This window comes from Tsukamurella paurometabola, assembly GCF_900631615.1.
GTDB classification, from domain to species: Bacteria; Actinomycetota; Actinomycetes; order Mycobacteriales; family Mycobacteriaceae; genus Tsukamurella; species Tsukamurella paurometabola_A.
In genome coordinates this window covers 1,284,873-1,398,137 of sequence record NZ_LR131273.1, presented here as the reverse complement: position 1 = coordinate 1,398,137, position 113,265 = coordinate 1,284,873, and the positions used below count along the sequence as shown (strand labels likewise).

General features: G+C 71.3%; 107 protein-coding genes and 1 pseudogene (2 of these 108 running past the window's edge). 67 read left to right on the top strand and 41 right to left on the bottom strand.

All coding sequences use genetic code 11. The annotated features are described in order from the left end of the window. Positions 1-1,697, top strand: partial view of a cytochrome c oxidase assembly protein gene (locus ELY19_RS07000; protein ID WP_126195581.1) — the 3' portion only. It extends 136 nt beyond the left edge of the window; the window shows 1,697 of its 1,833 coding nt (coding positions 137-1,833); its start codon lies beyond the left edge, outside the window; the stop codon is at positions 1,695-1,697. Positions 1,698-1,998: 301 nt separating this feature from the next. Here ELY19_RS07000 and ELY19_RS06995 read toward each other — a convergent pair whose 3' ends face one another. The 3 genes from ELY19_RS06995 to ELY19_RS06985 form a co-directional block, all read right to left on the bottom strand. Further along, positions 1,999-4,236: a heavy metal translocating P-type ATPase gene (locus tag ELY19_RS06995; RefSeq protein ID WP_126195580.1), complete on the bottom strand. Its 2,238-nt coding sequence runs from the start codon at positions 4,234-4,236 to the stop codon at positions 1,999-2,001. Positions 4,237-4,473: 237 nt separating this feature from the next. Then, positions 4,474-5,553 (bottom strand): alpha/beta hydrolase, encoded by a 1,080-nt coding sequence (locus tag ELY19_RS06990; protein ID WP_126195579.1) that lies wholly within the window; start codon positions 5,551-5,553, stop codon positions 4,474-4,476. A gap of 46 nt (positions 5,554-5,599) precedes the next feature. Then, on the bottom strand, positions 5,600-6,007 hold the full coding sequence (locus ELY19_RS06985; protein ID WP_126195578.1) for a DUF5313 domain-containing protein: 408 nt from the start codon (positions 6,005-6,007) through the stop codon (positions 5,600-5,602). A gap of 36 nt (positions 6,008-6,043) precedes the next feature. Between ELY19_RS06985 and ELY19_RS06980 the strand changes: the two genes are divergently transcribed. The 4 genes from ELY19_RS06980 to ELY19_RS06965 are packed head-to-tail and all read left to right on the top strand — an operon-like array spanning position 6,044 to position 9,206. Beyond that, a complete protein-coding gene (locus tag ELY19_RS06980) occupies positions 6,044-6,679 on the top strand; it encodes a TetR/AcrR family transcriptional regulator (RefSeq protein ID WP_164711541.1) in 636 nt (211 codons plus the stop codon). Further along, positions 6,676-7,191 (top strand): GNAT family N-acetyltransferase, encoded by a 516-nt coding sequence (locus ELY19_RS06975; RefSeq protein ID WP_126195576.1) that lies wholly within the window; start codon positions 6,676-6,678, stop codon positions 7,189-7,191. Before ELY19_RS06980 ends, ELY19_RS06975 begins: the two co-directional genes overlap by 4 nt. After that, the gene (gene bluB / locus ELY19_RS06970; protein ID WP_126195575.1) at positions 7,191-7,832 is read left to right on the top strand and encodes a 5,6-dimethylbenzimidazole synthase; all 642 of its coding nucleotides are present in this window, start codon (positions 7,191-7,193) and stop codon (positions 7,830-7,832) included. Before ELY19_RS06975 ends, bluB begins: the two co-directional genes overlap by 1 nt. A gap of 36 nt (positions 7,833-7,868) precedes the next feature. Further along, positions 7,869-9,206, top strand: coding sequence for a L,D-transpeptidase (locus ELY19_RS06965; RefSeq protein WP_126198735.1), 1,338 nt, complete (start codon positions 7,869-7,871; stop codon positions 9,204-9,206). Between the two features lie 85 nt (positions 9,207-9,291). On the opposite strand, the gene ELY19_RS06960 is transcribed toward ELY19_RS06965, so the two are convergent. Beyond that, positions 9,292-10,509, bottom strand: a complete 1,218-nt coding sequence (locus tag ELY19_RS06960; RefSeq protein WP_126195574.1) for an MFS transporter — start codon at positions 10,507-10,509, stop codon at positions 9,292-9,294. Between the two features lie 106 nt (positions 10,510-10,615). Here ELY19_RS06960 and ELY19_RS24050 point away from each other — a divergent pair. Continuing rightward, positions 10,616-10,747 (top strand): annotated as a pseudogene (locus tag ELY19_RS24050) (ArsR family transcriptional regulator); the annotation flags it as partial. 52 nt (positions 10,748-10,799) lie between these two features. Here ELY19_RS24050 and ELY19_RS23760 read toward each other — a convergent pair. Together ELY19_RS23760 and ELY19_RS06945 are read right to left on the bottom strand one after the other, a co-directional pair. Continuing rightward, entirely contained in the window at positions 10,800-11,540 is a 741-nt protein-coding gene (locus ELY19_RS23760) for a DUF998 domain-containing protein (protein ID WP_126195572.1), read from the bottom strand. A gap of 25 nt (positions 11,541-11,565) precedes the next feature. Next, positions 11,566-12,450, bottom strand: a complete 885-nt coding sequence (locus ELY19_RS06945; RefSeq protein ID WP_126198734.1) for a cytochrome c oxidase assembly protein — start codon at positions 12,448-12,450, stop codon at positions 11,566-11,568. A gap of 68 nt (positions 12,451-12,518) precedes the next feature. Here ELY19_RS06945 and ELY19_RS06940 point away from each other — a divergent pair, with 68 nt between their 5' ends. The 7 genes from ELY19_RS06940 to ELY19_RS06910 all read left to right on the top strand — a co-directional run bounded on the left by ELY19_RS06940 (position 12,519) and on the right by ELY19_RS06910 (position 20,058). Then, entirely contained in the window at positions 12,519-13,211 is a 693-nt protein-coding gene (locus ELY19_RS06940; protein WP_126195571.1) for a response regulator, read from the top strand. Further along, positions 13,208-14,131, top strand: coding sequence for a sensor histidine kinase (locus tag ELY19_RS06935; RefSeq protein WP_126195570.1), 924 nt, complete (start codon positions 13,208-13,210; stop codon positions 14,129-14,131). The genes ELY19_RS06940 and ELY19_RS06935 overlap by 4 nt, the downstream gene beginning before the upstream one ends. A 92-nt stretch (positions 14,132-14,223) precedes the next feature. After that, positions 14,224-16,374, top strand: coding sequence for a SulP family inorganic anion transporter (locus ELY19_RS06930; RefSeq protein ID WP_126195569.1), 2,151 nt, complete (start codon positions 14,224-14,226; stop codon positions 16,372-16,374). A 143-nt stretch (positions 16,375-16,517) separates the two neighbouring features. Further along, entirely contained in the window at positions 16,518-17,168 is a 651-nt protein-coding gene (locus ELY19_RS06925) for a hypothetical protein (protein ID WP_126195568.1), read from the top strand. Continuing rightward, positions 17,140-17,841, top strand: coding sequence for a response regulator (locus ELY19_RS06920; protein ID WP_126195567.1), 702 nt, complete (start codon positions 17,140-17,142; stop codon positions 17,839-17,841). The genes ELY19_RS06925 and ELY19_RS06920 overlap by 29 nt, the downstream gene beginning before the upstream one ends. Next, the gene (locus ELY19_RS06915; protein ID WP_126195566.1) at positions 17,838-19,250 is read left to right on the top strand and encodes a sensor histidine kinase; all 1,413 of its coding nucleotides are present in this window, start codon (positions 17,838-17,840) and stop codon (positions 19,248-19,250) included. Before ELY19_RS06920 ends, ELY19_RS06915 begins: the two co-directional genes overlap by 4 nt. A gap of 10 nt (positions 19,251-19,260) precedes the next feature. Beyond that, the gene (locus tag ELY19_RS06910; protein ID WP_126195565.1) at positions 19,261-20,058 is read left to right on the top strand and encodes a glutamate racemase; all 798 of its coding nucleotides are present in this window, start codon (positions 19,261-19,263) and stop codon (positions 20,056-20,058) included. A gap of 159 nt (positions 20,059-20,217) precedes the next feature. Here the strand turns inward: ELY19_RS06910 and ELY19_RS06905 are convergent, their stop codons facing one another. From ELY19_RS06905 to ELY19_RS06895, 3 genes are all read right to left on the bottom strand, one after another. Beyond that, complete coding sequence (locus ELY19_RS06905) at positions 20,218-20,766, bottom strand: hypothetical protein (protein ID WP_126195564.1); 549 nt, start codon at positions 20,764-20,766, stop codon at positions 20,218-20,220. 137 nt (positions 20,767-20,903) lie between these two features. Continuing rightward, on the bottom strand, positions 20,904-22,484 hold the full coding sequence (locus tag ELY19_RS06900) for an ABC transporter permease (RefSeq protein ID WP_126195563.1): 1,581 nt from the start codon (positions 22,482-22,484) through the stop codon (positions 20,904-20,906). After that, positions 22,481-23,377, bottom strand: coding sequence for an ABC transporter ATP-binding protein (locus ELY19_RS06895; protein WP_126195562.1), 897 nt, complete (start codon positions 23,375-23,377; stop codon positions 22,481-22,483). The genes ELY19_RS06900 and ELY19_RS06895 overlap by 4 nt, the downstream gene beginning before the upstream one ends. A 47-nt stretch (positions 23,378-23,424) precedes the next feature. On the opposite strand from ELY19_RS06895, the gene ELY19_RS06890 reads away from it, so the two are divergent. Next, the gene (locus ELY19_RS06890) at positions 23,425-23,904 is read left to right on the top strand and encodes a GbsR/MarR family transcriptional regulator (protein ID WP_197715994.1); all 480 of its coding nucleotides are present in this window, start codon (positions 23,425-23,427) and stop codon (positions 23,902-23,904) included. Positions 23,905-24,249: 345 nt separating this feature from the next. Beyond that, positions 24,250-25,122, top strand: a complete 873-nt coding sequence (locus ELY19_RS06885) for an aldo/keto reductase family oxidoreductase (RefSeq protein WP_126195561.1) — start codon at positions 24,250-24,252, stop codon at positions 25,120-25,122. 30 nt (positions 25,123-25,152) lie between these two features. Here the strand turns inward: ELY19_RS06885 and ELY19_RS06880 are convergent, their stop codons facing one another. Beyond that, a complete protein-coding gene (locus ELY19_RS06880) occupies positions 25,153-25,932 on the bottom strand; it encodes an ABC transporter permease (protein ID WP_227966637.1) in 780 nt (259 codons plus the stop codon). A gap of 218 nt (positions 25,933-26,150) precedes the next feature. On the opposite strand from ELY19_RS06880, the gene gltB reads away from it, so the two are divergent. Together gltB and ELY19_RS06870 are read left to right on the top strand one after the other, a co-directional pair. Further along, positions 26,151-30,758, top strand: a complete 4,608-nt coding sequence (gene gltB / locus ELY19_RS06875) for a glutamate synthase large subunit (protein ID WP_126195559.1) — start codon at positions 26,151-26,153, stop codon at positions 30,756-30,758. Further along, complete coding sequence (locus tag ELY19_RS06870; RefSeq protein ID WP_126195558.1) at positions 30,751-32,217, top strand: glutamate synthase subunit beta; 1,467 nt, start codon at positions 30,751-30,753, stop codon at positions 32,215-32,217. The genes gltB and ELY19_RS06870 overlap by 8 nt, the downstream gene beginning before the upstream one ends. Before the next feature lie 62 nt (positions 32,218-32,279). On the opposite strand, the gene ELY19_RS06865 is transcribed toward ELY19_RS06870, so the two are convergent. Further along, entirely contained in the window at positions 32,280-32,801 is a 522-nt protein-coding gene (locus tag ELY19_RS06865; protein WP_126195557.1) for a DUF937 domain-containing protein, read from the bottom strand. A 199-nt stretch (positions 32,802-33,000) separates the two neighbouring features. Between ELY19_RS06865 and ELY19_RS23395 the strand changes: the two genes are divergently transcribed. After that, positions 33,001-33,141, top strand: a complete 141-nt coding sequence (locus ELY19_RS23395) for a hypothetical protein (RefSeq protein ID WP_164711540.1) — start codon at positions 33,001-33,003, stop codon at positions 33,139-33,141. Here the strand turns inward: ELY19_RS23395 and ELY19_RS06860 are convergent. Beyond that, positions 33,104-33,964 (bottom strand): alpha/beta fold hydrolase, encoded by an 861-nt coding sequence (locus tag ELY19_RS06860; RefSeq protein ID WP_164711539.1) that lies wholly within the window; start codon positions 33,962-33,964, stop codon positions 33,104-33,106. The genes ELY19_RS23395 and ELY19_RS06860 overlap by 38 nt on opposite strands. A 22-nt stretch (positions 33,965-33,986) precedes the next feature. Between ELY19_RS06860 and ELY19_RS06855 the strand changes: the two genes are divergently transcribed. Then, positions 33,987-34,214 (top strand): RNA-binding S4 domain-containing protein, encoded by a 228-nt coding sequence (locus tag ELY19_RS06855; protein WP_227967285.1) that lies wholly within the window; start codon positions 33,987-33,989, stop codon positions 34,212-34,214. Between the two features lie 21 nt (positions 34,215-34,235). Here ELY19_RS06855 and rraA read toward each other — a convergent pair whose 3' ends face one another. After that, positions 34,236-34,727 (bottom strand): ribonuclease E activity regulator RraA, encoded by a 492-nt coding sequence (rraA, locus tag ELY19_RS06850; protein ID WP_126195554.1) that lies wholly within the window; start codon positions 34,725-34,727, stop codon positions 34,236-34,238. 146 nt (positions 34,728-34,873) lie between these two features. Between rraA and ELY19_RS06845 the strand changes: the two genes are divergently transcribed. After that, on the top strand, positions 34,874-36,424 hold the full coding sequence (locus ELY19_RS06845; protein WP_126195553.1) for a succinic semialdehyde dehydrogenase: 1,551 nt from the start codon (positions 34,874-34,876) through the stop codon (positions 36,422-36,424). A gap of 5 nt (positions 36,425-36,429) precedes the next feature. Here ELY19_RS06845 and ELY19_RS06840 read toward each other — a convergent pair whose 3' ends face one another. Further along, entirely contained in the window at positions 36,430-37,356 is a 927-nt protein-coding gene (locus tag ELY19_RS06840) for an SGNH/GDSL hydrolase family protein (RefSeq protein ID WP_164711538.1), read from the bottom strand. Between the two features lie 85 nt (positions 37,357-37,441). Between ELY19_RS06840 and ELY19_RS06835 the strand changes: the two genes are divergently transcribed. After that, positions 37,442-37,933 carry a hypothetical protein gene (locus ELY19_RS06835; RefSeq protein ID WP_126195551.1) on the top strand — a complete coding sequence of 164 codons (492 nt, stop codon included), beginning with the start codon at positions 37,442-37,444 and terminating at the stop codon, positions 37,931-37,933. A gap of 12 nt (positions 37,934-37,945) precedes the next feature. On the opposite strand, the gene ELY19_RS06830 is transcribed toward ELY19_RS06835, so the two are convergent. Together ELY19_RS06830 and ELY19_RS06825 are read right to left on the bottom strand one after the other, a co-directional pair. Continuing rightward, positions 37,946-38,575, bottom strand: a complete 630-nt coding sequence (locus tag ELY19_RS06830; RefSeq protein WP_126195550.1) for a VC0807 family protein — start codon at positions 38,573-38,575, stop codon at positions 37,946-37,948. Next, a complete protein-coding gene (locus ELY19_RS06825; protein ID WP_126195549.1) occupies positions 38,572-39,432 on the bottom strand; it encodes a glycosyltransferase family 2 protein in 861 nt (286 codons plus the stop codon). Before ELY19_RS06825 ends, ELY19_RS06830 begins: the two co-directional genes overlap by 4 nt. Before the next feature lie 154 nt (positions 39,433-39,586). Here ELY19_RS06825 and ELY19_RS06820 point away from each other — a divergent pair, with 154 nt between their 5' ends. Then, the gene (locus ELY19_RS06820; RefSeq protein WP_126195548.1) at positions 39,587-40,147 is read left to right on the top strand and encodes a M15 family metallopeptidase; all 561 of its coding nucleotides are present in this window, start codon (positions 39,587-39,589) and stop codon (positions 40,145-40,147) included. A 12-nt stretch (positions 40,148-40,159) separates the two neighbouring features. Here the strand turns inward: ELY19_RS06820 and ELY19_RS06815 are convergent, their stop codons facing one another. After that, positions 40,160-40,516: a hypothetical protein gene (locus ELY19_RS06815; protein WP_126195547.1), complete on the bottom strand. Its 357-nt coding sequence runs from the start codon at positions 40,514-40,516 to the stop codon at positions 40,160-40,162. Between the two features lie 91 nt (positions 40,517-40,607). Between ELY19_RS06815 and ELY19_RS06810 the strand changes: the two genes are divergently transcribed. Together ELY19_RS06810 and ELY19_RS06805 are read left to right on the top strand one after the other, a co-directional pair. Beyond that, entirely contained in the window at positions 40,608-41,447 is an 840-nt protein-coding gene (locus ELY19_RS06810; RefSeq protein WP_126195546.1) for a GAD-like domain-containing protein, read from the top strand. Next, on the top strand, positions 41,444-42,424 hold the full coding sequence (locus ELY19_RS06805) for a hypothetical protein (RefSeq protein ID WP_164711537.1): 981 nt from the start codon (positions 41,444-41,446) through the stop codon (positions 42,422-42,424). Before ELY19_RS06810 ends, ELY19_RS06805 begins: the two co-directional genes overlap by 4 nt. Positions 42,425-42,429: 5 nt before the next feature. Here ELY19_RS06805 and ELY19_RS06800 read toward each other — a convergent pair whose 3' ends face one another. Both ELY19_RS06800 and ELY19_RS06795 read right to left on the bottom strand, forming a co-directional pair. Further along, positions 42,430-42,777: a hypothetical protein gene (locus ELY19_RS06800; protein WP_126195544.1), complete on the bottom strand. Its 348-nt coding sequence runs from the start codon at positions 42,775-42,777 to the stop codon at positions 42,430-42,432. Between the two features lie 447 nt (positions 42,778-43,224). Further along, complete coding sequence (locus ELY19_RS06795; protein WP_126195543.1) at positions 43,225-43,920, bottom strand: DUF6474 family protein; 696 nt, start codon at positions 43,918-43,920, stop codon at positions 43,225-43,227. 96 nt (positions 43,921-44,016) lie between these two features. On the opposite strand from ELY19_RS06795, the gene ELY19_RS06790 reads away from it, so the two are divergent. Then, positions 44,017-45,564 carry a TM0106 family RecB-like putative nuclease gene (locus ELY19_RS06790; protein WP_126195542.1) on the top strand — a complete coding sequence of 516 codons (1,548 nt, stop codon included), beginning with the start codon at positions 44,017-44,019 and terminating at the stop codon, positions 45,562-45,564. A 6-nt stretch (positions 45,565-45,570) separates the two neighbouring features. Here ELY19_RS06790 and ELY19_RS06785 read toward each other — a convergent pair whose 3' ends face one another. Further along, on the bottom strand, positions 45,571-46,644 hold the full coding sequence (locus ELY19_RS06785) for a hypothetical protein (RefSeq protein ID WP_126195541.1): 1,074 nt from the start codon (positions 46,642-46,644) through the stop codon (positions 45,571-45,573). A 181-nt stretch (positions 46,645-46,825) separates the two neighbouring features. On the opposite strand from ELY19_RS06785, the gene ELY19_RS06780 reads away from it, so the two are divergent. The 3 genes from ELY19_RS06780 to ELY19_RS06770 all read left to right on the top strand — a co-directional run bounded on the left by ELY19_RS06780 (position 46,826) and on the right by ELY19_RS06770 (position 49,024). After that, positions 46,826-47,317, top strand: coding sequence for a helix-turn-helix transcriptional regulator (locus ELY19_RS06780; protein WP_068523327.1), 492 nt, complete (start codon positions 46,826-46,828; stop codon positions 47,315-47,317). Between the two features lie 91 nt (positions 47,318-47,408). Continuing rightward, positions 47,409-47,921, top strand: coding sequence for a hypothetical protein (locus tag ELY19_RS06775; RefSeq protein ID WP_126195540.1), 513 nt, complete (start codon positions 47,409-47,411; stop codon positions 47,919-47,921). Next, positions 47,912-49,024 (top strand): MAB_1171c family putative transporter, encoded by a 1,113-nt coding sequence (locus ELY19_RS06770; protein ID WP_126195539.1) that lies wholly within the window; start codon positions 47,912-47,914, stop codon positions 49,022-49,024. Before ELY19_RS06775 ends, ELY19_RS06770 begins: the two co-directional genes overlap by 10 nt. Here the strand turns inward: ELY19_RS06770 and ELY19_RS06765 are convergent. The 6 genes from ELY19_RS06765 to ELY19_RS23390 all read right to left on the bottom strand — a co-directional run bounded on the left by ELY19_RS06765 (position 49,021) and on the right by ELY19_RS23390 (position 53,076). Continuing rightward, entirely contained in the window at positions 49,021-49,779 is a 759-nt protein-coding gene (locus tag ELY19_RS06765; protein WP_126195538.1) for an SDR family NAD(P)-dependent oxidoreductase, read from the bottom strand. The two genes, ELY19_RS06770 and ELY19_RS06765, sit on opposite strands and share 4 nt — an antisense overlap. Before the next feature lie 59 nt (positions 49,780-49,838). Beyond that, positions 49,839-50,570 (bottom strand): TMEM165/GDT1 family protein, encoded by a 732-nt coding sequence (locus ELY19_RS06760; protein WP_126195537.1) that lies wholly within the window; start codon positions 50,568-50,570, stop codon positions 49,839-49,841. Positions 50,571-50,874: 304 nt separating this feature from the next. Next, positions 50,875-51,483: a class I SAM-dependent DNA methyltransferase gene (locus ELY19_RS06755; RefSeq protein ID WP_126195536.1), complete on the bottom strand. Its 609-nt coding sequence runs from the start codon at positions 51,481-51,483 to the stop codon at positions 50,875-50,877. A gap of 51 nt (positions 51,484-51,534) precedes the next feature. Next, on the bottom strand, positions 51,535-52,005 hold the full coding sequence (locus tag ELY19_RS06750) for a hypothetical protein (RefSeq protein WP_126195535.1): 471 nt from the start codon (positions 52,003-52,005) through the stop codon (positions 51,535-51,537). Between the two features lie 130 nt (positions 52,006-52,135). Continuing rightward, positions 52,136-52,738, bottom strand: coding sequence for a superoxide dismutase (locus ELY19_RS06745; RefSeq protein ID WP_126195534.1), 603 nt, complete (start codon positions 52,736-52,738; stop codon positions 52,136-52,138). A gap of 185 nt (positions 52,739-52,923) precedes the next feature. After that, complete coding sequence (locus ELY19_RS23390) at positions 52,924-53,076, bottom strand: hypothetical protein (RefSeq protein ID WP_164711536.1); 153 nt, start codon at positions 53,074-53,076, stop codon at positions 52,924-52,926. 297 nt (positions 53,077-53,373) lie between these two features. Between ELY19_RS23390 and ELY19_RS06740 the strand changes: the two genes are divergently transcribed. From ELY19_RS06740 to ELY19_RS06710, 7 genes are all read left to right on the top strand, one after another. After that, the gene (locus ELY19_RS06740; protein WP_126195533.1) at positions 53,374-53,772 is read left to right on the top strand and encodes a hypothetical protein; all 399 of its coding nucleotides are present in this window, start codon (positions 53,374-53,376) and stop codon (positions 53,770-53,772) included. Positions 53,773-53,815: 43 nt separating this feature from the next. Then, entirely contained in the window at positions 53,816-54,235 is a 420-nt protein-coding gene (locus tag ELY19_RS06735) for a DUF2752 domain-containing protein (protein WP_126195532.1), read from the top strand. 46 nt (positions 54,236-54,281) lie between these two features. Further along, complete coding sequence (locus ELY19_RS06730) at positions 54,282-55,190, top strand: S49 family peptidase (protein WP_126195531.1); 909 nt, start codon at positions 54,282-54,284, stop codon at positions 55,188-55,190. Between the two features lie 132 nt (positions 55,191-55,322). Continuing rightward, positions 55,323-55,673, top strand: a complete 351-nt coding sequence (locus ELY19_RS06725) for a rhodanese-like domain-containing protein (protein ID WP_197715993.1) — start codon at positions 55,323-55,325, stop codon at positions 55,671-55,673. Continuing rightward, entirely contained in the window at positions 55,673-56,506 is an 834-nt protein-coding gene (locus ELY19_RS06720; protein ID WP_126195530.1) for a DUF4328 domain-containing protein, read from the top strand. The genes ELY19_RS06725 and ELY19_RS06720 overlap by 1 nt, the downstream gene beginning before the upstream one ends. Then, complete coding sequence (locus ELY19_RS06715) at positions 56,491-57,249, top strand: glycerophosphodiester phosphodiesterase (RefSeq protein WP_126195529.1); 759 nt, start codon at positions 56,491-56,493, stop codon at positions 57,247-57,249. The genes ELY19_RS06720 and ELY19_RS06715 overlap by 16 nt, the downstream gene beginning before the upstream one ends. A gap of 10 nt (positions 57,250-57,259) precedes the next feature. Beyond that, a complete protein-coding gene (locus ELY19_RS06710; protein WP_126195528.1) occupies positions 57,260-58,156 on the top strand; it encodes a DUF5926 family protein in 897 nt (298 codons plus the stop codon). A gap of 30 nt (positions 58,157-58,186) precedes the next feature. Here the strand turns inward: ELY19_RS06710 and ELY19_RS06705 are convergent, their stop codons facing one another. The 3 genes from ELY19_RS06705 to ELY19_RS06695 form a co-directional block, all read right to left on the bottom strand. Continuing rightward, positions 58,187-58,846, bottom strand: a complete 660-nt coding sequence (locus tag ELY19_RS06705; protein ID WP_126195527.1) for a TetR/AcrR family transcriptional regulator — start codon at positions 58,844-58,846, stop codon at positions 58,187-58,189. Between the two features lie 9 nt (positions 58,847-58,855). Continuing rightward, positions 58,856-60,301, bottom strand: a complete 1,446-nt coding sequence (locus ELY19_RS23985; RefSeq protein ID WP_265582781.1) for an LCP family protein — start codon at positions 60,299-60,301, stop codon at positions 58,856-58,858. Between the two features lie 196 nt (positions 60,302-60,497). Continuing rightward, complete coding sequence (locus ELY19_RS06695; RefSeq protein WP_126195525.1) at positions 60,498-61,277, bottom strand: CPBP family intramembrane glutamic endopeptidase; 780 nt, start codon at positions 61,275-61,277, stop codon at positions 60,498-60,500. Between the two features lie 64 nt (positions 61,278-61,341). Here ELY19_RS06695 and ELY19_RS06690 point away from each other — a divergent pair, with 64 nt between their 5' ends. Further along, entirely contained in the window at positions 61,342-62,805 is a 1,464-nt protein-coding gene (locus tag ELY19_RS06690) for an NCS2 family permease (RefSeq protein ID WP_126195524.1), read from the top strand. A gap of 7 nt (positions 62,806-62,812) precedes the next feature. On the opposite strand, the gene ELY19_RS23385 is transcribed toward ELY19_RS06690, so the two are convergent. Beyond that, positions 62,813-63,655, bottom strand: coding sequence for a hypothetical protein (locus ELY19_RS23385; RefSeq protein ID WP_164711535.1), 843 nt, complete (start codon positions 63,653-63,655; stop codon positions 62,813-62,815). Between the two features lie 78 nt (positions 63,656-63,733). Between ELY19_RS23385 and ELY19_RS23380 the strand changes: the two genes are divergently transcribed. After that, positions 63,734-64,300, top strand: a complete 567-nt coding sequence (locus ELY19_RS23380) for a TetR/AcrR family transcriptional regulator (RefSeq protein WP_164711534.1) — start codon at positions 63,734-63,736, stop codon at positions 64,298-64,300. Continuing rightward, positions 64,297-65,832, top strand: a complete 1,536-nt coding sequence (locus ELY19_RS06675) for an MFS transporter (RefSeq protein ID WP_126195521.1) — start codon at positions 64,297-64,299, stop codon at positions 65,830-65,832. Before ELY19_RS23380 ends, ELY19_RS06675 begins: the two co-directional genes overlap by 4 nt. Positions 65,833-65,878: 46 nt before the next feature. On the opposite strand, the gene ELY19_RS06670 is transcribed toward ELY19_RS06675, so the two are convergent. Both ELY19_RS06670 and ELY19_RS06665 read right to left on the bottom strand, forming a co-directional pair. Then, complete coding sequence (locus ELY19_RS06670) at positions 65,879-66,838, bottom strand: type IV toxin-antitoxin system AbiEi family antitoxin domain-containing protein (protein WP_126195520.1); 960 nt, start codon at positions 66,836-66,838, stop codon at positions 65,879-65,881. 173 nt (positions 66,839-67,011) lie between these two features. Then, on the bottom strand, positions 67,012-67,746 hold the full coding sequence (locus ELY19_RS06665; protein ID WP_126195519.1) for a DUF2470 domain-containing protein: 735 nt from the start codon (positions 67,744-67,746) through the stop codon (positions 67,012-67,014). A 91-nt stretch (positions 67,747-67,837) separates the two neighbouring features. On the opposite strand from ELY19_RS06665, the gene ELY19_RS06660 reads away from it, so the two are divergent. Then, the gene (locus ELY19_RS06660) at positions 67,838-68,233 is read left to right on the top strand and encodes a hypothetical protein (protein ID WP_126195518.1); all 396 of its coding nucleotides are present in this window, start codon (positions 67,838-67,840) and stop codon (positions 68,231-68,233) included. Between the two features lie 21 nt (positions 68,234-68,254). Here the strand turns inward: ELY19_RS06660 and ELY19_RS06655 are convergent, their stop codons facing one another. Next, positions 68,255-69,208 (bottom strand): hypothetical protein, encoded by a 954-nt coding sequence (locus ELY19_RS06655; protein WP_126195517.1) that lies wholly within the window; start codon positions 69,206-69,208, stop codon positions 68,255-68,257. 43 nt (positions 69,209-69,251) lie between these two features. Further along, positions 69,252-70,232: a hypothetical protein gene (locus ELY19_RS06650; protein ID WP_126195516.1), complete on the bottom strand. Its 981-nt coding sequence runs from the start codon at positions 70,230-70,232 to the stop codon at positions 69,252-69,254. Between the two features lie 133 nt (positions 70,233-70,365). Between ELY19_RS06650 and pheA the strand changes: the two genes are divergently transcribed. Both pheA and ELY19_RS06640 read left to right on the top strand, forming a co-directional pair. Then, positions 70,366-71,253 carry a prephenate dehydratase gene (pheA, locus tag ELY19_RS06645; protein ID WP_416222734.1) on the top strand — a complete coding sequence of 296 codons (888 nt, stop codon included), beginning with the start codon at positions 70,366-70,368 and terminating at the stop codon, positions 71,251-71,253. After that, a complete protein-coding gene (locus ELY19_RS06640; RefSeq protein WP_126195514.1) occupies positions 71,250-71,879 on the top strand; it encodes a histidine phosphatase family protein in 630 nt (209 codons plus the stop codon). The genes pheA and ELY19_RS06640 overlap by 4 nt, the downstream gene beginning before the upstream one ends. Before the next feature lie 33 nt (positions 71,880-71,912). Here ELY19_RS06640 and deoD read toward each other — a convergent pair whose 3' ends face one another. Genes deoD through ELY19_RS06625 form a run of 3 tightly spaced genes read right to left on the bottom strand, consistent with a single transcriptional unit; the run spans position 71,913 to position 73,986 of the window. Next, on the bottom strand, positions 71,913-72,620 hold the full coding sequence (gene deoD, locus ELY19_RS06635; protein WP_126195513.1) for a purine-nucleoside phosphorylase: 708 nt from the start codon (positions 72,618-72,620) through the stop codon (positions 71,913-71,915). A gap of 11 nt (positions 72,621-72,631) precedes the next feature. Continuing rightward, positions 72,632-72,976: a metallopeptidase family protein gene (locus tag ELY19_RS06630; protein WP_126195512.1), complete on the bottom strand. Its 345-nt coding sequence runs from the start codon at positions 72,974-72,976 to the stop codon at positions 72,632-72,634. 2 nt (positions 72,977-72,978) lie between these two features. Then, a complete protein-coding gene (locus ELY19_RS06625; RefSeq protein ID WP_126195511.1) occupies positions 72,979-73,986 on the bottom strand; it encodes a septum formation family protein in 1,008 nt (335 codons plus the stop codon). An 87-nt stretch (positions 73,987-74,073) separates the two neighbouring features. Between ELY19_RS06625 and serS the strand changes: the two genes are divergently transcribed. Further along, on the top strand, positions 74,074-75,327 hold the full coding sequence (serS, locus tag ELY19_RS06620) for a serine--tRNA ligase (RefSeq protein WP_126195510.1): 1,254 nt from the start codon (positions 74,074-74,076) through the stop codon (positions 75,325-75,327). A 68-nt stretch (positions 75,328-75,395) separates the two neighbouring features. Here serS and ELY19_RS06615 read toward each other — a convergent pair whose 3' ends face one another. After that, a complete protein-coding gene (locus ELY19_RS06615) occupies positions 75,396-75,956 on the bottom strand; it encodes a hypothetical protein (RefSeq protein ID WP_126195509.1) in 561 nt (186 codons plus the stop codon). Positions 75,957-76,234: 278 nt separating this feature from the next. Between ELY19_RS06615 and ELY19_RS06610 the strand changes: the two genes are divergently transcribed. Beyond that, on the top strand, positions 76,235-77,119 hold the full coding sequence (locus tag ELY19_RS06610; protein ID WP_126195508.1) for an oxygenase MpaB family protein: 885 nt from the start codon (positions 76,235-76,237) through the stop codon (positions 77,117-77,119). Here ELY19_RS06610 and ELY19_RS23745 read toward each other — a convergent pair whose 3' ends face one another. Both ELY19_RS23745 and ELY19_RS06600 read right to left on the bottom strand, forming a co-directional pair. Next, positions 77,120-78,691, bottom strand: a complete 1,572-nt coding sequence (locus ELY19_RS23745) for a roadblock/LC7 domain-containing protein (RefSeq protein ID WP_227966633.1) — start codon at positions 78,689-78,691, stop codon at positions 77,120-77,122. After that, positions 78,688-80,277, bottom strand: coding sequence for a Rieske 2Fe-2S domain-containing protein (locus ELY19_RS06600; protein WP_126195507.1), 1,590 nt, complete (start codon positions 80,275-80,277; stop codon positions 78,688-78,690). The genes ELY19_RS23745 and ELY19_RS06600 overlap by 4 nt, the downstream gene beginning before the upstream one ends. A gap of 101 nt (positions 80,278-80,378) precedes the next feature. Between ELY19_RS06600 and ELY19_RS06595 the strand changes: the two genes are divergently transcribed. The 10 genes from ELY19_RS06595 (at position 80,379) to ELY19_RS06550 (ending at position 93,726) form a co-directional block, all read left to right on the top strand. After that, positions 80,379-81,143, top strand: coding sequence for a lysophospholipid acyltransferase family protein (locus ELY19_RS06595; RefSeq protein WP_126195506.1), 765 nt, complete (start codon positions 80,379-80,381; stop codon positions 81,141-81,143). A 109-nt stretch (positions 81,144-81,252) separates the two neighbouring features. Next, positions 81,253-82,056 carry an HAD family hydrolase gene (locus ELY19_RS06590; RefSeq protein ID WP_227967283.1) on the top strand — a complete coding sequence of 268 codons (804 nt, stop codon included), beginning with the start codon at positions 81,253-81,255 and terminating at the stop codon, positions 82,054-82,056. 354 nt (positions 82,057-82,410) lie between these two features. Then, on the top strand, positions 82,411-84,576 hold the full coding sequence (locus ELY19_RS06585) for a SpoIID/LytB domain-containing protein (RefSeq protein WP_126195505.1): 2,166 nt from the start codon (positions 82,411-82,413) through the stop codon (positions 84,574-84,576). Positions 84,577-84,634: 58 nt separating this feature from the next. Continuing rightward, positions 84,635-85,852 carry a UDP-galactopyranose mutase gene (glf, locus tag ELY19_RS06580; protein ID WP_126195504.1) on the top strand — a complete coding sequence of 406 codons (1,218 nt, stop codon included), beginning with the start codon at positions 84,635-84,637 and terminating at the stop codon, positions 85,850-85,852. After that, the gene (locus tag ELY19_RS06575) at positions 85,849-87,786 is read left to right on the top strand and encodes a glycosyltransferase (RefSeq protein ID WP_126195503.1); all 1,938 of its coding nucleotides are present in this window, start codon (positions 85,849-85,851) and stop codon (positions 87,784-87,786) included. Before glf ends, ELY19_RS06575 begins: the two co-directional genes overlap by 4 nt. A gap of 35 nt (positions 87,787-87,821) precedes the next feature. After that, a complete protein-coding gene (locus ELY19_RS06570) occupies positions 87,822-88,376 on the top strand; it encodes a phosphatase PAP2 family protein (protein ID WP_126198729.1) in 555 nt (184 codons plus the stop codon). Continuing rightward, entirely contained in the window at positions 88,376-89,296 is a 921-nt protein-coding gene (locus ELY19_RS06565; protein WP_126195502.1) for a decaprenyl-phosphate phosphoribosyltransferase, read from the top strand. Before ELY19_RS06570 ends, ELY19_RS06565 begins: the two co-directional genes overlap by 1 nt. After that, positions 89,274-91,280, top strand: coding sequence for an arabinofuranosyltransferase AftB family protein (locus ELY19_RS06560; RefSeq protein ID WP_227966631.1), 2,007 nt, complete (start codon positions 89,274-89,276; stop codon positions 91,278-91,280). Before ELY19_RS06565 ends, ELY19_RS06560 begins: the two co-directional genes overlap by 23 nt. Further along, positions 91,280-92,644 carry an FAD-binding oxidoreductase gene (locus ELY19_RS06555; RefSeq protein ID WP_126195501.1) on the top strand — a complete coding sequence of 455 codons (1,365 nt, stop codon included), beginning with the start codon at positions 91,280-91,282 and terminating at the stop codon, positions 92,642-92,644. The genes ELY19_RS06560 and ELY19_RS06555 overlap by 1 nt, the downstream gene beginning before the upstream one ends. Before the next feature lie 119 nt (positions 92,645-92,763). Next, a complete protein-coding gene (locus ELY19_RS06550) occupies positions 92,764-93,726 on the top strand; it encodes a GGDEF domain-containing protein (protein WP_126195500.1) in 963 nt (320 codons plus the stop codon). A 9-nt stretch (positions 93,727-93,735) separates the two neighbouring features. On the opposite strand, the gene ELY19_RS06545 is transcribed toward ELY19_RS06550, so the two are convergent. Further along, positions 93,736-94,596, bottom strand: coding sequence for an alpha/beta fold hydrolase (locus ELY19_RS06545; protein ID WP_126195499.1), 861 nt, complete (start codon positions 94,594-94,596; stop codon positions 93,736-93,738). A gap of 219 nt (positions 94,597-94,815) precedes the next feature. Here ELY19_RS06545 and ELY19_RS06540 point away from each other — a divergent pair, with 219 nt between their 5' ends. The 14 genes from ELY19_RS06540 to ELY19_RS06475 form a co-directional block, all read left to right on the top strand. Next, a complete protein-coding gene (locus ELY19_RS06540; protein WP_232015602.1) occupies positions 94,816-95,943 on the top strand; it encodes an MFS transporter in 1,128 nt (375 codons plus the stop codon). A gap of 66 nt (positions 95,944-96,009) precedes the next feature. Further along, on the top strand, positions 96,010-97,245 hold the full coding sequence (hemA, locus tag ELY19_RS06535; RefSeq protein WP_227966629.1) for a 5-aminolevulinate synthase: 1,236 nt from the start codon (positions 96,010-96,012) through the stop codon (positions 97,243-97,245). Beyond that, positions 97,242-97,730: a GNAT family N-acetyltransferase gene (locus ELY19_RS06530; RefSeq protein WP_126195497.1), complete on the top strand. Its 489-nt coding sequence runs from the start codon at positions 97,242-97,244 to the stop codon at positions 97,728-97,730. The genes hemA and ELY19_RS06530 overlap by 4 nt, the downstream gene beginning before the upstream one ends. Beyond that, positions 97,727-98,776, top strand: a complete 1,050-nt coding sequence (locus tag ELY19_RS06525; RefSeq protein WP_126195496.1) for a Gfo/Idh/MocA family oxidoreductase — start codon at positions 97,727-97,729, stop codon at positions 98,774-98,776. The genes ELY19_RS06530 and ELY19_RS06525 overlap by 4 nt, the downstream gene beginning before the upstream one ends. Beyond that, on the top strand, positions 98,777-99,787 hold the full coding sequence (locus ELY19_RS06520) for an alcohol dehydrogenase catalytic domain-containing protein (RefSeq protein WP_126195495.1): 1,011 nt from the start codon (positions 98,777-98,779) through the stop codon (positions 99,785-99,787). 21 nt (positions 99,788-99,808) lie between these two features. Next, complete coding sequence (locus tag ELY19_RS06515) at positions 99,809-101,440, top strand: alpha/beta hydrolase-fold protein (protein WP_126195494.1); 1,632 nt, start codon at positions 99,809-99,811, stop codon at positions 101,438-101,440. A gap of 82 nt (positions 101,441-101,522) precedes the next feature. Next, a complete protein-coding gene (locus ELY19_RS06510; RefSeq protein WP_126195493.1) occupies positions 101,523-101,963 on the top strand; it encodes a DUF732 domain-containing protein in 441 nt (146 codons plus the stop codon). A 4-nt stretch (positions 101,964-101,967) separates the two neighbouring features. Continuing rightward, positions 101,968-102,978, top strand: coding sequence for a cutinase family protein (locus ELY19_RS06505; protein WP_126195492.1), 1,011 nt, complete (start codon positions 101,968-101,970; stop codon positions 102,976-102,978). 19 nt (positions 102,979-102,997) lie between these two features. Continuing rightward, positions 102,998-103,951, top strand: coding sequence for a cutinase family protein (locus ELY19_RS06500; protein WP_126195491.1), 954 nt, complete (start codon positions 102,998-103,000; stop codon positions 103,949-103,951). Positions 103,952-104,064: 113 nt separating this feature from the next. Then, on the top strand, positions 104,065-104,559 hold the full coding sequence (locus ELY19_RS06495; RefSeq protein ID WP_126195490.1) for a hypothetical protein: 495 nt from the start codon (positions 104,065-104,067) through the stop codon (positions 104,557-104,559). Between the two features lie 49 nt (positions 104,560-104,608). Then, positions 104,609-105,634, top strand: coding sequence for a TIGR03621 family F420-dependent LLM class oxidoreductase (locus ELY19_RS06490; RefSeq protein ID WP_227966627.1), 1,026 nt, complete (start codon positions 104,609-104,611; stop codon positions 105,632-105,634). A 225-nt stretch (positions 105,635-105,859) separates the two neighbouring features. Further along, positions 105,860-107,767, top strand: coding sequence for a long-chain-fatty-acid--AMP ligase FadD32 (gene fadD32 / locus ELY19_RS06485; RefSeq protein ID WP_126195489.1), 1,908 nt, complete (start codon positions 105,860-105,862; stop codon positions 107,765-107,767). Positions 107,768-107,872: 105 nt separating this feature from the next. Beyond that, the gene (gene pks13 / locus ELY19_RS06480) at positions 107,873-113,047 is read left to right on the top strand and encodes a polyketide synthase Pks13 (protein ID WP_126195488.1); all 5,175 of its coding nucleotides are present in this window, start codon (positions 107,873-107,875) and stop codon (positions 113,045-113,047) included. A gap of 19 nt (positions 113,048-113,066) precedes the next feature. Then, positions 113,067-113,265: the beginning of an acyl-CoA carboxylase subunit beta gene (locus ELY19_RS06475; protein WP_126195487.1), read on the top strand. The gene runs 1,376 nt beyond the window's last position; only the first 199 of its 1,575 coding nucleotides appear in the window; it begins with the start codon at positions 113,067-113,069; its stop codon lies off the right edge, out of view.

Here is a 113,265-nt window from a genome sequence, read left to right as displayed (position 1 = left end):
AACTGCGCTACCTGGTCAACGGCAACGCGTACCCCGGAGCGGTCACCGCGTACGGGGCGGCCGTCGGCCGGGTGATCGGCACCATCGCCGCCGCCCTGACTTTCGGTTCCGTCGCGTACGCCGTCTTCCGGACCAAGGCCCTCGACACGGGGGAGCTGGGCCTGCGCGGCTACCTCACGCAGCTGCAGGCCCGACGGTACGCCGCCGCCTGGGCCGTCGTCTCCCTCCCGATGATCTTCCTGGCGGCCGCCGAGAGCGCTGCCCAGAACCTCGTCGACACGTATCGCGTCGGGGGTCTCGGCATCCTGATCTCCGCATCGGAGACCGCCAAGGGCTGGATCGTCTCACTGGTCTGCGCGGTGATCGTCTACATCGGCCTGCGCACCGCGATGACGTGGATCGCACACCTGTGGATGCTGCTTCCCGCCGTGGTCGGCCTGCTCGCGACCGTGGTCACCGCGAACGAGGCCCAGAACTGGAACCACGACTACACGACCGCCGCGTTGACGACGCTCGGCGTGGTCGCCGCCCTGTGGCTGGGCGGCCTGTGGTCCGCGGTACGGCTGCCTGCCCGGCCCGAGCGTCGGTGGATCGGGCCGGCGTACGCGGGTGTCGCATTGCTGAACGGCATCGTGATCGCCGTGGTCATGGCGCCCGGTTCCGACCTGTGGGTCACCTGGTACGGCCTGCTGCTGCTCGCGACCGGCGCGCTCCTGCTCGCGGCGGGCGCGGCGCACTGGCTCCGCGCGCTGCCGGCTGCGGCCGCCCTGCTGACGGCCGCCTTCGGAACCGCGATCGCGGCGTCCGAGCTCACGCCGCCACCCTTCTTGCGCGGTCGCCCGACGGTGGGTGAGAACTTCCTCGGCTACAACCTGCCGGACCCCCCGAGCGCGATGGCCTTCCTCGGCAATTGGCGTCCCGACCTGAACCTCGCGCCGTTCGCCATCGCCCTCGCCGTCGGCTACCTGCTGCTGGTCCGGCGCACCACGAACTGGCCGTGGTACCGCAGCGTCTTCTTCGTACTCGGATGCGCCTTCCTGCTGACCCTGACCAGTTCGGGGCTACGCACCTACTCGAACGCGATGTTCAGCGTGCACATGGTGGTGCACATGCTGATGACCTCGATCGTGCCGGTCTTCCTGCTCCTGGGCGCGCCGATCACGCTGATGCGCGACACCCTGACCGGGGCGCCCGCACGCTGGCTGGCGACGTTCCTCGATTCGCGCTCCTTCGCCGTGCTGATGCGGCCCGTCGTGCAGCTGGCCCTGTTCGCCGCGGTGCTCTACGGGCTGTACTTCACGCCGCTCTTCGACGCCATCGGCCGGTACCACTGGGGCCACCTCGCGATCTACGCCGCGCTGCTGTTCACCGGATTCCTGTTCTACTGGCGCGTCTTCCAGATCGACCCGGTGCCGGGCGAGCTGCCCTTCATCGGCCGCATCGGCATGTTGCTGGCGATGATGCCGATCACCATGGTCTTCGCGCTCATCGTGATGACGATGGACGGGCTCGTCGGCTCCCGTCTGTACCTGTACCTCGACTTCGAGTGGATGACGGACCTGCACCGCGATCAGTTCGTCGGCGGCGTGGTCGCCTGGGCCACCGACGAAGCCGCCATCGCCCTGGTCACCCTCGGCCTGGTGCTGCACTGGGCCTGGCGAAACCGCGACGAGGACTCCGAGCCCGAACTGCTCTGAGCTGTCCGTCCCGCATGCCAGCCGTCCCGATGGTGCTGGGCGGCCAAGTATCGAAGTGGTTGTTCGCGGCGACTGCTATGCCAATTCTGGATAGCTTGTTTCTGCAGGTCACAGAGTTCCTTAGCGGCCAAGTCATGCGGAATCGGCATACCGGCTGACCTGTGGCCTGTCGGGGCTCGCGGAGGCCATGCGGAATCCGCATGACGTGCGCCGATGAATACGGCTGTGACCTGCAGAGACAAGGCTATGCAGGTCCGGCATGACCTGTTCGGCGAACGTGCCTGTACCTCAGGCCGCACGGCTACTTCGTGCCGAACTTCCGCAGGCGCAGGCTGTTCCACACGACGAAGAAGGAGCTGAAGGCCATCGCGGCAGCGCCGATGAGCGGATTCAGCAGGCCGGCGACGGCGACGGGGATCGCGGCGACGTTGTAGCCGAACGCCCACACCAGGTTCGTCTTGATGGTCTTCAGCGTCGCGCGCGCGAGCCCCAGCGCGTCGGGCACCGCGGACAGCTCCTCGCGCATGAGCACGATGTCCGCGGCGCTCTGCGCCACGTCGGTACCCGTGCCCATCGCCAGGCCCAGGTCGGCAGCGGCGAGGGCGGGGCCGTCGTTCACGCCGTCGCCCACCATCGCCACCTTCCGGCCCTCCGCCTGCAGCTCACGGACAGCGGCGACCTTCCCGTCGGGCAGCACGTCGGCCCGCACGTCGTCGATGCCGACGAGCGCAGCGACCTTCGCTGCGGCGGCGGCGTTGTCGCCGGTCAGCAGCACGGTCCGGATGCCGGCCTCGTGCAGCCGCGCGACGGCGTCCGCGGCATCGGCCTTGATCGTGTCGGCGACCTCGAGGACGGCGGCGACGGCACCGTCGACCTCCACGACCGCGACGGTGCGCCCGGACTCGGCCGCGGCGGAGACGGCCCCGGCGAGCGTCCCGGGCGCCACGAACCGCGGCGAGCCGACGCGCACGGCGGCACCCTCGACGGTGCCGGTCGCGCCGAGCCCGGGGACGGCCCGGAAGTCCTCGACCGCGGGCAGATCGGCGCCCGCCCGCGCGACGACGGCCCGCGCGACGGCGTGCTCGGACGCCGCCTCGACCGCCCCGGCGAGACGGAGCACCCCGTCCTCGGTGAATCCGGGCGCGACGCTCACGCCGGCCACCGAGAGCACGCCGGTGGTCACGGTGCCGGTCTTGTCGAAGACGACGGTGTCGATCGTCTCGGTGGCCTCCAGCGCCCGATGCCCGCGGACGTACACGCCGAGCTGCGCGCCGCGGCCGGACGCGACCATGAACGCGACGGGCGTCGCCAGGCCGAGCGCGCAGGGGCAGGCGATGACGAGCACGGCGATCGCCGACTTGACGGCGCTGTCGATCCCGCTGCCGATCAGCCAGCCCACGAAGGTCAGCGCCGCGATGGCGAAGACGCAGGGCACGAAGACGGCGGAGACGCGATCGGCGAGGCGCTGCATCCGCGCCTTCGTCGCCTGCGCGTCCTCCACGAGCCGGAGCATCGCGGCGAACGTGGTGTCCTCGCCGACCGCGGTCGCGCGCACCGTCAGGCGTCCGTCCTGGCAGACGGTGCCGCCGACGACCCGATCTCCCGGGCCGGCCGGGACGGGCCGCGACTCGCCGGTCATCGCCGAGTTGTCGACGAACGCGGAGCCGGATTCGACGATGCCGTCCGTCGCGATGGTCTCGCCCGGCCGCACCACGAACCGCTGTTCCTCGCGCAGCTCGCCGACGGGGATCCGGAGCTCGGAACCGTCACGGACCAGCACCGATACCTCGCGGGCGCCGCGCGTGGCGAGCTCCCGCAGCGCCGATGCGGCCTTCGCGCGGGCGGATGCCTCGAAGTACCGACCCGCGAGCACGAAGACGGTGACGCCCATCGCGACCTCGAGGTAGATCGGGTCGGACTGGATGATCGCGTTCCAGAAGCCGTGCGGATCCGGCCGCTGCCGTCCTGGCGTGAGGACCGTGACCACCGACCAGGCGGTGGCCGCGATGATGCCGACCGAGACCAGCGTGTCCATCGTCGCGGCGCCGTGCCGCGCGCCCAGGAAGGCCCGCTTGTGCAGCGGCCACGCGCCCCAGGTCACGACGGGCAGGCTCAGCGCGAGCAGCACCCACTGCCAGCCGGGGAAGCGGGTCGACGGGATGGTCGCGAGCACGATCGACAGGTCCGCGGCCGGGACGAACAGCACCAGCGAGACGATCAGCCGGCGCAGCACGTCGCGCCGCTCGCGCTCTTCCGCGAGGATCGCGCGGCGCGGGTTCGGGGACTTCGGCGCGGCGGTGTATCCGGCGGCCTCGACGGTGCCGGTCAGGTCCTCCACGGACACGCCGGGCGCGTGCTCGACGGTGGCCGTCCGCGTGGCGAGGTTGACCACGGCGCGCACCCCGTCGAGCTTGTTGAGCTTGCGCTCGACCCGGCCGACGCACGCGGCGCAGGTCATCCCGCCGACGTCGAGGAAGGTGCGTTGTGCCTGCTCCGGCTGCGCGGCGGCCGGAACGGGGGCCTGGTCGAGATCCGTCACCCCTCCAGTATCCACCCGGGCGGAGCTGGGCTGAAAACGTGAAAGGCCTTGATACCGGCTCCCGGAATGGGGGGAGGAGGGGGAACCGGTATCAAGGCTCAATCACGCAGCCACCGACGTGGGGGGAGACGTCATATGGCGGCCGCAGAACCCACGATACGGGGTATACGCGTACAGGTGCCACCTTTCGTGACATGCGTGTTCGCATGCGACTGCAACTGCCAACCCTTGTTGTCGCTAACTGTCGTTCAGCGCGGCCCTCAGGACGTCGAGCGCGGCGTCCACGTCGACGCGTGCATCAGCGCTCACGCCCACCATGTTGAGGAAGCCGTGCAGAGCGCCGGGGGCGAGCTGGGTCGTGGCGTCGACGCCGGCGTCCCGCAGCCGCTGCGCGTACGCCGCGCCCTCGTCCCGGAGCGGGTCGAACCCGGCCACCACGACATGGGTCCGTCCGATGCCGGCGAGGCCGTCGGCGTGCCGCAGATCGAACTTCGGATCGGTGTCCTGGCCCGGCTCCGGCGTGTACAACTGCCGGAAGTACTCGATGTCGGCCTTGGTGAGGAAGTATCCGCCGGCGAAGGTCTCGCGGCTGCGGTTCGCCGGATCGGCCCCGGTCACGGGGTAGAAGAGCAGGGAGAACGCCGGCTGTGCGCCGCCGGCCAGGGCCAGCTCCCGTGCGACCACGCCGGACAGGTTGCCGCCCGCGCTGTCGCCCGCGACGGCGACCCGCGCGGGGTCGGCACCGAGCTGGTCGGCGTGCTCGAGGGCCCACGTCGTGGCGGCGACCGCGTCGTCGGCGGCCGCGGGGAAGATCGTCTCGGGTGCGAGCCGGTAGTCGACGGACAGCACCCGCACCCGCGCGCGGTCGGCGATGTACCGGCACGGGGCGTCGTGGGTGTCCAGGTCGCCCAGCGCGAAGCCGCCGCCGTGGAAGAAGACGACGAGCGGGGAACCGGCCTCGAGCCCGGCGGGCGTGTAGAGGCGCGCCGGGAGGGGACCGGCGGCACCGTCGACCATGAGCCCGCGCGTGCCGACCGACGGGGCCGTGCCCGCGCCGACGGCCGCGCTCAGCATGCGCATCGACGCGCGGGAGTGGGCGAGGTCGCGGGCGCCCGAGAGGCCGTCGACGCCCTGCGCCCGGAGCATCAGCAGCGTGATCTGCGAGTCGAGGTCCAGCTCGTTGCCGTCGACGGTCTGCGGGGTGCCGAGCCGTCGTTTCACGGAAACGGGCAGCCCGAAGAGAAGCTTCGCGCCGCCTGCGACGAGCGGCACGGGGATCTTCAGGGCCAGCTTCTGGACGAGTTCGGTGAGCGCCATGTCACTGATAGTAGGACGTGTCTCACATATCAGTGTGCAGTGCGGCTCAGGTGTGACCCGGGCGCTCGTCCCGCGGCCCGTACTTGGCGATGTACTCGGCGTGCAGGTCCGCCTCGCGCTCGCGCGCGATCACGTCGACCAGATCGGGGTCGAGGCCGTGGTGGCGCAGCCGCCCGCGCCGGTAGATCTTGTTCAGCGCGATCGAGAAGTAGACGAACGGGATGAAGATCGGCAGCGTCATCGTCGCGCGGTTCAGCACGGAGGTGTCGATGAACCAGAACGGGACCAGGATCAGGATGCACGGGATCGCGAACCGCACGACGGTCCGCAGCGCGGCGCGGGGGCCGGCGAGGTCGTTGGCGACCCACTCGTGCATCGACGGCGGCAGCACGCTCCTCCCGTAGGAGTACAGGATGTACTGCAGCGGGTTGGGCTTGCTCGGACCGTCGTTCATGCCTCCATAGTCCCACTGCGCCTAGAATCGGACGTTGTGAGTCCCGGCAGAAACGATCAGACCGCGCAGAGCATCCTGTCTGCAGCGGTGTCGAGCATCGGCAGCGTCGGCATTTCGCGGACCACGATGGAGAACGTCGCCAACCTCGCGGGCATCGGCGTCGCCACGGTCTACCGCCGCTTCAACCGCAAGGACAACCTCGTCCAGCAGGCCATCCGGTACGAGGCCGAGCAGTTGCTCAAGGCGGTCGAGCAGCAGGTCCAGGGCCTGAGCTCGGTGGAGGAGGCGCTCACCGAGGGCTTCGTCGCCTTCCTCCGCGAGGCGCACCGGCGGCCGCTGATCCGCGGCATCGGCGACGGCAACGTCGTCGTGGGCCTGCCGATGATCGCGCAGGGCGGCGGCATGGTCATCGAGATCGGCCGCGAGTTCGCCGCGAACATCATCGCGGGATTCCAGGCCACCGGCGACCTGCCGGAGTTCGACCCGAAGCCGATCGCCGAGATCTTCGCGCGCGTCGGGCACTCGGTGCTGCTCGCGCCCGACGGCCTGATCAGCTTCGACGACCCCTACACCGCGGGCCGCGTCGTCCGCGAATGCCTCATGCCCGCGATCGCGGCGCAGGCCGCGGCAGCGGACGGGTCGAGCGGGTCGGCGCAGGGCGGCGCGCAATGATCCGTCCCGCGACCCCGGCCGACGTACCGGAGATCCTCACGATGATCGCGGAGCTCGCGGCGTACGAGAAGGAGCCCGACTCCGCCGTCGCGACGGCCGAGCAGCTGCACGCCGCGCTGTTCGGTCCCGCGCCCGCGGTCTTCGCGCGCATCGCCTCCGAGCCGGGGCCGGACGGTGCCGAGACCGTCGTCGGGATGGCCGTCTATTTCCGCACCTTCTCCACCTGGACCGGTACGCACGGCATCTGGCTCGAGGACCTCTACGTCCGGCCCGGCGCGCGCGGTGGCGGCCACGGCAAGAAGTTGCTCGCGGCGCTCGCGCGGGAGTGCCGCGACAACGGCTACGCCCGGCTCGAGTGGACCGTCCTCGACTGGAACGCGCCCGCGATCGGCTTCTACCGCTCGATCGGCGCCGTCCCGATGGACGAGTGGACCACGCAGCGACTCACCGGCGCTGACCTCGACGCACTCGCCGGGCAGGCCGACGATGCCGTGCGGGCCGACGGGGCCTGATGGACGTCTTCGAGGCCATCCTCCGCCGGCGCGACGTGCGCAACGAGTTCTCCGGCGAGCGGATCGACGAGGAGCGGCTGGTGCGGATCCTCGGCGCGGCGCACAGCGCGCCGAGCGTGGGGAACACGCAGCCCTGGGACTTCGTCGTGGTGCAGGATCCGGACACGCTCGCGCGGTTCGCGGCGCACGTCGGCGAGTGTCGCGAGGACTTCGCCCGCTCGCTGCCGCCCGACCGCAGGGACACCTTCAATCCGATCGTCATCGAGGGCATCGAGTCGTCCCGGACGGGCGTGGTGGTGACGTACGACCCGACCCGCGGCGGCACGCACATCCTGGGCCGGCACACGATCGACGAGACCGGGCGCCTGTCGGTGGCCCTGGCCATCCAGAACCTCTGGCTCGCCGCCACCGCGGAGGGCATCGGCGTGGGCTGGGTGTCCTTCTACCAGGAGCCCTTCCTCCGCGCGCTGGTCGACGTGCCCGAGCACGTCCACATCGTCGCGTGGCTGTGCGTGGGTCCCGTGACGGCCCTGCAGACGGTGCCCGACCTGGAGCGATTCGGCTGGCGGGAGCGCCGCCCGCTCGCCGAGGCGATGCACCGGGAGCGCTACCCGGACGGGGATGTCGGCTCGCATCGTTAGACTCGCATGTAATCAGTGAGGGGACGACGAGTGAGCATGTTCAACGAGCGCGTCGGTCGGCGTGCGGTCCTGGTCGGCGCCGCCGCGGCGGTGCCCCTGGTGGCTGCCGGCTGCACGATCGGCGATCTGACCGGTGGCGGCAAGAGCGCGGGACCGTCCACGCCCCCGCCCGACCCGGCGGAGGTCACCGTCGCCCCGGCCGACGGTGCGCAGGCCGTCAGCCCGATCACCCCGGTCACGGTGTCGATCGCCAAGGCCGTCCTCGGCTCGGTGACCCTCACCGACGCGAAGGGCGTCGCCGTCGAGGGTGCGCTCTCGACGGACATGCTGACCTGGAAGGCGTCGAAGCCGCTCGAGTACAACGGCCAGTACACGCTGGTGGTGAAGTACGAGACGTTGGGCCAGCAGCGCGAGAAGCGCAGCACGTTCTCCACGGTCACCGTCGACGACACGAACAAGACGGCCCCGTACTTCGAGAACACGGGCGGGATGTCGCTCACCGACGGTGCCGTCTACGGCGTCGGGCAGGTCGCGGTCGTCCACTTCGACGAGCCGATCAAGGACCGGGTCATGGCCCAGAAGCTGCTCAAGGTCACCACGACCCCGCCGGTCGAGGGCGCGTGGATGTGGACCACCGACAAGACGGTCGCGTGGCGGCCCAAGGACTACTACCCGTCGGGCACCAAGGTGTCGATCGAGGTCAACGCGTTCGGCAAGGAGGTCAGCCCCGGTCTGTGGGGCGAGAAGGACATCGCGATCGCGTTCTCGATCGGCGAGTCGCACGTCTCCATCGCCGACGACAACACCAAGCAGGTGCAGGTGTTCGTGAACGGCCAGATGGTGCGGTCGATGCCCACGTCGATGGGGCAGGGCGGCACCGAGGTGGTCAACGGCACCACGCTCCACTTCTGGACGCAGCGCGGCGTGTACACGGTGCTCGACAAGGCCAACCCGGTGGTCATGGACTCGTCGACGTACGGCCTGCCCATCAACTCGCGGTTGGGCTACAAGCAGACCATCGGCTGGGCCACCCGGATCAGCAACGACGGCATCTACCTGCACGCCCTCGACAACATCGGTGCGCAGGGCGTGCGCAACGAGTCGCACGGCTGCCTCAACCTGAGCCCCGCGAACGCGCAGTGGTTCTTCGGGCTGTCGCAGCCGGGCGACGTGGTCGAGGTCCGCAACACCGGCGGCCCCGCGCTCGAGCAGTGGCAGAACGGCGACTGGTCGGTGCCCTGGGCCACCTGGGTCGCCGGCAGTGCGCTCCCGCCGGGAGAGCAGGGCGACGCGTCCGAGACCACGTCCGCGGCGCCCTCGCCGTCGACGGTGCCGCCGTCGGACGCCCCGAGCTCGGGCACCCCCGGAGGCTGATCCGCGCGGCCCGAGGAGTTCGCCTCGGGCGAAAGGCTCGACCTCACCGGCCGCCCGTCGACGTCCCGGCCACGCCGGCGCGCCCCTATGCGACCGCGGTGGACCGTCGACCCCGCAGGCCGATGGCGGCGGCGCCGAGGCAGGCCAGGGCGACGGCGGCGGCGAACCAGGGGAAGATCGTCGCGGTGCTGTACTGCGTGGCGAGGTAGCCGGCGATGACGGTGGGCACGCCCATCGCGAGGTAGCCGAGCAGGTAGTAGGCGCTCATCACCTGGCCGCGCGCGTGCGCCGGCGCGACGGAGCCGAGGTGCCGGAGCGAGCCGCCGAAGGCGAGGCCGAAGGTCGCGCCGAGCAGGATCGTGTCGACCACGATGAGCCAGGTGTGGCCGTAGCGCACGGCGACGACGGCCAGGATCAGCGACGCGGCGAGGCCGACGTCGCCGACGATCGCCGTCGGCTTGGCCGGGTACCGCCCGCCGATGAATTGGGAGACGGCGGAGGCCAGTGCCATCACGGCGACCAGGCCACCGGTGAAGATCACCGAACCGTGCCCGGTCACGTGCTGCACCAGGGCGGGGTAGAGGCTGAGGAAGACGCCGAGCACCGACCATGCGGTGACGATGCCGATGCCGGAGAACCAGAAGTCGGCGGTGATCTCGCCGGGGACGCCCGGGCGGCTGAGCCGGACCCGCTCGCCGGTCCGCCCGACGTGCGGCTCGATCAGGGCGATCACGCCGAGCAGGATCGCGAGCACCACGAGGCCCATCGTCACGAAGGGGGTGCGCAGCGGATGCGGTGCGTACTGGGCGACGGCCGCGGCGCCGAGGGCGGTGGCGGCGATGCCGACGTTCAGGGCGACTCCCGAGAGCATGCCGTTGCGGGCACCGTCGGTGGGCCGGACGTCGAGGAGGGCGGCGCCCGCGACCACGGTGATCGAGCCGATCGCCGCGCCGTGCAGGAAGCGCGCGAGGATCAGCTGCCACTCGGCGCCCGCGAACAGGAACAGCAGCAGTCCCACGAGGATCGTGCCGACCGCGGCGAGGAGCACCGGCTTGCGGCCGATGGCGTCGGAGATCGGCCCGACGGTCAGCGCGGCGCCCAACGCGCCGATGGCGTACACCGCGAACACGACGGTGGTCGAGAGCGCCGAGAGGTGCCATTGCTGCTGGTAGATCGGGTACAGCGGCGACGGGAGCCCCGAGACGCCCAGCGCCAGCGCGAGCAGCGTGAGCAGGAGGGCGAAGGACCAGCGCTGCGGGTGGACGTGGGTCGACGGTGCCGCGACCTGCTGCGCCAGGCTCATTCCAACCTCCGGGGGTGTACAGTCGAGGTTCGACGATCGTCGAACCAGTGGCAACAGTACACCCGGTTCGACGAAGATCAAACCGTTATCTCAGGGAACGAGAATCATGACCGACGCGACCGCCACCGTCTCGCTGCACACCGTGCTGAGCGCGCTGGCCGATCCCGTGCGCCTGGAGATGGTGCGACGACTGCACCGCGAACAACGCCCCCTCGCCTGCGGCGAGCTCTACGACGGCGTCACCAAGGCCACCGCCAGCCACCACTTCAAGGTGCTGCGCGAGGCGGGCCTCACCCGTCGGGACGATCTGGGCGCGACGGCCCGGCAGTTGTTGCTGGTGGACGAGGTGAACGCGACGTATCCCGGCCTGCTGGATGCCGTCCTTCGGGCCGCCGACCGCGAGGCCGCGGCGCCGTCGCGAGGAGCACCAGCCACAGCGTGAGCGACAGCACCTGCGTCCGCTGGGCCAGTCCCAGGTAGAGCGCGGGCTCCAGCATCGCGGCGAGAGTCCAGGTCGTCGCGAGCAGGTACGTCACGCCCATGCCGAGCGGGAGCCGCGCACCGTCGAATCCGGTTCCGGTGGACCGGCGCCACAGCCCCCACCCGAGCACCGCGACGACCCCGCCGAACCCCGCGATCCCCGACGAGACGGCGTGCCCGACGTGCGTCAGCGGCACCTGCCGGGCGGCCTCGCGGGCGGCGCAGGCGGCGTCGGCGGTGGGGGTGCACGACAGTGGCATCAGCGCGTCGCACATGGTCGCGATGCCCAGGATGAAGAGGCCGGCGAGCGCGACCAGGCCGAGCTTCGGCACCGGGCGCAGGGCACGGTGACCGAGCGCGCCCGCCACGACGAAGGCCGTCCCGGCGAGGAGGTCGGCGGCGCGGAAGAAGAGGGCGTTCGGCTGTCCGACGGCGCCGGCCTCGCTGACGTACGAGGTCAGCGGACTCAGCCGTGAGCCGAGCAGCGGGGCGATCATCCAGGCCGAGTAGAGCACTGTGCCCGCGAGCAGGATGAGGCGGGCGCGGCGCATGGTCCCAGAATACTGACGGCGCAGATCAGTGACCGCGCAGTTCGCGCAGGTAGGCGTTGTACGCCTCGCGCTCGTCCTCCTCCCGGCGATCGGCCCCCGCCCGCTCCGCGTCGCGCCGTTCGGACCGGCGCCAGCGGAGCGCGAAGAGGCACGTGGTGATCATCGCGACGGGTTCCCCGTAGGACCACGCGAGCGCGCCGGCGATGGACTGATCGCGCAGCGGGTCGACGCCCCACGCGGCGGGCGGTTCCGCGAACAGCGCGACCATCGGCGTCGTCGCCATCATGAGGATCACGCCGATGAAGACGTGGAGCGGCATCTCGATGAAGATGTCGAAGAAGCGCATGAGCCAGGAGTCGCGGCCGGGCAGCGGGCCGATCGAGAGGATCGGGATGATGAACAGCAGCCCCGAGCACAGGAAGAAGAACTGCAGGACGGTGTGCCCGAGCCAGGTGCCGCCGATCGCGTCGACCACGCCGCCGAGGTAGACCCCGTAGTAGCTCATGAGGAACAGCGGGATCGTGAAGCCCGAGTGCAACAGGATCCGGGGTGCGCGGCTGCGCAGCAGCCCGAGCGCCGCCGCCAGGACCAGCCGGCCGAACCCGCGATGCGGCGTCGCCCGCAGCAACAGGACGCCGGGTGCGCCCCCGACCAGGAGCGGCGGCACCAGGATCGACAGGGTGAGCTGCTGGAACATGAACGCGCTGAACAGGTGCCAGGAGTAGGCCTCGATGCGCAGGCCGGTGACCCCGGCGAGGACGAGGCAGCCGAGCAGGAAGCTCACGACGCGTGCGGCCGGCCACCGTCGTCCCCTCCGGCGCACCGTGCGCACCCCGAGTGCGTAGAGCCCGGCCGCGGTCGCCGCGGCGAGCGGCAGGACCGGGAGGGCGGGCGGATCCCAGGCGAGCATTCCCAGGATCGACGGTGCCGGCGCCGGTGGGTATGGAATCAGCACATGCGCATATTACTATGTGAAGAATGAACGCCCACAAGGTCCTCGTGATCGAGGACGAGCCCGCCCTCGCCAAGCTCACGCAGGACTACCTCGTCCACGACGGCTTCGACGTGACCACCGCCGCCGACGGCGAGCGCGGCCTGGCGCTGGCCCGCGAGATCGATCCTGCCGTGATCCTGCTGGACATCGGTCTTCCCCGGATCGACGGGCTGGAGGTGTGCCGCACCGTCCGCTCCTTCAGTGACGCGTACGTCATCATGCTCACCGCCCGGGGCGACGAGCTGGACAAGATCGTCGGGCTCTCGGTGGGCGCCGACGACTACCTGGTCAAACCCTTCAGTCCCCGCGAGGTGGTGGCCCGGGTCCGGGCAATGCTCCGCCGGCCGCGCGGCCTGCCCGACGGTGCCGTCGCCGCTCCCCGCCGGTTCGGCGATCTGACCATCGACACGCTCGCGCGGGAGGTGTGCGTCGGGGGCCGGATCGTGGACCTCACCGCGACCGAGTTCGACGTGCTCGCCACGCTCGCGCGCAATCCGAACGTCGCCTTCTCGCGTTCGCAGCTCATCGAGTCGATCTGGGGCGCCGGGTGGGTCGGCGACGAGCGCCTCGTGGACGTGCACGTCGGCCGGGTGCGGCGCAAGCTCGGCGACGATGCCGGCGACCCGCGGTTCGTCCGCACCGTCCGGGGCATCGGCTACCGGATGGGGCCCGGGTGAGGCGTCTGCGCGGGCCGGTCCCGCTGCTGATGCTCGTGGCGCTCGGCACGCTCGGGGTCACCGCCCTGGTCGATTTCGTGATCTGGCCGCTGGTGCTGACGACGCAGACGCCGGCCGAGGTGAACCTGTTGGCCGCGCTGCTGGGGTTCGTCGGCGCGGTGGTGGTCTCGATCGCGGTGAGCGGGCTGCTCGCCCGGTGGTTGGACAGCTCGGTGGCGGCTCGACTGGAGCACAGCGACCGTGAGCGGCGGCGCTTGCTCACCGATCTCGCACACGAGATCCGCACGCCCGTCAGTGTTCTCGACGGCTATCTCGAGGGGATCCAGGACGGGGTGGTGACACCCGATGCGGAGACACTGGCCGTTCTCCGGGCGCAGACGACCCGGCTCGCGCGGCTCACCGACGACGTCCAGTCCGTCTCCCATGCCGAGGAGGGCGCACTCGACCTGCGCCCCACCGCGGTCGACGTCACCGAGCTGCTGCACAGCGCGGCCGCCGCGGCCCGTCGGGCGTACGCGGACAAGGACGTCGAGCTCCGGGTGCGCATCTCCGCCCCCGCGCGGCCGATCCGCGCGGACCGGCAGCGTCTCGAGCAGGTGTTGGCGAACCTGCTCTCGAACGCGCTGCGGCACAGCGATCCCGGCGGCACCGTCGAGCTGGAGGCCGCTCCCGCCCCGCACCGTCGGGTACGGATCAGCGTCGTCGATCACGGGGACGGGATCGAGGCGCACCACCTCGAGTCGGTGTTCGAGCGCTTCTACCGCACCGACATCGCCCGAGACCGCGACCACGGCGGCAGCGGGATCGGCCTGACGATCAGTCGCGCGATCGTCACCGCTCACGACGGCCAGATGTGGGTGGAGTCCGACGGCCCCGGCAGGGGCGCCGTCTTCGCCTTCACCCTTCCTGTGCCCTGGTGATCGGGCGGTTCGCACCGGGCGATCCACCGGATTCACGGAACCTTCACGACATTGCGGCAGAGCGGCCACACCCCGCCGCCACAGTGGTGCCCATGCAGGAGAAACTCAGAGACATAGCGCGTTTCGACGGGCCGTCGTCGATCGTCGTCTTCCTCGTCGCACTGCCACTGTCCCTCGGCATCGCGCTCGCATCGGGTGCGCCGCTCATGGCGGGTCTGATCGCGGGTGTGATCGGCGGCGTCGTCGGCGGGCTCATGGGGGGCTCGCCGCTACTGGTCAGCGGCCCCGCCGCGGGTCTCACCGTGGTGGTGGCCGAGCTGATCGCGACGTTCGGGTGGAAGGTGACCACCGCGATCACGGTCGCTGCGGGGCTCGTGCAGATCGGACTGGGGCTCAGCCGGATCGCCCGTGCCGCGCTGGCGATCTCGCCGGTCGTGGTGCACGCGATGCTCGCCGGCATCGGCGTGACCATCGTGATCCAGCAGGCCCACGTCCTGCTCGGCGGGTCGTCGCGCAGCTCGGTGCTGCAGAACCTCATGGACCTGCCGTCGCGGATCGGTTCGCTCCATTGGCCGGATCTCGCGGTCGGACTGGTGGTGATCGTGGTGATGGTGCTGTGGCCGAAGCTGCCCGCGAAGTGGCGGCGCGTCCCCGGCGCGCTCGTCGCCGTCACGGCGGCGACGGTGCTCTCCCTCGTCGTCCCGATGAACGTCGAGCGGATCCGCCTGAACGGCTCCATCATCGACGCCATCGGCCTGCCGGAGATGCCGACGGGCAACTGGGGCGCGGTCGCGCTCGGCGTGCTCACCGTCGCGCTCATCGCCAGCGTCGAATCCCTCCTCTCCGCGGTCGCCACCGATCGCATGCACGACGGTGCCAAGACGAACCTCGACCGCGAACTCGTGGGCCAGGGGGCGGCCAACACCGTCTCGGGCCTGCTCGGCGGCCTGCCCGTCACGGGTGTCATCGTCCGGAGCGCGACCAACGTGGCCGCCGGTGCGCGCACGAAGTGGTCGGCGGTCCTGCACGGCGTGTGGCTGCTCCTCTTCTCCGTCGCGCTGTCGGGCCTGGTCGAGAAGATTCCCACGTCGGCCCTCGCCGGCCTGCTCATCGTGATCGGCGTCCAGCTGGTCAAGATCTCGCACATCCGCACGGCCCGCCGCACCGGCGACCTGCTCGTCTACGCCGTCACCATCGGCGGCGTGCTGTTCCTCAACCTCCTCGAGGGCGTGCTCGCGGGGCTCGTCGTGGCGCTGGTCCTGGTCCTGTGGCGCGTCGCGCGGGCCCACATCGAGGCGGTCGTCGACGGTGCCGGGCGCTGGCACGTCACGGTCGACGGGACGCTGTCCTTCTTCTCGCTGCCGCGCCTGACGCGGGTGCTCGCCACCGTTCCGCCGGAGCAGGACGTCGCGATCGAGCTCACGGTCGACTTCCTCGACCACGCCGCGGCCGAGGAGATCCAGGAGTGGGCGCGGCGCTACCGCGCCGCGGGCGGCACCGTCACCGTCGACGACCTGGGCGGCGCGGCGCTCGACGCGGCCGCGACCCGGACGCCCCGTCGCACCACCGAGCGCCCGGCCGAGCGCGGCCTGCTGCCGTGGCGCGCGCACGCCCGCGGCGGCCTCGCCGACGGCATCGCCCGCTACCACCGCCGGCACGCCGCACTGCTCAGCGACGACTTCGACCAGCTCAGCGGTGGTCAGCGGCCCGAGGCGCTGTTCCTGACGTGCGCGGATTCGCGGGTGGTGCCCAACGTCATCACCGGCAGCGGACCGGGCGACCTGTTCACCGTCCGCAACGTGGGCAACCTGGTCCCCGCCCCGGACACCGACCCGTCCCTGGAGGCGTCGCTGGCCTTCGCCGTCCACGAGCTGTCGGTGCGCCAGATCATCGTCTGCGGCCACTCGTCCTGCGGCGCGATGGGCGTCGCGCTCTCGTCGCCCGCGGTGTCGCCGTCGATCGAGCGCTGGATCGAACACGCCGCGTCGTCGACCGCGGCCTTCCGTTCGGGGCACCCGGTCCGCGCCGCGGCGGCGGACCTGGGCTTCGACACCGCCGACCAGCTGTCGCTGGTGAACGTCGCCGTGCAGGTGGCGGCGGTGGCCGCGCACCCGCTGGTGCGGGAGGAGGTCGCCGCGGGGCGGGTCGAGGTGATCGGGCTGTTCTTCGACATCGCCTCGGGCCGGGTGCTGCGCGTGACGGACACGTCGATCGTCGAGGCGGACACCCTGGCCCACGCCTGACGGAGCGCCGGGCGCGGCGCCGCGGGCCACCGCCGCGGCGCCGTCGTCCGGTGCCGGACCGGCCGGGGATTGCGACACGGCTGTGACATTCGTGGGGCGGAACGGAGGCGGCCGGGCGACGATGGGGGACAATGCTCGGCGTCATGTTCGCAACCACACGCCCCTGGACCGCCGCGACGACGGCCGTCGTCACCGCGCTGGCCCTCGCCGGGCTCTACCTCGCGGTGGTCGGCACCGCGGCCGGCCAGGTCGTCGACCACGAGCTCATGCGGATGGTCTCCGCCGCGTTCGGGGTGGAGAACCCCGTCGAGGGCGCGCTCGGCCGCTATCAGCTCCCGATGCTCGCGGTCGGCGGCCTCCTCGTCGCCGCGGTCGTCGCGAGCCGCCGCTCGAAGACGGTCGCCGTCTCCGCCGCGCTCGTCCTGGCCTCGACGGTCGCGAGCGCCTTCGTGCTCAAGGCGCTGCTGGAGCGGCCCTCCTTCGGCGTCGGGCCGGAACTGAACTCCTTCCCGTCGAACACGGTGGCCGTGGTCGCCGCGCTCGCGGTGATCCTGGTCGGCTCGGCGGCCCGGCGGTATCGGGCGGCCGCGCTGCTCGTCGCCGTCGCGGTCGGAACCGTCGTGTCGGTCCTCGTCGTGGCGCAACAGTGGCACCGGCCGGGCGATGTCCTGGGAGCATGGTTGGTGGCCGTCGGCGCCGCCGCGGTGGTCCGGGTCGGTCAGGCCGCCTGGGCGTGGACCTCCGACGTGGAAGGGAGCCTCACCGGTGGTCAGACTGCTGCTCATCGAGGATGACCCCGCGATCGTCGACGCGCTGACGCTCTCGCTGGGCCGGCTCGACCACGCCGTCGAGCACCTGACTGCCGCAGGGGAGGACCTCGAGGAGCGGGTGGACGCGGCCGACGCGGTGATCCTCGACGTGGGCCTGCCCGGCGAGGACGGCTTCGCCGTGTGCCGCCGGATCCGTCGCGCGAGCTCCGTCCCGATCCTCATGCTCACGGCCCGTTCGGACGACATCGACACCGTCGCCGGGCTGGAGGCCGGTGCCGACGACTACGTGGTCAAACCGGTCAGCCCCCGCGTCCTCGACGCCCGGATCAAGGCCGCCCTCCGCCGGTCCGCGCCGCCCGCGGACCCCGCCCCGGCACCGTCGAGCGAGGCGCCGGCACCGTCGAACGACGGCCCGCTGACCGTCGACCGGGCCGGTGCCGAGGTGCTGCGCGACGGTGTGCCCCTGCCGCTCACGCCCACCGAGAAGCGGCTGATGTACGCCTTCGCCGACCATCCGGGCCAGGTGCTCAGTCGCGAGCAGTTGCTCGCGATGGCCTGGAACCAGGACTTCCTCGGCGACTCCCGGCTGGTGGACAACGCGATCCTGCGGCTCCGGCCCAAGATCGATCCGCCCGACGGGAACAGCCACATCGAGACGGTGCGCGGCTTCGGCTACCGGTTCCGGCCGGCGCCATGAGCGGGCGCGGGCGTCCGGCGGTCATCGCGGGCCTGCGCGCCCGGATCCTCGCGATCATCGTGGTCGTCACGTGCCTGACCGCGGGTGTCACCGGCGTCGCCGTCGCGGTGGTGGTGCGCGACTGGGTGTACCAGGACGCCCAGGACGCCGTGCTCACCACGTTCCGGCACGACATGGAGAGCTTCGAACGCCAGGGGATGCCCGTGCCGGGGAGCGGCGGGACCTCGCCGGGGGGTCGATCGAGCGTCGGGGAGTTCATCCCGGGCGACTACACCGTGGAGGTCGACGGCGCGACCGTCCGCCAGGGTTCCGCGCCGCCGCAGGTCTTTCCCGCGGCCATGCGGCGCGAGCTCGAACGAGTGCCGTCGCTGTACCGCTTCCAGCGGCTGCCGGAGGGGAAGGTGCTCGTCGCGCACAGCGTGCCGCGGCCGACGATCTTCGACGCCGAGAGCGTCGTGGTCTACGGCGTGCAGCCGCTCGAGGACGTCGGGGCCCGGTTGAACCGGCTCACCCTGCTGGTCGTCGTCGCGGTGGCCGGGAGCGCCCTGCTCGGCATCCTCGTCGCGCTGGTGGTCGCGCGCACGGTGACCAGGCCGCTCAGCCGGATCCAGTCCGTCGCGGCGCGCGTCACGGACGGCGACACCGACGCGCGCCTGCCCGCGACCGACGTCACGGAGTTGCGGGACCTCACCGACACCTTCAATTCCATGCTCGACCGCCAGAACGAGTCCATCGACGTGCTCCGCCACCAGGACGCACGGTCGCGGCGATTCGTCGGCGACGTCTCGCACGAGCTGCGGAGCCCCCTCGCGGCACTGGTCCCGGCCGCGGAGGTGCTGCGCGAGGAGGCCGCGGCCCTCGGTCCCGACTCCGACCTGCGCCGCGCCTCGGAACTGGTCGCGTCCGAGGTCGACACACTCGCCGGCCTCGTCGACGACCTGCTCGAGATGACCCGCCTCGATGCCGGCGCCGCCGAGGTGCGGCGCGCGCCCTTCGAGCTGGTCGGGGCGCTGCGCGAGGCCTTCGCGGCGCGCGGCTGGCGGTCCGTCGCGCTCGACGGTGCGCCGCTCACCGTCGAGTCCGACCGGCGCCGTGTGGTCGCGGTGGTGACCAACCTGGTCGGCAACGCCGTCCGGCACGGCGCCCCGCCGGTGACGGTGACGGTCGCCGCCGCGCCCGGCGGCACCGTCGTCGAGGTGCGTGACCACGGGCCGGGGGTGCCTCCGGGGGACGAGGAGCGGGTCTTCGGCCGGTTCGCGAAGGCCCAGGAGGCGCGGTCGCGCGGCGCCGGCGGGGGAGCCGGCCTCGGCCTCGCCATCGCGCGGGACAACGCCCGCCTGCTCGGCGGCGACGTCGATTACCGGCGCGAGGGCACGACCACCGTCTTCCGGTTGTGGCTCGCCCGGTAAATTCGAGGTCATGCGCGTAGCGGTGATCGACTCCGGTTTCGGGATGGTCAACTACGCCGACGCCCTCTCCCGTGTGCGGCCCGACACCGAGCTGGTGTTGGCCCGCGACCCCGACAACATGCCCTACGGCCTGCTCGAACCCGCCCGGATCTCCGAGTGCGTCGTCGCCATGGCCGGCGCCGCGGCCCGGTACGACGTGGACGCGATCATCGTCGCGTGCAACACCGGCTCGATGTACGCTCTGGAGGCGGCGCGCGCCCGGTTCGAGCCCGCGATCCCCGTGGTCGGGGTGGTGCCCGCCATCCGACCCGCCGGTGCGACGGGGCGGCCCTTCGCCGTGTGGGCGACCGCGGCCGCCACGGTGAGCGACTACCAGACGGACCTCATCGACGCCTTCGCCGACCCGTCGCTCGCGCACCGCATCCCGTGCTACGGACTGGCGGAGGCGATCGACTCCGGTGACCCCGCGCGCGTCGCGGCGGCGATCGGGGCGGCAGCGGCCGCCACGCCGGCGGACATCGAGTCCGTGGTCCTCGGATGCACGCATTACGGGCTGGTCAGGGAGCCGATCGTCGCCGCGCTGCGCGAGCGAACCGGCCGGGAGGTCGCGGTCTTCGACTCGCCGGAGCCCGTCGCGCGGCAGACGCTGCGCCGGCTCGGCGTGGAGCCCGGCGGACCATCGGTGCTGGGCGACGTGGTGGCCGTGCTGGAGTCCGGCAGGCCCGGCGCGCTACCGGAGGTCCTCGCCGCGTACCCCGCCGGTCGGCTGCTGCTCGAGCGATGCGGTCGCAGCGCGAAAACGCCGTGACAAAAGAATCGCGATGAGATATATGCATCATCGCAACTCTCCTGTTATCCTGAGAGGGCACTGACCGCAGCTGACTCGCTCGCTGCGGTCAGTAGTCATTTGCAGGGCTTTTCTTCCCAGAAGTTAGCTACGCTTCTCTTAGGTGAAACGTCAAGCGTCTCAGTCGATGAGACGTGCTAGATCCGGGTCCGTCAGGACCGACTCCAGCAGGGCGACTGGGATCGCAACGACCGCGCCCTCGCGGAGCTGTAGGACGAAGAGACTGCCGACGCGGCGGAAGGCCTCGATGTTCTCGCGTGCGATGACGATCGTGTTGATCCGGTTGTCGATGCGGATGCGGGTGGCGTCGCTGCCCGCCGCCCAGCGCGTGCCGGCTCGCAGGACTTTCCGATTCTGGCGCCACGCGGCGAACAGGCAGAGCAGCAGCATTTCGAGGCTCAGGCCGAGGAAGAAGCACCCGCCGATCAGGAGCCCCAGCGGCCAACCGCTACCGGTGGCGATGCAGACCGCGCCCACGACCACGCCGACGACCAGCCCGACGACCAGCGACCGCACCCAGAATCGGCGTTGTCGCAGCACGGATAGGGTCGCGCGGCGGAGGTCCCCGGGCTGGGCAACCCACTCGACCGTGATCGAGGGGATCCGGTCGGCGTCGTCCGGTTGTGCGGCCTGCGGCGTGGAGTGGTCCTGTTGCGGATCGTTCGTCACGGTTGCAGTCTCACACGATCGATATCCAGGATCTGCGATGGGCCGCCCGAAGCCGCACACCGGCGATGGACGCGTGCGCCAGCGCGGCGCCCCGCACCAGCGGTGCGATGCGGCGCCACCGCGGCGTGCGGTCGTGCCTACGCGGCCAGGTCCCGGCGGGTCTCGGAGAAGGCGGCCGCGATCAGGCCCGCTGCGGCGATCACGACGAGCGTGATCGTGGCACCGGTGAGCACGGTGGCACCGGGCTGCGTCGCCACGTGCTTGAACGGCGAGACCTTCGCGACCCAGTCGGGAAGCTTGAGCACGTCCGCGATCATCGTGGTCACGCACAGCGCCAGGACGATCCAGCCCACGGACGACCAGCGCGCCGAGATCGCCCCCGCGAGGGCGGCGATCGCGGTGATCACCCACACGGCCGGCAGCGCGGCCAGCGCGGGGACGATGAGCTGCCGGCCCGCGGTGAGCGAGACGCCCACGCCGAGGGCGAGGCTGACCACCGTCGTCGCGATCACCGCGGCGGTGAGGTGCGAGGCGTACCAGCGCAGTCGCGCCACCGGCGCCGCCAGCAGGTACTCGGCGCGGCCCGAGGTCTCCTCGGAGCAGGCCGTGTTGACGATCGAGATGCCCAGGGCCGCGACCGCCATGCCCATGATGGAGAACTCGGCGCCGAAGAAGACGTCGAGCAGGCTCGAGCCGGAGCCGCCGAGCCGCTCGAGCATCTCGCGGGTGCCGGCGTTGCCCGCCAGTGAATCGATCGCGCTGCCCATGCCGCCGAACGCGAGGCCCACGGCCAGCATGCCGACGCTCCAACCGATGAGCTGGCCGCGGTGCAGCCGCCACGTCAGTGCCTCCACCGAGCCGAGGAGGGCGCTGCCGCGCGCGCGGCCCCGGCCGACGGGGATGAGACCCGCGCCCAGGTCGCGCTGGGCGGCGATCCGCAGTGCCACCGCGGTCAGGACCGCCGTCGCGGCGAGCAGCAGGAGGATCGGCCACGGCCGGTCGTCGGCGAACGGGCGGATCTGCTGCGCCCAGCCGAGCGGTGAGAGCCAGGACTCCCAGCCGGGCTCGGCGGGCAGCGTACCGTCGGTCCGGATGACGGAGACGTCGCCGACGGCCCGGAGCAGGTAGGCGCCGCCGAGGCCCACGGCGAACAGGCCGCGCGCGGCGCGCGCCCCCTCCGTGAGCTGCGCGCACAGGAGGGCGAAGGCGGCGAAGACGATGCCAGTGAACGCCCAGAGTGCGCCGAACATGATGCTGCCCTTGGCGTCCGCGCCCATGCCGACGAGCGTCAGGGCGCTCAGCACCCCGATCGCCAGGCTCAGGGCGGACGTCTCGATGAGCGCCGCGAGCGGGGGCGCGGCGCGGTCGATCGCGGACGAGCCCAGCATCTCCCGCCGCCCCGACTCCTCGTCGGCGCGGGTGTGGCGGATCACCAGCAGGCCGGTGAGCAGGCCGAGCGCGGCCGCCATCATGACGACCATCTTGATCATGCCCACCGCGCCGGTGGTCGCCGAGTACACGGGGCCGAACATCGCCACGAGTGAGGGGTTCTCGCTCGCGGCCCGGGCGGCGGAGTCGAGCGCGGCCCGGTCGGCGTAGTTCGTCTTCGCCGTCGAGTACGCCGAGGCCGCCATCGCCACGTAGAGCAGCAGCCACACCACCAGTTGGATGCGGTCGCGCCGCACCACGAGCCGGAGGGTGGCGCCCAGGCCGGTCATCGCACGGCCCCGGCGGTGTCGTAGTGCCGCAGGAACAGCTCCTCCAGCGTGGGCGGGCGGCTGGTCAGCGACGTGGGGCCCGCGGCGGCGAGCTCGCCGAGGAGCCGGCCGAGGTCGGCGGCCTCCACGCTGAACGACACCCGGTCGCCGTCGGCCTGCAGGTCGTGCACGCCGGCGGTGTTCGTGAGGTCGACGGGGCGCGCCAGCGTCGCCTCGACGCGCGTGCGCGACAGGTGCCGGAGCGAGGCCAGGGAGCCGGTCTCGACGGACGCACCGTCCTTGATGATGGTGACGGTGTCCGCCACTCGGTCGACCTCGGAGAGGATGTGGCTGGAGAGCAGTATCGAGGTGCCGTCGGCCTTGGCCTCGGCGAGGCACTCGGTGAAGACCTCCTCCATGAGCGGGTCGAGCCCGGAGGTGGGCTCGTCGAGGATCATGAGCTCGGCGCGGGCGGCGAAGGCGGCGACGAGCGCGACCTTCTGCCGGTTGCCCTTGCTGTAGGTGCGCGCCTTCTTGGCGGGGTCGAGGGCGAAGCGGTCGATGAGCTCGGTGCGGCGAGCCTCGTCGAGGCCGCCGCGCAGGCGCCCCATGAGGTCGATGATCTCGCCGCCGGAGAGGTTGGGCCACAACGTCACGTCGCCGGGCACGTAGGCGAGGCGGCGGTGCAGCTCGGGGGCCTGGGACCACGGGTCCCCGCCGAGCAGTTCGACGGTGCCCGAGGTCTTCTTCAGCAGGCCGAGGAGGACGCGGATGGTGGTGGACTTGCCCGCCCCGTTGGGGCCGAGGAAGGCGTGGACCTCTCCCGGCGTCACATGGAGGTCGAGTCCGGTGAGTGCGTGAGCGCTACCGAAGGTCTTGGTGAGGCCCTCGACGCGGATGACTTCAGTTGTCATGGCGCTGACGCTACGCCCACTTCACAAATTTGTGAAGTGTCTGAATTATGGCTATCGTGACCTGCATGGATGCGCCGGGCTTCGTGGAGAACATGGCAGCCGCGTTCGTGGACGCGGGTATGCAGCGCATGGCGTCCCGCGTCTTCGCCGCAGTGTTGACCTCGCCGGAGGCGGCGCTCACGCCGTCACAGATCGCTGAAAAGCTACAGGTGTCCGCGGGGGCCGTGTCGGGCGCCGTGCGGTACCTGGAGCAGACGGGCATGATTCGCCGCACGCACGTCCCGGGGTCGCGGCACAGCCTGATCACGCTCGGCGACGACATCTGGTATGAGGCCTTCGCCGCGCGCAACCCGATCCTGGAGCGGTGGCGCGACGTGGCGACCGAGGGGATCGAGGAACTTCCCACCGGCGGCCCGGCGGCGGAGCGCCTGACGGTGATGCGCGACTTCTTCGAGTTCATGATCACCGAACTCCCCGAGCTGATGGAGCGCTGGCGCCAGGTCCGGCTGGAGAAGCACGGGCACTGAGGTCGTACGCGACTGGTTCCGGAGCGAATCGTGGTCCCCCGAGATCGCTGCCGAGTTCGAGGTGCGCCTCGCGCGGGCGCGGGCCCACAACCGGCCGCAGTACCTGCGCATCCAAGGGGGCCACGTGGGGCGGGCGGGGTTCATCGAGCCGGCGCGAGACGTGTGGCACCGAGTGGCCGCGATGGGCCCGACGAGGCTTTCGGCCAATGGCCCAGCGCTGAGTGATCTCCGCCGACTGCGGCGGATCGCGGGCCGACGCTGGTGGCGGCGCGGCACGGCGACCTGATCGGCGGGATACTGGACGCGGCGCACGACCCGCATCCCGCTGCACGAAGGAGTCCTCCCATGACCGCACCCACCCCGCCCGGCGGCACCTTCGACCTCGGTGGTGACCTCACCGTCACCCGATTCGGTTACGGCGCGATGCAACTCGCGGGACCGCACGTCTTCGGCCCGCCCGCGGAGCGCGAGGCCGCGATCGAGGTGCTCCGCGACGTGGTCGACCTCGGCATCACCCACATCGACACCAGCGACTACTACGGCCCGTTCGTCACCAACGAGATCATCCGCGAGGCGCTGCACCCGTACCCGCAGTCCCTGCACATCGTCACCAAGGTCGGCGCCCGCCGCGACGACACCGGTGGCTGGCCGCCCGCGTTGGAGCCCGACGACCTGCGCCGCGCCGTCGACGAGAACCTCGAGCGGTTGGGCCTCGACGTGATCGACGTGGTGAACCTGCGCGTCGGCGACTTCGACACCCCCAGCCCCGGCTCGATCGCCGAGCCCTTCACAGTGCTCGCCGAACTGCAGCAGCAGGGCCTGATCCGGCACCTCGGCGTGAGCACGGTGACCGCGGAGCAGGTCGCCGAGGCGCAATCGATCGCGCCGGTCGCGTGCGTGCAGAACTTCTACAACATCGCCCACCGCGTCGACGACGACCTGGTGGATTCGCTAGCGGCGCAGGGCATCGCGTACGTGCCCTACTTCCCGCTCGGCGGTTTCAGCCCGCTGCAGTCGGACGCGCTGAACGCGGTCGCGGCCCGGCTCGGCGCCACCCCGATGGCGGTCGCCCTCGCGTGGCTGCTGCAGCGCTCGCCGAACATCCTGCTGATCCCGGGCACCTCGTCGATCGTGCACCTGCGCGAGAACATCGCCGGCGCCGCGCTGGAGCTCCCGGAGGACGCGCTCGCCGAGCTGGATGCCATCGGCGCCCGCTGATCTTCGGTGCGTGTCGGTGACCGCACGCGGTCAGTAGTTGCGCGGACCGGTCTCGAAGCGGCCGGCCGCGACCAGCCAGGTCACGACCACGACGGCGATCGGCGTCACGCACAGGATCGCGATCAGCACGTACAACTGCATGACCGCCGCGGCCAGCGGCGACGCGCCGCCCAGCACCATGCCCACGAACGCGCCGGGGATGGTCACCAGCCCGACGGTCCGCGTCTGGTCCAGCGCGGGGATGAGCGCCGTTGCGGCCGCGGCGCGCGCCAGCTCGAGCCGGACGAACAGCGGGTCGAGACCCAGCGCCAGGCCCGCCTCCAGCTCGCCGCGGCGCGCGGTCAGCTCCTCCAGGGCACGCTTCCCGGCGAGCCCCGCACCTGCCATCGCCGCGCCGATCGCGCTGCCCGCCACGGGAATCACCGCAATCCCGCGTGCCGGCAGCACGCCGCTCAGCATCAGCGCCGTCGTGAGCACCGCGGCCGGGCCGGCCACCGCCGCGGTGGTCGCCGCCAGCTCGGACCAGCGCGGGCGGCGCCCCACGATCCGGCGCGCCGCCGTCCACCCCGCCGTGACGCCCATGAGGAGCACGAACGCGGCGGTGAACCACAGGCTCCGCACGATCAGGCTGAGCACCATCCCGAGCACTGCGAGCTGCACAGTCGCGCGGACCGTCGACCCGAGGATCGCGGGGCCGTAGCCCGTGCGCCCGAGCCAGGCCACGGCGGCGCCGGTCAGGGCGAGGGCGACAAGGGCGACGGCGAGCCCGGGCCCCACCGTGAGCAGCTCGCCCGGATCACTTCCGGTCACGTCGTGGAAACCTAGCCGAAACGCGGCGGTGCCGACGGAGGTTGAGCGCATCGATGCAGGTCACGGGCAGTAAGGTTGACCTTCCATTTGGTGATCCGGAGCGCGGAAACTACAGTTTTCGGTACAGCCAACGATGCCTGAGGTGATCCGCAGTCCCCGATCACCGAACCTTGAAGAACCCGTTCCGCCGTGAGGCGCTGCGTAGAGGCAGGTATTCGATGAGCCGATTCGTCCCCCCGGGCCCCCAGGGCCTGTACCACCCCGCGAACGAGCACGACGCGTGCGGCGTCGCCTTCGTGGTGGACATGCACGGACGCAAGTCCCGGGACATCGTCGACAAGGCCATCACCGCCCTGGTCAACCTCGAGCACCGCGGTGCTGCGGGCGCGGAGCCCAACACCGGTGACGGCGCGGGCATCCTGATCCAGGTCCCGGACCGCTTCTTCCGCGAGGTCGTGGACTTCGAGCTGCCCCACCAGGGCGCGTACGCCACCGGCATCGCCTTCCTCCCGCAGGCCGCCGCCGAGGCGACCGCGGCTGCCGAGGGCGTCGAGCGCATCGTCGCCGAGGAGGGCCTCACGGTCCTGGGCTGGCGCGACCAGCCCACCGACGACGGGTCGCTGGGCGCGCTGGCGCGCGACGCCATGCCCACCATGCGGCAGGTCTTCATCGCCGGCACGGACGCCGACGGTGCGCCCCTCTCGGGCATGGACCTCGAGCGCCGCTGCTTCGTGATCCGCAAGCGGGTCGAGCGGGAGCTGGGCACCGACGGCGCGGGCGCCGGCTCGCAGGGCGAGGAGTCGGTGTACTTCCCGTCGCTGTCCGGACAGACCTTCGTCTACAAGGGCATGCTGACCACCCCGCAGCTGCGCGGCTTCTTCCTCGACCTGCAGGACGAGCGCGTCGAGTCGGCGCTCGGCCTGGTGCACTCGCGCTTCTCCACCAACACCTTCCCGAGCTGGCCCCTCGCGCACCCCTACCGGCGCGTGGCCCACAACGGTGAGATCAACACCGTCAACGGCAACGAGAACTGGATGCGGGCCCGCGAGGCGCTGCTCGACGTCTCGGCCTTCGGCGAGGGCGCCGGCGACAAGATCTTCCCGATCTGCACCGAGGGCGGCTCCGACACGGCGCGCTTCGACGAGGTGCTCGAGCTGCTGCACCTCGGCGGCCGCAGCCTGCCGCACGCCGTGCTCATGATGATCCCCGAGGCGTGGGAGCGGCACCAGGACATGGACCCCGCCCGCCGGGCGTTCTACGAGTACCACTCCTCGCTCATGGAGCCGTGGGACGGTCCGGCCTCGGTGTGCTTCACCGACGGCACCGTCATCGGCGCCGTGCTCGACCGCAACGGACTGCGCCCCTCGCGCATCTGGGTCACCAAGGACGGCCTCGTCGTGCTCGGTTCCGAGGTGGGCGTGCTCGACATCGACCACGCCGACGTGGTCTACAAGACCCGCTTGCAGCCGGGCCGCATGTTCCTCGTGGACACCGCGCAGGGCCGCATCGTCTCCGACGAGGAGATCAAGGGCGAGCTCGCCGCGGCCGAGCCGTACCAGGAGTGGCTCGACGAGGGCCTGCTGCGCCTGAAGGACCTGCCCGACCGCCCCCACACCGTGATGGCGCACGACCGGGTCACCCAGCGGCAGCAGATGTTCGGCTACACCACCGAAGAGCTGGACCTCCTGCTCACCCCGATGGCGAAGACCGGCGCCGAGGCGATCGGCTCCATGGGCACCGACACCCCCGTCGCCGTGCTCTCGCTGCGCCCGCGCCTGCTGTTCGACTACTTCCAGCAGCTCTTCGCCCAGGTCACCAACCCGCCGCTCGACGCGATCCGCGAGGAGATCGTCACCGCGCTCGGCGGCACGATCGGCAGCGAGTCCGACCTGCTCAACCCGTCGGCGATCAGCTGCCGCCAGATCCACCTCGAGCAGCCGATCCTCAACAACGACGAGCTGCAGAAGCTGGTCAAGGTCAACGACGACGGCACCCTGCCCGAGTTCCGGTCCGTGGTGATCCCGGGCCTGTACCACGTGGCGGAGGGCGGCAAGGGCCTGCGCGAGGCGCTCGACACCGTGCGCACCCAGGTCTCCGAGGCCATCGACGGCGGCGCGCGCCTGATCGTCCTGTCGGACCGCAACTCGGACCGGCTGCTGGCGCCGATCCCGTCGCTGCTGCTGACCTCCGCCGTGCACCACCACCTGGTGCGCGAGCGCAGCCGCACCAAGGTCGGCCTGATCGTGGAGTCGGGCGACGCCCGCGAGGTGCACCACATGGCGGCCCTCATCGGCTGCGGTGCCGCGGCGGTGAACCCGTACATGGCCTTCGCCACGATCGAGGACATGCACCTCCGCGGCGAGCTCAACGGCACGCCGCTGGAGAAGCTCAACGCCAACTACGTCAAGGCGGCCGGCAAGGGCGTGCTCAAGGTGATGTCCAAGATGGGCATCTCGACCCTGGCCTCCTACACCGGCGCCCAGCTGTTCCAGGTGATCGGCCTCTCGCAGGACGTCGTCGACGAGTTCTTCACGGGCCTGCAGAGCCAGCTCGGCGGCATCGGTCTGGACGAGATCGCCGCAGACGTCGCCGCCCGGCACAAGCGCGCGATGAACGACCGCCCCGAGGAGTTGGCGCACCGCGAGCTCGAGGTGGGCGGCGAGTACCAGTGGCGCCGCGAGGGCGAGTACCACCTGTTCAACCCGGACACCGTGTTCAAGCTGCAGCACTCCACGCGCACCGGGCAGTACAAGGTGTTCAAGGAGTACACGAAGCTCGTCGACGACCAGAGCGAGCGGCTCGCCTCGCTGCGCGGTCTGTTCCGCTTCAACAGCGACCGCCCGTCGATCCCCCTCGACGAGGTGGAGCCCGCGACCGAGATCGTCAAGCGGTTCTCGACCGGTGCGATGAGCTACGGCTCGATCTCGGCCGAGGCCCACGAGACCCTGGCCATCGCGATGAACCGCCTCGGCGGTCGCTCGAACTCCGGTGAGGGCGGCGAGGATCCGGCGCGGTTCACGCCCGACGAGAACGGCGACTTCCGCCGCAGCGCGATCAAGCAGGTCGCGTCGGGCCGGTTCGGCGTGACCTCGCACTACCTGAGCAACTGCACCGACATCCAGATCAAGATGGCGCAGGGCGCGAAGCCCGGCGAGGGCGGCCAGCTGCCCCCGCACAAGGTGTACCCGTGGGTGGCCGAGGTCCGCGGCTCGACGCCCGGCGTCGGGCTCATCTCGCCGCCGCCGCACCACGACATCTACTCGATCGAGGACCTGGCGCAGCTGATCCACGACCTGAAGAACGCGAACCCGCAGGCGCGGATTCACGTGAAACTGGTCTCGGAGATCGGCGTGGGCACCGTCGCCGCCGGCGTCTCCAAGGCGCACGCCGACGTGGTGCTCATCTCGGGCCATGACGGCGGCACCGGCGCAACCCCGCTGACCTCCGTCAAGCACGCGGGCGCGCCGTGGGAGATCGGCCTCGCCGAGACGCAGCAGACGCTGCTGCTCAACGGCCTGCGCGACCGGATCGTGGTGCAGGTCGACGGTCAGCTCAAGACCGGTCGCGACGTGGTCGTCGCCGCGCTGCTCGGCGGCGAGGAGTTCGGCTTCGCGACCGCCCCGCTGGTGGTCTCCGGCTGCATCATGATGCGCGTGTGCCACCTCGACACCTGCCCCGTGGGCGTGGCGACCCAGAACCCGGTGCTGCGGCGCCGGTTCACCGGCAAGCCCGAGTTCGTGGAGAACTTCTTCCTCTACATCGCCGAGGAGGTGCGCGAGCTGCTCGCCGAGCTGGGCTTCCGCACCCTGCAGGAGGCTGTGGGCCAGTCGCAGATCCTCGACACCACCGCGGCGCAGGCCCACTGGTCCGGCGCCAAGGCCGGCAAGCTGGACCTCTCGCCGATCCTGGCGCAGGTCGACTCGCCGTTCATGAAGCAGGACCCGTTCTGCAGCCAGCCGCAGGATCACGGTCTCGAGAAGGCCCTGGACCAGCAGCTGATCTCGCAGGCGCGGGTCGCGGTGGAGACGGGCGCCCCCGTCACCATCGAGACGCCGATCTCCAACGTCAACCGCACCGTGGGCACGATGCTCGGCCACGAGGTGACCAAGGCGCACGGCGCCGAGGGCCTCCCCGAGGACACGATCGACATCACCTTCAAGGGCAGCGCGGGCAACAGCTTCGGCGCGTTCGTGCCGAGGGGCATCACGCTGCGCCTCGAGGGCGACGCCAACGACTTCGTGGGCAAGGGCCTCTCGGGCGGCAAGATCGTGGTCCGCCCGGCGCGCAACGCCCCGGAGGAGTTCGTGGCGGCGGACAACATCATCGCGGGCAACGTGATCCTGTTCGGTGCGACCTCCGGCGAGGTGTACCTCAACGGCAAGGCGGGCGAGCGGTTCGCGGTGCGCAACTCGGGCGCCGTCGCGGTGGTCGAGGGCGTGGGCGACCACGGCTGCGAGTACATGACCGGCGGTCGCGTGGTGGTCCTCGGCGACACGGGCCGCAACTTCGGTGCCGGCATGTCCGGCGGAGTGGCCTACGTCTACAACGCCGACGGCAAGTTCGAGCGCGACCTCAACACCGAACTGGTGGAGCTGGAGTCGCTCGACGAGGCCGACCTCGAGTTCGTCCACGGTGCCGTCACCAAGCACTACGACTACACGGACTCCGCCGTCGCGGCGCGGGTCCTGGCCAACTGGCCCCGGGAGCGTCAGCTCTTCGCCAAGGTGATGCCGCGTGACTACAAGCGCGTGCTCACCGCCATCAAGCGCGCCGAACTCGACGGCCGCAACATCGACGACGCAGTGATGGAGGCCGCTCGTGGCTGATCCGCAAGGCTTTCTGAAGAACAACTCGCGCGAGCTGCCGGTCCGCCGGCCGGTCCCGCTCCGGCTCCTGGACTGGAACGAGGTCTACAAGCCCTTCGACCGGACCACCCTGCGCAAGCAGGCGTCCCGGTGCATGGACTGCGGCATCCCGTTCTGCCACAACGGCTGCCCGCTCGGGAACCTGATCCCGGAGTGGAACACGCTGGCGTACAAGGACCGCTGGCAGGACGGCATCGAGCGGCTGCACGCGACGAACAACTTCCCGGAGTTCACCGGGCGGCTGTGCCCCGCGCCGTGCGAGGCCTCGTGCGTGCTCGGCATCAACCAGGATCCGGTCACCATCAAGCAGGTCGAGGTCGAGCTCATCGACAAGGCCTTCGACGAGGGCTGGGTCTCGCCGCAGCACCCGACCAAGCTGACCGGTAAGAAGATCGCCGTCGTCGGCTCGGGCCCGGCGGGCCTCGCCGCGGCGCAGCAGCTGACCCGCGGCGGGCACACGGTGACCGTGTTCGAGCGCGCCGACCGCATCGGCGGCCTGCTCCGCTACGGCATCCCCGAGTTCAAGATGGAGAAGCGGCACATCGACCGTCGCCTCGCCCAGATGAACGCCGAGGGCACCGTCTTCAAGACCGGCGTCAACGTCGGGGTGGACGTGACCGTCGAGCAGCTCCGCGAGGACTTCGACGCGGTGGTGCTCGCCAACGGCTCGACCGTCGGTCGTGACCTGCCGATCCCCGGCCGCGAGCTGGACGGCATCCACCAGGCGATGGAGTTCCTGCCGTGGGCCAACCGCGCCGCGATCGGCGACGACGTGGTCGACGAGGCGGGCCTGCCGCCGATCCACGCGAAGGACAAGAAGGTCGTCATCATCGGCGGCGGTGACACCGGCGCGGACTGCCTCGGCACCTCGCTGCGCCAGGGCGCGACCAGCGTGCACCAGTTCGAGATCATGCCGATGCCGCCGCGCGAGCGCGCCGAATCCACCCCGTGGCCGACGTACCCGCTCATGTACCGCATCAGCTCCGCCCACGAGGAGGGCGGCGAGCGCGTCTTCTCCGTGAGCACCGAGGAGTTCATCGGTGAGGACGGCAAGGTCACCGGCCTCAAGGCCTACGAGGTGAAGATGGAGGGCGGCCGGTTCGAGAAGGTCGAGGGCACCGACTTCACCCTCGAGGCTGACCTCGTGCTGCTGGCCATGGGCTTCGTCGGCCCGCAGCGCGACGACCTGCTCGACAAGCTGGGCGTCGAGTACAACGAGCGCGGCAACGTCGCCCGCGGCGACGACTTCCAGTCGACGGTGCCGGGCGTCTTCGTCGCCGGCGACGCCGGCCGCGGTCAGTCGCTCATCGTGTGGGCCATCGCGGAGGGCCGCAGCGCCGCAGCCGCCGTCGACCGGTTCCTCATGGGCGATACGGCGCTGCCCGCGCCGATCGTCCCCACCGCCGCGCCGCAGCGGTAACGCACTTCTCGAACCACGAAGGCCGGCTCCCCGTGCGGGAGCCGGCCTTCGGACGTGTGGGGCTACTTGCCCTTGAGCAGGCCGCCCAGGATGCTGCCGAGCACGTTGCCCGCGGCGTTGCCGCCGGCCTGCTGGTTGCCGCCGCCGAGCATGTTGCCCAGGATGCTGCCGAGGACGTCGCCGCCGCTCTGCTGCTGCGGGGCCGGCGCCTGCTCCTGGGGAGCGGCCGTTCCGCCGCTGGTCAGCTTCTTCATCACGAAGCTGATGACGATGGGTGCGAGGATCGGGAGCAGCTGCTTGACCAGGCCGTCGGTGACGCCGGACGAGAGCGGCGCGGCGGCCGCGGCGGCCACGTCGTCGGTCTTCTCGCCGAACAGGCTGGAGACGATCTGCTGGCCGTCGCCGTTGTCGGCGGCCTGGGCGAGATCCGCCGGGGCCTCGGTGGTGTCCTGGGCCTGCAGGCCGGCGAGCAGCGTCGGCACCGTCTGGTTGACGGCCTCCGAGGCGACCTCCTCCGAGACGCCGAGCTGGGCGGCGATATCCGCGAGCGGGATGGACTTGATCAGATCGTCGAGATCGGACACGGTTCTCCTTGGAGGATGTGTGAGGACGCAAATGGCTGCACGAACACCCATAGAGTAGCCGCGCCGTGCGCGGGCGCCCGAAGGAACCCGGATGTGAGGACCGACACGCTTGCGCCCCGAGCACTGGACCCCGGCGCGAGCGAGGAATACAGTATCTGTAACCAACCGTTCCGCATCCAGATCGCACTCGGAGACCGTCGTGAAGCTGCACCGTCGCACCACCCTGCTGGGCTCGAAGGCGATCTCGCGCTTGCGGAACCGCCGGCTCGCGCGGACCCTCGCCGAAGACGGCGAGCGCCTCGTCACCCCGTCGGACCTGCGGGTTCTCCGCGCGGGATAGTCGCGTCCAGGATCAACGCCGCTGTCTGGGCGGGTTGATCCACCATGGCCTGGTGCCCGCTCGGCGCGATCACCGCGTAGCGCGCCCGCAACACGTCGGCCAGTTCCCGCTGCTGTTCCAGCCAGTGGCTCGCCCACGGCGTGCGCCGGCCGGCGAAGGCCGCGGCCACGGTGAACGGGACCCCGGCCGGGAGAGGCGTCCGCGCGCGCAGATCCGCCAATTCGTGGGCCAGGACGGGGTAGCGGCCGTTCTCCAGGAACGCGGCCCGGAAGTACGCCTCGGAGGAGAGGATCTCCGCGTACTCGGGCGGCGGCGCGCCCGCCCCCAGCATCCGGTGCACGAGCGGGCCGAACAGGTTCATCCGCACCGCGGCCGCGGCATCGGCCGAGCGCAGGAGCGCGGTGTCGCGCAGATCACCCGGGACCACCCACCGCGGTGAGGTCTCGACGCTGCCGTCGAGCAGGACGGCTCCCGCTGTGCGGTCCGGGAACTCGCGCGCGAAGGCCTCGACGTAGAAGCTCGCCATGGAGTGCCCGACGAGCACCGCCGACGCGATGTCGAGCGCGTCCAGCAGCTCGCGCAGGCGGGTGACTTCGGAGTCCAGGGTGGGGACGGCACCGTCGGGCCAGGGATCGGAGAGGCCGTAGCCGGGCCGGTCCAGCCGTACGACGGTGCGGCTCGCGGTGAGGAGTTCCGTGACGGCGTCCCAGTCGAACCAGTTCCCGGCCAGGCCGGAGTTGAGCACGACGGGTGGGCCGCTCGCCGGGGCGATCGGTTCATCGACCACCACGTGGGTGCGGGTACCCGCGAGATCGAGCAGCACGCCCCGAGGATAGTCCGGCATGATGGGTCGCGTGAGCGAGGCGATCGACGTGACCATCTCCGACGATGTGATCCGGCTGGGGCAGTTCCTCAAGCTGGCGGGCCTCATCGACTCCGGGGCCGAGGCCAAGGCGGTGATCGCCGAGGGTGAGGTGACCGTCAACGGCGACGTGGACCTCCGGCGCGGCCGGCAGCTCGCCGTCGGCGACGTGGTCGAGGTCTTCGGGCGATCCGCCCGGGTCGCGCGCTGAGCGCTCCGCCGCGCCGGATCGTCAGCGGAGGACGATCCCGTCCTCGTCGCTGAAGAGGAGGTCGCCCGGGGTGAAGGTCACGCCGCCGAAGGTCAGGGGCACGTCGCGCCGGCCTTCGCCGGTCTTGGTCGACTTGCGCGGGTTGGTGCCGAGCGCCTTCACGCCGATGTCGAGCGTGCCGATCACGGCGGCGTCGCGGACGGCGCCGTAGGCCACGATCCCGGCCCAGCCGTTGCCGCGCCCCAGCTCGGCGATGAGGTCGCCGACGAGCGCCGTGTGCAGCGACGGGACGCCGTTCTCGTCGGAGCCGTCGATGACCAGCACGCGGCCCTCGCCGGGCTCGCCCAGGATCGACTTGAGCAGCGCGTTGTCCTGGAAGCACTTGACGGTGACGACCTCGCCGACGAACTGCTTGCGGCCGCCGAACTGGCGGAACTGCGTGTCGCAGCTGCGCACGTCGGGGCCGATCTCGTCGACCAGGTCCGCGGTGGGGGTGAACTGCACGGTGCTCATGGTCGCCAGGGTATCCGGCTGGGTGAATCGGCGGATTTCGAGGTGGCGATCGGTATCTGCGCCGCGCCGAAATCGGCGGATTCCACGTCCGACCATCGAGCGGGAGTGCTATTGAGTGCGCATCAACAAGCGGGTAATCTGGCACCATGCCAGCACCCACCCAGGCCACGTTCGACCGACTTCGCGCCCTCGCGGCGATCGACCACCCGGAGCAGCGCGAGTCGCGCGACGTCCTCGAGGCGTTCACGGGTGAGAAGGTCACCACGATCCCCGTCGGCACCGTCGAGGACGTGGAGAAGGCCTTCGAGCGGGCCCGCCTCGCGCAGAAGCAGTGGGCGGCGCGCAGCGCGAAGGACCGCGCGGCCGTGCTGCTGAAGTTCGCCGACCTGGTGAACGACCACCGCACCGAGCTCATGGACATGGTGCAGCTGGAGACCGGCAAGGCCCGCCAGTACGCCCAGGAGGAGTCGCTGGACGTCGCCATGACCGCCCGGTGGTACGGCAAGAACGCGCCGAAGATCCTGGCGGAGAAGAGCACCGACGGCATGCTCCCGGTGTTCACCAAGACCCGCGTGCGCTACCAGCCGAAGGGCGTGGTCGGCGTGATCGCGCCGTGGAACTACCCGATCACCCTCGCCGTCTCAGACGGTGTGGCCGCGCTGGCCGCCGGCAACGCCGTGGTGCTCAAGCCCGATTCGCAGACCCCGTACTGCGCCCTCGCGGCCGTCGAACTGCTCTACCAGGCCGGCCTGCCGCGCGATCTGTTCGCCGTCGTCCCCGGCCCGGGCGGTGTCGTCGGCACGGCGATCGTCGAGCGCGCCGACTACCTCATGTTCACCGGGTCCTCCGCCACCGGCGCGACGCTCGCCGAGCAGTGCGGCAAGCGCCTCATCGGCTTCTCGGCAGAGCTGGGCGGCAAGAACCCCATGGTGGTCACCAAGGACGCCGACATCGAGCACACGGCCGACGGTGCCGCCCGCGCCGCGTTCTCGAACTCGGGGCAGCTGTGCATCTCGATCGAGCGGATCTACGTCGAGCGGGAGATCGCCGACGAGTTCGCCCGCGCCTTCGCCGAGCGGACCGCCGCGCTCGCGCTCGGCGCCGGCTACGACTTCGAGAACGAGATGGGCTCGCTCGCGTCGAAGTCGCAGATCGACACCGTGGCCGCGCACGTCGACGACGCCGTGGCCAAGGGCGCGACGGTGCTCGCCGGCGGCAAGGCCCGCCCCGACCTCGGCCCGTTCTTCTACGAGCCGACCGTGCTCAAGGACGTCCCGGAGGACGCCGTCTGCTTCAAGTCGGAGACCTTCGGCCCGCTGGTCTCGATCTACCCGGTCGACTCCGTCGACGAGGCCGTCGAGAAGGCCAACGACACCGAGTACGGTCTCAATGCCAGCGTGTTCGCCGGTTCGTCCAAGCAGGCGCAGGAGATCGCCGAGCGGATCAACGCCGGCACCGTCAACATCAACGAGGGCTACGCGGCGGCGTGGGGCTCCACCGCCGCGCCGATGGGCGGCATGGGCATCTCGGGCGTCGGCCGTCGTCACGGCGCCGAGGGCCTGCTCAAGTACTGCGAGTCGAAGACCATCGCGCAGCAGCGGATCATCGGCATCGGCGGCATCAAGGGCGTGCCCCGCAACGTCTTCCTCAACGTGGTCCCGTCGGCGATCAAGGCGCTCAAGCTGATCGGCCGCTAGCCCGGCTACAGGCGGGGGCCGGACGCCCGCACGGCGGCGGTGACCGCGGTGGCGACCGCCTCGCCCTCTTCGGGGAAGGGGTGCAGCGCGGCGGCGCGTGGCACCTCGTCGACGCCGTTGATCCACGGTCGCGCGCTGCACAGCTCGTGGCCCCTCGACGGTGCCTCCATGTCGACGTACTCGGCGCGGGCGTTCACGGCGGCCCGCCGGACGGCGCCGTTGAGCCGTTCCGTGAGGATGCTGCGCATCCACGGGATCGAGGCGGAGCGGAAGGGGGCGATCGCGGCGCAGGTCCGGTCGCCGGCGAACACGGCGGGATAGCCCACTACGAGGATCCGCGCCCGCGGCGAGCGCTCGCGGACGGCGCGGATGATGCGCTCGTTCGCCGCCGTGATCCGCGCGAGGCGGGAGGCGACCGCACCGTCGGACAGGCGGGCCGGGCGGGTGCGCTGATCGGCGGTGCAGCGGACCGCGGCCGATCGCGGTGCCACTGCACAGGATTCGATGATGCTCGAATAGAGGTCGCCGTCGTTGCCGCCGAGGGAGACGGTGACGAGCCGTGTGGCGGGGGAGATCCCGTCGAGCTGTGGCGCGGCGTCGTAGTAGCCGGTCTTCGCGGATCCGGCGTGCTGGCTCGTGAAGGCGTCCTGCGTCTTGGCGCCGCCGCAGGTGTTGTCCCGCAGTGCGTCCGGAGTGAGGCCCAGCGACGCGGCCACCAGCTTCGGGTAGTTGTGCGTGGACCGGCCGCACGCGCGCTCCTGCTGCGAGGCGCCGACGGTGGCGTCGGCGGGGAGGGACGAGTACGAGTCTCCGAGCGCGACGTAGGTGGGCGCGGCCGGGGCCGCGTGCGCCGGCGCGGCGCCCACCAGGGCCGTCGTGGCGAGAACCGCCGCGCCGAGCAGGGACAGGGACGGGCGACCGCGCATCGACATGCCGCCACTGTATTGCGCGCCGCCGCGGCCCGCAGCCCGTCGAAAACCGGTTGCGGCGGCCCGGAGTGCGACGCACCCTGGACGCATGGAGGTCACGTTCGTCAAGCGCCGGAACGGGTACGACGTGCGGATCACGCGCGCGAAGGGCCCGGAGCTGGCGCCCCGCGGCGGCCCGGGCGGCCGGCCGCCGGTGCCGCACGACGCGGCGCACCTCATCGTCGAGGCCGAGGCGGGCCTGCGCGGCGGGGTGTTCGGGCGGATCGCCGACGCGAACGGCCTCGACGGGCTGTTCTGGCCCGCCGATCCGGCTGAGCGCCGCAAGGCGTCCCGCCGCAAGCGGCAGCCGACGGCCGCGCAGTCCGCGGACATGGCGCGCTCGGAGTACCTCGCGTCGCTGACTGCGGCGCTGTGGGAGGTGGAGCGCGGGCACCGGAAGCCGGAGCCCGCGTGGCCCGGCGTTCTCGAGGACGCGGACATCGATCCCGCGCTGTGCGAGCGGATCTTCGCCCGCTACGACGATTTCGCCCCGCGGTGGGCGGCGCTCCCCGAGGGGGGCGAGCTCACGCTGCGCTGGTGATCGCGCGCGGCCTCAGGCCGGGCGGGGACCTACCGGACGGCGGAGTTCCGCGCGGAGGGGCCGGTCCGCCAGCTTGATGACGAGCAGGGCCAGCGGGACGAGGACGAAGCCGATCACCGGTCCGACGAGGACGACGGTGTCGATCGGGTAGTGCAGCGCGAGGTACAGGCCGGCCGACGATCCGGTGACCGCGGTGACGGCGCAGACCACGCTCATCCACCGGATCCGGCTGCGGAACCGCGGCGACTCGTCGAGGCAGCGGTCCCACGCCGTCGGTTCGACCTTGAGCGCCTTCACGTACATCGGCCCGAGGATGCTTGCTACGAGCGGCCTGCGGGTGAACGCCGAGACGAGGAAGTACGCCGCCGCGAAGAAGCCGTCGATGGACTGTGCCGCAAGGGCGATCCGCGGCTCCCCGGTGACGAGCGATGGTATGAGGGCCACCGCGAGGATGGCGGTCGTGAACAGCTCGAGCTGCCCGACCTGGCGCGTGACGAGCATCCGCCAGGTCACGATCACCAGCCCCGTGACGATGCCGAGCACGACGCCGGTCAGCTGGGAGAGGCCGCCCAGGCGGGTGGCGCTGAAGTAGGCGATGACCGGGAGGAGTCCGCCCAGGATCGCCGGGGGCGGTCGCTTCACGGTCGCTCGCGCTCCGTCCCGGTGCTTCGGAAGACGTTCCGCAGCGAGAAGCCGCCGTCGCCGAGGCCGCGCAGGACGGCGAGCCGCGCCGCGTGGAAGCCGACGGTCAGCGGGAGCGCCGCCGTCAGCCAGGTGGCCGTTGCCCGCCGGCCGTGAATCCAGAACGTGCGGGGCAGGTACGCGGCGTACGTCGCGTAGCTGCCGACGCCGGTGTAGAAGCGGCGGGGCGAGACCTCCACCACGACGTCCCGGATCAGCGCGCACTCCCCGCCCGAGTCCTGGACGCAGAGGGCGATGTCGACGTCCTCGAAGACGTCTCTGCGCATCGCGACGTGCGGCCGTATCCGGCGCCAGGTCTCGGTGCGGAAGGCCATGCTCGGGCCGAAGCAGTAGCTCACCCTTTGCGCGCGGTTCTCGTTGCGCCCGAACGGATCGTTCCACTTGTTCAGGGCGGATTGGAATCGCCGGCCGGGGAGCCCGCGGAACTCCCCGAGGGTGGAGACGACGTCGAAGCCGCGGCCGTCGTCGGTGTCGAAGAACGTGCGCAGGCGCCGCGCCCACCCCGGAGCGACGACGGTGTCCGCGTCGATGCGGGCGATCACCGACGACGTGGCGGCGTCGAGCCCCGCGTTGCGGGCCCACACCAGGCCCTGCCGGGGCTCGCGGATCAGTTTCACGACGGGGTTCGCCGCGGCGGTGGCCTCCACCAGGGCGACGGTGCGGTCGGTCGAGTTGTTGTCGACCACGATGATCTCGTCGATCTCGGAGCCTTCGGCGAGCAGTCGCTCGAGGCATTCCTCGATGACCTCGTCCTCGTTGTAGGCGGGAACGACGACAGTCAATGTGCTCTCTGCCATGGCGAAACGCTACGTCCGCCTCGGGACCGTCGCAGCGCGGCGACCGGTGAGACTACTCACAGGTCGCCGGCGCTGTGGCGTTTGAAACACAACCGGGACGGGATCGCGGACCGTCGGCGACGGTACCGGGACGTGAGCGGCCCATCGTGAGGACATGGCTCATGTACTCACGAAATCGGCTGCCGCGCTGGTCGTCCTCGTCGCTGTGGCGGCGGTGATCGCGGCGTGTTCGGAGACGCTCCCGGGGATACCGGGAGGGGTGGAGACGGGCACCGTCGGGCAGTTGGGGGAGGCGGATGGCGTGGTGCTGGACCGGGTGGCGGTCGATGCGGATGTGCCGGCGGTGACAAGGCTCGATCCGAAGCTGCGCACGGCGATCCGGTCGGCTGCACGCGCGGCGGCCCGGGAGGGCGTCGCGATGCACCTGACGTCGGGGTGGCGGTCGAAGCGATACCAGCAGTTCCTCTACGACGATGCCGTGCGGCGGGACGGGGCGGAGGAGGCGGCGCGGTTGGTCGCGACTCCGTCGACCTCGGAGCACGTGACGGGCGATGCGGTGGACGTGGGGCCGACGGAGGCCGCGTACTGGATGGACCGCTATTCGGAGCGGTTCGGGTTGTGCCGTACGTACGCGAACGAGGTGTGGCACTACGAGCTGCGGGCCGGGTGGGCGTGCCCGGAGATGGTGTCCGATGCCTCTGCGCGGCAGCGGTGAGTGGGGGACCGGTCAGTCGGACTCGAGGAGCAGGGTCTGGGCGTGGACGGGTGCGGAATGGGGACGGATGATGCGCACGCGGCCGACCGGCTGATGGGTGAGGTGGACGCCGGGCGCCAGGCTGCCTTCCTGGCGGTCGCCGGAGAACAGCACCATCGTGGCGTTGTGCTCGCGGATTCCGCCGACGACGCTGTCGTAGAGCGCGCGGCTGATGCCCGCCGACCGGCGGGCGACCACCAGGTGCAGTCCGATGTCGGCCGCGTAGGGGAGGTACGGGATCAGCGGGGCCAACGGATTGTTCGAGGTGCCGGACGCGAGCAGGTCGTAGTCGTCCACGATGAGATAGATGTGCGGTCCGGTGAACGGCACCGGTCATCACGACCCCACCGCCTGAGGGGGCCCCGTCGTCACCGCGCCGGCGCTGTAGATACCCTGACCAGGAGCGAGAGAATCTATGCCGATGCACAAACCGACCCTGGGCGCCTATGAGAGCTTGCAAGCCGCTGAGGACTGGTTCATCTACCAGCGGCGTGCCGACTTCCACGGCGAAGACGGCAACATCAACGAAGTACCCATTCCCGATCCGGTGGTGCCGGTCCCCGCAGAGAGGTATCAGCAGTACGCGGATCTTCCGCACGCGATTCACCGGTTGTGGCAGACTTTCGGATTCACCGGCGACTTCATCGATCCTGTCGAGTGGGAACCGATCGTCGCCCCCTGGCTCGACGGGCTCACCTTCACCCACATGCCCAACGACGACCACTTCGTACCCCTGACCCGATCCGAGACCGGGAACATCAGCCTCCTGGGCACCCGCACCCTCAACTTCCTGAAAATCTCCCCCCAAACTGGGCGGATCCAGGCATGGAACAACGCTCCGCATCTCCGCGCGGACTACTTCCGAGGTCTTCCGAGCGCCTTGTCGGTGTCGCATAGTCTCGATTTGGATGAGCGGTCGACGATCGGACATCTGGGTGGCGACAGCATTGACAGCCTTGACATCGTTGAGTTTCTAGGTCCGGTCGATCGGGGCCAGTTTTATGGTCAGCGGGTACCGCAGTGTGAGGGCGGTCCGCTGCCGCGGGAGCGCTCGGATCTGGCGATCTGGCCGATCTCGGAGATCGCCCGCTACGGCACCTTCCCCTACAAAACCGTCCATGAGCACCACGCCCGACCCCGCGATCCGGACTACTACGAGAAGTGGGGGTATCCGGCGCCGAAGTTCGAATACACCCTCCCGGACACGCCGCCGCTGACCCCGGTGCAGGTCCAACCCGCCAGCGAAGGGGAGGGTCGGTGAGCGAGAACGAGAGCGCCTCCAGGTCAGGCGATGAGCAGTCGCGGGCGGTGGGTTCTGCGCAGCGGATCGGACAGTTCCTTGATGTGATTGACCGAGTGTGGGGCGAGCCGCTCGGCTGGGATCTGGCCGATGAGGAGAACGCCGCCACTGTCGCGGACAGGCTCACCCGGTATGGGCCGCTCGTGCCGGAGCTGATGGTCAGGCTGTGGTCGCGCTACGGCTTCGCGGGCTTTCAGGACCGGCAGATCTGGCTGTGCGACCCGGCGATGCCCATCGCGAAGATCCTCGACGCCCGCCTGTGTGACCCGAATCCCGACAACAACCCCGAGACTTGCACCATCCCCGGCGGCGGATGCGGACAGCAAGGCAAGACCTACATCAGTCAGGGCTGGATTCCCCTGCTCCGCGACGGCTTCGGCACCATCCTCACCTACGCCCCGACCACCGGCGAATACTTCGTCATCGACACCAGCCTCGGCAGGATCCTGGCCACCGGTAGCGAACGGTACGTTGACCGTGATGACCCGGAAGCGATGCTCTACAACCAGCTCGTCCTCGGCCCGTGGACCGACGGCTACTTCCACGAAATCCTCGACGGCACTGCCGAAACCTACGGGGACATCGGCGCAGAGACCTTCTACAGCAGCTTCGGAGCCCTCCTCGCACGACACCTCGCCTTACCCGACGGACAGGACTTCGCCCCCGTCATCGTCCACCCCGTCGACCCCGGAATCCTCCTCCAAGCCGCGCTCCACGCCTACCTGGAGGACTACAGCAACAAACACGCCATTGATGACCCCGCAGTCAACCCCTACGTCGAAGCGCTCAGCCGCCCACTGAACAACGACGAAACCCACTACGACGAAAACGCCTACGTCAGAGAGGCCCCCGACAGCTTCTCCGTCAACTTCCAAGCCTATTGCCTCCGGCGCTTCGGCGCACCATTGGAAGCCGTCACATTCGACGTTCTCGGGTAGAAGAACTAGCAGAGGAACCGCGCCGTGCTGCCTTCGTGGCGGTCGCCGGAGAACAGCACCAGCGTGCCGCTGTGCTCGCGAATTCCGCCGACGACGCTGTGGTACACCGCGCCACCTTTAAGATCGCCCACGGCTTTAAAGTCAATAGCCCCGCCTACCCGCCATGCGTCAACACCGAAGGCGACCGAACCTATTCGCTGCGCCCACTGACTGCGGCTCAAGAGGTCGAACGGTACAACAAGAAACTCAAATAGAAGGCAGAAAAGATGATGAGAAAGGTGCGCCAATATTCGCTGCAGATCGTGATTGCCGCGTGTGTGATCGGACCCATGGCGGGGTGTGGTGTCGAGCATGCTGGAAGTGCGCCTACGACGTACGTTCGTCCCGGGCACACGCTGCCGGCATCGACCACGTCAGTGAGTTCGCCGACTGCAGTAAGCTCGTCCGTTCCGGAACCGACGACCGTCCCCACGATCACAGATACCTGCTCCGGGAGCTACTGGTACGGCGACGCGGTCAACACGCACGTATGGATCGGACGGCGCGTCGCGCAGGACGCCAGGATCGTCGTGACGACCACCGACGGGAAGGTCAGTTCATGGACGAACACCGTCACGTCCGATGACGGGTACGCGCGTAAGGGCTGGTACAGCGAGTCCACGACGCCGTTGCTCGGCACTCCGGTGGCGACGGTTGCACGTGTCGACCTTCAGATCGACGGTCGAACCTGCCCGATCCGGAAGACGGGATAGTCAGACCGGCGGTGGGCCGCCGACCTGTCGCGAAGCGCCGGCGGTGAACTAGGAGCTGACGCCGAGGCGGTTCAGCAGGTCGGCGTCGATGCCGTCCAGCTCGCGGGCGATGGCCTGGTGCGCCGGGCGGCGCCGCGCGGGCGGCATCGACTCGGAGGCGGTGATGGCGGTGCCCAGGTCGTCGAGGCGCTGCGCGACGGCGGCGGTGAAGGCCTTGGTCTCCGCATCGGGGTGCGTGGCCGCCAGCTGATCCAGCGAGCGACGGGCCGCGGCGACGCGGGCCGAGAGGCCGCCGCCGTAGCCGGCGAACGCCGCGACCTCGTCGACGGGCACGCCGAGGCGCGAGGCCTTCGCGGCGTCCAGCTGGTTCCGGCCGGCCTGCGCCGCCCGGTAGACGATCGGCACCACGACGGGCGCGAGCAGCCGCGCGGTCGAGATGTAGCGCTTGAGCCGCGCCTCCGAGAGGAGCTTGCCCTCGACGGCCGCGCGGGCCTGGGTCTCGGCGATCTTCAGGTTGGCCGCATCGGACTTGCTCTGCGCCTTGGCGATGATCTTGTTCCGCTGCAGGTCGGCCTTCAGCGCCTTGCGCTCGCTCTTCGACGCGTTCTTCACGACGCGCTTGGCGTCACGGTCCGCGTTCTTGGCGGCGAGCTTCGCCTCGAGGCGCGCCTTGGACTTGAGCGCCTTGGCCTGCGCGCGGCGCTCCGCGCGGGAGGACTTCGTCTTCTTGCCGAACAAACCCATCAGTGCACGTCCTTGTAGGTCAGTACTGCCGTCCGGTACAGCATTGCACAGCGCGGCTCCGCAGGTTGTCGGTGCCGCCCGCCATACTGCTAAGCAGTGGACATCGAAGAGGGCACCAAGACGACTCCGGTGAGCGCACGATCGCTCACCGGTTGTCGGCACCGTCTGGCGCTCGAGACCCGCGCCCCGCAGGTCGATGGCGACCCGGGCATGGCGTTGCGGGTCGAGGCGGCCGCCGTCTTCCGCGCCTCCGTCCGGGACCGCTTGCCGGGCCTGACGATCATCGAACCGGGGGAGGGCGCGGTGCGCCGTACCCTCGCCGCGATGGAGGCGGGCGCCGATCGGATCTGGAACGCGGTGCTGCCCACCGCGCACGACCGCCGGGGCCACAGCGAGCTCCTCGTCCGCCTCGCCGACGGCTACATCCCCGTCATCGTCGTCAACCACAAGACCTGCGACCCCGGCGCCGGCGCCGTGACGTCGCCGCTGGACCGCTGGGAGCCCCGCGAGGACGAGACGGTCCGCTCCCGACAGCACCGCGGCGATCAGATGCGCCTGGCCCATCTCACGCGCATGCTGCAGGACGCGGGCTACGCGTCGCGGACGCTGCTCGGCGGGAGCATCGGGGTCGACGGTGCGCGCATCGTCGTCCAGGAGATCGGGCCGCTCCTGGCCGCCTACGACGAGCGGTTCGCGGACCGTCGGGCCGTGCTCGCCGGCACCGCCCCGACCGAGCCGGTCCGCGTCGCGGAGTGCCGACGGTGCCCCTGGTGGCCGCAGTGCGCGCAGACCCTGACCCTCGCGCGGGACGTGAGCCTGGTGGCCGACGGGCGGTCGGCGCCCGGGTTGCGCGAGGCGGGCATCGGCACCGTCGACCAGCTGGCCGAGTACGACGGACCCCAGCCCGAGGACGTGCCCGTGCCCATCGCGGACCTGCGGGCCATGGCCCGCGCGTGGCGGGACGGGCAGGTGCTCGTGCGGCGGCGGCCCGAGGTGAAGGTGCGCCGAGCCGACGTCGAGGTGGACGTCGACATGGAGAGCTACCAGGAGTACGGCGCCTACCTGTGGGGCACGTGGCTGCGGCGCGACGGCGTCGACCTCGGCTACCGGCCCTTCGTCACCTGGGAGCCCGTGCCCACGCGCGACGAGGCCCGCTCGTTCGCCGAGTTCTGGGCCTTCCTCATGGACCGCCGCGCGGAGGCGCACGCCGCGGGCAAGACCTTCGCGGCGTACTGCTACTCGCAGAACGCCGAGAACAAGTGGCTGCTGGCGTCCGCGGACCGGTTCGCGGGTGAGCCGGGCGTGCCCCCGCGCCGTGCCGTGGAGGAGTTCATCGCCTCGCCCGAGTGGGTCGACATGTTCGACGCCGTCGGCGACGCCTTCCTCTCCCTCGAGGGGCGCGGCCTGAAGAAGGTGGCGCCCGTCGCCGGATTCCAGTGGCGCGACGCCGAGGCCGGCGGCGAGGCGTCGATGCTCTGGTACCGCGTGGGCGTCGGGATCGACGCCGGCTTCGCCGACGAGGACCGGGCCGTGCAGCGGCAGCGGATCCTCGACTACAACGAGGACGACGTGAAGGCCACCGCCGCGCTGCGCGCGTTCATGTCCAGCGAGAAGGTGCTCGCGCTGCCGGTGGTGGGCGCGTAGGCCCGGCTACGCCTGGGCCTGGCGCAGGTGCGCGCGACGCAGGGCGTCGGCGAAGCTACCGCTGCCCAGGAGTGCGATGCCGCCGAGGATCGCGATCATCGCGGGGGACAGCTGCCGCGCGGTTTCCGCCGCGACCGGCGCGACGCGCTGCGCCGACGTGTACGCCGCAGCGAAGACGGTGCTGTCGCCGCTGCTCTCGGAGCCCTGTTCCGCGGTCGCGCGGTCGTTGTCCGACGGCGCCGAGGGGGCGGGAGCTGCGGGCTTCGGAGCCGCGGGCTTCGCGGGGGCCGCGGGTGCGGGCGCGGGGAGGACGGGACCGGCCACGACGACGGGCGGCACCACGATGGGGACCGCGACGACCGGTGCGGCAGGTGCGGGTGCGGCGGCCGCCGCCGGCGCACCCGGTGACGACGGGCGCTCCGCGACGCCCGAGTCGTTGCCGGTGTTGGTGGACTCGGGGAGCGGGTTTCCGGTGCGGACGCCGCTGCCGCTGGAGATGGGCGCGCCGCCCGACCCCGTCGAGTTGGTGGAGCCGGCGCTCGAGGTCGACGACGATCCCGCATCGGAGCCGCCCCCGCTGGGGATGGCCGGAGGCGTCGCGCTGCCCGTCGAGGTGCCGCCCGAACCGCCACCGCCGAAGATTCCGCCGATGATGCCGATCAGGCCCCCGCCGTGGCCGTGGCCCTTGTCCTTGCCCTCGTCGTCCTCATCCTGGTCGGGCTTGTTGCCGCCCGTCTCCGTCTCGTTCCCCGTTGTCGTGCCGGTGCCGTTCGATGAGCCGGTCTCGTTGGAGGACTCGCCCGAGCCACTGCCGCTAGAAGAGCTGCTGCCCGCTCCGCTGCCGCTCCCCGTCTCGCGGCCGGCGCTCCCTGCGGTGGACGATTCGCGGTCCGAGCTGCTCGACGAGCTGGACGAGCGGTCGTCGGTGCTCTGCGAGGTCGAGCTATCGGACCCGGAGCCACCGTCGGAATCCGACGAATCAGGGGCCGCCCAGGCGGGCGCGGATGCGATGGCGCCGACCGCGAGGGCGGTGACGCCGATGGCCCGGAGACGCCGGGAGAGATGGGTCGGACGCGACACAACACACCCCTTCCGCTATTCGTGCACAGGCGTAGGTAAGAATACAGTATCCGCGCTCATGGGTGATAGCCGATCACGAAGCGGTCGTGTTCCATGGTGAAGTGCGCTATAGTGTGATCGAGGCTTGTGGACTCGCAATAAGATGTGTTCAGCGGGTCCGGAGTGCCGGCGATAGAGAGGGATGGCACAAGTGGATACAGGTAATAAGTACGACAGCGACGCCCTGGTGGGTCAGGGCCTGTTCGCGAGTCGTCTCGAGGAGCTGTTCCGCACGGTGCCCGGCCCGAACGGCCGCGCATTCACCGCGAAGGCGATCGCCCAGCGCTCGACCGCCCTGGGCTTCCGCCTGGGCGAGTCGTACCTGAGCCAGCTCCGCTCCGGCAAGGCGAAGTCGCCGTCCTTCCGCACCGTCGAGGGCATCTCGGCCGCGTTCGGCGTGGACGTGCACTACTTCCTCGAGGACGAGGCCGCTCAGCGCACCCGTGACCAGATCCACCTGATGCGGCTGCAGGCCGACACCAAGGTGCAGATGGCCGCATTCCGCCTGGCAGGGCTCTCGCCCGACTCGGTGAACATGGTCAACGAGCTCATCAAGGTGTTGCGAGTGCAGCAGGGCTTGCCCGCCGACCCGCCCGAGCTTCCCGTAGACTCGCGCGAAAACGAGGGGCTCTAGCCTCATCGGCTGACACGGCGCGGCCCTGCCGGGCCGCCGTGGGTGTGCCTCCGGCGCGCGTCGTCCCTCTACGACCGTGTGGAGGTGGGCTGTGCGTTCCGTCAAAGCGCTGCGCCGCCTGTGTGAGAACGAGGTGCGCAGCCTCGACCTGGATCTGCCCTTCGACGCCGTGCAGCTGTGCGAGAAGTACGGCAAGCGGCGCGGCCGCGACATCCTGGTGATCTCGCAGCCCTTGCCCGTCGGCATGCCGAACGGCCTGTGGCTGGTGGGCGACGACGCCGACTACTTCTTCTACCAGGCCAACACGTCGCGCACGCACCGCGATCAGATCATCATCCACGAGTTCGGCCACCTCATCGCGGGGCACCAGAACGCCGGTCCAACAGCGGCCGCGCCGCAGACCGCGGAAATGACCTCCCCCGAGGCCGACGCTGCGCTGCACCGCACCTGTTACGACGACGAGCACGAGTGGGAGGCCGAGATGATCGCCTCCATCATCCTCGGATGGGCCTCCGAAGCCGGCGCGCTCGCCGGCCGCACCGCCAAGCACGACAGCCTGCGCGGCATCCAGCGCGCTCTGGGAGGTCATTCCCGGTGGCTGTGAAGCTCGTGAACGTACTCGGCGTCGCGTTCTTCACCCTGGTGTTGTGCTGGCGCATCGACCGGCTGTACCGCGCGAAGGCCGGTATCCAGGCCGTCGCGGTCACCGTCGCCATCGCGGCCCTGACGCTGGCCGTCCTGCTGCTCGGCTCGCCGCTCGCGCCGACGGTCGACGGCGCGCTGTGGCGCGGCGCCTCCCGCCTCGGCGGGTACGCCTCACTCGCCCTCGGGGTCGCGGCGCTGGCCGTCGCCTTCTTCTACGGGCCCACCGAATCGGCGCGGCAACGCCGTGCGGGCATGGAGGCGATCCCGCTCATCGCCGCGGTCGTGGGCCTGTCCGTCGCGATGAACGTGACGCCGCCCTCGCTGCGCGATGCCAACCTCGACACGCTCACCGTGCAGGAACTGGGCTTCGCCGTCTTCTTCGTCATCGCCGGCGGCTACCTCATGTACGGCCTCGCGGACTGCGTGCTCTCGCTGACCAGGCTCATGCCGTTCGCGGACGGCTACCTCACGACGTCGCTGCGACTGATGTCCGCGGGCCTCGCCATCACCGCCGTCGGTTCGCTCGCCCAGGTGGCCTTCGTACTCACCAGCGCGGGGCACGTGGCCTCCTGGCCGGTGCTGCTCTCGCTGTCGCAGGCGTGCACCGCCGGCGGCATCCTGCTGTTCGTCGTGGGCCTGAGCTATCCGGGCGTGCGCGGTTTCGTCGTGCAGATGCAGTACCGCAAGAAGCACCGCAGGGACTTCAAGCGGCTCGAGCCCCTGTGGACGCTGCTCACCACCGCGGTCCCCGAGGTGGTCCTCGACGCCGGCAAGGCCCGCCGCGACGCCCACCTGCGGTTCCAGCGTCGCGTGGTCGAGATCCGCGACGTCCTCGTCCAGCTCAGCCCCTACCTCCCCGAGGACTTCGGCGACGGCGTGCCCGAGGAGAACGTGCACAACCTGCTCGTCGCGATCGACCTGCGCAACGAGGCCGGAGCGGCCCCGGCACCGTCGTCGATGGTGCTGCCGCCCGACGGCCCCTCCATCGACGACGACGCCGCCCCGCTCCTCGTCCTGTCGGACGCGGTCGGGGCGACGCCGGCGGAGGAACTGCAGATCTAGCGCGGCGCCATCCGCAGCGCCCCGTCCATGCGGATCGTCTCGCCGTTGATGTAGTCGTGCTCGGCGAGGAAGTAGGCGAGCTGCGCGTACTCCGACGGCTCACCGAGGCGCGACGGGAACGGGATGCCCGCCTCGAGGGTCTTCTTGAACTCGGGGGTCACGCCGGCCAGCATCGGGGTGTTGATGGTGCCCGGGGCGATGGTGTTCACGCGGATGCCGAACTGCGCGAGATCGCGCGCAGCGGTGATGGTCATGGCGTGCACGCCACCCTTGGACGCGGTGTAGGCGATCTGGCCGATCTGGCCCTCGAACGCCGCGACCGACGCGGTGTTGACGATGAGGCCGCGGGAGCCCTGCTCGTCGGCGGCCTCCTGCTTGCTCATCTGGTCGGCGGCCAGGCGCATCACGTTGAACGTGCCCACCAGGTTGATGTTGATGACCGTCTGGAACAGGTCCAGCGCGTGCGGGCCGTTCTTGGACAGGATGCGGCCGGCCCAGCCGACGCCCGCGCAGTTGACGGCCACGCGCAGCGGGCCCGCCTTGACGGCCTCGGCGATCGCGGCGAGGACCTCGTCCTCCTTGGTCACGTCGGTCGCGATGAGGTGCACGTTCTCGACCGGGGTCGCCTTGTCGATCGACGGCTGCAGATCGAGGCCGAAGACCGTGGCACCCGCCTCGGCGAAGCGCTTCGCGGTGGCGGCGCCGAGGCCGGAAGCGCCACCGGTGACGATGACGGAGGAGCCGGAGACGTCCATGGCTGATTCCCTTCTGTAGTGGAGCGCACTCGCCGGTGGGCGGCGCGACCCACCTCACATTAGTGAAGGGCTGTTCTTCCGGGACCGGGGGTGCTGTCCTGGACCTCCGGGGTCGACGGTGCCGCCGCCGCGGCCCGGTGCGCCCGGCGTACGACGAGCCCGCCGCCGATCATCGTGGCGGCGACGACGAGGCCGGTGACGATGCGGCTGGTGGCGTCGAGCTCCGGCCACGCCTCGGCCAGCAGCCAGGCGCCGAAGCCGAAGAACAGGACGGTCGCGCCGATCGCGATGGCGCGCTCGGGCAGCTTCGCGCCGAGCAGGGCTCCGACCGCGATGGCGAGGGCGTCGGCGGCGACCATGCCAAGGGTCGAGCCGACCCACACGCCGAACCAGTTGTGCTGCGTGGTGAGCGTGATCGTGGCGAGCATGGTCTTGTCGCCGAGCTCCGCGAGGAAGAACGCGGAGGCCACGGCGAGGAACACGGACCGGGTGACGCGGTCCGCGGTCGCGGTCTCGTCGTCGGAGAGGGTGTCGCCGCGCCAGGTCCAGAACGCGAAGACGAGCATCGAGACGCCCGCGACCGCGGTGATGAGCTGCGACGGGATGGCGGAGCCGAGCGCGAAGCCGATGCCGACGGAGGCGATGTGGGTCAGTGCCGTGGCGGCGGTGATGCCCAGCAGCACGACCCACCACTTGAAGCGGGCGGCGAAGGTCATCGCCATGAGCTGGGACTTGTCGCCGAGCTCGGCCACGAAGACCACGGCGAAACTGACGAGCAACGCGTTGAGCACGGTGCGAACCTCCTGCGAAGACCTGTGCCACACGGATCCGACCGTCGGACCGCGCAAGTGGCACAAAGGTCTCGCCCACCGGAAGCCGCGGCTCACGGTTCGTGCGGCCGGGCTCTCGCCAGTGTGTCGACCGCGCGATTGGGGGCTACTCCCCTTCGTGCACCACCAAGAATAGTCACGCTCGTCTGAAATGACAAGTAGCGCAGGAGTTTTGAAGCCCTGCGCCGATTCTTCACGGGGCCGTCGGGAGGGTTTCGGGCGCCCGGATCCGACGGTGCCGGCCGCCCGCGCAGCGCCGAACCGGTCAGTCGCGGACGGCGAGGAGCTGCGCCATGGGGAAGCGGTAGTCCTTGTCGCGGTAGATGATCCGCCACGACTCCGAGAAGCCCGCATCAGCGAGAGTGCGGGCGAACTCGTCGGGATGCCAGCGCCAGGCGGGTGCGACGGCGTGATCGAAGGAGAGCGGAGGGCCGGGCTCGTCGGTCGCCTGGAAGGCGACGAGAACCGGCGTGCCCGGGTCGACGAGAGCCGACCAGGCGCGCACCGTCGAGATGACCTCGGGCGGTTCCACGTGGATCAGGCTGAACCGCGCGAGGATCGCGGCGATCGGGCCGTCGGGGACCGACGCGAGGGAGGCGTCACCGTCGACGAAGAGCAGGTCCGGGTGCAGGCGTCGCGCGTGGGCGAGCATGCCGGGGCTGGGATCGACACCGATCACATCGAGGCCGCGTGTCACCAGGTCGGCGGCGGCGTGGCCGATGCCGCATCCGACGTCGACCGTGCGGCCGGGCCGGTCCGCCGCGGCGTCGGCGAAGGCCGCGGCGGCGTGCCGCTCGATGGGGAACTGGTACGGATCCGGGAAGGTCTCCGCGTAGAGATCGGCCATCGCGTCGTAACCCGGCTGCACTGTCATACCGTCACTGTGTCATTCGGCACCGACAGCGACGCGCGGTGCCGAATGACATCACTTCCTGGTGGGATCGCCGCCGGCGTCGATGATCTGCCAGTTCCGCTTCTTGTCGAGCGTGACGTCGTAGACGGTCACCACGTCGCGGCTCTGGGGCGCCTGGGCGTTGGTACCGCGGACGGCGACGAAGCACCTCGCCTTCCACACGTCGTTCCCGACGTGCCGGACCTCGGCACCGGCCAGGCGGCCCGTCGAGACCCAGCGCAGCGGCTGCAGCGTCTGGTTCATCGCATCCGCGCTGCTCTCCAACTTCGCGCGCAGCTCGGGGGACGTGCCCCGCACCAGATTGGCCCGCCAGGGTGCGAGGTTGCGGTAGTCGATGGTGGCCGCGCCGACTGCGTACTGCTCGCAGGCGATGCGGCGGGCGGTCGCCTCGTCGCCGGGCGCCGGCGCGGCGTGGGTGACGGCGGGGGCGAGGACGGCGACGGCCGCCGTGGAGGTGAGGGCGGCGGTGACTCGCGAGAGCATGGGAATCCTTTCGAATACGTGGGCCGAAAACTCACGATAGCAAATGATTCGTATCGCATAGCACCGAAACGACGAAACCCCGCCGGCGCTGGTGCGCTGGACGGGGTTCCGAGGCTGAGGACAGAAGGACTCAGGCGGTGGCGGCGGCGTAGCGCGCGGCGACGTCGTCCCAGTTCACGACGTTCCACCAGGCCTTGACGTAGTCACCCTTGACGTTCTTGTACTGCAGGTAGAAGGCGTGCTCCCACATGTCCAGCTGCAGCAGCGGGGTGAGGCCGACCGAGATGTTGCCCTGCTGATCCGTGAGCTGCTGGATCACGAGGCGCTGGCCGATGTGGTCGTAGGCCAGGATGGACCAGCCGGAGCCCTGCAGCGTCATGGCGACGGCGTTGAAGTGGGCCTGGAACTTGTCGAAGCTCCCGAACTGCTCGTCGATCGCGGCAGCCAGGTCGCCCACCGGCTTGTCGCCACCGTTCGGCGACATGTTCTTCCAGAACACCGAGTGGTTGGTGTGGCCACCCAGGTGGAAGGCGAGGTTCTTCGACAGCAGCGGCGCCTTGGTGGCGATGGAGCCGTCCTCGCGGGCCTCGGCGAGCTGCTCGAGGGCCTGGTTGGCGCCGGCAACGTACGCGGCGTGGTGCTTGCTGTGGTGCAGCTCCATGATCTCGGCCGAGATGTAGGGCTCGAGAGCGCTGTAGTCGTAGTCGAGGTCCGGCAGAGTGTAGACGGCCACGTCTTTCCCTTCGATAGCGGAAGCGAACGCTTCCTGGTTGGTCCTTCGTACCCTTCCAGCCTTTCTTATCTGGAATGGTTCCGCAATAAGGACGGCCGAAAGCGCATGAAGTGCGGTTGAGGTTCGCCGTGGCGCGACGGGTGTCGGGCGCGCCGCTGTCGGGGGCCGGGCGTGCGGGGCGGGATTCAGCCCAGCGCGACGATGAGGACGAGCGCGAGCGCGAGCACCGCCACCGTCAGCAGGGTGCGCGTCAGTGAGCGCGAGAAGTACACGGTGCAGGAGCTGCGCGCCGTGGCGTCGGGCCCGGCGGCGAAGGAGTGGGTGTGCTTGACCGTCATCGCGCCGCCTTCCGTGTTGCACCTGTGAAGCCCGTCACAGCTGTGGTGTGGAACACTGTAGCGGACCTACAGAGCAGTAGGAAATCGATCCCGGCACAACGTCCGGTATCGCCGCCGATGATTCGCCTGGTGCGAATGTCCGATGTTTGTTGTTCATTCAAGCAAATGTGATCTATTAGACCGGCGCATTGCTTTACGGCGTCCACCTGCGCCGCTGCGGCATCGATCGATAGAAACACCGTCGGTTTCTATCGCAAATGGTTGGAATCCGCCGCGCCGCGCGAGACCATGGTGGACATGACCGGAACCAGCATCGGGGTGCGCACCCAGCGCCCCAGCGGTGATCGGGCAGGCCGCATCCGGACCCTCGTCGGCGGCCGCCAGACCCGCGCCGACATCATCGTGTCGCTGACGCTGCTCGCCGCATCCTTCACGGCGACGATCGTCAACCTCGTGCTCGCCGTCCGCGCGATGCCCTCCATCCGGGAGTGCGCGGCGATGGCCTGCACCTACACCGGCACCTTCGACGTGCTGGCCATCACCTTCCTGACGTCGCTGCTGCTCGGCACCACCTTCGGAGCGCACGCGGTGCTCAACCTGCTCAACCGGCGCAACGCCTGGGGCTACGCACTGCTCGACACCCTCGTCTCGCTCGGCTGCCTGTTCGGTGGCCTCGCCTTCGTCTCCGCGATCTGATCGCGCGCAGGGGTCGCCGGACCACGGCGCTAACCTGGGAATCATGACCGCGACCGCACCGTCGAGCACCTCGCGCCTGCGCGCGGCCGCCTGGCCGCTCGCCGCGGCGGCCGGGACCGGTGCCGTCGTCCTCGCGCTGCATCTGCGCGACCCGCACGTGCAGAACAGCTGGGGCATCTGCCCCCTGTACGCGGCGACCGGCCTGTACTGCCCCGGGTGCGGCGGCCTGCGCGCCGTCAACGACGTCACCAACGGCGAGTTCCTCGCGGCCCTCGGGTCGAACGCGCTCATCTACCCGGCCGGTGCCGTGCTGGCGTGGCTGTGGCTCGCCTGGCTGGGCCGGCGGATCGGGTTCACCGTCCCGGCGGTGCCGCAGAACAAGTACCTGTGGATCACCGTCGGAGTGCTCGTCGTCGTGTGGACCGTCGCCCGGAACTTCCCGGGCTCGCCGCTCGCCCCCTGACCTGCGCCGATCGCCGGTGTCGGATCAGCCCGCTACCGTCGGGTCCATGAGTCCCCTCGTGACCGAACTGCAGGACGCGGCCAAGGCCGCCAGCCACCGCGTGCGCGCCGCCCTCGGGCAGGCCGGGGGAGTGATCCCCGTCGTGCGCCTTGAGGGGCCCATCGCCGCGCCCGCCATGTCGGGCGGGCTCGGACGCGGCACCCTCAACCTGGCCGGCGTGGAGTCGGTGCTCCGCCGCGCCTTCGAGACCGACGACGCCGTGGCCGTCGCGCTGGTCCTCAACAGCCCCGGCGGTTCGCCGGCGCAGAGCGAGCTCATTGCCACGCGGATCCGGCAGCTCGCAGCGAAGCACGAGCTGCCCGTCCTCGCCTTCTGCGAGGACGTCGCCGCGTCGGGCGGATACTGGCTGGCCTGTGCCGCCGACGAGATCTTCGTGACCACGACGTCCATCGTCGGCTCCATCGGCGTCATCTCCGCGAGCTTCGGCGCGAAGGAGCTGATCGGCAAGATCGGCCTCGAGCGCCGCGTCGTCACCGAGGGTGATGCCAAGCACCGGCTCGACATGTTCGAGGACGTCCGCGAGGACGACATCGAGTGGCTGCACGGCATCCAGGGCGATATCCACAGCGCCTTCCGCGACTGGGTGACCAGCCGCCGGGGCGACCGCCTCGGCGACGACCCGGCACTGTTCACGGGCGAGGTGTGGATCGGCCGCAACGCCGTCGACGTGGGCCTCGCCGATGGCATCGGCACCCTGCGCGGAATTCTCGACGAGCGCTACCCCGACGCCGAGATCGAGGCCATGCACACCCCGAAGCCCCTGCTCGCGCGCCTGCTGGGCGGCGGCACCGCGATCGACGGTGCCGGGCTCGCCGCGTCCGTCACCGCGGGGGTGCTCGACGGGGCGCTCGCGGGCCTTCAGCGGCGCGGCCTGTGGGCGAATTTCGGCGCTTGACATGGTCGATCCACAGGGTGCTGAATCCGCGCTGGTGAAGCGCTCACAGCACAACCCTCAAGTTGTGGATGAGCCTGTGGAAACTGTGGATGAATCGTCGGCGGCCCCCGCCGCCCGTGGAAGACTGGAGCCATGACGGACTACCCCGCAGACGGTCCGATCCCCGTCGACGCGCTGCCCACGGACCTCGCGGCCGCGGCCGGCCTCACCGTGCTCGACGTGCGTGACCCGGGCGAATGGGACCTCGGCCACGCTCCCGGAGCGGTGCACCTGCCGCTGCCCGACCTGCCCGTCCGCTTCGAGGAGATCGACCTGGACGACCAGGTGTACGTGATCTGCCGCGGCGGCGGCCGCTCCGAGCAGGCCGTGCGCTACCTGGAGACCGTGGGGATCGAGGCCGCCGTCGTGGACGGCGGGATGATCGCCTGGGCGTCCGCCGGCCGCCCCGTCGTGCGACCGGACGGCAGCCCGGGGGCCGTCTGATGCACCCGAATCCCGCGCGCACCGCGCAGCCGCGCGCCCGGCTCCGCTGGCTCGCCCGGCGACCGCCCGAGACGCTGCCGGTGCCGCGGAACGCCCCGCCGGCGCCGAAGCCGACGCCGCACTACCGGTCGACGCCGCGCTGGGGCCTGCGCCAGGACTTCGGCCCGGCCGTGGACGCCCCGCCGACCACCGCCGAGGCCGCGGCCGGTGCCACCCCCTTCGTCCTGCGCCTCACCACCGGCATCGTCTTCGCCGCGGCGGCCGTCGAGGCACTGGCCTACCTGCTCCTGGTCATCAACCGGGCCGGCCCCGTGCCGGGCTGGCTCGCGGTGATCGCCACGGTCGGCGCGTTCGCGGTGGGCTGGCTGGCCGTGCTCGCCGTGATCGCGCTCGCGGTGGTGCTCACGCTGTGGCTGCAGGCCGCCCGGACCCGCGCCTACGACGAGCTGGGCACGCTCGAACCCCGTCCGACCTGGCAGCTCTGGGCGTACTGCCTGGTGCCGGTGGTGAACCTCGTGGCCGCCCCGGTCCTGGTGCTCGAACTCGCCGACGCCCAGCGGCGGGCCGCAGGGCTGCAGACGGATCGTCGCGCGCTGTTCATCCGGCGGTGGTGGGCCGGGTGGGTCGCGCTGACTATCGTCACGGTGGGGTGCGTGGCGTACTCGCGCGCGGACGGCGGCCTCCAGCACAGCGCCGACGCGATGGTCTACACCGCGCTGACCTACCTGCTGAGCGGGCTGTTCCTGCTGGTCACGGCACGGTTGGTCCGCGTGATCGACGGGGGGCCGACGGCCCGGGAGCAGGAGGACGGGACGCGATGGTTGGCGGCGTAGCGGGGATCGTGGCCCACCGGGGCGCCAGCGGCGAGTTCCCCGAGCACACCATGAGCGCCTTCGAGGCCGCCGTCGCCGAGGGCGCCGACGCGATCGAGTGCGATGTCCGGCTCACCAAGGACCAGCACCTGGTCTGCCTGCACGACCGCACCGTCGAACGCACCTCCGACGGCACCGGCGCCGTCTCCGAACTCGACCTCGCCGACCTCAAAGCCCTGGACTTCGGCTCGTGGAAGCGGCCCGGCCGCCCGGAGCCGGTGGTGACCCTCGACGAGCTGATCGAGCTGGCCCGCACGTCCGGCCGCAAGCTCTTCGTCGAGACGAAGCACCCCGTGCGGTTCGGCGGCATGGTCGAGCAGAAGCTGCTCGCCACGCTGCAGCGGCACGGGCTCTCCCGCCCCGACGATCTCGCCGACGCACCGGTCGTCGTCATCTCCTTCTCCGGCTCCGCGGTCTGGCGCGTGCGTCGCAACGCCCCGGGCGTCCCCGCGGTGCTGCTCGGCGAGGCCTCCCGCCTGCTCGGGGGCGGCGCCGCCACCGCGGTCCGCGCGCAGGGCATCGGGCCGTCGGTCGACTCGCTGCGGGAGCGCCCCGACACCGTCGCCAAGGCCCGGGCCGCAGGCCGGTTCACCTACTGCTGGACCGTCGATTCCGAGGCGGACGTGGCCCTGTGCAACGGCCTCGGCGTGGAGTGGATCGCCACCAACCACCCGGCCCGTACGCGCTCCTGGCTGCGGGGATAGGCTGCCGGGCATGGGTAGACGCGAACGCAATGCCACTCCCCGCGAGGGATCGAACCGTGCCGAGAAGCTGGCCGCCCAGCGCGCCCGCGCCGAGGCCACGGCCGCCGCGAGCAGCCGCCCCTTCGAGGGTCTGGCCGCCGAGTGCGACATCGTCGCGCTGCGGAACTTCGTGCCCAGCGCCACCGCGCCACTGAAGGTCGCGGGCGCCAACCGGGAGATCCGCCTCGCGACGGTGCTCCCCGGCGCCGCGCAGGCCCTCGTGCGCGAGGAGGCAGACGGGGTCGTCGGTTACGCGGCCCTGCAGACCGCCACCCGCCCCCTGCAGCCCGGTTCCGCGCTCGCCGGCGCCGCCCGGTTCGCCGCCGACGCCGAGACGGGCGAGGCCCTGTCCGAGGAGCGTGACGGCGTGCTGCTCGAGGTCCTCGACGCCGCCGCGCCGCTCGAGATCACCGTGCACAAGGATTTCGACTGGTGGCTCGCCGGCGAGGCCGACGCGCAGACCCGGCAGCTCGTCGAGCACGCCAATTCGCTCATCACGCCCGCCGCGCGGATCGACCTCGGCGCCGACGGGGTCGGCGCGCCCTGGTGGGCCGACACCGGCTCCAAGGCGCACCTGCGCTGGGTGCACCCCGCGCCGGAGGACGAGCTGATGGCCGCCCTGGCCCGCGTGCACGCCGCCGGCGGCCTCACCGTGGGCGAGGGCTCGCGGTTCGCCGGCTCGTTCCGCTCCGACGGGCTGCTCGTGCCCGTCTTCGACCTGGACCGCGAGTCGCACCCCGACGAGTGGGTGGCCGGCACCGTCGAACTGGCGAAGCGCCTGGCGGAGGCCCTGGCCGACGACTCCGAGCTCACCGCCGCGCAGCGGCGCTCGCGCGACGGCCTGCGCGGGCGCCAGGTCTCGCTGTAGTTCGCCCGGCTGATCCGGCCCCGGGCCGGATCAGCCGTGGAAGCGGTCGCCGAGGGCGCCGCGGAGGTACGCGAGGATGGTCTGCCGCACGTCGTAGCTCTCGGCGCTGGGGTCCAGGGCACCCAGGGCGCGGGCCAGGCGCGGCCGATCGATCACGTGCTGCGGGATCTCCCGCTCGTACCACGCGCTCGACGACGGACGGGCGTCGCGCATCGCCTGGTTGGTGCGCACGGTGACCTCGCCGATCGTGAACCGCCACAGCCCCAGCAGCAGGTGCAGCGACTCTTCCTCGGGGATGCCGATCTCGTCCGTCGTCCGCAGGAACTCGTCGAACGACCACGCCGAGTAGGCGTCGATGATCTCGTCCGCCGAGAGCACGTCGATCACCCACGGGTGCCGGGTGAGGTGGTCGATCACGATGAGCGGCAGCTGTACCAGCCGCTCGTGCGGATCCTCGGCCAGGTCGGGCACCGGCGTGTTCCACGACTGGTGCTCGAGCACGGCGCCGAGCAGGTCGTTCTTGGAATCGAAGTAGTGGTAGATGCCCATCGCGCTGATGTCGAGGCGCGCCGCGAGGGTGCGCATCGAGAACTTCAGCGGGCCGTCGGTGGTCAGGATGTCGGCCGCCGCGGCGACCACCTGCTCACGGTTCACCTTCGGCGGACGGCCGATTCGGCCGCGTTCAGTCATGGCGCCACCTTAACCGGTTCCCGGGGTCCCACTCAGTAGGCGAGCCGGAACGGGCTGGTCGGCGGCGAGCAGCCCGAAGAACTCGTCGGTGTTCTTCCCCCACGCCAGGGAGTCCCCGTCACTGGTGTACTCGCTGCCGGCGGTGGGCGTCGTGGTGGTCACGGTGTCGCCGCTCATGGCCCACGCGAGCCGCGCGAGATCCCACAGGTGGGTGTCCTTGTCGACGGACAGCGCCTCGACCACCGCGTTCGACAGCCCCCACATCTCGAACGGGTTGAGCAGCGTCGTCGGCGAAGTCGCCTCCTTGAACAGCGCGGACATGAACTCGCGCTGATGCACGACCCGGTCGAGATCGGCGTTCGGTGTGGCGCGCGTGCGCACGTAGCCGAGGGCCTGCGCACCGTCGAGCGTCTGACACCCGGCCTTGATCCGCAGGCCCGCCTTCGGATCGTTGATCGGGTACTTCGGGCACATCTCGACGCCGCCGATCGCATCGACCATGTTCGCGAAGCCGCCGAAGCCGATCTCCGCGTAGTGGTCGATGCGCACGCCGGAGGCCTTCTCGAAGGTCTGCACCAGCAGCTGTGCGCCGGCCGCGTCGCCGTTGCCGGACGTGCTGCCGAGGAAGTAGGCCGCGTTGATCTTGTGCCCGCCCTGCCCGGGGATCTGCACATAGAGGTCGCGGGGGATCGAGACGAGCGTCGCGGCGCCGGACTTCGGGATGTGCACCAGCATGATCGTGTCCGTGCGGGCGCCGCCCAGGTCACCGCCCGTCGCGAGCGCCTTCTGCTGCTCCGGCGTGAGGCCCTCGCGGGCGTCCGTTCCGACGAGCAGCCAGTTCGTGCCGGGGGTGTCGGCGACCCGGCCCGCGTACGACGCGAGCGCGTCGATCCGCGTGAGCTTGCCGTCGAAGTAGATCGTGCCGGCGACCGTGCCCACCAGGAGCAGCACGAGGAACACACCCAACCAGCGGAAGGGGTGCAGCTTGCGCTTGCGCCGGACCTTCTTCGGCGCGGGTGCCGCCGGCGCGGGGGCGACGGCGGACCGCCGGCCGGGGTCCCGGTCCCGGCCGCGGGGCTTGCGCGGGGGACGCGGGGGCGGCGGAACCCGGCCGCCGCTGCTGCCCCGAGCCCCGACGGGCCGCTTGACCTCGCTCGCGGGGAGGGGCTCGGGCTCCTGACGGGGCGCCCACTCCTGCCGGGGCTGCGGTTGCGGCCGCTCGACCCGGGTCGCGCGGGGCTGGGCCGGGCCGGGCTGCGGCGCGCCCTGCGGCGGTCCGGGCCGACGGGGCGGTTGCTGCGCTGCGCGCTGCTGCGGCTGCGGGGGGCCGGGGCGCTGGCCCGGGCGCGGGCGGGGGATGCCCTGCGGGTGCCGGGGCGCGCGGGAGCGCGGGTCGCCCTCGGGGACCTGCGACCAGGCGAGGTTCCGCTCGTCGCGCGGTCGTTCGTCGTTCACGCACATCGACTGTACGGGCCGCAACTGAGAAATCGGCTCAGCACGTGACCCGGGTCGCAGTGCGGGACCTCAGCTCCCCCGGGGGAGCTGGTGTCCCCATCGTGATCTGGTCTCCCCCTTTCTGCGGCCGCGGGGAGACCAGGTGGGAGCGGGGAGCCCGGCTCCCTGTGGGGAGCTGGGAACACGGCGCGATCGCTCAGTCGAGGAAGCCCAGGTGTGGGCGGAGTAGCGCGTAGCCGACGTAGGCGACGACGTCGAGTAGGAAGTGCGCGACGACCAGCGGCCAGAGCCTGCGCCAGCGGTCGTAGGCGGCGCCGAAGATCACGCCCATCACCACGTTCCCCAGACCCGCGCCGAAGCCCTGGTAGAGGTGGTACGAGCCGCGCAGCACCGACGATGCCGCGATGGAGCCGGCCCGCCCGACGCCCAGTTGCCGCAGCCGGGTCATGAGGTAGCCCACGACCACGACCTCCTCCGCGACGGCGTTCCCCGCTGCGAGCAGGACGTAGGTGAGGATCCGCCACCACTGCACGTCGCCCGACGCCGGCACCACGCTCGCCGTCACGCCCAGCGCGCGGCCCACCGCGTACAGCGCCAGGCCGGGGATGCCGATCAGCGCCGCGAGGCCGGTGCCCAGCCCGACGTCGCGCAGCACCTCCCGTCGCGGGCGGCGCAGCGCGAAACCGATATCGGCGAACCGGATGCCCGACCGGTGCAGCAGGTACAGCGCCAGCGCGGCCCACCCGAAGAGCTGCACCGCGCCGAGAACCTGGAGCAGGAAGTCGATCACCGCGTGCGGGCTGCGGACGGGGTTGAGCGTCACCGTCGTCCCGCGCACCCCGGGCCCGAGCTGATAGCCGATCAGGCGGACCGTCGAATACAGGCCCGACCAGGCGAAAGTCACCAGCAGCACGATCGCGACCTCGGCGCGCAGCGGGCGCCGCTCGGCGGTCGGGACGGGCTCGGGGGCGCTCACCGGGACACCCTATCCGGGCACCGTTACGATTGCCCGGTCCTGCAGCGAGTGAAGGGGTCCCAGCGTGTCCGCTCCCACCACCGAGCCCCGGCTGGGGCCCATCGACCGGTACTTCCGCATCTCCGAGCGCGGTTCGACGGTGCCCCGCGAGCTCCGCGGCGGGCTCGTCACCTTCTTCACGATGGCCTACATCGTGGTCCTCAACCCGATCATCATCGGTGGCGTCGTCGGCAACACCAAGAACGTCGACGTGCTCGGCAACGTGCTGCCCACCGCGCAGGTCGCGGCGGTCACCGCACTCGCGGCGGGCCTGATGTGCATCGTCTTCGGCGCGATCGTCAACTACCCGTTCGGCATCGCCGCCGGCCTCGGCGTCAACAGCCTCCTGGCCGTGAGCGTCGCGCCGCAGGTCACCTGGCCCGAGGCGATGGGCCTGGTGGTGATCGACGGCATCATCATCGTGCTGCTCGGCGTCACCGGCTTCCGCACCGCGGTCTTCCGCGCGATCCCCGCCGAGCTCAAGGCCGCGATCGCAGCAGGTATCGGCTGCTTCATCGCCTTCATCGGTTTCGTCGACGCGGGCTTCGTCCGGCGCATCCCGGACGCCGCCGGCACGACGGTGCCCGTCGGGCTCGGCATCGGCAACTCCGTCGCGGCCTGGCCGACGGCCGTCTTCGTGTTCGGCGTGCTGCTCATCGGTGTGCTCGTGGTCCGCAAGGTTCCCGGTGCGATCCTGCTGGGCATCGTCATCACCACGATCGTCGCCCTGATCGTGCAGAAGGTGGCCGGCCTGGGACCGTCGTTCAAGGACCCGCACGGCTGGAGCCTGAACATCCCCGAGCTCCCGTCGAGCCTGGGCGGGCTGCCGGACCTGTCGCTGGTCGGCGAGGTCGACGTCTTCGGCGCCTTCACCCGGATCGGGGTGCTCGCCGCGTCGGTGCTGGTCTTCGCGCTGGTGCTGTCGAACTTCTTCGATGCCATGGGCACCATCACGGGTCTCACCAAGGAGGCGGACCTGATGCGCGAGGACGGCACCGTCCCGAACATCGGCAAGGCGCTCACCGTCGAGGGCGTGGGCGCGATCGTGGGCGGCGGCGCCTCGGCCTCGTCGAACACCGTCTTCGTCGAGTCCGCGTCGGGCATCGCCGAGGGCGCGCGCACGGGCCTGGCGAACATCGTGACCGGCGTGCTCTTCCTCGCCGCGATGTTCTTCACCCCGCTCTACGAGGTCGTCCCGTCCGAGGCCGCCGCGCCGGCACTGGTCATCGTCGGCGCCATGATGCTCGGCCAGCTCAAGGACATCGACTGGACCAAGTTCTACGTGGTCCTGCCCGTGTTCCTCACCGTGGTCTCGATGCCGTTCACCTACTCGATCGCGAACGGTATCGGCATCGGCTTCATCACCTGGGTGGTGATGGCCGTCGCGCGCGGGAAGGCCAAGGAGGTGCACCCGCTGCTGTGGGTGGTCTCCGGCCTGTTCCTGCTGTACTTCGCCAAGGAACCGATCGAGGTGCTGTTCGGGATCTGACGGGGGGTTACCTGCCGTCGCCGCCGGAGGGATCGCCGGACGACGGTGCCTGATCGTCGAGGCTCGGCGCGCGCCCGCGGGCGGCCTTCTCGGCGGCCTTCGCGTCCTTCTCCGCCTGCTTGGCGAGGGCTTTCGCCTCCTTCTCGACGGCCTTCTGCTGCTTCTTCTTGGCGCGCTTGCGGCGCTGCACCTCGAGGAAGATCGCCAGCGCGATCGCGGCGACCACACCGATGACGACGCCGATGAGGGTCGCCCAGCGGAATCCCGCGGCGTTCTGGTCGATCTTGGTGCGCGCGTAGCTGGCGCCGCTGCCGGTGCCGATCGCGACGGCCAGCGTCATGAGGTTCGGTACCGCGGCGACCACGGCGATGAGGCCGAGGACGGTCGCGATCTTCGGATGGTCGGCGGCGCGCCGCGCGGCGAACCACAGGATCAGGAGCGGGAGCCCGGCGCAGAGGAAGCCGATGCCCAGCCCGAAGACGGTGCCCTTGAGGGTGCCGCCGTCGGTGCCGACCCAGCCGACCAGCATGTCGGCCCACTTGCGCGGGAGGTACGCGGCGAGCGCGAAGTAGGCGGCGATGAGCACGGCCACGAGGATCGCGGCGACGATCGCGCGCTTGAGCCACTTCTTCGCCGCATCGCCGGCGCGGGTGGCGACGTCCTCGGCCTTCGTCTTGGCGCGCGTCGCCGCATCGTCGACGTGCGTCTTCGCGCGGGTGGCCGCGTCATCGACGTGGGTCCGTGCGCGGGTGGCCGCGTCGTCGACGTGGGTCCGGGCGCGCGTCGCGAGGTCGGGCTTCGGCTCGCCTTCGGGCTGGTCGGGGGAGGGATTCTCCGGTGTGGCGCTCATTACCTCAATCTAGACCGTTCTTTGCCGACGCACATCATGTACAGTTGTACATGTACAAATGTCCATGAGGAGGCCGTCATGACCGCACCACCGCGCCGCCGCGATCCGGAGCGCCGCCGCCGGGAGATCGTCGAGGCAGCGGCGGCGATCGTCGTCGAACAGGGCCCGGACGCGCTGACCCACCGCAAGGTCGCCGCCCGCGCCGGTGTGCCCCTCGGTTCGACCACCCAGTACTTCGCGACGCTCGACGACCTCCGTGCCGCGGCGCTCTCATCGCTGGTGCTCGAAGCGGAGGAGTGGCTCGACGAGCTGGAGGAGGCCTTCGTGCGGGAGGGGGCGTCGCCGTCGGCCTACGCGGCCGCGGTGCACTGCTACCTGTGTGACCCCCAGCTCGTGGGGGCCGACTTCGCCCTGACCTGTGCCGCGCCGCTGCACCCGGGCCTCAAGGAGCTCAGCGACCGGTGGGCGGCGGACTTCGCCGAGACGCTCGAGCGGTACGTCACCCCGGACAGCGCCGAGGCGGTGGCCATGCTCACCGACGGCGCGATCATGCACACCGTCCTCGCCGCGCAGCCGCCCGACCCGGCGCGGCTCGAGCGCGCCGTCGCCGCGCTCTGGACCCCCCGACAGGAGACGACGCCATGACCGACACCGACCACCAGGCGCCGCCCGTAGCCTCCGCTGCGCGACGCTGGGCCGCGGCGCTGCTGCTCTCGGCGAGCCTGCTCGTCATCACGGTGGACATGACGATTCTCAACATCGCCGTGCCCGACCTCGCGGCCGACCTGAGGCCGACTGCTGCACAACAACTGTGGATCATCGACGTGTACTCGCTGGTCCTCGCCGGCCTGCTCGTGTCCACCAGCTCGCTGGGGGATCGCTTCGGGCGCAAGCGGATGCTCCTGCTGGGCTATGTGGTGTTCGGTATCGCCTCGGCGCTGGTGCTGTGGGCGGAGACGCCGGCTCAGGTGATCGCGCTGCGGGCGGCGCTCGGTGTGGGCGGCGCGATGATCATGCCCACGACGCTGACGATGCTGCGCGTGATCTTCACCGACCCGGCGGAACGCGCGAAGGCGCTCGGACTGTGGGCTGCGGTGTCGGGGGTCGGCGCCGCGGTCGGCCCGATCGTGGGCGGCGTGCTGCTCGAGAACTTCTCGTGGCGCGCGGCGTTCATGGTCAACGTGCCGGTCATGGTGATCGTGCTCGTCGTCGGGATCTTCCTGCTCCCGGAGTCGAAGGTCGGGGCGACCGGAGCGTGGGACTGGGTCGGCGCGCTCATGTCGATCACCGGCATGGTGGCGCTGGTGTGGGCCATCAAGCGCTTCGCGAAGGACCACACGCTGCTCTCGGGCCCCGCGCTGGTCGCCCTCCTGCTCGCGGTGCTCGTCCTCGGGTTGTTCGTCCGGCGGTCGCTGCACCGCGCGAATCCGCTGCTCGATGTGCGACTCTTCGAGCGCCGGCAGTTCTCCGCGGGGATCGTCGCGGCGCTGGGCGTGATGTTCGCGATGGCCGCGGCCCTGCTGCTGCTCGCACAGTGGATGCAGCTCGTGGCCGGCTACGGGCCCATCGAGACCGGCGTCCGGCTACTGCCCGTCGCCCTGGCCGCGGTCGTCTCGTCGCTGGCCGCCCCCTGGCTGGCGAACGTGCTGAACGCCCGCGTCGTGCTCGCGGGCGGCCTGGTCGCGGCCGCGGTGGGCATGGTCCTCCTCGCCGTGCCGTCGGATCTGGACTACGCCGGCCTGGTGGCGCCGCTCGTCCTCGTCGGCGTCGGCATGGGCGCGATGACGGTCGCCTCGGCGATGATCATGTCCGGCACGCCGGAGGAGAAGGCGGGTAACGCCGCCGCGCTGGAGGAGACGAGCTACGACTTGGGCAACGTGCTCGGCGTCGCGGTCCTCGGCAGCGTCGCCGCGATGCTCTACACCGCGGACGCCGACTTCGGCGCGATCCCGGGCGTCGATGCCGCCACGGCCGGCGCTGCCGGGGAGTCGCTGGGCGCCGCGATGGCGATCGCGCAGCAGGCGGGATTACCCGCCCTGGCCGAGCACGCGGCCAGCGGTTTCACCGCATCGTTGCAGACCACCGGTCTGGTCGGCGGCGTGATCCTGTTCGCCGTCGCGCTGGGGGTGTACGCCCTGACGCCGAACGGCACGGACATCACGCAGCAGGCGCACTGATTCGGGTGGCCGCTCACGATGTCGAGTCCTGGTGATGAGGAGCGCGTCAGAACACCTCCGTGTCCTCAGAACTCGACATCGTGAGGCGACTCGTCCGAGGCGCGCGATGGCGCCGCGTGCGCACGAGGTCCATGACGTCTGCGAGGACCGCGTCCCAACCGAACATCACCTCGGCGTAGTCGATCCGCAGCACGCGGTAGCCGCCCACGGTCGCGACCCGATCGCGGCGGTTGTCCTCCGTGCGTTGTCGGTCGTTGTGGAACTCCCGGCTGTCGCATTCGAGGATCAGCCTCTCGCCGACGAGGAGATCGACACGGCCGACGTCCTCGATCTCGACCTGGCTCCGCACCAGCACGTTCGCGTTTCGCAGGCGGACGCGGGTCACGGATTCGGTGCCGGAGCCCGCGCGCGGGTCGACCTTGTCGAGGAGCCGCAGCACGCGCTGCGGTGCGCCCTCGAAGATCGCGCGGAGCTCGTTCTCCGAGTACGGGTTCGGCATGCGCAGCGTCGAATCCAGGACCGCGACCAGGTAGTCGCCCGAGAGGCAGCCGGCGGCGCACTGCAGCGCCGCGGGGAGTGGATCGATCGCACGGGTCGACGCCGGTAGTCCGTGGTGGGAACGACAGCGGGCCGAGCGATCGGTCGAGCCGGGAGTGCTCGGAGTTCCGCTCCCGGCCACTCGGGCTCGCGCGGTCGCGAGCCGGCTCGCCGCGGCGGCGCGGTGGGCCGGCCAGCGGACGTGACTGCGCGTGATACCCGGGGGCACCCACACACCCGGTGCGAACCGCAGGGCGGAAACGCAGGTCAGGGTGCCCCCGCTGCGCACCGCCGCGACGACCGCGGAATCAGCCCCGTCGATCGCGTACCAGCCCCTGCGGATCACGGTGAGAACGCCCGCGTGGCGCAGGGCGCTGATCTCCTTCGGATCGGCGCCGTGCGCGATCAGCCGGGCTCGGGAGACGACGCCGCCGTCGCACAGCGCGGCGACCAGTGCGATGAGATCCATGCCGCAACGGTGCCCCGCTGGTCGGGCCCGGCCGCTCGGCCCGGGGGGCGTTATCCCCAGGAAGCGTACGAAACCTTCCTCGCGCGGCCGACTACTTCACAACGTCGAGATCCGGTGAGGTGGAGGTGCGTCAGGACATCTGCGAGCGCCCAGGATTCGACATCCTGAGGAGATCAGCTCGCGCGGAGGCCGTTGAGGAAGGGGCAGCCCAGCAGGATGCGGATGCCGCGCTGCAGGGCGGCCATGTCGTCGGCGGGCTGCGCGAAGTTCAGCCGCACGTCGACGTCGGAGAGCTCGTGGTGCTCGGCGCGCAGGCGGATGCCGAAGCGGTCGATGCCCAGGAGGCGGATCCGGTGGTTGCGCAGCCTGCCGGGCAGGCGGCGGGCCAGCTGTCCGACCATCTCGGGGTGTCCGGACTCGACGTGCGCGAGCCAGGCGGTCTCGTAGCCGGCGAAGGGATCGGGCTCGGCGGCGGCCAGCTCGTCCCCGGTCACCGACGAGGCGCCGGCGGCGTCCGCGAGCACGGCGGACTCGATCGGCATGGTCAGCAATCGCGAGCCGTTGCCCACGTCGAGCAGTGCTTCGAGGGGGTTCTCGGCCGCGATCCGGGCGGCGAGGGCGGCACCGTCGGCCGCCTCGGACAGCCGGCCGGAGAGCCAGACCAGGGAGCGGGTGCGCTCCCGCAGCGGGAGTGGCGAGATGTCGTTGATCTCCACCATCGCGCGCACGCCCTCGAGCCAGGGTGCGTCGTCGGCCACGGCGACCACCAGCCGATCGCCCAGTACGTGATGGAGGGCGACGGTGATCGGCTCGTAGCCGTCGGCCGCGAGGACCGCTGCATGGGGGACGGCCGCGATCGTGCGGACACGCTCGGCCGGTGTCGGCTCGGCGATGGTCGGGGCGCTCATGACGACTCCTCTCGCTCGGTGGGTGATGATCATGAAGGTAACCCTAACCTAATGCGGCGGGCAACCCCGGGCAAGAGTTAGGGTCAACGTGATGGCGATCGAACTGGAGTTGCTCGCGCCCCCGCGCGAGCCGATGTCCCTGGTCGACGGGCTGGCGGTGGCGGCACCGTCGGGCCGCTCGAGCTGCACCTACGCGCCCGCGGATCCCACCGCGCTCGTGGAGTTCCTCGTGCACGGCGTGCACGACGAGGGCCCCGGTTTCGAGATCGCGGTGGCCGACGCCGACGAGGCCGTGGCGGTGCTGTGCGCGACCGTCGCCGCCCTCACCGGCGACGACATCCCGGCCGCGCTCGCCGCCCCCGACGAGGCGCGCCTGGCCGCGCTGAACCCCATGGCGCAGGACGCGGTGCGCGAACGGCTGCGGCACCTCGTCGTGCCCGACCCGCAGGCGGTCACCGACCGGTTGCACGCGCTCGGGCTGACGTAGTCCGCTCCGGGGCGAGTCGGGTCAGGGGAGCCGGTCGACCGGGACCGTCCAGGCGTCCCCGCACGGTGATGTGGTGCGGACGGCCGCGCCGCGCTGGAACCAGGTGACGAGCAGGGGACTGTCGAGCCGGTGCGGCGCACCGTCGTCGAGCTGCGTCCACAGCCCGGCCGCCGCCGCGGCCGAATCCAGCTCCGCCCTGGTGATCCCGTGGTCGACCATCATGCCCAGCGTGCCGCCGACGAGACACGCCTGCTGCGCCGCCTCGCGGCGCAGGTACTCCGTCCCGAGGAGGCTCGACGCGCCGCCGACACTGCGGACGAGCGCCCGGATGTCGTGGCTCTGGCCCGCGTCGACGGCGACCCGGGTCGCCGCGGCCTGCGCGAGCCATTGGATACCCGATGCCAGCTGGCTGCCGGTGCCGGCCACCAGAGACGAGTAGTTGACCGCCGTCCCGAGGGAGCACGTCCAGAAGCCCCGGACCGGTGTGGACGCGGGGCAGCTGGTCGAGGGCGGCGGCACGTCGTCCGGGGTGTCGAACAGGACCACGGGCGGCAGGGTCGTGCCCCAGACCCTGCTGAAACAGCCGTTGGCGGCGTTCGCGAACGCCTGCAACTCCGCGAGGGAGGTCGACCATCCGGGGAGCGCGCAGGGCGTCGGCGTCGCGAGGGTCTTCTGCAGGATCGTGTTGCGGCGTACCTGGGGCACGCTGGGGGCGACCGGCGTGCGGGTGGCGGCGATGCGTTCGGAGGCGACGACCGTACGCGGCGAGGACGTGTCGCGGGCGTCCCGGAGTGCCGAGCGGACCGCGAACGTGCCGATCAGCGCGGCGCCCACCACGAGCAGGACGACGACGGTCGCCGCCGCCGTGATCAGTGCGGCCCGGGCTCGCCGCGAACCCCGGTACCCCCGGGGAACGGGCGGCGCGCCGTACGGGACGAAGTCCCGGTGCTCGGGTCGGGGATCGGGGCCGGTCATCGCGCAGTCCTCGGGGTCGTTGCGGGCACGGTGGGTGGGGCGGCTACGAGACCTGGTCGACGGGGACCGACCAGGCGGTTCGGCAGACGTCCTGCGTGGGCGAGAGGCGGCCGCGGTCGAACCAGCTCTGCGCGGTGCCCCGCGCCATGACCGCGTCCTTCGAGGTCGCGGAGATCACCGTCCACGAGGCGGCCTCGCTCGACGCCTCCTCCATGTCCCGTGCCTGGATACCGTGCCCCACCAGCTTGGTGAGGGTCGCCCCGGCGAGGCACAGGTTCTGCAGGTGGCGGCGCCGCAGGTATTCGGCACCCTGGTCGCTCGTCGGCCCGCCGGCCGTGCGCACCAGCGCGTCGACGTCGGCGGAGACGCCGCTGCGCCGTTCGGTGCGGCCCGCCACGTCGAGCGACAACCACATCAGTGCCGCTCCGGCCTGGCTGCCGATGCCGGCGCGCGCCCGCTCGTAGTTGATCATCGTCACGTCGTCGCAGGTGATGATGCTCTGGATCCGCTTGTCGGCCGTGCACGCCCCGGCGACAGTGCCGTCGGGCGCGGGATCGAAGACCTCGACGCGCGACGTGGGCAGGCGCCACATGCCGCCGAGGCACGCCGTTGCGGCCTGGGAGAACGCCTGCATCGCCGCCCGGTCCGTGGACCACGCCGGGAGCGGGCAGGTCGCCGGGGCGGTGAGGGTGGTCGTGAACAGGCTGTTGGCGCTGATCTGGTCGACGCTCGGCGCGGGCGGCGGCGTCGCCGCCCCGGTGATCCCCGGGAGCGGTCCGGCGTCGTCGCGGCCCGACTTCGAGACCGCGGCCCAGCCGACCGCGCCCGCGAGGAGGACGACCGCGGCGACCAGGGTGAGCCAGCCGGCGAGGCCGAGCCGGCGCGGGTGCCGCACGCCACCGGTGCCGGAGCGGCCGGACGAGTACGGGCTGCCCGTGGGCAGGCGATCCGAGCGCCAGGGGTTGGGACCGGTCGGCGCCGGGCCGGAACTGATCCGATCCAGCGGGTTCTCGTCCTGCACCATGCGCCCTCCTGTTTCTGCAAGAACGGAAACGACTGTACTGAATCACCGGACATCCGCCGCGCAACGGTCGCCCCGCTAGGCTCGGGGCGTGACGCGCATCGCCTACTTCGGCCCCGAGGGGACGTTCACCGAGATGGCGCTGCTCCAGTGCCAGGAGCTCGCCGCACGCGGCACGATGACGGTGCCGGGGCTCGAACTGGTCGGTGCCGAGCGGATCAGCGCCCCGAGTCAGGCGGCCGCCCTCGAGATGGTTGCCGACGGTGCCGCCGACCTCGCGTGCGTGCCCATCGAGTCGTCCGTCGAGGGGCCGGTGACGCCGACCGTCGACGCGCTCGGTTTCGGTGCGCCACTGCAGATCTTCGCCGAGACCGACCTCGCCGTCGCGTTCTCCGTCGCCGCCACGGTGCCACTGTCCGAGGCGCGGACGGTGGGCGCGTACCCGGTGGCGGCGGCGCAGGTCAGGGCGTGGCTCGCCGTGAACATGCCGCAGGCGCAGGTGGTTCCGGCCGCATCGAACGCGGCCGCGGCACTCGACGTGGCGGAGGGCCGGGTCGATGCGGGCGTCACGACGGCGCTCGCCGCGCGCAGGTACGGCGTGCCCGAGGCGGCCACGGGCGTCGCCGACGTCGCCGATGCCCGCACCCGGTTCGTGTTGTGCGGCAGGCCCGGGCCGGCACCCGAACGCACCGGTAGCGACTGCACGGCCGTGATGCTGGACGTGCCCAGCCGGCCCGGATCGCTGGCCCTGGCGATGGCCGAGTTCGCTCTCCGCGGTGTCGATCTCACCCGCATCGAGTCCCGCCCGAAGCGAACGGTGTTCGGCAGCTACGTCTTCCATTTCGACTGCGTGGGCCACATCGACGACCCCGCGGTGGGGGAGGCGCTGCGCGCGCTGCACCGTGTGTGCGACGAGGTCCGCTTCCTCGGCTCCTGGCCCCGACCCGGCGGGCCCGGCACGGCCCCCGTCGACCCGGGGGACTCCGAGTCGTGGTTCGACGGCCTGCGCAGGGGGGAGCGATGACGGGGCTGTTGCACCTGGTCCGGCACGGCCAGACCACGGCGAACGTCGCGCGGATCCTCGACACCCGCCCGCCCGGGGCGCCGCTCACCCCCGAGGGTGTGGAGCAGGCGCGCCGTTTCGGGGTGGAACGACCGGACGTCGCGCCCGCCGTGCTGCTCAGTTCGGTCGCGCGGCGCGCGCAGCAGACCGCGGCGCACATCGCCGCCGCGTGGGGCGTGGAGACCGCCGCGATCGAGGGAGTGCACGAGGTGCAGGCCGGCGACCTCGAGGGCTTCCACGACGAGGCGTCCATCGCGGTCTTCCAGGACGTCGTGCGGCGCTGGTACGAGGGCGAGGCGGGCGCCGCGATGCCCGGCGGCGAGAGCGCCGACGACCTGCTCGCGCGGTACCTCCCCGCCGTCGACGCGATCCGCGCCGAGCACCTCCCGCGGGGCGACGCCTACCTCGTCAGCCACGGGGCGGCCATCCGGCTCGTCGGCTTCCACCTGTCCGGGGTCGACGGTGCCTACGCGCACAAGCACCACCTGCCCAACACCGGCGAGATCGTGCTCCGGCCCGTCGGCGACGCCGGCTGGGAACTCGTGAGCTGGGCCGACGCCCCGTCGCACCTGGACCCGATGGGCTGACCGCCGGGCGCGCGCGTGCCTCGAGCGCATCGCTCAGCTGAAGGCGGCCTCGAGGGCGATGTGCGCGGCTGCGGCGAAGCTCTTCTCGCGGTCCTCGGACGGCATGGCCTCCTCGCGGAAGAGGTGGTCGCTCACCGTGAGCACCGTCAGGGCCTCACCGCCCTCCGCGGCGGCGACGGCGTAGAGCGCGGCGGTCTCCATGTCGACGCCGAGGACGCCGTGGTCGCGCAGGCCCTCGTGCAGGCCCGGTCGCGCCAGGTAGAAGTGATCCGAGGAGAACACGGGGCCCACCCGCACCGGCGTCCCGGCCCGGTCCGCGGCGTCCACCGCCGCGCGGAGCAGCGGGTACGACGCGGCGGGCGCGAACGTCACGCCCGGGATGCGCGGGGCGTTGATCGCGGAATCGGTGTGCGCGGCGGTCGCGACGATCACGTCGCCGAGCGCGAGATCGTCCTGGAAGCCGCCCGACGTGCCGACCCGGACGATCCGCCGCACCCCGTACTCGCGGTACAGCTCGGTCGCGTAGATGGTCATCGTCGGCATGCCCATGCCGGAGCCCATCACCGAGATCGGCCGGCCGCCGACGGTGCCCGTGTACGCCTCCATGCCGCGCACCTCGTTGACGAGGCGGGCGTCGTCGAACAGTGTCTCGGCGATGCGGCGGGCGCGGCGCGGGTCGCCCGGCATGAGGACGGCGGGCGCGTAGTCGCCGGGGGCGGCGGAGTTGTGCGGGGTCGGCATGCGAGATCCTTTCAGGCCCAGCCCAGGTCGTGCAAACGGTGGTCGTCGATACCGAAATGATGGCCGATCTCGTGCAGCACGGTCACCCGGATCTCGTGGCGGAGCTGCTCCTCGGTGTCGCAGATGTCCATCAGGGCCTCGCGGTAGATGGTGATGGTGTCGGGCAGCGTGCCCACGTAGTTCCAGTCGCGCTCGGTCAACGAGATGCCCTCGTACAGGCCGAGCAGCGTCGGCTCGTCCTCGTTGCGGTCGCGCACCAGCACGACCACGTTGTCCATCGCCTTCGCGAGCTCGGGCGGGACGTCGTCGAGCGCGTCCGACACCCACTCCTGGAACGCGCGGCGGGAGACGTGCACGGCTACCGGCCCGGGGCGGGGGTCGGGGCCGGTGCGGCACCGGGGAAGGTGGGCATGACGGGCTTCTTGCCGTCGATGAGCAGGTCGGGGGACTTCGCGGAGCCGGTGATCGGCGTGAAGGTCCGCCCGTCCTTCGACGAGGCGAGGAAGCAGATCACCGATCGCGAGCCGGCGGTCCACGACGGCTGCGACAGCTTGTTCCACGCCAGCTGCAGGCCCGACTTGCGCAGCCCGTCCTGCGAGCCGAACCACCCCGTCGTGCGCGAGGGGCAGATCCGGCTCAGGTAGTCCTCCTGCTGCCGCTCGGTGGGCCACGACGCATCGGGGAACGCCTGGCGCATGTCGATCACGGCGGTCACCTCGAAGGCGTGGGGGCGGGCGCACGCGACCGGCCCGGTGAGCTGACCCCGGTCGTCCAGGCCGATGCAGGTGCCCGGCGGCCAGGTCAGCGACTTGTCCTGGTTCACGACCTTGCCCTGGACCTCCTGCGCCTGCCCGGTCGCATCCGACACCTGGATGCCGCAGCGCATCGTCCGGTCGCCCGACTCCCACGCCTTCTCGCCGGGCGCGAGGAGGCCCATCTGGAACCGGCCCTTCGGGTCGAGCCGGGTGCCCAGGTACTCGGTGACGACGGGCGGGCACAGTTGGTCGCGCTGTGCCGCGATCACCGACTGCGTCGGGTACGGTGCGTTCTCCGGCAGCGTGCGTGCGGGTGCGCCGGCGACCTCGAACTTGTGCGGCTGCAGGCAGTCGACCGGCGCCATCGTGGTGGGATCCTTGTCCCAGGTCAGGCACGTGCCCGGCTTGGACCGGGCCAGGGTGGTCCCGGCGGCGGCCAGTCGCGGAGCCTTCTCCTCGTTCTTCGGCTCGAAGGCGCCCGTGAAGTACAGGCCCGCGCCGATCGCGAGCGCCCCCACGATCACCGCCGCCAGGACGGCGCGCACGGTGAGGGCGCCGGCACGGCCGGTCTCGTCGGCGGGCACGGGCTGGGTTTCGGTGTCGTCGGCCATCGCCTTCCATCATGCCCGGTCCGGGCGCGGGAGGGCGCGCGGTACAGCGGTTGAGGCGGGTCGACGGTGCCGTAATAGGCTGGTCGGGTGATCGACGTCAAGCTGGTACGCGAGAACCCGGACCGTGTGCGCGCCTCGCAGCGCGCCCGTGGAGAGGACCCGTCGCTGGTCGACGCCCTACTGTCCGCGGACGCGGACCGTCGGGCCGCGGTCCTGGCGGCGGACACCCTCCGGGCCGAGCACAAGGCATCGTCGAAGTCGATCGGCAAGGCCTCGAAGGAGGAGCGCCCCGCCCTGGTGGCCGCCGCGAGCGAGCTGGCTGCGCGCGTGAAGGAGGCCGAGGCGGCGCAGACCCGCGCCGACGAGGTCTTCGACGAAGTGGCGCGGAAGATCGGCAACGTCATCATCGACGGGGTGCCCGCCGGCGGCGAGGACGATTTCGTGGTGCTCGAGCACGTGGGCGAGATCCCCGAGATCGAGAACCCCAAGGACCACCTCGAGCTGGCGGAGGGGCTGGGCCTGCTCGACATGGAGCGCGGTGCCAAAGTCTCGGGCTCGCGGTTCTACTTCATGACGGGATACGGCGCGCTGTTCCAGATGGCGCTGCTGCAGCTCGCGGTGCAGAAGGCCGTCGCCAACGGTTTCACGCTGATGATCCCTCCCGTGCTGGTCAAGCCGGAGGTCATGGGCGGCACCGGATTCCTGGGCGCGCACGCCGACGAGATCTACCGCCTCGAGGCCGACGACCTCTACCTGGTGGGCACTTCCGAGGTGCCCCTGGCCGGGTACCACATGGACGAGATCCTCGACCTCTCCGACGGTCCCGTGCGGTACGCCGCGCAGTCGAGTTGCTTCCGCCGCGAGGCCGGCTCGTACGGCAAGGACACGCGCGGCATCATCCGCGTGCACCAGTTCGACAAGATCGAGATGTTCGTCTACTGCAAGCCGGAGGACGCGGAGGCCGAGCACCAGCGCCTGCTGGACTGGGAGAAGGAGATGCTCGCGGCCGTCGAGGTGCCCTACCGGGTGATCGACGTGGCGGCGGGCGACCTGGGCAGCTCCGCGGCACGCAAGTACGACAGCGAGGCGTGGGTGCCGTCGCAGGGCCGCTACCGCGAGCTCACGTCGACGTCGAACTGCACCACGTTCCAGGCGCGGCGCCTGGGCATCCGGTACCGCGACGAGGACGGGCGCCCGCAGATCGCAGCCACCCTCAACGGCACGCTCGCGACCACGCGCTGGCTCGTCGCGATCTGGGAGAACCACCAGCAGCCCGACGGCTCCGTCCGCGTCCCCGCGGCGCTGCAGCCGTTCATCGGGACGGACGTGCTGCGGCCCTGAGTCGACGATTTGTGTTCATTCGCACCCTTGACCCTTGGAACGAATGACCGCACATTTCCGAGCCCGCGTCAGAATCCGATTACGCGCCACCACTGCGGGCTGAGCCTGTGTGCGACGGCGACGCTGTCCACGGCCGGTCTGCTGCCATCGGGTCGGAATTCCAGGTGGCTGATGCCGGTCGTGCTATCGGTGGGAGGGATCGCGAAGGCGACGTTCCCGCCCTGCTTGGTCGTCCGGTGGATCCGCAGTGTGCCGATGCGACGGTCGCCGTGGTCGGTGAAGTCGACGCGCGGGTCGGCGAGGACTTGCTGGGCGGCCGCCGTGAGCCGGGGCTCGTCGTAGGCCCACTGCAGCCGTTGCGGGGTATCGGTCACCCAGAGTGCGATGGTGAGTGCTCCGATGACTGGGATCGGCAGCAGCCGCCACGAGCTGTGCTTCGTCCGCCGGAACCAGACGACCAGATAGGACACCCACAGGCCGGCCAGGACGAGACCGAACATCCACGGCAGGGTTTCCGTGAAGTCGTCGACGCCGAGCATCGTCGAGCGCAGCCAGAAGGCACAGTTCGCCAGGACCAGGCCCGTGAGAATCCACCCTGCGGAGACGAGGGCACGAGGCTCAGCGATCATGCGCCGAGGGTAGGTGAGGAGTCGTTGACGAGGCCCGGCTCGCGAAGGGCGCCTCGGCCCGCGTCGAATGCGACCGGTGGTGAACAAATGAGGTCTCGGATTCTGTCCGATATGGACACGCCGTCCGTGTCGGACAGAATCCGAGAGTCGTCTGCGCGATGGCCAGGCCTAGGCGCTGCAGCGGAAGCCTGACGGCCGGCGGCGCCGACGGGTCGGCCGATGTGAATGAATGTTCGCGAACTCTTGCAATCGTGTGTGACGTGATTCACGATAGATTCATGATCAATATCTATCGCTTGCGGCGGCGGACGCCGGAGACTCTGGACGATCTCGTGACGCTCGCCGGGCTGTCGAACAACGCGGCCAACGTGGTGATGCAGCTGGCGCTCCCCGGCGTCGGACACGGTGTGCAGGAGAGCCAGGTGGCGTCCGGCCGGGTCGTGGACCGGCCGCTCAAGCGGGCGCGGACCACCACGCAGTACCTCGCCGTCGCGCTCTACGGCTCCGAGCGGGACCGGGCGGCGTATCGTCGGGCGGTCGCGGCGGTGCACGCGCACGTCCACTCCACCGAGAAGAGCCCGGTCCGGTACAGCGGCAACGCCCGAGCGCTACAGCTGTGGGTGGCCGCGTGCCTGTTCTACTACTACGTCGACCAGTACCAGCTGCTCTACGGCGCGCTGGACGAGCCGACCCTCGACCGGCTCACCGCCGACGCCGTCACGCTCGCCACCGGCGTGAACCTCACCGCCGAGCAGTGGCCGTCCACCTGGGCCGAGTTCATCGCCTACTGGGATTCCTCCCTCGACGACGTCGCGATCGCGCCACCCGTCCGCGACTACCTCGAGGCTCTCGCGAACCTCGGCTTCATCAAGGAGCCGCTGGGGCCCGTCGGCGTGGTGCTCGCCGGACTGCTCGGGCGACCGTTCCGCTTCTTCACCCGCGGCACCGTGCACCCGCGCATCCGCGAGGCGATGGGCTGGACCTGGTCGGATTCGGAGCAGCGCCGCCTCGAACTCCTCATGCGCGTAGTGCGGGTGGCCGACCGCTTCTACCCCGCGAGCCTGCTCTACCGCGGCCACCTCGTGGACCTGCGCGTCCGCCTCGCCCTGGGGCTCGACCCGCTCGGCCGCACCCGCCTCGACGAGGGCGCCCGCGCCGCCTGATCAGACCTCGATCTGCTCCGCGAGCTTGGTCAGGCGGAAGCGGGCCATCGCGAGGTTGGCGCGCGAGCGGTCGAGCACCAGGTAGAGGAACAGGTCGTCGGTGCCCTGGTTGATGGGGCGCACGATCTGGTACTGCGTGCCGAGGGTGATGAGGATGTCCTCGATGTGATCGTCGAGGTCCAGATCGCCCAGCGTGCGGCCCATCGCCTGCACCAGCGCCGAGTTGCCCGCCGCCGCGACCTCGAGGTTGAACTCCGCCGGGTTGCCGGCCGTCGCCAGGGCCATGCCGCTCTGCGCGTCGACCAGGGCCACGCCCAGCGCGCCGTCGATGTTCATGGCTTCGTTCAGGGACTCGTTGAATTCGGTCATGTCACCGGGTTCCTTCCCCTCGTGCGGAGTCTGCGCGGTCTGGAGATTCTGCAGCGTCTCCGCGTCGACGTAGGTCTCATCGATCTGCGTGTACGGGAACGGGTCGATCGCCAGCGGCTCCGGCAGCGTCGGCGCCGGCTGCGCGGCCGTCTCCCCGCCCGGTTCGTCCGCCGGTTCCTGCACGGTCGAATCCTGCGCGGCCGGCTCGTCCTCCGGCACGGCCGGCTCGTCGTCGCCGAGCGGCTCCTCGGCGACCGTCGTGGCCTCCTGGGCCGGGGGTGCGGGATCCGCGGGGGGCTCGGCGGCCGGCGCGGCCTCGTCCGCGACGGGCGCATCCGCGACCGGGGCCGTCACGTCCGGGGTGTCCGCGCCGGGTTCCTCCACGTCCGGCCGGTCCACCACGGGTGCGTCCGCCACCGCCGCGTCCGCGACGGGCTCCTCCACGCCCGGCTCGTCGGCCGCGCGGTCGCGCGCACCGTCGGCCACGGCGGCCGGCTCGGCCGCCTCGACGTCCACGACCTCGACGTCGATGTACGACTCGTCGGGCTCGTCCAGCGTCTCCGTCGCCGGCTCGTGATGCTCGGCGAACGTGGCCTCGAGGGTCTCGCCGTCCGCATGCGCGGACTGCGCCGCGGCATCGGTCCACAGGTCCTCGGTGCGGCCCTCGGCGCGGGGCTCGAACCGGGGCGGCGCGAACTGGTCGAAGCCGCCGTCGAAGCCGGTCGCGGACGGGTTCGGCGCAGCCTGCGGCCCCGTCGTCCCGCTGTAGCCGAAGCCGCCGACGACTCCCGCCTCGAACGTGTCCGAGGCGGGCTGCACCCCCTGGAAGGTCTCCGAGGTGAGCGGGTCCGTCAGGGGGTCGGGCTTGGTGCGGGGCGGCTCGGCCGCCGAGTTCGACGGTGCGCCCGGAGCGGACGGCGGGGCACCCGCGGCGGACCGGGCCGCCTCCTTCGCGGCGACCTGCACCTCGGGCGGCGGGATCACCCGCGGCCGGCGCGGCGGCGGCCCCTGCGGAACCTGTCCCTGCGGCGGCCCATGGGGCGGCGGACCCGCCGGCCCGCCCGGCCCGCCGGGAGCCGGCGGCACCGTCGGGGGAGGGGGCGGTGCCGCGGGCGCCGGGCGCGAGCCCATGCCCGTGTCGTGCACGCCGTAGTAGTCCTCGACGCGCTGCCGGTTGTTGGGGGGTCGCCGCGGGCCGCTCATGTCAGCTTCTTCGCACGCAGCTCGTGCCCGCTGGAGGTCAGGCAGCGGCCCGATTCCAGGTCCCACTGCCAGCCGTGCAGGTTGCAGGTCAGCTTGCCGCCGTCGACCACGCCGAACTTCGACAGGTCGGCCTTGAGGTGCGGGCAGCGGCGCTGCACCTCCCAGCCGTCCAGCTCGGTCGATGCGGTGTCGTCGTGCGCCTCGGAGAACCAGCCGTCGGCGTAGGCGATGCGCTCGTCGGTGAGGCACTTGAAGAACGTGTAGAGGAACTCGTTGTAGCCGCCGATGCGCCAGGTGGTGAACCGGGTCGAGAGGAAGATCGTGTTCACCCAGTCCGGCTCGTCGTCGCGCAGCACCGTGCGGACCAGCTCCGCGGCGATGCGGAAGCCGTACCGGTACTTGCCGTCGCCCTCCTGCGGCTCGCGGACGATGCGCTGCGGGAAGTCGAGCACCACGGTCTCGACGGCACCGTCGGGCGAGGCCATCTCCAGCCCGACCGGGTAGCCGATCCCGTCGCTGATCAGGGGCGACGCCTGCATGATCGGCTCGAACTTGGCCTTGAGGGCGGGCAGCAGGGGCTGCCCGTCGTCCTGCGCCCAGGTGGCCTTCTCGGCCTCGAGGACCGGCGCCTGGCGCGCCGCGAAGGCGTCGAGATAGGCGGTCTTGTTCTCGAAGATGTCCATCACCTCGGCCTCGGACACCGGGTGCGTGAGGGAGCGCAGCTCCTTGCCCGCGAAGTCGCCGACGGTGCCGGGGATGAACAGCAGGCCCCCGTCGTTGCCGTTCTTCTTCATCTCCTCGAGGAAGGTGATCTGGTCCGGGAAGATGTTCGACGGGTCGCCGCCGATCGTCTCGCGGTCCACGCGGCCCTCGTCGTTGAGGTAGCGCAGCTCGGGGTCGAGGAACGCGGGCGGGCCGGCGGACGGCACGACCCAGGTGCCGGCCACCTGGTCGACGTAGCTCCGGGCACGGTCCATGCCGCGCTGGCGCTTCTGCTCGGCGAAGCGGCGCTTGGAGCCCTTCGGCATGTCGTAGACCATCGGGTACCAGATGGCGCCCGAGTACTGCAGCAGGTGCACGTCGACGCCGCCGAACTCGTCGAGCACGTCCATGTCGACGGGGCGGGCGTCGTTCATGTTGAACAGCACCGTCTCGCCGTCGGAGACGACGAGGCCCGAGTCGCCGATGGGGCCGTCCGCGGGGGCGCGCAGGGCGATGATCATCACGTCCAGGTCGCCCTTGGGGCCGCTGATCGTGTGCTTCACCGAGTCCTGCGTCTCGAAGAACTTGGTGAAGCCCAGCTTCTCCAGCTCGCGCCGCAGGTCCGGCACCGGGTAATCGGGCAGCAGCACGGTGGCGTCCTTGCTCACGTTCTCCGCGAGGTTCTTCGCGTCGAAGTGGTCGCGGTGCAGGTGGGAGACGTAGAGGTAGTCGACGTCACCCAGCGCCTTCCAATCCAGCTGCGTGTTGTCGGGGAACGGGAACCACGAGCCGAAGTACGCGGGGTTCACCCACGGATCGCACAGGATGGTGCCTGCGGCGGTGGAGATGTGGAAACCCGCGTGCCCGACGCTGGTGACCTGCACGGTGGAGCCTTTCGCCTGTGTTCGTTACCGCTACAGCGTAATGGGCGCCCGCCGTACCGGCTGACACACCGTGGAGACCGGTCCGCGGCTACGCTGGCCGTGTGGAACCCGTCTACGGAACGATCATCAAGGTGGCCCGCGGCATGTGGGCCTATCAGGGCATCAAGTTCACCGAGGTGGACTTCCATAAGTTCCCCCGCACCGGTGGCGCCGTGGTCGCGATCAACCACACCGGCTACCTGGACTTCCCGTTCGCGGGCAAGCCCGCCGACGAGGCCGGTCACCGCAAGGTCCGCTTCATGGCGAAGCAGGAGGTCTTCGACAATGCGAAGACCGGCCCCATCATGCGGGCCCTCAAGCACATCCCCGTCGACCGCGAGGCCGGCGGCACGGCGTACGCGGCCGCCGTCGAGGCGCTCAAGGAGGGCGAGCTCGTCGGCGTCTACCCCGAGGCCACGCACAGCCGCAGCTTCGAGCTCAAGGACTTCAAGTCCGGCGCCGCGCGCATGGCCATCGAGGCGAACGTGCCGATCGTCCCCGTCGTGATCTGGGGCGCTCAGCAGATCTGGACCAAGGGCCTGCCCAAGCAGCTCGGCCGGAACAAGTTCCGCATCCTCATCGGCGTGTGCGACCCGCTCGACCCCGTCGGGCCGCCCGACGAGCTGACCGCGCGGCTCAAGGACTCGATGCAGGCCATGCTGCTGCAGCTGCAGGACCTCTACGGCCCGCACCCGCAGGGCGAGCCGTGGGTGCCCGCGCGCCTCGGCGGCTCCGCGCCCACGTTGGAGGAGGCGAACGCCATGGACGCCGCCGACCTCGAGGAGCGTCGCCGGGCCCGGGAGGAACGTCAGGCCGACGGTGCCTGAGGGCATCGGTAGCGAGTTCGCCCCGGGCGTCGTGAGTGGTCCCGGCGGCGGGGGTTCCGGTGGCGCGCCGACCGAGGCGCCGAGCCTCGACGCGCTCGGCGCCGCACCGATCCTGGTCGCGAGCGACGTCGACGGCACGCTCGTCGACGACCACGAGCGCCTGACACTGCGCACGCATGTCGCGGTGAACGCGGTGCGCGACGCCGGCGGCCACTTCGTGCTGGCCACCGGCCGCCCGCCGCGGGCCGTCGACCCGATCGCCACGCAGCTCGACTTCGCGCCGCTCGCCGTGTGCGCGAACGGCGCCGTGCTCTACGACACCGGTTCGGGCCGGGTGGTCTCGGCGTCGCTGATGTCGCCGGAGCTGCTGGAGACCGTCGCCGAGATCGTCTACCGGCACCTGCCGGGCGCCGGCTTCGCGGCCGAGCGGGTGGCGCAGGGCGAGCACGATGCCGCGACGCCGCGGTTCGCCGCATCCACCGGGTACCAGCACGCGTGGCTCGAGCCCGACACGGTGACCGCGGCCGACGCCGAGGTGCTCGCGCATCCCGCCGTGAAGCTACTGGTCCGGCAGCCGGGCATGACCTCCGACGAGATGCACGCGCGCGTCGCCCCGCATCTGCAGGGGCTCGCCGACGTCACCTACGCCACCAACAACGGGCTCATCGAGTTCCACGTCCCGGGGGTCACGAAGGCCACCGGCATCCAGCTGGCGATCGACCACCTCGGCCTCACCGGTGACCTCCGCACCGCCGCCTTCGGCGACATGCCGAACGACGCCGCGATGCTGCGCTGGGCGAGCACCGGCGTGGCCATGGGCAACGCCCACCCGCTGGCCCGTGGCGCCGCCGACGTCGTCACCGCGACCAACCTCGACGACGGTGTCGCCCGGGTGCTGGAGCGCTGGTTCTAGCGCGTTCGACGGTGCGCCGCCGGGCGCGCTGTGATGGCCTCGGCTCCCCGGGGGACCAGCTCCCACTGGGGAGCGGGATTGCACACCGGCCCGCTCCCACCGGGGACCCGGTGTCCCCGGCGAAATCCGGTGTCCCACCAGCTGCAGTTGTGGGGGCGCCAGCTGTGGTCGGGGAGTCCGGCTCCCTATAGGGAGCGGGAGCTGGGGGAGGGCGTGCGCGACGAGACCGGAGCGTGACTGATGTGACAGATGTTGCTTACGTGACGAATGTTGCAGATGGTGTTAGTCTCGACCTCACGTTGAGCTTTGCCCTTCTCGGGGCGGGGCTCACCTGCGTCGAGCTAAGGAGAAGCCATGCCCGTGTGGATCGACGGCGGTCCTCGTCGCCGCCGCGGACGGCGTACCGTCGCGCTCGCGATGCTCCCGGCCCTGGCCGTGGGCGGCGCGGCCGCGCTGCTCAGCACCACGAACATCGTCGGCGACCCGGAACTCACCGCCGGCAGCGACGTCACCTTCACCGGCCAGGGCAACGGCCACGGCCGCGGCCTCGGCCAGTGGGGCGCCTTCGGCTACGCGAAGTCCGGGTGGAAGGCCGAGCAGATCGTCGCCCACTACTACGGCGGCTCCCAGCTGGCCCGCGCCGACGTGAAGCTGCCGGTCCGCGTCGAGCTCACCACCCAGAAGGCCGCGAACGTGCTGGCCCCGGCCGGCGCCAAGATCGGCGACCAGCAGGTCGCCCCCGGTCAGGCGGTGCGCATCGAGGGCGGCAACGCCGTCATCACCACCGGCTGCGGCGGCCCCGTCGTCAAGACCGTCTCGGCCGGCGACGACGCCACCGTCTCTCCGCTCAACGCCGAGGCGAACCGTCCCGTCGGCGAGCTGCTGACGTTCTGCGGCACCAAGGCCGCCTACCGCGGCGCGATCGCGGCGAAGGACGGCAAGGTCTTCAACATCGTCAACATCGAGGACTACGTCCGCGGTGTGGTGCCCGTCGAGAGCAAGGTCGAGTGGGCCGACCAGGGCGGCTACGAGGCCCTGCGGGCGCAGGCCATCGCGGCCCGCTCCTACGCGCTGGCCGAGGGCGCCAAGCGCGGCGACCGCTACAACGACACCCAGGACTCGCAGGTCTACGGCGGCGCGGGCAAGGAGGATCCGCGCACCGACAAGGCCGTCGCGAGCACCGCCGGCCTCGTCATGGCCAAGAACGGCTACGCCGTCTCGACCGAGTTCTCCAGCTCCACCGGTGGCTTCACCGCGGGCGGCGACTTCACGGCGGTCAAGGACGACGGCGACGTCGTCTCGCCGTTCAAGAACTGGACGCAGAAGGTGCCCGCGTCGAAGATCTCCCAGGAGTTCGGCGTCGGCGCGCTGAAGTCGATCCGCGTGGTCAAGACGCAGTCGGCGCAGGCCGGGCGCGTCGAGGCCGTCGAGATCGTGGGCGCGGACCGCACCGTCACCGTCAAGGGCGACGAGGTGCGCAAGAAGCTGGGCCTGCGCTCGGACTGGTTCACCATCGACGGCCAGGCCCCGGCGCCGGCCCCCGCGCCCGGCGCTTCGAGCGCCCCCGGCGGCGCGTCGACGGCACCGTCCAGCGCGACCCCGGTGCCCGGGCGCGTCGTCGACCAGCCGATCGTCGCGGCGCCCGTCGACCCGTTCAACCCGGTCCCCACCGCCCCCAACGCCGCGCAGACCGCCCCGACGGGCGCGACGACGCCCACCGCGACGGCCCCCGCCGCCGGCGCAGTCGCCGCCGCTCCGGCCGCGCCCGGGGCTCCCGCCGCGCCCGCGGCCCCGGCCGCCCCCGCCGTCCCGACGGTGCCGGGCGCCGCTCCGACCGTCGCCGCTGCGGGTTCCCCCGCGGTTCCGGCGGCACCCGCCGCGCCGGCCGCCCCCGCGGCGCCCACCGCGCCCGCCGCACCGGCGATCCCCGGCATCCCCGCGCCGCCCGCCGCCACGGCCGCGGCTCCCGCGGCGCAGGGCGTGACCGGTAAGGCCGCGATCGAGGCCGCCTACGCCGCCGCGGGCGGGGAGAAGGGCACGCTGGGCCGCGTCGTCGCCAACCCGATCGCCTTCCCCGACGGCTCGATCCTGCAGTCGTACCAGAACGGCACCATCTACTACACGAAGGCGAACGGTGCGCAGGTCGTCCCGTCGGGTGTCTCCGCGCCCGCGACGCTGCTGAACTGGGCGACGGCCTTCGCCGCGGGCGGCGCGCCGAGCCTGCCGCCGCTGCCGCTGCTCAACCTCATCCCGGGCTGGGGCGACGTGATCGGCATCAACCCGACGCCGGGCGACACCCCGACGGGCGTGCCCGCGGTGCCGGTCACGCCGGGCGACACGGCCGCCGCGACCCCGTCGACCACCCCCGGCGCGAGCACCCCCGCCGCCCCGTCGGCCCCGTCCACCCCGGGAGCGCCCGCGGCCCCGGCGACGAGCGCGCCCGCCGCCCCGTCCGCGCCGACCGCACCGGCGGGATCGACCCCGCTGGCGGTCCCGACGGTGCCGAACGCGCCCGCTTAGTCACAGGCCCAGGCCGGGTGGCGTCATCCACGCCGCCCGGCCGGTACCCTGAACGTCCGTGGCGACAGATTCCTCCCAGACCCAGCGGCCCTATGACCTCATCGTCGTCGGCTCCGGCTTCTTCGGACTGACCATCGCCGAACGGACGGCCACCGAGCTCGGCAAGCGGGTCCTGGTGATCGAGCGGCGCCCGCACCTCGGCGGCAACGCCTACTCGGAGGCGGAGCCGGAGACCGGCATCGAGATCCACAAGTACGGTGCGCACCTGTTCCACACCTCCAACGAGCGGGTGTGGGAGTACGTGAACCGGTTCACCGACTTCACCGGCTACCAGCACCGCGTGTTCGCGATGCACAACGGCCAGGCCTACCAGTTCCCGCTGGGCCTGGGCCTGGTCAGCCAGTTCTTCGGCCGTTACTTCACGCCCGACGAGGCGCGGGCCCTGATCCAGGAGCAGGCCGCGGAGTTCGACTCCAAGGAGGCGCGGAACTTCGAGGAGAAGGCGATCTCCCTGATCGGCCGCCCCCTCTACGAGGCGTTCATCAAGCACTACACCGCCAAGCAGTGGGAGACCGACCCGAAGAACCTGCCCGCCGGCAACATCACCCGCCTGCCGGTGCGCTACACCTTCGACAACCGCTACTTCAACGACACCTACGAGGGCCTGCCCGTCGACGGGTACACCGCCTGGCTCGAGAACATGGCCGCGTCCGACCTCATCGACGTGCGCCTCGACACCGACTGGTTCGACGTCCGCGACGAGCTGCGTGCACAGAGCCCCGACGCGCCCGTCGTCTACACCGGCCCGCTCGACCGCTACTTCGACTACTCCGCGGGCCGGCTCGGCTGGCGCACGCTCGACTTCGAGACCGAGGTGCTCCCGACGGGCGACTTCCAGGGCACCCCGGTGATGAACTACAACGACGCCGACGTGAAGTACACCCGGATCCACGAGTTCCGCCACTTCCACCCCGAGCGCACGAACTACCCGACCGACAAGACGGTCATCATGCGCGAGTACGGCCGCTTCGCCAACGACGACGACGAGCCCTACTACCCGATCAACACCCCGTCGGACCGCGAGATGCTCGCGGCCTACCGGGCGCTCGCCAAGACCGAGGCCGCCGAGCGGAAGGTGCTCTTCGGCGGCCGGCTCGGCACCTACCAGTACCTCGACATGCACATGGCGATCGCCAGCGCGCTGTCGATGTTCGACAACACCCTGCGTCCGCATCTCGAAACCGGTGCCGCGCTCACCGAGGAGACCGCCCAGTGACCGACCAGGCCAAGACCCTCCTGCAGCGCGTCATCCTGCCGCGCCCCGGCGAGCCGCTCGACGTGCGCTCGCTGTACATCGTGGAGGCCGAGACCAACTCGCGCCGCTCGCACGCCCCCACCCGCACATCGCTGAACATCGCCGGCGAGTCCGAGGTCAGCTTCGCGACCTACTTCAACGCCTTCCCGGCGTCGTACTGGCGCCGCTGGACCGTCCTCAAGGACGTGGTGCTGCGGATCGAGCTCAAGGGCACGGCCCGCGTCGACCTCTACCGCTCCAAGGTCGACGGTGCGCGCATCGCCCTGGGCGGCGGGCTGGTCCAGACCGACGCCACCGGCTACGGCGTCGCCGAGTTCGCCACCGACCTCGGCCCGTTCGAGGACGGCGGCTGGATCTGGTTCGACGTGACCGCCGACAGCGACACCGAGATCATCTCCGCCGGCTGGTACGCCACCGTCGGCGAGGAGGGGCTGCCGGCCAAGCGCGTCACCGTCGGCATCCCCACCTTCAACCGGCCCGACGACGCGGTCGCCGCGATCCGCGCGCTCACCAGCGATCCGCTCGTCGACGAGGTGATCGACGCCGTGCTCATGCCCGACCAGGGCAACAAGAAGGTCATCGACCACCCGGATTTCGCGATCGCGACTGAGCCTTTGGGCGAGCGCTACCACCGCTTCGAACAGGGCAACCTCGGCGGCTCCGGCGGCTACGGCCGCATCATGTACGAGGCGCTGCGGCTCACCGACAGCCCGTACGTGCTGTACATGGACGACGACATCGCGATCGAGCCCGACTCGATCCTGCGCGCGCTGGCCTTCGCCCGGTTCGCCAAGTCCCCGATGCTCGTCGGCGGGCAGATGCTCAACCTGCAGGACCGCAGCCACCTGCACTGCATGGGCGAGGTCATCGATCGGAACGCCTTCATGTGGACGGCCGCGCCGTTCGTCGAGTACGACCACGACTTCTCCGAGTACCCGCTCAAGGACAAGGAGAACAGCAAGAACCTGCACCGGCGCATCGACGTCGACGGCAACGGCTGGTGGATGTGCCTCATCCCGCGCGTCGCCGCCGAGGAGATCGGACTGCCGCTGCCGCTGTTCATCAAGTGGGACGACTGGGACTACGGCCTGCGCGCCGCCGAGCACGGCTACCCCACGGCGACGGTGCCCGGCATCGCCATCTGGCACATGGCCTGGTCCGACAAGGACGACGCCATCGACTGGCAGGCGTACTTCCACCTGCGCAACCGCCTCGTCGTCGCCGCGATCCACCACGAGGGCGATCACCGCGGCATCATCAAGAGCTCGATCAAGGCGCTGATGAAGCACCTGCTGTGCCTCGAGTACTCGACGGTCGCGATCCAGATCGAGGCCATGCGCGACTTCCTCCGCGGCCCCGAGGCGCTCTACGAGCTGCTGCCCACCGCGCTGCCGAAGATCGCGGCGATGCGCAAGGAGTACCCGGACGCCGTCGTGCTCCCCAGCGCCACCGAGCTGCCGCGCACCTCCGGCCAGGCCACCGCGTACGGCACGAAGATCCCGCTCAACCCGGTCACCAAGGTCTCGACGCTGGTCAAGGCGGTGCGCAACAACCTGCGCCCGGCCGATCCGCGCAACCACGAGGTGCCGCAGGCCAACTACCCGCCGCTCGAGGCCCGCTGGTTCAGCCTGGGCCGGGTCGACGGGGTCACCGTCACCACCGCCGACGGCCGCGGCGTGGTCTACCGCCAGCGCGACCGGGAGAAGATGTTCGCGCTCATGCGGGAGAGCCTGGCCGTGCACCGCGAGGTGGACCGCCGGTTCGCCGAGATGCAGCAGCGCTACCGGGCCGCGTACACAGACCTGACCAGTGTCGCAGCGTGGTCGGACATCTTCGAGCCCGCGGCGCGGCAGGCGGAGCTCGCGGGCCGGAACGAGACCGAGGAGAGCAAGTGAGCAACGCCCCGGAGCAGGCCCTGAGCCCCGAGGAGATGATCCTCGTGGGCGTGCAGGCACAGCTGGCCGGGCGCCCGGGCGTGCTGCCCGCGGCGCGCGGCCTCAGCCACTTCGGCGAGCACTCGCTCGGCTGGCTCGGCCTCGCCGCGCTCGGCGCGGTGCTGCAGCCGAAGCGCCGCAAGGAGTACGTCACCGCGGGCGTGGGCGCGTTCGTCGCGCACGCCGCGTCGGTCGTGATCAAGCGGATCGTCCGCCGCAAGCGCCCCGACCACCCGTACATCACCGTCGGCGTGGGCACCCCGAGCAAGCTCAGCTTCCCGTCGTCGCACGCCACCAGTTCGACGGCCGGCGCGATCCTGCTGGGCCGCGCGTCCGGCGTCCCCGGCGGCGCCGTGCTGGCGCCCGCCGCCGTGGTGCCGCCGATGCTCGCCTCCCGCATGGTGCTGGGCGTGCACTACCCGACGGACGTCGCCGCCGGCGCCGCCATCGGAGCGGCGACCGCAGTGGCCGCGATCGAGGGTGAGAGACTGTGGACGCGCCGCGCGGCGCGCCGGACCGACAAGCGTGATCAGAAGGGATCCAGAAGCTGATGAGCGAGGAGCCGATCGAGCACGGCGAGCCGAAGGCACCGTCGAACCTCGCCACCGGACTGATCAAGGCGATCCGGCCCCGGCAGTGGGTCAAGAACGTCCTCGTCGTGGTGGCCCCGCTGGCCGCCGGGCGCGACCAGCTGGAGTTCGTGAAGTTCGGCAACGTCGGCATCGCGTTCATCGCGTTCTGCCTGGCCGCGTCGTCGATCTACCTGATCAACGACGCCCTCGACGTCGAGGCCGACCGCGCGCACCCGACCAAGCGGTACCGACCGATCGCGGCCGGCGTGGTGCCGGTGAACCTGGCGTACGTGCTGGCGATCGTGCTGGGTGCCGGCGCGATCGGCATCTCGTTGCTGGCGAACCCGCAGCTCGCGATCGTGATCGCGGTGTACATCGTGATCCAGCTGGGCTACTGCTTCGGCCTCAAGCACCAGGCCGTGATCGACATCTGCATCGTCAGCTCCGGCTTCCTGCTCCGGGCGATGGCAGGTGGCTTCGCGGCCGAGCTGCCCAAGGGCCTGTCGCAGTGGTTCCTGCTGGTGATGGCCTTCGGCTCGCTGTTCATGGCGGGGGGCAAGCGCTACGCGGAGCTGCAGCTCGCCGAGCGCACCGGCGCCAAGATCCGCAAGTCGCTGGAGTACTACACCACCACCTACCTGCGCTTCGTCTGGACGCTCGCGGCCACCGCCGTGGTGCTCTGCTACGGCCTGTGGGCCTTCGACAAGACGGTGCACCCGGACAACATCTGGTACGCCCTGTCGATGGTGCCCTTCACCATCGCGATCCTGCGCTACGCGGTCGACGTCGACGGTGGCGAGGCGGGCGAGCCCGAGGAGATCGCCCTGGGTGATCGCGTGCTGCAGGTGCTCGCGATCGCGTGGATTGGAACCGTCGTTGCCGCGGTCTACTTCGCCTGACACCCCGGCCGGCGAGTCCGCCGGCACGGCCCCGTCGACCTTCTCCGCACCCCGAGTCAGCTTCTGGCTCGGGGTGGCGGCGTGCGCGGTCCTGTTCGGCTACGGCGCCTGGCAGCGCCGCTGGATCGCCGACGACGGCCTCATCGTGCTGCGCACCGTCCGGAACCTGCTCGCCGGGAACGGCCCCGTCTTCAACGCGGGCGAACGCGTCGAGGTGAACACCTCCGCCGCGTGGACGTACCTCATCTGGTTCTTCTCCTGGATCAGCGGCGTGCAGACCGAGTACGTGGTGCTCACCGTCGCGCTGGTGCTGTCCGTCGCCGCGATCCCCCTCGCTATGCTCGGCACGGCGCGGCTGTACCGCGGCGGCGCGGGCTGGGCGCGGCTGCGCGGCTCCGGCCTGCTGCTCCTGCCCGCGGGCGGCCTCGTCTACATGGCGCTGCCCCCGGCCCGTGACTTCGCGACGTCCGGCCTCGAGGTCTCGCTGACCATCTTCTGGGTGGCGCTGCTGTGGTGGCTCGCGATCTGCTGGTCGCAGGCCGACCGCGCGCCCGTGGAGCGGCGCGAGCGGATCCGCTACGGGGTCCTCACATGCAGCACCGCCTTCGTGGCCGGGCTGTCCTGGCTGGTGCGGCCCGAGATGGCGGTCGTCGGCGGCCTCGTGCTCATCGTCATGTTCCTCGCGCCCGTCGGGCTGAAGCTGCGGCTCGCGCTGACGGCCGCCGCCGGCCTGCTGCCCGTCGGGTACCAGATCTTCCGGATGGGCTACTACGGCCTGCCCGTGCCCAACACGGCCGTCGCCAAGGACGCCAGCGGCTCCAAGTGGGGCCAGGGGTTCACCTACCTGATGAACCTGGTCGAGCCGTACTCGCTGTGGTTGCCCGTGCTCGCGCTGGCCATCGCCATGCCGATCATCCTGCTGCCCGCCCGCGGCGCCCGCACCCCGCTGACCGGTCGCTTCCGGCTGCCGCGCGGCGGCGTCCGGGGCCTGCGCGATCACCTGCAGCGGCCCGCGGTGATCGTGGCCGTGATGTTCCTCGGCGGTGTCATCGAGACGCTGTACTGGCTGCGCCAGGGCGGCGACTTCATGTCGGGCCGCGTGCTGCTCGCCCCGCTGTTCCTGCTGCTCCTGCCGGTCATGGTCATCCCGCTGCGCATCCCGTCGCGCCGCCCCGAGGACTCGACGGTCCGCGGCATCGCCCGGCTCGCCACGGGCACCGCGGGTGCGGCGGTCGCGGGCGTGCTGTGGGTGCTGGTCATCGGCTGGGCGCTGCACGCCACGACGTTCCGCGGCCAGCCCGACGGGACGGCGATCGGCACCACCGGCATCGTCGACGAGCGGGCGTTCTACTCGCTGCAGACGGGCCACGCGCACCCGCTCACCGCGGACGACTACCTCGACTACCCGCGCATGACGTCGCTGCAGGAGATCCTGCGCGCCACCCCGCGCGGCGGCGTCTACCTACCGTCCTTCGACTACGACTGGTGGTTCATCGATCCGCTGCCGTACCCGCGGCCGGACGACGTGCCGCTGCGGCAGACGGTGTTCTTCACCAACCTCGGCATGACCGGCATGAACCTGCCGCTCGACGTGCGCGTCTGGGACCAGATCGGCCTCGCCTGGCCGATGGCCTCGCACACCGCGCGGCTCGAGGACGGCCGCATCGGCCACGACAAGGAGATGTTCCCGGACTGGGCGATCGCGGAGGCGAAGGCCTACCCGAAGCGCCCCGCGCTGCCGCCGTTCATCGACCCGGACTGGGTGAACCAGTCGCGCGCCGCGCTGACCTGCCCGCAGATCCAGCAGTTGCAGGACTCGTACTCCGCACCGCTCACGTTCGACCTGTTCAAGCGGAACATCAAGCTCTCGCTCGCGAACATGAAGCTGCGCATCGACCGGGTGCCCGAGTACACGCTGCGCATGTGCCGCCTGGACGTCCCGCCGCCGCTCACCGACGAGCAGAAGTCGATGCCGAAGCCCTGATGGACGTCGGCGGCGCGTTGCGGGAGATCGCGGACTGCTCCGTGCTCACCGACGCCGGTGCCGTCGCCGGGTACCTCGTCGACTGGACCGGGCGCTGGCGCGGCGGGCCCGCGATCGTCGCGCGACCGCGGACCGCCCCGGCGGTCGCCGCGGTCGTGCGGGCCTGCGCCGCCGCGGGCGTCCCGGTGGTGCCGCAGGGCGGCAACACGGGCCTCGTCGCCGGCGCGGTGCCGCCCGCCGGGGCCGTCGTGGTGTCCCTGACCGGCCTCGATGCGATCGGGGAGGTGTCCGACGGTGCCGTCGTCGCCGGCGCGGGCGTCACCCTCGCGGCGCTCGAGTCCTTCGCCGCCGCCCGCGGCCTCACCTGCGGTCTCGCGCTCGCGTCGGGGGAGTCCGCGACCGTCGGCGGCGCGGCCGCCACGAACGCCGGGGGAGCGGAGGTGCTCCGCTACGGCACGGCGCGGGCCCGGATCGCCGGGCTCCGGGCGGTCCTGCCCGACGGTGCCGTCCTCGATCGTCGTCGCCCACCGGTCAAGGACAACACCGGCTACGACCTCGTCGACCAGCTCGTCGGGTCCGAGGGCACCCTCGCCGTCATCACGGACGTCACCTGGCGCCTCGAACCCGCGCCGCGCGAGCGGACGGTCCTCGCCCTCGCCTTCGGATCGCTGCCGGACGCCGTCGCGGCGGTGCCGCGGCTGCGGGGCCTGCCGGGGCTCCTCGCGCTGGAGTGGTCCGACGGTGCCGCCGTCGCCCGGGTCGCCGCGCACATCGACTCGCCCGCCCCGCTCCCGACGGACGGCTGCTGGGTGTTCGCGGAGCTCGACGCGCCGCTGTCGGAGGCGTCGGAGGTCGCGGAGCTGCTGCCCGACCAGCGGATCGCGGTCGGCGTGGGCGCCGAGGACCGCGCGCGGCTGTGGCGCTACCGGGCCCGCACCACCGAGGCGGTGAACGCGGCGGGCGTGCCCGTGAAGCTCGACGTGGGCGTGCCGCTCCCGCGCTTCGCCGCAGCGCAGGCGGCCGTGGTCCGCGCCGTTCGGGAGGTCGCCGCGGACGCCGCCTTCCCGGTCGAGCCGGTGCTCTTCGGTCATCTCGCGGAGGGGAACGTGCACGTCAACCTGCTGCCGGGCGCGTCGGCCCCGGACCGCAGGTTCCCGGAGGAGCTGGCCGTGCGGCTGGAGGCGGCGGTGCTGGAGCAGGTCCTGGCGCACGGCGGCACCATCAGCGCCGAGCACGGGATCGGCCGGGCGAAGCGCGCCTGGCTCGAGCGGCAGCGGGGCGGCGCCCAGGTGGCCCTCATGCGCCGCATCAAGGCGGCCTGGGACCCGGCGGGCCTGCTCAACCCGGGTGTGCTGGTCGACTGACCGGGGAGGCGACGCCGGGCGCGGTTTTGCAACCGCCTCACGCTCTCGCGCCGCGCGGCGTACATTAGCGGCCTACGTCGTCGGATGCGCAGCGTGTCCGACCGGACAGGAGGACGACAGTGCCCGCGCCCCTGCACCCCCGGGAGCACGACCGCGTCGCCGCGGTGAAGTCGCTGCGGATCATGGACTCGAAACCGGTGCCGGACCTCGAGCGGATCGCCGAGCTCTCCGCGGCCCTGTGCGAGGTGCCCTTCGGCTCCGTGAACATCATCGACTTCGACCGGCACTACACGGCCGCGTCGTTCGGCGCGCCGCGGATCCACGCCTCGCGGGCGGATTCGTTGTGCGCGCTCGCCGTCGCGGACGACAAGGTCGTGTACGCGCCCGATGCGAAGGCCGACGCGCGCTTCGAGGGACTGCGGTTCCTCGACCTCGCCGATCCGCCCATCCACCTCTTCGCCGCGGCGCCGATCTGCACGAGTGACCGGCTTCCCGTCGGCACCGTGCGGGTGTACGGGTCCGAGCCGCGGGAACTGTCCGAGCGGCAGCTCCGCGGACTCGAGGATCTCGCCGACCTGGCGATGAGCGTCCTGGAACTGCGCTCGGCCGCCCGCACGCTGCACAGCACCGCCACGACCGACGCGATCACCCGGCTGCCCAACCGGCACGCGCTGGAACTCATGCTCGCGGACGACGAGTCGGCGGCGATCAGCGTGGTGGGCTACGCCGATCTGGACCGGTTCAAGCGGTTCAACGACGGGCTCGGCCACGGCGCCGGCGACGAGGTGCTGCGCGGCGTCGCGCGGCGCATCGACTCGGCGATGGGCCCGGACGACGTGGTCTACCGAGTGGGCGGCGACGAGTTCGTCATCGTCTCCCGCGCGCCGGACGCGGTCCCGGACGAGTTGGTCGGGCGGTTGCGCGAGGCGGTGGGGCGGGCGCCCATCACGGTCGACGGTGTCGACATCGACGTCAGCGCGACGGTGGGCGCGGTCTTCGTGGCGGAGTACCGGAGCGCGGGCGACGCGATCGCCGCCGCGGACGCGGCGATGTACCGCGCCAAGGAGGCCTCGCGGGTCTGACCGCCGCCGTCAGAGCCGGTGGCGGTCCAGGAAGCCCTCGATCGCCGCGGCGAAGACCTGGTTGTCGTCGCCGGCCACCATGTGCCCGGCGCCGCTGACATCGGCGACCTCGGCGTGCGGCACGCGCTGCAGCATCTTCGCGACCCCCTCGTCGCTGACCACGTCGGACTTGCCGCCGCGGACGATGAGCGTGGGTACGGTGACGTGCGTCGCCGCGGCCCCGAGCCGCTCCTTGTCCTGGATGCGGGCCTCGTTGCGGTCGTCGCCGCGGATGAACGCCGGGTCCCAGTGCCAGTACCAGCGACCGTCCGCGCGCAGCCGCACGTTCTTCTTCAGGCCCTCGAGGTTGCGGGCGCGCTTGCGGGTGGGGTTGTAGGCGGCCACGGCGTCGGCGACCTCGTCGAGCGTGGCGAAGCCGTCGGTGTGCGCGGCGAGGAAGTCGGTGACCCGCTCGATGCCCTTCTTCTCGGCGTCGACCACGACGTCCACGAGGACCAGCGCGGACGCGACACCCGGGTTCTCGCCGACGGCGCACAAGCTGGTGATGCCGCCGAGGGAGGCTCCGATCAGCACGGGCGGCGGACCGTCGAGGGTGCGCAGCACGCCCAGGAGGTCGCCGACGAAGTCGCCCAGGGCGTACCCGCCGTCGGCGGCCCACGCGGTGTCGCCGTGGCCGCGGGCGTCGAGGGTGAGCACCGTGTACCCGCGCTGCGCGAGGTCCGCGGCCGTGCGGTCCCAGGAGTGCCGGGTCTGGCCGCCGCCGTGCAGCAGCACGAGGGTGGTCGAGGCGGGCCCGGCTCCCCAGCGGTCGCCCGCGATCGCCAGTCCGTTCACGTCCAGCGTGAACGGTGTTCCCACGGCGTCCGCCATGCCATCACCTCATCCGATTCGTCCGTCTTCCGGTCATGAAGTCGTATCACGTCGGCTCGTCAAGGTTGCGGGCAGTGATGACTCGAACCGCCTCTCCCGGTTGCCGGAGGGCGTGCGCTCCTATGTAGTGAGCGCAGGAATGGGAATTCGCCGGATCGACGACGAAGTCGGGAGTGATCGTTCGTGGTACGAGCATTGTGGCCGTTCATCATCGGCAGCGTGGCGCTGGGGCTGGACGCCTACGTGATCGCGGGCCTGCTGCCCACGATCGCGGACGACCTGCACACGACGCAGTCGCTCGTCGGCCTCGGCGTCACGGCGTTCACCGGGGCGTACGCGGTCTCGGGTCCGCTGCTCGCGGGCCACGCGGGCCGCGAATCGGGCCGGAACCTCAGCATCGCGCTCGCGGTCTTCGCCGCGGGCAACCTCCTCACCGTCCTCGCGCCCACGATCGCCGTGTTCATCGTCGCCCGCGTCATCGCGGGCGCCGCCGCGGGCGTCTACTCGCCTCTGTCCTCGGCGGTCGCGGCGCACCTCGTCGCGCCCGAACGGCGGGGACGCGCGCTCAGCCTCGTGCTGGCCGGGATGGCGACGGGCAGCGTCTTCGGCGTCCCCCTGGGATTGCTGCTCGCGCAGCGCGTCGACTGGCGCGCGACGATCGGCGTCATCACGGTGCTCGGCGTGCTGGCCCTGCTGGGCGTGCGGTTCCGCGGCGGCGAGCCGCTGCCCCGCATCGAGGCGCCGGGGCTGGGCGCGCGCCTGCGCTCCCTGACCGCCACGCCCACCCTGCTCACGGTGCTGGTCACCCTGTTCACGGGGATCGGCTCGCTCGGCCTGTACACCTACATCAGCCCCCTGTTGTCCACGTCGGCGCTGTCGGCGCACCTGACGCTGTCCATCTGGATCTGGGGGATCGGCGGGGCGGTCGGCGTCTTCGCCATCGGGCGGATCGTCGACGCGCTCAAGAACACCCTCGCGATCACGGCGGCGATCACCGCCGCTCTCGCCGTCGTCCTCCTCGTCATCGGTCTCGAACCCGCCGCGGTCGTCCTCGCGGTGGGCCTGTTCCTGTGGGGCGCACTGGGCTGGTCCTCGCTGGCGCCGCAGCAGCACACCCTGCTCGCTGCGGCCCGCGAGAACGGGCCGACCGCGGTCGCCGCGAACGCCTCGGCGAACTACCTGGGCTCGGCCATCGGGTCCGCCGCGGGTGCGGTGCTCGTGGCCGGCGGCACGGTGGGCGGCGCGCTCGCCCTCGTCGCGGCCTGTCCGCTCCTCCTCGCGTTCCTCCTCCAACTCGTCCGGATCCGCACCGCCCGCGGTGCCGGCCGGCCCGCCACCGTCGCCTGACGGTCGCCCGCAGCACCTCTCGCCCTCTTCTTCCCGCTCCACCACTTCGACGAAAGTGAGTACGGCGTGTCCTCTTCCCTGCTCGAGACCCAGGATCGCTACGAGTCCGTCGCCCGCGGCAGGCTCGACCGGCTCCGCGCCGTCGGCGAGTACCGGACGTTCGCGAACATCAATCGCCGTGCGGGCGCCTTCCCCGCCGCCGCGGTCGGCGCCGACGGGTCGGGCGATCCCGACGTGGTGGTCTGGTGCAGCAACGACTACCTCGCGATGGCGCAGCACCCGGAGGTCATCGCGGCTGCCCAGGCCGCGCTCGCCGAGTACGGCGTGGGCGCCGGCGGGTCCCGGAACATCGGCGGCACCAACCGCGAGACCATCGCGCTGGAGTCCGTGCTGGGCGAGTGGTTCGGCAAGGAGCGCGCGCTGGTGTTCCCCACCGGCTACGGCTCGAACGACGCCACCATCGAGGCGCTCAGCCTGGTCTACCCGGAGCTGGAGATCTTCAGTGACGAGCTCAACCACGCCTCGATCATCGCCGGGGTGCGGCGCAATCGGAACGCGCGGCACGTCTTCCGCCACAACGATATCGGGCATCTGCGCGAGCAGCTCCGTGCCGCCGACCCGCGCGTGCCGAAGCTGGTGGTCTTCGAGTCCGTCTACTCCATGGACGGCGACGTCGCGCCGATCGCCGAGATCCTCGCCGTCGCGAAGGAGCACGGCGCCCTCACCTTCCTCGACGAGGTGCACGCGATCGGGATGTACGGGCCGCAGGGCCGCGGCATCGCCGCCTCGCTGGGCCTGCTCGACCAGATCGACGTCGTGCAGGGCACGCTCGCCAAATCGATCGGCGTCATCGGCGGCTTCATCGCGGGCCGGGACTGGCTGATCGACGCGATCCGGTCCTTCGCCCCGGGGTTCATCTTCACCACGGCGCTCCCGCCCGCGACGTGCGTCGCCGCGCGGCGCAGCGTCGAGATCGTGCGCGGCGCCGACGACCTGCGGGCCGATCTGCAGGCGAAGACCGAGCTGCTGCGGCAGCGGTTCCGGGCGCACGGGATCACGGTGATGCCCGGCTCGACCACGCACATCCTGCCGGTGCGGGTCGGAGACGCGCTCCTGTGCACCCGTGCCGCGCGGAAGCTGTTCGACGAGTACCGGATCTACGTCCAGCCGATCAACCCACCGACCGTGCCCGCCGGGACCAGTCGCTTCCGGATCAACGCCACGCCGGCGCACACCTACGATCACATCGAGCACCTCGCGACCGCGCTCGGAACAGTCCTCCGCGACGTGGGGATCGGATGAGCACCGCGGGTCTCCTCGCCGTCCGCGCCCTCGCGCCGGGCGACGCGGACGCCGTCGTCGGGCTGCGGGAGCAACTGTTCGCGTCCGACCCGGACGCGCACTGGGCGGCCGGCGCCGAGGACTGGCGGCCGCACTACCGCGCCCAGCTCGACGACGAGCTCCGGGGCGTGCACGCCGACACCCGCACGCTGGTGGCCACGGTCGACGACGCCGTGGTGGGGACGCTCACGGCGATCGTGGACCGGCACCTCGCGGGACCCGCGGCCCCGACGGGCCGATCCGGCTGGATCCAGGGCGTCTTCGTCGCGCCGGCGGCGCGGGGCCGCGGCCTCGCCGGGCGGCTGACCGCGGCGGCGGAGGAGTGGCTGCGGGGTAGGGGAGCGCGCACCGTCGCGCTGGCGTCGACCCCGGCGGCCGAGAGCCTCTACCGGGGCCGCGGGTACATCGAGGACGGCGAGACCCACTTCCGGAAGGAGTTGCGATGACCCGGGCCGACCTGTTCGGCACCGGGTACGAGGGCACCAGGCTCCGCGAGGCGCTGCACGCCGCCGCCCGGCTCGCGGGGGCGCCGGCGGTCGAGGTCCGCGAGCACGGGCGCGACGCGGTCGGCCGGCTCGCCGCCCTCGCCGCCGGCGACCGGGCCGACGAACTGCGGGACGCCGCCTTCCTGATCAACGCCGTCAACGACGACCAACACGATGTGATCCTCGATCTGCTCACCGCCGCACCGGGGTTCGTGGTCAGTGAGAAGCCGCTCGTCGCGCCGCACCAGGCCGTCGGGGCGGGCTGGGCGGCCGCGTGGGCGGAACGGGACGGCTTCGCGCTCAACACGGTCGAGCGGTACTCCGCGGCCGTCGACCACGTGCGCACACGCGTGGCCGTGGCGGACCTGCGGATCGCGCGGATCAACTTCGTCTGGGCGAAGAACCGGTTCGACGACCCGCGGCCCACCGTCGGCGTCGTGTCCGAGGTGATCCACCCGCTCGACCTCGCGATCCACCTGCTCGGCGGCAGCGCCCGTGACGTCCGGCTCCGGGCGGCCGCCGTCATCGAATCCGACTTCGCCGCAGCGGGTACCGCGCTCCCGGAGGCGGTGCAGGTGGCCTTCGAGCTGGGCGGCGCCGTGGTCACCGGATACTCCAGCTTCGGGCACCCGAGCCGCTCGCGGGTCTTCGAGATCACGGCGGTCGGCCGTGGCGGGGAGCGGGAGTACTTCGAGATCCGGTTCGACGACCCGGCGTGGGACTTCGACCGCGTCCGGCACTGGTCCACCGCGGGCAGCGTCCCGCCCGCTGTCGTGGACTTCACGCCGCCGGCCGACGGGAGTCCCACCGGCACGGCGAAACTGGTCCGATTCTGGCTAGACCTGCTCGACGGCAGGTTCGGCCGGCGGTACACCCGCTTCCCCGAGGCGGTCGCGCTGCAGCGCCTGCTGGTCGAGATCTCGGGGGCGCCGCGGTCCGCGGCGGACTACGGCGGCGGCCCGGCCCGGTCCGTCTTCGACCGGCTCGACCCCGAGAGGCTGGGGTAGGTGGGCTTCGCGGGCCGCTGTATCGGCGTCTACGACTTCGGCGGCACCGAGGTCCTCACCGCATTCGAGGACGTCAAGACCCTCGACGGCCCCGACCGGGTCGTCCTGCGCAACCGGTACTGCGGCGTCAATCCCGTCGACGTGAGCTTCCGCATCGGGCGCATGCGCGCGTACGCGGGCGACCTGACGCCGGGCCTGGTGCTCGGCATGGAGTGCGCGGGAGAGGTGGTCGCCTCGCGGACTCCTCGGCTGCCCGTCGGCACCGTCGTCAACGCGCTCACCCTTCCCGGTGCGGGTGCGCACGCGGGCAGCTACGCCGAGTACGTCGCCGTCGACGCGGGCCGGGCCGCGCCGCTGCCCTTCGGCCTCGCCGCCGACGCCGCCGCCGCGATCCCGCTCAACGGCGTCACCGCCTCGTCCATCGTCGACGGTCTCGCGTCCGCGCGCTCCGTAGCGATCACCGGCGCCGCGGGCGCGCTCGGGCGGTTCCTCGTCTCCGCCGCGAGCGCGGCCGGGCTCACCACGATCGCCCTCGCCGGCCCCGCCGATGCGCCCCTGCTGCGGCGGCTCGGCGCCGACCTGGTGCTCGACGCCGCGGCCCTCGGGGACGACGGTGCGCCGCCCGTCGACGCGATCGTCGACGCCGCCGGCCTCGGACCGGAGCTGACCGCGTGGTTCGCCCCGGTCGACACGATCGTCGCGGTGCGCGCCGACACCGTCCACACCCTCCCGCACCGCCACCGCATCGAGGCCAACGTCCGGCGGGCGACCCGTGTCGCCGAGCGTCTCGCGTGGTGGAACCGGCGGGTGCTGCGCCGCCCCGAGATCGTGGGCCCCATCGAACGGTTCGTACCGGACCGGGTGGCGGAGGCGCAGGAGCGCCTGGCCACCCGGCACCGCCGCGGCAGGGTGGTGCTGCGCTGGTGGGACTGCGCCCCCGTCGAGCGGACCGCGCGCACGCCGTCGCGTTCGTCACAGCTCGCCCTGGCGCGGCACCGGGACGGCGAATGACACGCGTGTAACACTGGTCCCATGTCATCGCTGGGCCGAATCGGAACGTTGCTCGTGGCCGGCGCCGTGGCGGCGGGGACCGTCGTGGCGGCACCGTCGGCCCTGCCCCCCGCACCCGCGCACGCCGACCCGGCCCCCGCGAAGTCCCGGATCACCGAGGCCGTGTGGCAGGGCGATCACCAGGTGGATCTCACGGTGTACTCCGCGGCGATGAACGACTCCATCAAGGTCCAGCTGCTGCTGGCCCGGGACTGGCACGCCGATCCCAAGGCGAAGTTCCCCACGCTGTACCTGCTCGACGGGATGCGGGCGCGCGAGGACCGCAACGGCTGGCTGCTGGAGACGAACGTCGCCGACTTCTACCGCGACAAGAACGTCACCGTCGTGCTGCCCGTCGGCGGCCAGTCCAGTTGGTACACCGACTGGAAGCGGCCGGACAACGGCAAGAACTACCGGTGGGAGACCTTCCTCGCCAAGGAGCTCCCGCCGCTGCTGCAGCAGGGCTGGCGCGCCACGGACGCGCGCGCCGCGGCCGGCGTCTCGATGGGCGGCACCGCCGCCTTCACCCTGGCCGCCCGCAACAAGGGCCTGTACCGATTCGCGGGTTCCTACTCGGGCATCCTGTCCACGAGCACGCCCGGCACCCCCGAGTCGATCGCGATCGCCATGCGCGACGCGGGCGGCTTCAACGCGGACGCCATGTACGGCCCGCCGACGGATCCCGCCTGGGCGCAGCACGATCCGCTCAAGCTGGCGGAACAGCTGCGCGGCATCAGCCTGTACTTCAGCTCCGGGAACGGATCCGGCGGCACCGGCGCGCCCACGGACCTGCAGGCGATGGCGCTCGAGGTGCTCGCCCGCTCGTCGAATCAGGCCTTCGCGATCGAGCTCAACCGGCTCGGCATCCCCGCGAACGCCCTGTATCGCCCGTCGGGCAACCACAGCTGGCCCTACTGGCAGTTCGAGAACGGTCAGGCGTGGCCGCAGGTGCAGTCGGCGCTGGGCGTCGGCAACCCGAAGCCCTGCGGCGTCGGCGGCGCGATCGGCGAGGCCGCGCCGAAGACGCCGAGCCTCGGGTCCTGCGTCACCGTCGAGTACGCGGTGCCGGGCGGCAGGGCGCAGGACTTCCGCGGCGGCCAGGTGTTCTGGTCGGCCGACACCGGCGCGCAGGTGGTGGGTGGCGCCATCGGCGGCGCCTACCTCGGCACCGGCGGGCCCGGCGGCCCGCTCGGTCATCCGACGGGGCCGGAGCAGGAACTGCCGGGGAAGAAGGGGCGGTACCAGCAGTTCCAGCGCGGCACCGTGTACTGGAGCCCGCAGACCGGCGCGCACGCGGTGCGCGGCGCCATCCGCGACAAGTACGCGGCCCTGAACTACGAGCGCTCGCCGCTCGGGCTGCCCCTGGGCGACGAGACGAAGCTGCCCGGCGGCGCCTTCCAGCGCTTCCAGGGCGGGCAGGTCTACTGGTCGCCGAAGACGCCGGCGACGGTCGTGGGCAATGGCCCGATCTTCGTCGAGTGGGGGCGCCAGGGATACGAGGGCGGACGCCTCGGCTACCCCGTCGCCGAGTCCACGCCGATCCCCGGCGGCTTCGAGCAACGCTTCGAGCGAGGTGTGATCGCGCTGGTCAACGGGGTTGCGACCGCACGCTGACGCCCGACCGGGGGTTGCTGTTCCCCGCTGCCGGTAGCCTGGGCAACGCCCACGTGCGGGACGTACTTCAAGGAGAGAAGACATGGCTGGACTTCGGGGAGCCCTCGCGGCCGCAGTGATGACGGGCGGCGTGCTGCTCGGTGCCGTCGCGTGCGGCGGCAGTTCGACGGTCGAGGCGCCCACCACCCCCGTGGAGGGCGAGCCCACGTCGTTGCCCGCGACCGCCCCCGGCTCGGCCACGGCACCGTCGGGCTACCCGGGCGCGAGCTCGGCCGCGAACACGGCCCTGACGCAGAAGGACAAGGACTTCATCGCCAAGGTGCGCGAGGACGGCGTGAAGGCTCCGGACGACGTGGTGATCAATGCCGCGCAGTTCGCGTGCGAGTACGACAAGTCGGGCCGCGACGCCAAGAACCTCGAGCCCTTCGTGGTCGGCATCCTCGGCCCGTACGACGGGGACGCGGCCGCCGGGAACGCGAAGAAGTTCATCGCCGAGGCGCGGGCCTCCTACTGCAAGAAGTGATCTCGTGACGCATCAGGAGCCGGGAAAGCCGAGCGGCGGGCGCAGGTTCTCGCCGGTGACGATCATCGTCGGCGTCGTCGTGATCGTCGCGCTCGTGCTGCTGGCGATCCTCGTGGGCACGTGGCTCCGGCCGGGCCCGGAGCTGCCGCCCGTGTCGCCCGACAGCTCGTCGTCGAGCCCCTCGGCGACGGCCGCGCGGCCCACCGCGCAGCCCGCGGATTGCCCCGACGTGCAGGTGATCTCGGTGCCCGGCACGCTGGAGTCGTCCTCGAAGGACGATCCGTACCGGCCGACGTTCAACCCGAACTCGCTGATGCTCAAGGTCACCGCGCCGCTCGCGGCGGCGCTCCCCGACTCCCGCGCCGACGTGTGGACCACGCCCTACGTCGCGCAGCTGTCGAACCCCGTCGCCATCCCGCCGGACGGGCAGGTGTCCTACGAGAAGTCGCGCACCGAGGGCTACGACAAGTCGGTCGCGCAGATGAAGAAGGTCTACGACAAGTGCAAGCTCACCGGCTTCGTGCTGATGGGCTTCTCCCAGGGCGCCGTGATCGCGGGCGACATCGCCGCCGAGATCGGCGCGGGTAAGGGCGTCATCCCCGCGGAGAACGTCCTCGGTGTGGGCCTCATCTCCGACGGTCGGCGCGAGCCGGGCGACGCCCGGACCGCGGGCCCGAACCCGCCCGGGGTGGGCGTCGAGGTGGCGTACGGCGGCTTCAGCTTCGGCAGCCTGTCGCTGCGCGGCAAGCGCGAGGGCGGCTTCGGCGCGGTCAAGGACCGTACCGTCTCGCTGTGCGGTAACCGGGACCCGATCTGCAACCAGCCCAAGGACATCTTCCAGGCGGGGAACATCGCGACCACGCTGCCCGAGCTGCAGAAGGTGCTCACCGGGAACTCGCACGCGCTGTACGCCACGACCTCCGACTGGTCGGCGAACGGGCAGACGGCCACGCAGTGGTTGCAGGCCTGGGCGCGGGGCGTGATCGACAAGGCGCCTAAGCCTCCCCACAGCTAGCCCTGGTATTCACGTAGGAATGGCAGGCACGAAGAGTCAGGGAGCGCGGAAGGCCGGGCGTGTGTTCGGCATCGCCGTCATCATCGCTGCGGTCATCGCGATCATCGTCGTGATCACACTCATCATCACGATGATCCGCAAGCCCGAGGTCACCCCGCCCGGGCCGCCGACGGGTACGCAGGCCGCGGACTGCCCGGACGTGCAGCTGATCTCGTTCCCGGGCACCTGGGAGTCGTCGGCCACGGACTCGACCGATGCGCCGACGTTCAACCCGCGCTCGTTGATGCTGCAGGTGACGAACCCGCTGGACAAGCGGTACGCCGACGCCCGCGCCGACATCTGGACCCTGAACTACGCGGCCCAGTTCCACAACCCGATCGCGGTGCCGCCGGACGGCCAGATGACCTACCAGGCGTCGCGGCAGCAGGGCACCGACCGCGCGATCGCGAAGATCACCGCGGTCAAGGACAAGTGCCCGCGCACCGGCTTCGTCTTCGTCGGCTTCTCCCAGGGCGCGACCATCGCGGGCAACATCGCCGCGCAGATCGGCGCGGGTAAGGGCCCCATCGCGGCCGAGCGGCTGCTGGGCGTGGGCCTGATCTCCGACAGCCGGCGGGTCCAGGGGCAGGGGCGGGCGATCGGCCCCGATCCCGCGGGCGAGGGCGTCGAGGTGACCTTCGCCGGGTTCAGCTTCTCGGGCGTCGACCTGCAGGGCAAGCGCGACGGCGGGTTCGGCGCCGTGAACGACAAGGTCGTCACGATCTGCGGCTCCAACGACCCGATCTGCAACCAGCCGAAGGGCGGCCTCCTGGGTCTGGCGACCGGCCTGCCGCAGGTGATCTCCACCATCACGCAGAACTCGCACGCCGCCTACGGCACGACCGCCAACTGGTCGCTCGACGGCAAGACCGCCACGCAGTGGCTCGCCGGCTGGGCCACCGGGATCATCGACAAGGCGCCGAAGACGAAGTAGCCGGCCCGCGTCGGCGGGTCCGCTGCTGGTGCGTGGCGCAGTGGAGCTGCCGCCGAGTGGGGACGACGACGGTACAGAGCCCGCACTCCGCTTGGGCAACTACCATTCGTGATATGCGAAAGCGAATCGTGGCGACGATTCTCGCGACGGCCGTGGCGCTGTCGACGAGCGCGTGCGATCCGTTGGCGCCGCCGGGGCCCGGGGAACAGGTGAACGTGATGGACGGGGACGCGGACCGCTCCGCCGTGCTGTGGCGGTCGGCCTCGTACGCGGGCCTGGCGTTCCCCGCGGGCGCCAGGACGGTCGCCGCGGCGGTGGAATCGCGGGGGTTCACCGTGAGCCACTCCTACGTCCACGCCGTGATCGGCCTCGCCGAGCTCGACACGTTCCTCCGCGACTCGGACCTGACGATGCCGGGCGCTCCCGCGGACTCGCTCACCCTGCGGCCCTGGTACGGGGAGGGCGAGAACGGGCAGCTCGTGCTCGCGGGACCGGCGTACCGCCTCAGCAAGGGCACCCGCGACGGCCTGAACTACGGCGAGTCGCTCAAGGTCTACCTGCGGACGTCCGCCGAATCGGTCGACGTCTACTACTTCCTCTCGCGGTGACCCCGCCCGGCCCTTCCCGGACCGGGCACCGTCGGGCAACCGTTAGGCTGTGCGCAACGTCAAGACCCGCACCGTCGACCAGGAGTACCCACACGTGACCACTGAGCCCCGCAAGTTCCGGTTCGCGGCCGGCGGTGCCGGCAACGCCGACGAGGGCGGCGCGCGCAAGTTCGTCAAGCTCGCGCAGGAGGCGGAGGAGCTGGGGTTCGACACCTTCGCCATCCCGGACCGGCTGGACGCGCAGGTGGGTCCGCTCGCCGCGCTGGGGGCGCTCGCGGTCAGCACGTCCTCGATCCGGCTGGCGACGTCCATGCTGTCGATGCCCTTCCGGCACCCGGCGGTGCTGGCGAAGGAACTCACCACCATCGACGTGCTCTCCAAGGGCCGCCTCGAGATCGGCCTCGGCCTCGGCGCGTTCAAGGACGACTTCGACCAGGCGGGCATCGAGTTCGAGTCCCCCGACCGTCGCTTCCAGCGCCTCGACGAGGGGCTGACGGTGCTCGACGCGCTGCTCCGCGGCCAGGAGGCCGAGTTCGAGGGCGAGGTCTTCCGGGTCAAGGAGCTCAAGGGCTACCCCCGCCCGCGCCAGGGCCCGCGCCCGCCGATCGCGATCGGCGCCGGCGCCCGCCGCACGCTGGAGCTGGCCGCCCGCCGCGCCGACGTGGTCTCCATCAACCCGCGCAGTTCGGCCGAGGGCAAGCTCAAGATCTCGGACATGTCCATGGACGCCGTGAAGAAGAAGGTCGAGATCGTGAAGGCCGCCGCGGGCGACCGCTTCGCCGACCTCGAGCTCTCCTGGTCGATCGCGACCATCGTGGTCACCGACGACCGGGAGCAGGTCGCCGACTTCGCGCTCAAGGCCATCGAGCGCGGGCTCTCGGCGAGCATCGAGATCGACAAGGAGGTGACGGTCGACGACGTGCTGGGCTCGCCCTACCTGGCGATCGGCACCTTCGACGAGATCGCGGACCAGGTCCGCGCCACCCGCGCCGCGACGGGCATGTCCTACGTCGGCGTCGTGCCCACCCAGATGGAGGCCTTCGCGCCCGTCCTGGAGCAGCTCAAGGGCGAGTGAGTCCCGTCCGTGCCCGACCTCATGGTTTTCGTCCCGCCCGGCGGTGCGCGCTACGATAGTCGGGTTTGCGGATTTTCACAGCGTGTGAACGGCCCGAACGGGTGAACATGTTGCGGATATCAAGCACTATGAGGTGGCGCACAGGCCCGCAACGGGACGTGCCCGCCACGCGATGTACCACTGTATGACTGTCAGCCACCCGGCGACGGTTACGAGGAGCGATGCATGAACAACGAGTTTGACCAGTTTCTGGATGAAGACGGCAACATCTTCTTCCGCCCCGGAACCACACTGGTCGACTTCGTCGAGCGCAACGCACGGGAGCGCGCCGACACCCTCGCGTACCGGTTCATCGACTACAGCCGCGAGCGCGACGGCGTCGTCCACGAGCTGACCTGGTCGCAGTTCGGCGCCCGCCTGCGCGCCATCGGTGCCCGGCTGCAGCACATCACCAAGCGCGAGGACCGCGTCGCCATCCTGGCCCCGCAGGGCCTCGACTACGTGACGGCCTTCTTCGGCGCCCTGTACGCGGGCAACATCGCGGTGCCGCTGTTCAGCCCGGACGAGCCGGGCCACACGGACCGCCTGCGCATCGTCCTCGAGGACTGCAAGCCCACCGCCATCCTCACGAGCTCCGGTTCCGCCGAGGCCTGCCGCAACTTCTTCCGCCACCTCCCGGCCAAGGAGCGCCCGCGCATCATCGCCGTCGACGCCATCCCGGACTCGGTCGGCTCGACCCTCAAGCCCTTCCCGATCTATCGCGACACCATCGCATACCTGCAGTACACCTCGGGCTCCACCCGGAACCCGGCCGGCGTGCAGATCACCTACGAGGCCGTCGGCACGAACGTCATCCAGATGATCCACGCGCTGGACCTCAACGAGAACTCCCGCGGCGTCACCTGGCTGCCGATGTTCCACGACATGGGCCTGCTCACCGTGATCCTGCCCGCGCTCGGGGGCAAGTTCATCACCATCATGAGCCCGTCGGCGTTCGTCCGCCGCCCCGGCCGCTGGATCAACGAGCTTGCCGCCGTCGAGGACGGCGCGGAGACCTTCGCCGCCGCCCCGAACTTCGCCTACGAGCACGCCGCCGCCCGCGGCCTGCCCAAGGAGGGCGAGACCCTCGACCTGTCGAACGTCAAGGGCCTGATCAACGGCTCCGAGCCGGTCACGGTCTCGTCGATGAAGAAGTTCAACGACGCGTTCGCGCCGTACGGGCTCTCGCCGAAGGCGATCAAGCCCTGCTTCGGCATGGCCGAGGCGACGCTGTTCGTCAGCTCGACCCCCGTCGAGAACGAGGCCCGCGTGGTCTACGTGGACCGCGACCAGCTGGCCGCCGGCACGTTCGTCGTCTCCGAGGAGGGCGCCGACGGCGCGGTCCCGCAGGTCTCCTGCGGCGACGTGGCGCTGAGTCAGTGGGCCTGCATCGTGGACCCGGCTACCGGCAAGGAGGTGCCCGACGACTCCGTGGGCGAGATCTGGCTCCACGGCATGAACATCGGTTCGGGCTACTGGCAGCGCGACGAGGAATCGCGCGAGACCTTCCAGAACTACCTGACCCCCCTCGCCGAGGGCAGCCACTCGGAGGGCGTCAAGAACCTCGAGAAGGCCAAGTGGATGCGCACGGGTGACTTCGGCGTGTACCACGACGGCGAGCTGTACATCACCGGCCGCGTCAAGGACCTGGTGATCGTCGACGGCCGAAACCACTACCCGCAGGACATCGAGTTCACGGCGCAGGAGTCCAGCAAGTACGTCCGCACGGGCTACGTGGCGGCGTTCTCGGTGCCGGCCAACGAGCTGCCGCAGGCGGTCTTCGACAACGCCCACTCGGGCCTGACCTACGACCCCACCGATCAGTCGGAGCAGCTGGTCATCGTGGCCGAGCTCGCCGCGGGCGGAGCCAAGCAGGATCAGCAGGAGATCGCCGACGCGATCCGCTCCGCGGTCGGCTCGGCGCACGGCGTGCTCGCCCGCGACGTGCTGCTGGTGCCCGGCGGCTCGCTGCCCCGCACCAGCTCGGGCAAGATCGCCCGGCGTGCGGGCCGCGCCGCCTACATCGACGGCACGCTTCGCGGCGGCTACACCCAGCAGGCGTTCCCCGACGCCGAGGCGAACAACGTCCAGTAGCGGCGCACCCCCGCTGCTCGGGGCCGCCCCGGGCCCCGCGGACACCACAACTTCATCACACGCGACTGGGTAACCCACGGTCTCGACGCGAAGGGTAGACAGAACATGGCTGAGAACGAGTACACCCCCCATGAAGGCCCGACCGGCAAGGCCCGCGAGGATCTGACCCTCGAGGAACTGCGTGCGTGGATGCGGCAGTGGATCGCGGACGCGACCAAGCAGCCGCTGGAGAACATCACCGACGACAAGTCGCTCGACGAGTTCGGCCTGGGCTCGCGCGACGCGGTCTCGATGGCCTCCGACATCGAGGACTTCACGGGCGTGCAGCTGACCGCCACCGTCGCCTTCCAGCACCCGACGATCGCCCTGCTCAGCCAGCGCATCATCGACGGTGACCCGGTGGTCTCGGACGACGACCTCGCGGCCGAGGCGGCGCAGTACGACCGCGGGGAGGAGTTCGAGGCGAACCGCGGCACGCACGACATCGCCGTCGTCGGCCTCGCCACCCGCTTCCCCAAGGCCGGTGAGACGCCCGAGTCGACGTGGGAGTTCCTCATCGGGAACGGCGACGCGACCACCGACCTTCCCGAGGACCGCTGGCTCGAGTTCAAGCAGGACCCGCGCCTGAAGGCCGTGCTCGACGAGGCGAACACCTTCGGCGGCTACCTCGACGACGTGGCCTCGTTCGACGCCGAGTTCTTTCAGATGACGCCGCGTGAGGTGGAGATGGTCGACCCGCAGCAGCGGCTCGCGCTCGAGCTCACCTGGGAGGCGCTGGAGCAGGCCAACATTCCCGCGAGTTCGGTCAAGGGCACCCGCACCGGCGTGTGGATGGGCAGCTCCGCCAACGACTACCAGATGTTGGCCGTCGCCGACCCGACGAAGGCCAACCCCTACGCGCTGACCGGCACGTCGACCTCCATCGTCGCGAACCGCGTCTCCTACTTCTACGACTTCCACGGCCCGTCGGTCGCGATCGACACCGCGTGCTCGTCGTCGCTCGTCGCGATCCACCAGGCCGTGCGGAGCCTCCGCGACGGCGAGACCGACATGGCGGTCGCCGGCGGCGTGAACATGCTCATCGTGCCCGCCGCGACGCTGGGCTTCGACAGCCTCGGCGCGCAGGCGCCGGACGGCAAGATCAAGGCCTTCAGCTCCGACGCGAACGGCATGATCCGCGCCGAGGGCGGCGGCGTGGTGCTGCTCAAGCGGCTCGCCGACGCCGAGCGCGACGGCGACGACATCCTCGGCGTGATCGCGGGTTCCGCGGTCACCTCCGACGGCAAGTCCAACGGCATCTTCGCGCCGAACCCGGAGGCGCAGGTCACCAACCTGCGGGACGCGTACATCGACGCCGGTATCGACCCGCGCACCGTCGACTACCTCGAGGCGCACGGCACCGGCACCATCCTCGGCGACCCGCTCGAGGCCGACGCCATCGGCCGTGTCCTCGGCCGCGGCCGCGAGGCCGAGAAGCCGCTGCTGCTCGGTTCGGCGAAGACCAACTTCGGCCACCTCGAGGCGGCCGCGGGCATCGCGGGCGTCGCCAAGGTGCTGCTCGGCATGCGTCACGGGCAGATCCCCGCCTCGCTGCACTTCTCGGGCCCCAACCCGTACATCCAGTTCGAGACCAACCGGCTCCTGGTCGCGGCGCGGAACACGGAGTGGCCCAAGTACTCCGGCCACCGGCTCGCGGGCGTCACCGGCAACGGATTCGGCGGCACCAACGCCCACGTCGTGATCAAGGAGTACGTCGCGCCGGAGATCGTGGACGGCGCCACGGAATCCGACGAGGCGCCGTCGGACGCGGTGCCGGAGTTCCATCCCGCCACCGCCGAGGGCGCCGCGATCCCGCTCGTGCTCACCGCCTACGTCCCGTCGCGCCGGCGGGCCGCCGCCGCGGAGCTGCTCGCGTGGCTCGAGTCGGACGAGGCGAAGGAGTACACGCTCCCCGAGATCGGCCGCACGCTCGCGAGCCGCAACCACGGCCGCGTCCGCTCCGTGGTCATGGCGAAGGACCTCGACGAGGCGATCAAGGGCTTCCGCGCGATCGCGGAGGGCAAGAACGCCCCGAACGTCATCTCCGCCAACCAGCCCGACGCGACCGGTCCGGCGTTCATCTTCTCCGGCTTCGGTAGCCATCACCGCAAGATGGCCAAGCAGCTCTACCTCGAGGACCCGGTCTTCAAGCACTACTTCGACGAGGTCAACGAGCTCATCATCGACGAGTCGGGCAACGACTACGCCGACATGATCACCGACGACGAGCAGACCTTCCACATCGAGACCGGTCAGGTGGGCATCTTCGCCATCCAGGTCGCGCTGGTCGGCCTGTTCCGTCACTACGGCATCGAACCCGGTGTGGTGCTGCCGCATTCGATGGGTGAGGCCACCGCGGCGTGGGTCACCGGCGGTCTCTCGCTGGAGGACGCGGTGCGCGTGATCTGCCAGCGCTCGCGCCTCATGGGCGAGGGCGAGGCGATGCTGCCCGAGGAGATGGAGCGCTTCATGGCGCTCGTCGAGTACAGCGCCGACGACATCGACACGGTGCTCGGTGATTACGAGGGGCTGGAGATCTGCGTCTACGCGGCGCCCACCCACACCGTGCTCGGCGGCCCCGGCAAGGTGATCGACAAGATCGTCGCCGAGACCGAGGCCAAGGGCCTCATGGCGCGCAAGCTCGTGACCCGCGGCGCCTCCCACACCTCGCAGATGGACCCGCTGCTGGGCGAGCTCCAGGCCGAGCTCATGGGCATCGAGCCGCACCCGCTGCAGTACCCGATGTACTCCACCGTGAACAAGGAGGAGTTCTACAAGGCGGGCCACGCGCCGGTGCACGACGTGGACTACTGGATCAAGGGCCTGCGGCACAGCGTCTGGTTCACCCAGGCCGTGGAGAAGGCCGTCGAGGCCGGCTACCGCACCTTCATCGAGTTCTCGCCGAACCCGATCACCCTGATCTCGGTCGCCGCGGTCACCTTCGGCTCCGGTATCCAGGACGCCGCGCTGGTGCAGACGCTCAAGCGCAAGGAGGACGAGCCCGGCACCATCATGACCGCGCTCGCCACCGTGTTCGCGCACGGCCACCACGTGGACGTCGCCGCCCTGTTCGGCCCCGGCCGCTACGCCCCGGTGCCGCGCACGAAGTTCCAGCGCAAGCACATCTGGATCCAGACCAAGCTGCCCGACGGTGGCTCGGGCATGGTGCCCGGCGCCCACGTCGCGCTGCCCGACGGCCGCCACGTGTGGCAGCTGGACGCGGGCGCGCTCACCCTGGGCGACCAGAGGCGCGTGTCCCTCGTGGACCTGGCGAAGAACGCCGCCGTCCAGGTGCTCGACGGTGCCGCCGTCACCGCGGCCGTCGAGCACGGCGAGCCCCGGGACGGGCTGACCCTGACCACGACGCTGACCCCGCATCCCGGCGGCGCGTCGATCCAGGTGCACGAGAACCTCGGCGCAGGGAGCGGAGCGAGCGGGCCGAACGGTGCTGCTTCAGGGCGCTTCCGCCTGCTCCTCGACGCCGTCGTCGTGGGCGGCGAGGCCTCCGGCACCGCCGCGGCCCCGCTCATCACCAAGGCCGCGCCCGCGGTGGAGGAGATGGACGAGCTCTCCGAGGCAGATCCTGATGGGCTCGACGCGGAGCCCGCGATCACCGTCTCCGAGGAGACCGAGGCCCCCGCGCCCGAGGGCAGCGGCGAGCGCTGGTCCCCGGACTCGGGCGAGACGGTGGAACACCGCCTGGGCCTGATCATCGCGGAGATCATGGGCTTCGAGATCGAGGACCTCCCCAAGGAGATCCCGCTGATCGACCTGGGTATGGACTCGCTCATCGCCATGCGGATCAAGAACCGCGCCGAGTACGAGTTCGACATCCCGCCGATCCAGATCCAGGCGGTGCGCGACGCGTCCTTCAACGACGTGGTGCAGTTCGTCGAGTACGCGGTGGAGCACCGCGACCAGGTGGACGCCCTGGCGGAGCATCAGTCGGGCACCGGCGAACTCGCCGACGCCGGCCAGCTCGCCGAGATGATGAAGGCCGCCAAGGCGGAGGCCGCCGCCAAGGCCGAGACCGCCGCCGCGGCCCCGGCCGACGCCCCCGCGCCCGCCCCGGCCACCGAGGCGGCACCGTCGGACGCGACGACCGGGAGCGACGCCCCCGACCTGCTCGACGGCGCGGCCGTCGCGGCGGCCGTGGGCGACGGCGTGCCCCCGCGCGACGCCGCGGAGCGCCTGACCTTCGCGACCTACGCGATCGTCGTGGGCAAGTCCCCCGGCGGCGTGTTCAACGAGCTCGACGTGCTGTCCGAGGACGTGGCGGAGAAGCTGACCGCGCGCCTGTCGGAGCGCGCCGGCGGCGAGATCGACATCGAGGACGTCATCGACTCGAAGAACATCGAGGAGATGGCGACCTACGTGGGCGCCGTCATGAACGAGGCGACTCCCGTGGACGGCTTCGTCCGCACCCTGCGCAAGCCCGAGAACACCGACCGCAGGCCGCTGTTCCTGTTCCACCCCGCGGGCGGCAACACGATGGCGTACGAGGCCCTGCTGCGCAAGCTCCCCGAGGACCTGCCGATCTACGGCTTCGAGCGCATCGAGGGCGAGATCGAGGAGCGGGTCGCCGAGTACCTCCCGAAGCTCAAGGAGATCCAGCCGGAGGGGCCGTACCGCCTCGCGGGCTGGAGCCTCGGCGGCGCCTTCGCCTACGGGCTGGCGCGCGCCCTGGAGGAGGAGGGCCGCGAGGTCGAGTACGTGGGCCTGCTCGACGTGGTCGCCCCGACGGTCCCGCTCACCGACGAGCCCGCGGAGAAGCGGGCCCGGCTGGAGCGCTGGGAGAAGTTCGCGCGCAAGAACTACGACATCGGCGACGAGATCGAGCTGCCCATGGACCGGTTGGCCGCGGCCGACGACGAGGGCCAGTTCAAGATCATCATGGAGCTGGTGCAGCTCTCCGACAAGAAGATCCCGACGTCGATGATCGAGCACCAGCGGACGTCCTTCGTGGACAACCGCATGCTCATCAAGGTGAACCCGGCGGACTACGGCCGGTTCGGCGGCACGGTGACGCTGTACCGCGCCGACCGCATGCACGACGGTGCCGTGGAGCTCGAGCCGAACTTCGCGGACATCGCGCCGGACGGCGGCTGGGGGCCGGTGGTCGAGGACCTGCGGATCGTCAAGATCGGTGGCGATCACCTGCAGATCATCGACGAGCCGTACATCGGCAAGATCGCGGCGCACATGGCGGACGAGCTCAACCGGGCCGACGGCGGCCGGTGAGCTCCGGGCAGGGGATAGGGTGACAGACGTGACGGACGTATCGGACCAGGTCGACCTCAGCACCACCGCGGGCAAGCTCGAGGATCTGTACCGCCGCCTCGAGGCGGCCAAGGATCCCGGCAGCGAGCGGGCCCGGGCCCGCCGCGACGCGAAGGGCCTGCCCAGCGCGCGTGCGCGGATGAACATGCTGTTCGACGAGGGCACCTTCGTCGAGCTCG

Coding starts and splice junctions, on each gene's coding strand:
- ELY19_RS06990 (WP_126195579.1), bottom strand. CDS start 5,553: ATGGCGCTCACCGAACTCGTCCAGAAGCTGGCCCTGAAGATCCCCGTG.
- ELY19_RS06985 (WP_126195578.1), bottom strand. CDS start 6,007: ATGAACGACGGTCCGAGCAAGCCCAACCCGCTGCAGTACATCCTGTAC.
- ELY19_RS06975 (WP_126195576.1), top strand. CDS start 6,676: ATGATCCGTCCCGCGACCCCGGCCGACGTACCGGAGATCCTCACGATG.
- bluB (WP_126195575.1), top strand. CDS start 7,191: ATGGACGTCTTCGAGGCCATCCTCCGCCGGCGCGACGTGCGCAACGAG.
- ELY19_RS06965 (WP_126198735.1), top strand. CDS start 7,869: ATGTTCAACGAGCGCGTCGGTCGGCGTGCGGTCCTGGTCGGCGCCGCC.
- ELY19_RS06960 (WP_126195574.1), bottom strand. CDS start 10,509: ATGAGCCTGGCGCAGCAGGTCGCGGCACCGTCGACCCACGTCCACCCG.
- ELY19_RS23760 (WP_126195572.1), bottom strand. CDS start 11,540: ATGCGCCGCGCCCGCCTCATCCTGCTCGCGGGCACAGTGCTCTACTCG.
- ELY19_RS06945 (WP_126198734.1), bottom strand. CDS start 12,450: ATGCTCGCCTGGGATCCGCCCGCCCTCCCGGTCCTGCCGCTCGCCGCG.
- ELY19_RS06940 (WP_126195571.1), top strand. CDS start 12,519: ATGAACGCCCACAAGGTCCTCGTGATCGAGGACGAGCCCGCCCTCGCC.
- ELY19_RS06930 (WP_126195569.1), top strand. CDS start 14,224: ATGCAGGAGAAACTCAGAGACATAGCGCGTTTCGACGGGCCGTCGTCG.
- ELY19_RS06925 (WP_126195568.1), top strand. CDS start 16,518: ATGTTCGCAACCACACGCCCCTGGACCGCCGCGACGACGGCCGTCGTC.
- ELY19_RS06915 (WP_126195566.1), top strand. CDS start 17,838: ATGAGCGGGCGCGGGCGTCCGGCGGTCATCGCGGGCCTGCGCGCCCGG.
- ELY19_RS06910 (WP_126195565.1), top strand. CDS start 19,261: ATGCGCGTAGCGGTGATCGACTCCGGTTTCGGGATGGTCAACTACGCC.
- ELY19_RS06900 (WP_126195563.1), bottom strand. CDS start 22,484: ATGACCGGCCTGGGCGCCACCCTCCGGCTCGTGGTGCGGCGCGACCGC.
- ELY19_RS06895 (WP_126195562.1), bottom strand. CDS start 23,377: ATGACAACTGAAGTCATCCGCGTCGAGGGCCTCACCAAGACCTTCGGT.
- ELY19_RS06890 (WP_197715994.1), top strand. CDS start 23,425: ATGGCTATCGTGACCTGCATGGATGCGCCGGGCTTCGTGGAGAACATG.
- ELY19_RS06885 (WP_126195561.1), top strand. CDS start 24,250: ATGACCGCACCCACCCCGCCCGGCGGCACCTTCGACCTCGGTGGTGAC.
- gltB (WP_126195559.1), top strand. CDS start 26,151: ATGAGCCGATTCGTCCCCCCGGGCCCCCAGGGCCTGTACCACCCCGCG.
- ELY19_RS06855 (WP_227967285.1), top strand. CDS start 33,987: ATGGGTCGCGTGAGCGAGGCGATCGACGTGACCATCTCCGACGATGTG.
- rraA (WP_126195554.1), bottom strand. CDS start 34,727: ATGAGCACCGTGCAGTTCACCCCCACCGCGGACCTGGTCGACGAGATC.
- ELY19_RS06845 (WP_126195553.1), top strand. CDS start 34,874: ATGCCAGCACCCACCCAGGCCACGTTCGACCGACTTCGCGCCCTCGCG.
- ELY19_RS06840 (WP_164711538.1), bottom strand. CDS start 37,356: ATGTCGATGCGCGGTCGCCCGTCCCTGTCCCTGCTCGGCGCGGCGGTT.
- ELY19_RS06835 (WP_126195551.1), top strand. CDS start 37,442: ATGGAGGTCACGTTCGTCAAGCGCCGGAACGGGTACGACGTGCGGATC.
- ELY19_RS06825 (WP_126195549.1), bottom strand. CDS start 39,432: ATGGCAGAGAGCACATTGACTGTCGTCGTTCCCGCCTACAACGAGGAC.
- ELY19_RS06820 (WP_126195548.1), top strand. CDS start 39,587: ATGGCTCATGTACTCACGAAATCGGCTGCCGCGCTGGTCGTCCTCGTC.
- ELY19_RS06810 (WP_126195546.1), top strand. CDS start 40,608: ATGCACAAACCGACCCTGGGCGCCTATGAGAGCTTGCAAGCCGCTGAG.
- ELY19_RS06800 (WP_126195544.1), bottom strand. CDS start 42,777: ATGCTCGACACCACACCCCGCCATGGGTCCGATCACACACGCGGCAAT.
- ELY19_RS06795 (WP_126195543.1), bottom strand. CDS start 43,920: ATGGGTTTGTTCGGCAAGAAGACGAAGTCCTCCCGCGCGGAGCGCCGC.
- ELY19_RS06780 (WP_068523327.1), top strand. CDS start 46,826: ATGGCACAAGTGGATACAGGTAATAAGTACGACAGCGACGCCCTGGTG.
- ELY19_RS06765 (WP_126195538.1), bottom strand. CDS start 49,779: ATGGACGTCTCCGGCTCCTCCGTCATCGTCACCGGTGGCGCTTCCGGC.
- ELY19_RS06755 (WP_126195536.1), bottom strand. CDS start 51,483: ATGACAGTGCAGCCGGGTTACGACGCGATGGCCGATCTCTACGCGGAG.
- ELY19_RS06750 (WP_126195535.1), bottom strand. CDS start 52,005: ATGCTCTCGCGAGTCACCGCCGCCCTCACCTCCACGGCGGCCGTCGCC.
- ELY19_RS23390 (WP_164711536.1), bottom strand. CDS start 53,076: ATGACGGTCAAGCACACCCACTCCTTCGCCGCCGGGCCCGACGCCACG.
- ELY19_RS06740 (WP_126195533.1), top strand. CDS start 53,374: ATGACCGGAACCAGCATCGGGGTGCGCACCCAGCGCCCCAGCGGTGAT.
- ELY19_RS06735 (WP_126195532.1), top strand. CDS start 53,816: ATGACCGCGACCGCACCGTCGAGCACCTCGCGCCTGCGCGCGGCCGCC.
- ELY19_RS06730 (WP_126195531.1), top strand. CDS start 54,282: ATGAGTCCCCTCGTGACCGAACTGCAGGACGCGGCCAAGGCCGCCAGC.
- ELY19_RS06725 (WP_197715993.1), top strand. CDS start 55,323: ATGACGGACTACCCCGCAGACGGTCCGATCCCCGTCGACGCGCTGCCC.
- ELY19_RS06720 (WP_126195530.1), top strand. CDS start 55,673: ATGCACCCGAATCCCGCGCGCACCGCGCAGCCGCGCGCCCGGCTCCGC.
- ELY19_RS06715 (WP_126195529.1), top strand. CDS start 56,491: ATGGTTGGCGGCGTAGCGGGGATCGTGGCCCACCGGGGCGCCAGCGGC.
- ELY19_RS06710 (WP_126195528.1), top strand. CDS start 57,260: ATGGGTAGACGCGAACGCAATGCCACTCCCCGCGAGGGATCGAACCGT.
- ELY19_RS06705 (WP_126195527.1), bottom strand. CDS start 58,846: ATGACTGAACGCGGCCGAATCGGCCGTCCGCCGAAGGTGAACCGTGAG.
- ELY19_RS23385 (WP_164711535.1), bottom strand. CDS start 63,655: ATGAGCGCCACACCGGAGAATCCCTCCCCCGACCAGCCCGAAGGCGAG.
- ELY19_RS23380 (WP_164711534.1), top strand. CDS start 63,734: ATGACCGCACCACCGCGCCGCCGCGATCCGGAGCGCCGCCGCCGGGAG.
- ELY19_RS06675 (WP_126195521.1), top strand. CDS start 64,297: ATGACCGACACCGACCACCAGGCGCCGCCCGTAGCCTCCGCTGCGCGA.
- ELY19_RS06670 (WP_126195520.1), bottom strand. CDS start 66,838: ATGGATCTCATCGCACTGGTCGCCGCGCTGTGCGACGGCGGCGTCGTC.
- ELY19_RS06665 (WP_126195519.1), bottom strand. CDS start 67,746: ATGAGCGCCCCGACCATCGCCGAGCCGACACCGGCCGAGCGTGTCCGC.
- ELY19_RS06660 (WP_126195518.1), top strand. CDS start 67,838: ATGGCGATCGAACTGGAGTTGCTCGCGCCCCCGCGCGAGCCGATGTCC.
- ELY19_RS06655 (WP_126195517.1), bottom strand. CDS start 69,208: ATGACCGGCCCCGATCCCCGACCCGAGCACCGGGACTTCGTCCCGTAC.
- ELY19_RS06650 (WP_126195516.1), bottom strand. CDS start 70,232: ATGGTGCAGGACGAGAACCCGCTGGATCGGATCAGTTCCGGCCCGGCG.
- pheA (WP_416222734.1), top strand. CDS start 70,366: ATGGCGCTGCTCCAGTGCCAGGAGCTCGCCGCACGCGGCACGATGACG.
- ELY19_RS06640 (WP_126195514.1), top strand. CDS start 71,250: ATGACGGGGCTGTTGCACCTGGTCCGGCACGGCCAGACCACGGCGAAC.
- deoD (WP_126195513.1), bottom strand. CDS start 72,620: ATGCCGACCCCGCACAACTCCGCCGCCCCCGGCGACTACGCGCCCGCC.
- ELY19_RS06625 (WP_126195511.1), bottom strand. CDS start 73,986: ATGGCCGACGACACCGAAACCCAGCCCGTGCCCGCCGACGAGACCGGC.
- ELY19_RS06615 (WP_126195509.1), bottom strand. CDS start 75,956: ATGATCGCTGAGCCTCGTGCCCTCGTCTCCGCAGGGTGGATTCTCACG.
- ELY19_RS06610 (WP_126195508.1), top strand. CDS start 76,235: ATGATCAATATCTATCGCTTGCGGCGGCGGACGCCGGAGACTCTGGAC.
- ELY19_RS23745 (WP_227966633.1), bottom strand. CDS start 78,691: ATGAGCGGCCCGCGGCGACCCCCCAACAACCGGCAGCGCGTCGAGGAC.
- ELY19_RS06585 (WP_126195505.1), top strand. CDS start 82,411: ATGCCCGTGTGGATCGACGGCGGTCCTCGTCGCCGCCGCGGACGGCGT.
- ELY19_RS06570 (WP_126198729.1), top strand. CDS start 87,822: ATGATCCTCGTGGGCGTGCAGGCACAGCTGGCCGGGCGCCCGGGCGTG.
- ELY19_RS06565 (WP_126195502.1), top strand. CDS start 88,376: ATGAGCGAGGAGCCGATCGAGCACGGCGAGCCGAAGGCACCGTCGAAC.
- ELY19_RS06555 (WP_126195501.1), top strand. CDS start 91,280: ATGGACGTCGGCGGCGCGTTGCGGGAGATCGCGGACTGCTCCGTGCTC.
- ELY19_RS06545 (WP_126195499.1), bottom strand. CDS start 94,596: ATGGCGGACGCCGTGGGAACACCGTTCACGCTGGACGTGAACGGACTG.
- ELY19_RS06530 (WP_126195497.1), top strand. CDS start 97,242: ATGAGCACCGCGGGTCTCCTCGCCGTCCGCGCCCTCGCGCCGGGCGAC.
- ELY19_RS06525 (WP_126195496.1), top strand. CDS start 97,727: ATGACCCGGGCCGACCTGTTCGGCACCGGGTACGAGGGCACCAGGCTC.
- ELY19_RS06515 (WP_126195494.1), top strand. CDS start 99,809: ATGTCATCGCTGGGCCGAATCGGAACGTTGCTCGTGGCCGGCGCCGTG.
- ELY19_RS06510 (WP_126195493.1), top strand. CDS start 101,523: ATGGCTGGACTTCGGGGAGCCCTCGCGGCCGCAGTGATGACGGGCGGC.
- ELY19_RS06500 (WP_126195491.1), top strand. CDS start 102,998: ATGGCAGGCACGAAGAGTCAGGGAGCGCGGAAGGCCGGGCGTGTGTTC.
- ELY19_RS06495 (WP_126195490.1), top strand. CDS start 104,065: ATGCGAAAGCGAATCGTGGCGACGATTCTCGCGACGGCCGTGGCGCTG.
- fadD32 (WP_126195489.1), top strand. CDS start 105,860: ATGAACAACGAGTTTGACCAGTTTCTGGATGAAGACGGCAACATCTTC.
- pks13 (WP_126195488.1), top strand. CDS start 107,873: ATGGCTGAGAACGAGTACACCCCCCATGAAGGCCCGACCGGCAAGGCC.